The organism is Morganella sp. GD04133, from assembly GCF_029835375.1.
GTDB classification, from domain to species: domain Bacteria; phylum Pseudomonadota; class Gammaproteobacteria; order Enterobacterales; family Enterobacteriaceae; genus Morganella; species Morganella morganii_B.
Genome location: NZ_JAODZS010000009.1, coordinates 1 through 115,343 on the forward strand (window position 1 = coordinate 1; position 115,343 = coordinate 115,343).

General features: G+C 52.0%; 105 protein-coding genes and 6 tRNA genes. 42 read left to right on the forward strand and 69 right to left on the reverse strand.

Annotated features, from left to right (window positions below):
* Positions 1–2 precede the first annotated feature (2 nt).
* From N7387_RS05470 to N7387_RS05550, 17 genes are all read right to left on the reverse strand, one after another.
* A complete protein-coding gene (locus N7387_RS05470) occupies positions 3–356 on the reverse strand; it encodes a DUF6277 family protein (protein ID WP_025153574.1) in 354 nt (117 codons plus the stop codon).
* Positions 357–377: 21 nt separating this feature from the next.
* Entirely contained in the window at positions 378–3,851 is a 3,474-nt protein-coding gene (tssM, locus tag N7387_RS05475) for a type VI secretion system membrane subunit TssM (protein WP_279797518.1), read from the reverse strand.
* A 19-nt stretch (positions 3,852–3,870) separates the two neighbouring features.
* Positions 3,871–5,469: a type IVB secretion system protein IcmH/DotU gene (gene icmH, locus N7387_RS05480; protein ID WP_279797520.1), complete on the reverse strand. Its 1,599-nt coding sequence runs from the start codon at positions 5,467–5,469 to the stop codon at positions 3,871–3,873.
* Positions 5,466–6,821 carry a type VI secretion system baseplate subunit TssK gene (gene tssK, locus N7387_RS05485; RefSeq protein ID WP_279797521.1) on the reverse strand — a complete coding sequence of 452 codons (1,356 nt, stop codon included), beginning with the start codon at positions 6,819–6,821 and terminating at the stop codon, positions 5,466–5,468. The genes icmH and tssK overlap by 4 nt, the downstream gene beginning before the upstream one ends.
* A gap of 34 nt (positions 6,822–6,855) precedes the next feature.
* Positions 6,856–7,365, reverse strand: a complete 510-nt coding sequence (tssJ, locus tag N7387_RS05490; RefSeq protein ID WP_279797523.1) for a type VI secretion system lipoprotein TssJ — start codon at positions 7,363–7,365, stop codon at positions 6,856–6,858.
* Entirely contained in the window at positions 7,358–7,720 is a 363-nt protein-coding gene (locus N7387_RS05495; protein WP_262860003.1) for a DUF4150 domain-containing protein, read from the reverse strand. The genes tssJ and N7387_RS05495 overlap by 8 nt, the downstream gene beginning before the upstream one ends.
* Before the next feature lie 4 nt (positions 7,721–7,724).
* The gene (locus tag N7387_RS05500; protein ID WP_279797527.1) at positions 7,725–8,318 is read right to left on the reverse strand and encodes a DUF3540 domain-containing protein; all 594 of its coding nucleotides are present in this window, start codon (positions 8,316–8,318) and stop codon (positions 7,725–7,727) included.
* Complete coding sequence (locus N7387_RS05505) at positions 8,311–9,414, reverse strand: pentapeptide repeat-containing protein (protein ID WP_262860001.1); 1,104 nt, start codon at positions 9,412–9,414, stop codon at positions 8,311–8,313. The genes N7387_RS05500 and N7387_RS05505 overlap by 8 nt, the downstream gene beginning before the upstream one ends.
* A 12-nt stretch (positions 9,415–9,426) precedes the next feature.
* A complete protein-coding gene (locus tag N7387_RS05510; protein ID WP_279797530.1) occupies positions 9,427–11,631 on the reverse strand; it encodes a pentapeptide repeat-containing protein in 2,205 nt (734 codons plus the stop codon).
* 8 nt (positions 11,632–11,639) lie between these two features.
* Positions 11,640–13,985 carry a type VI secretion system tip protein VgrG gene (gene vgrG / locus N7387_RS05515; protein WP_279797533.1) on the reverse strand — a complete coding sequence of 782 codons (2,346 nt, stop codon included), beginning with the start codon at positions 13,983–13,985 and terminating at the stop codon, positions 11,640–11,642.
* 37 nt (positions 13,986–14,022) lie between these two features.
* Positions 14,023–14,997: a type VI secretion system baseplate subunit TssG gene (tssG, locus tag N7387_RS05520; RefSeq protein ID WP_279797535.1), complete on the reverse strand. Its 975-nt coding sequence runs from the start codon at positions 14,995–14,997 to the stop codon at positions 14,023–14,025.
* On the reverse strand, positions 14,987–16,834 hold the full coding sequence (tssF, locus tag N7387_RS05525; RefSeq protein ID WP_262859997.1) for a type VI secretion system baseplate subunit TssF: 1,848 nt from the start codon (positions 16,832–16,834) through the stop codon (positions 14,987–14,989). Before tssF ends, tssG begins: the two co-directional genes overlap by 11 nt.
* Positions 16,835–16,868: 34 nt before the next feature.
* Positions 16,869–17,312, reverse strand: a complete 444-nt coding sequence (locus N7387_RS05530; protein ID WP_279797538.1) for a GPW/gp25 family protein — start codon at positions 17,310–17,312, stop codon at positions 16,869–16,871.
* Between the two features lie 100 nt (positions 17,313–17,412).
* Positions 17,413–17,931, reverse strand: coding sequence for an Hcp family type VI secretion system effector (locus N7387_RS05535; RefSeq protein WP_279797540.1), 519 nt, complete (start codon positions 17,929–17,931; stop codon positions 17,413–17,415).
* A gap of 135 nt (positions 17,932–18,066) precedes the next feature.
* The gene (gene tssC, locus N7387_RS05540; protein WP_262859996.1) at positions 18,067–19,581 is read right to left on the reverse strand and encodes a type VI secretion system contractile sheath large subunit; all 1,515 of its coding nucleotides are present in this window, start codon (positions 19,579–19,581) and stop codon (positions 18,067–18,069) included.
* Positions 19,578–20,135: a type VI secretion system contractile sheath small subunit gene (gene tssB / locus N7387_RS05545; RefSeq protein ID WP_279797543.1), complete on the reverse strand. Its 558-nt coding sequence runs from the start codon at positions 20,133–20,135 to the stop codon at positions 19,578–19,580. Before tssB ends, tssC begins: the two co-directional genes overlap by 4 nt.
* A gap of 30 nt (positions 20,136–20,165) precedes the next feature.
* Positions 20,166–21,149: a type VI secretion system ImpA family N-terminal domain-containing protein gene (locus N7387_RS05550; RefSeq protein ID WP_279797545.1), complete on the reverse strand. Its 984-nt coding sequence runs from the start codon at positions 21,147–21,149 to the stop codon at positions 20,166–20,168.
* 443 nt (positions 21,150–21,592) lie between these two features.
* On the opposite strand from N7387_RS05550, the gene N7387_RS05555 reads away from it, so the two are divergent.
* Positions 21,593–22,303, forward strand: coding sequence for a DUF2285 domain-containing protein (locus N7387_RS05555; RefSeq protein ID WP_279797547.1), 711 nt, complete (start codon positions 21,593–21,595; stop codon positions 22,301–22,303).
* A gap of 311 nt (positions 22,304–22,614) precedes the next feature.
* On the opposite strand, the gene N7387_RS05560 is transcribed toward N7387_RS05555, so the two are convergent.
* From N7387_RS05560 to N7387_RS05580, 5 genes are all read right to left on the reverse strand, one after another.
* A complete protein-coding gene (locus tag N7387_RS05560) occupies positions 22,615–26,019 on the reverse strand; it encodes an autotransporter outer membrane beta-barrel domain-containing protein (protein ID WP_279797549.1) in 3,405 nt (1,134 codons plus the stop codon).
* Between the two features lie 449 nt (positions 26,020–26,468).
* Positions 26,469–26,810, reverse strand: a complete 342-nt coding sequence (locus N7387_RS05565) for a YfiM family lipoprotein (RefSeq protein ID WP_262882126.1) — start codon at positions 26,808–26,810, stop codon at positions 26,469–26,471.
* 55 nt (positions 26,811–26,865) lie between these two features.
* Complete coding sequence (gene pssA / locus N7387_RS05570) at positions 26,866–28,224, reverse strand: CDP-diacylglycerol--serine O-phosphatidyltransferase (RefSeq protein WP_262860015.1); 1,359 nt, start codon at positions 28,222–28,224, stop codon at positions 26,866–26,868.
* A gap of 184 nt (positions 28,225–28,408) precedes the next feature.
* Positions 28,409–31,066, reverse strand: a complete 2,658-nt coding sequence (locus N7387_RS05575) for a bifunctional acetate--CoA ligase family protein/GNAT family N-acetyltransferase (protein WP_279797552.1) — start codon at positions 31,064–31,066, stop codon at positions 28,409–28,411.
* A 37-nt stretch (positions 31,067–31,103) separates the two neighbouring features.
* Positions 31,104–31,808, reverse strand: coding sequence for a DTW domain-containing protein (locus N7387_RS05580; protein ID WP_279797554.1), 705 nt, complete (start codon positions 31,806–31,808; stop codon positions 31,104–31,106).
* Between the two features lie 180 nt (positions 31,809–31,988).
* Between N7387_RS05580 and N7387_RS05585 the strand changes: the two genes are divergently transcribed.
* Complete coding sequence (locus tag N7387_RS05585) at positions 31,989–33,068, forward strand: tRNA/rRNA methyltransferase (RefSeq protein ID WP_279797556.1); 1,080 nt, start codon at positions 31,989–31,991, stop codon at positions 33,066–33,068.
* 45 nt (positions 33,069–33,113) lie between these two features.
* Here the strand turns inward: N7387_RS05585 and N7387_RS05590 are convergent, their stop codons facing one another.
* The 12 genes from N7387_RS05590 to nrdH form a co-directional block, all read right to left on the reverse strand.
* On the reverse strand, positions 33,114–33,584 hold the full coding sequence (locus N7387_RS05590; protein WP_279797558.1) for a hypothetical protein: 471 nt from the start codon (positions 33,582–33,584) through the stop codon (positions 33,114–33,116).
* Between the two features lie 420 nt (positions 33,585–34,004).
* Positions 34,005–35,537, reverse strand: a complete 1,533-nt coding sequence (gene emrB, locus N7387_RS05595; RefSeq protein ID WP_279797559.1) for a multidrug efflux MFS transporter permease subunit EmrB — start codon at positions 35,535–35,537, stop codon at positions 34,005–34,007.
* 12 nt (positions 35,538–35,549) lie between these two features.
* Positions 35,550–36,728, reverse strand: a complete 1,179-nt coding sequence (emrA, locus tag N7387_RS05600; protein ID WP_279797561.1) for a multidrug efflux MFS transporter periplasmic adaptor subunit EmrA — start codon at positions 36,726–36,728, stop codon at positions 35,550–35,552.
* 259 nt (positions 36,729–36,987) lie between these two features.
* Positions 36,988–37,503, reverse strand: a complete 516-nt coding sequence (gene mprA / locus N7387_RS05605; protein WP_262859985.1) for a transcriptional repressor MprA — start codon at positions 37,501–37,503, stop codon at positions 36,988–36,990.
* 482 nt (positions 37,504–37,985) lie between these two features.
* A complete protein-coding gene (locus N7387_RS05610; RefSeq protein ID WP_279797563.1) occupies positions 37,986–39,212 on the reverse strand; it encodes an MFS transporter in 1,227 nt (408 codons plus the stop codon).
* Positions 39,213–39,380: 168 nt separating this feature from the next.
* On the reverse strand, positions 39,381–40,379 hold the full coding sequence (proX, locus tag N7387_RS05615; RefSeq protein WP_262859983.1) for a glycine betaine/L-proline ABC transporter substrate-binding protein ProX: 999 nt from the start codon (positions 40,377–40,379) through the stop codon (positions 39,381–39,383).
* Positions 40,380–40,461: 82 nt separating this feature from the next.
* The gene (gene proW / locus N7387_RS05620; protein WP_036407479.1) at positions 40,462–41,601 is read right to left on the reverse strand and encodes a glycine betaine/L-proline ABC transporter permease ProW; all 1,140 of its coding nucleotides are present in this window, start codon (positions 41,599–41,601) and stop codon (positions 40,462–40,464) included.
* Positions 41,588–42,793, reverse strand: a complete 1,206-nt coding sequence (gene proV / locus N7387_RS05625; RefSeq protein ID WP_024474192.1) for a glycine betaine/L-proline ABC transporter ATP-binding protein ProV — start codon at positions 42,791–42,793, stop codon at positions 41,588–41,590. Before proV ends, proW begins: the two co-directional genes overlap by 14 nt.
* A gap of 605 nt (positions 42,794–43,398) precedes the next feature.
* Complete coding sequence (gene nrdF / locus N7387_RS05630; RefSeq protein ID WP_279797569.1) at positions 43,399–44,361, reverse strand: class 1b ribonucleoside-diphosphate reductase subunit beta; 963 nt, start codon at positions 44,359–44,361, stop codon at positions 43,399–43,401.
* Positions 44,362–44,384: 23 nt separating this feature from the next.
* Entirely contained in the window at positions 44,385–46,505 is a 2,121-nt protein-coding gene (gene nrdE / locus N7387_RS05635) for a class 1b ribonucleoside-diphosphate reductase subunit alpha (protein ID WP_279797572.1), read from the reverse strand.
* A gap of 30 nt (positions 46,506–46,535) precedes the next feature.
* Positions 46,536–46,952 carry a class Ib ribonucleoside-diphosphate reductase assembly flavoprotein NrdI gene (nrdI, locus tag N7387_RS05640; RefSeq protein WP_279797574.1) on the reverse strand — a complete coding sequence of 139 codons (417 nt, stop codon included), beginning with the start codon at positions 46,950–46,952 and terminating at the stop codon, positions 46,536–46,538.
* A 21-nt stretch (positions 46,953–46,973) separates the two neighbouring features.
* The gene (nrdH, locus tag N7387_RS05645; protein ID WP_024474189.1) at positions 46,974–47,192 is read right to left on the reverse strand and encodes a glutaredoxin-like protein NrdH; all 219 of its coding nucleotides are present in this window, start codon (positions 47,190–47,192) and stop codon (positions 46,974–46,976) included.
* A 308-nt stretch (positions 47,193–47,500) separates the two neighbouring features.
* On the opposite strand from nrdH, the gene mnmH reads away from it, so the two are divergent.
* From mnmH to cspE, 3 genes are all read left to right on the forward strand, one after another.
* Positions 47,501–48,583, forward strand: coding sequence for a tRNA 2-selenouridine(34) synthase MnmH (gene mnmH / locus N7387_RS05650; RefSeq protein WP_262864459.1), 1,083 nt, complete (start codon positions 47,501–47,503; stop codon positions 48,581–48,583).
* Positions 48,584–48,764: 181 nt separating this feature from the next.
* Positions 48,765–49,232 carry a methylated-DNA--[protein]-cysteine S-methyltransferase gene (locus N7387_RS05655; RefSeq protein WP_262864460.1) on the forward strand — a complete coding sequence of 156 codons (468 nt, stop codon included), beginning with the start codon at positions 48,765–48,767 and terminating at the stop codon, positions 49,230–49,232.
* Between the two features lie 199 nt (positions 49,233–49,431).
* On the forward strand, positions 49,432–49,641 hold the full coding sequence (cspE, locus tag N7387_RS05660) for a transcription antiterminator/RNA stability regulator CspE (RefSeq protein ID WP_004235583.1): 210 nt from the start codon (positions 49,432–49,434) through the stop codon (positions 49,639–49,641).
* 90 nt (positions 49,642–49,731) lie between these two features.
* Here the strand turns inward: cspE and N7387_RS05665 are convergent, their stop codons facing one another.
* From N7387_RS05665 to rsfS, 10 genes are all read right to left on the reverse strand, one after another.
* A complete protein-coding gene (locus N7387_RS05665) occupies positions 49,732–50,580 on the reverse strand; it encodes an EamA family transporter (protein ID WP_279797593.1) in 849 nt (282 codons plus the stop codon).
* 297 nt (positions 50,581–50,877) lie between these two features.
* Positions 50,878–51,843, reverse strand: coding sequence for a lipoyl synthase (gene lipA, locus N7387_RS05670; RefSeq protein ID WP_004235585.1), 966 nt, complete (start codon positions 51,841–51,843; stop codon positions 50,878–50,880).
* Between the two features lie 131 nt (positions 51,844–51,974).
* On the reverse strand, positions 51,975–52,607 hold the full coding sequence (lipB, locus tag N7387_RS05675; protein ID WP_262882139.1) for a lipoyl(octanoyl) transferase LipB: 633 nt from the start codon (positions 52,605–52,607) through the stop codon (positions 51,975–51,977).
* Between the two features lie 152 nt (positions 52,608–52,759).
* Positions 52,760–53,023, reverse strand: coding sequence for a DUF493 family protein YbeD (gene ybeD, locus N7387_RS05680; protein ID WP_004235588.1), 264 nt, complete (start codon positions 53,021–53,023; stop codon positions 52,760–52,762).
* A 68-nt stretch (positions 53,024–53,091) separates the two neighbouring features.
* A complete protein-coding gene (gene dacA / locus N7387_RS05685) occupies positions 53,092–54,306 on the reverse strand; it encodes a D-alanyl-D-alanine carboxypeptidase DacA (RefSeq protein ID WP_262859975.1) in 1,215 nt (404 codons plus the stop codon).
* Between the two features lie 91 nt (positions 54,307–54,397).
* Positions 54,398–55,387, reverse strand: a complete 990-nt coding sequence (gene rlpA, locus N7387_RS05690; protein WP_279797598.1) for an endolytic peptidoglycan transglycosylase RlpA — start codon at positions 55,385–55,387, stop codon at positions 54,398–54,400.
* Positions 55,388–55,404: 17 nt separating this feature from the next.
* Positions 55,405–56,517 carry a peptidoglycan glycosyltransferase MrdB gene (mrdB, locus tag N7387_RS05695; RefSeq protein ID WP_025153534.1) on the reverse strand — a complete coding sequence of 371 codons (1,113 nt, stop codon included), beginning with the start codon at positions 56,515–56,517 and terminating at the stop codon, positions 55,405–55,407.
* 5 nt (positions 56,518–56,522) lie between these two features.
* Positions 56,523–58,403 (reverse strand): peptidoglycan DD-transpeptidase MrdA, encoded by a 1,881-nt coding sequence (gene mrdA / locus N7387_RS05700; protein ID WP_279797719.1) that lies wholly within the window; start codon positions 58,401–58,403, stop codon positions 56,523–56,525.
* A gap of 56 nt (positions 58,404–58,459) precedes the next feature.
* Complete coding sequence (rlmH, locus tag N7387_RS05705) at positions 58,460–58,930, reverse strand: 23S rRNA (pseudouridine(1915)-N(3))-methyltransferase RlmH (RefSeq protein ID WP_004235593.1); 471 nt, start codon at positions 58,928–58,930, stop codon at positions 58,460–58,462.
* Between the two features lie 3 nt (positions 58,931–58,933).
* On the reverse strand, positions 58,934–59,260 hold the full coding sequence (gene rsfS / locus N7387_RS05710; protein WP_080694358.1) for a ribosome silencing factor: 327 nt from the start codon (positions 59,258–59,260) through the stop codon (positions 58,934–58,936).
* Positions 59,261–59,550: 290 nt separating this feature from the next.
* Between rsfS and N7387_RS05715 the strand changes: the two genes are divergently transcribed.
* Positions 59,551–60,078, forward strand: coding sequence for a YbgA family protein (locus N7387_RS05715; protein WP_279797607.1), 528 nt, complete (start codon positions 59,551–59,553; stop codon positions 60,076–60,078).
* On the opposite strand, the gene N7387_RS05720 is transcribed toward N7387_RS05715, so the two are convergent.
* The gene (locus N7387_RS05720; protein WP_025153530.1) at positions 60,048–60,407 is read right to left on the reverse strand and encodes a helix-turn-helix domain-containing protein; all 360 of its coding nucleotides are present in this window, start codon (positions 60,405–60,407) and stop codon (positions 60,048–60,050) included. The two genes, N7387_RS05715 and N7387_RS05720, sit on opposite strands and share 31 nt — an antisense overlap.
* A gap of 103 nt (positions 60,408–60,510) precedes the next feature.
* Here N7387_RS05720 and N7387_RS05725 point away from each other — a divergent pair, with 103 nt between their 5' ends.
* Complete coding sequence (locus N7387_RS05725) at positions 60,511–61,230, forward strand: SDR family oxidoreductase (RefSeq protein WP_062772233.1); 720 nt, start codon at positions 60,511–60,513, stop codon at positions 61,228–61,230.
* A 1-nt stretch (position 61,231) separates the two neighbouring features.
* On the opposite strand, the gene nadD is transcribed toward N7387_RS05725, so the two are convergent.
* The 8 genes from nadD to N7387_RS05765 form a co-directional block, all read right to left on the reverse strand.
* On the reverse strand, positions 61,232–61,888 hold the full coding sequence (gene nadD / locus N7387_RS05730; protein ID WP_279797612.1) for a nicotinate-nucleotide adenylyltransferase: 657 nt from the start codon (positions 61,886–61,888) through the stop codon (positions 61,232–61,234).
* Complete coding sequence (holA, locus tag N7387_RS05735) at positions 61,869–62,912, reverse strand: DNA polymerase III subunit delta (RefSeq protein WP_274370919.1); 1,044 nt, start codon at positions 62,910–62,912, stop codon at positions 61,869–61,871. Before holA ends, nadD begins: the two co-directional genes overlap by 20 nt.
* Positions 62,909–63,463, reverse strand: coding sequence for an LPS assembly lipoprotein LptE (gene lptE, locus N7387_RS05740; RefSeq protein ID WP_262859969.1), 555 nt, complete (start codon positions 63,461–63,463; stop codon positions 62,909–62,911). The genes holA and lptE overlap by 4 nt, the downstream gene beginning before the upstream one ends.
* A gap of 13 nt (positions 63,464–63,476) precedes the next feature.
* Positions 63,477–66,059, reverse strand: a complete 2,583-nt coding sequence (gene leuS / locus N7387_RS05745; protein WP_279797616.1) for a leucine--tRNA ligase — start codon at positions 66,057–66,059, stop codon at positions 63,477–63,479.
* 216 nt (positions 66,060–66,275) lie between these two features.
* Complete coding sequence (locus N7387_RS05750; RefSeq protein ID WP_025153524.1) at positions 66,276–67,001, reverse strand: amino acid ABC transporter ATP-binding protein; 726 nt, start codon at positions 66,999–67,001, stop codon at positions 66,276–66,278.
* The gene (gene gltK / locus N7387_RS05755) at positions 66,998–67,675 is read right to left on the reverse strand and encodes a glutamate/aspartate ABC transporter permease GltK (RefSeq protein ID WP_004235602.1); all 678 of its coding nucleotides are present in this window, start codon (positions 67,673–67,675) and stop codon (positions 66,998–67,000) included. Before gltK ends, N7387_RS05750 begins: the two co-directional genes overlap by 4 nt.
* Positions 67,675–68,412 (reverse strand): amino acid ABC transporter permease, encoded by a 738-nt coding sequence (locus N7387_RS05760; protein WP_004235603.1) that lies wholly within the window; start codon positions 68,410–68,412, stop codon positions 67,675–67,677. The genes gltK and N7387_RS05760 overlap by 1 nt, the downstream gene beginning before the upstream one ends.
* A gap of 199 nt (positions 68,413–68,611) precedes the next feature.
* Positions 68,612–69,514: a glutamate/aspartate ABC transporter substrate-binding protein gene (locus N7387_RS05765; protein ID WP_279797620.1), complete on the reverse strand. Its 903-nt coding sequence runs from the start codon at positions 69,512–69,514 to the stop codon at positions 68,612–68,614.
* Between the two features lie 423 nt (positions 69,515–69,937).
* On the opposite strand from N7387_RS05765, the gene N7387_RS05770 reads away from it, so the two are divergent.
* From N7387_RS05770 to N7387_RS05785, 4 genes are read left to right on the forward strand one after another with little or no spacing between them, the layout of a single operon-like run.
* Positions 69,938–70,306, forward strand: a complete 369-nt coding sequence (locus tag N7387_RS05770; protein ID WP_262859965.1) for a copper-binding protein — start codon at positions 69,938–69,940, stop codon at positions 70,304–70,306.
* Between the two features lie 56 nt (positions 70,307–70,362).
* Complete coding sequence (locus N7387_RS05775; protein ID WP_279797623.1) at positions 70,363–72,399, forward strand: protein-disulfide reductase DsbD domain-containing protein; 2,037 nt, start codon at positions 70,363–70,365, stop codon at positions 72,397–72,399.
* Positions 72,396–73,124, forward strand: coding sequence for a DsbA family protein (locus tag N7387_RS05780; RefSeq protein ID WP_279797624.1), 729 nt, complete (start codon positions 72,396–72,398; stop codon positions 73,122–73,124). Before N7387_RS05775 ends, N7387_RS05780 begins: the two co-directional genes overlap by 4 nt.
* Complete coding sequence (locus N7387_RS05785) at positions 73,124–73,621, forward strand: protein disulfide oxidoreductase (RefSeq protein WP_262859962.1); 498 nt, start codon at positions 73,124–73,126, stop codon at positions 73,619–73,621. The genes N7387_RS05780 and N7387_RS05785 overlap by 1 nt, the downstream gene beginning before the upstream one ends.
* A 72-nt stretch (positions 73,622–73,693) precedes the next feature.
* Here the strand turns inward: N7387_RS05785 and lnt are convergent, their stop codons facing one another.
* The 5 genes from lnt to miaB form a co-directional block, all read right to left on the reverse strand.
* Positions 73,694–75,247 (reverse strand): apolipoprotein N-acyltransferase, encoded by a 1,554-nt coding sequence (gene lnt / locus N7387_RS05790; RefSeq protein WP_279797626.1) that lies wholly within the window; start codon positions 75,245–75,247, stop codon positions 73,694–73,696.
* Complete coding sequence (gene corC, locus N7387_RS05795; protein WP_004235612.1) at positions 75,244–76,134, reverse strand: CNNM family magnesium/cobalt transport protein CorC; 891 nt, start codon at positions 76,132–76,134, stop codon at positions 75,244–75,246. Before corC ends, lnt begins: the two co-directional genes overlap by 4 nt.
* 70 nt (positions 76,135–76,204) lie before the next feature.
* Positions 76,205–76,672, reverse strand: coding sequence for an rRNA maturation RNase YbeY (ybeY, locus tag N7387_RS05800; RefSeq protein ID WP_025153517.1), 468 nt, complete (start codon positions 76,670–76,672; stop codon positions 76,205–76,207).
* The gene (locus N7387_RS05805; RefSeq protein ID WP_279797630.1) at positions 76,665–77,747 is read right to left on the reverse strand and encodes a PhoH family protein; all 1,083 of its coding nucleotides are present in this window, start codon (positions 77,745–77,747) and stop codon (positions 76,665–76,667) included. Before N7387_RS05805 ends, ybeY begins: the two co-directional genes overlap by 8 nt.
* Before the next feature lie 52 nt (positions 77,748–77,799).
* Entirely contained in the window at positions 77,800–79,239 is a 1,440-nt protein-coding gene (gene miaB / locus N7387_RS05810; protein WP_279797632.1) for a tRNA (N6-isopentenyl adenosine(37)-C2)-methylthiotransferase MiaB, read from the reverse strand.
* A 203-nt stretch (positions 79,240–79,442) separates the two neighbouring features.
* Here miaB and ubiF point away from each other — a divergent pair, with 203 nt between their 5' ends.
* On the forward strand, positions 79,443–80,624 hold the full coding sequence (gene ubiF, locus N7387_RS05815; protein ID WP_262862699.1) for a 3-demethoxyubiquinol 3-hydroxylase: 1,182 nt from the start codon (positions 79,443–79,445) through the stop codon (positions 80,622–80,624).
* A gap of 232 nt (positions 80,625–80,856) precedes the next feature.
* Here the strand turns inward: ubiF and N7387_RS05820 are convergent.
* From N7387_RS05820 to nagB, 9 genes are all read right to left on the reverse strand, one after another.
* A tRNA-Gln gene (locus N7387_RS05820) sits at positions 80,857–80,931 on the reverse strand.
* Between the two features lie 21 nt (positions 80,932–80,952).
* A tRNA-Met gene (locus tag N7387_RS05825) sits at positions 80,953–81,029 on the reverse strand.
* A 37-nt stretch (positions 81,030–81,066) separates the two neighbouring features.
* Positions 81,067–81,141: transfer RNA gene (locus tag N7387_RS05830), tRNA-Gln, on the reverse strand.
* Positions 81,142–81,189: 48 nt separating this feature from the next.
* Positions 81,190–81,264: transfer RNA gene (locus tag N7387_RS05835), tRNA-Gln, on the reverse strand.
* A 39-nt stretch (positions 81,265–81,303) separates the two neighbouring features.
* Positions 81,304–81,388, reverse strand: a tRNA-Leu gene (locus N7387_RS05840).
* 8 nt (positions 81,389–81,396) lie between these two features.
* Positions 81,397–81,473 (reverse strand) — tRNA-Met (locus N7387_RS05845).
* 190 nt (positions 81,474–81,663) lie between these two features.
* A complete protein-coding gene (locus tag N7387_RS05850; protein ID WP_279797634.1) occupies positions 81,664–82,899 on the reverse strand; it encodes an ROK family protein in 1,236 nt (411 codons plus the stop codon).
* 13 nt (positions 82,900–82,912) lie between these two features.
* Entirely contained in the window at positions 82,913–84,076 is a 1,164-nt protein-coding gene (nagA, locus tag N7387_RS05855) for an N-acetylglucosamine-6-phosphate deacetylase (RefSeq protein WP_279797635.1), read from the reverse strand.
* Positions 84,077–84,159: 83 nt separating this feature from the next.
* Positions 84,160–84,969: a glucosamine-6-phosphate deaminase gene (gene nagB, locus N7387_RS05860; RefSeq protein WP_279797638.1), complete on the reverse strand. Its 810-nt coding sequence runs from the start codon at positions 84,967–84,969 to the stop codon at positions 84,160–84,162.
* Between the two features lie 427 nt (positions 84,970–85,396).
* Between nagB and nagE the strand changes: the two genes are divergently transcribed.
* The 4 genes from nagE (at position 85,397) to N7387_RS05880 (ending at position 92,871) form a co-directional block, all read left to right on the forward strand.
* Positions 85,397–87,430 (forward strand): N-acetylglucosamine-specific PTS transporter subunit IIBC, encoded by a 2,034-nt coding sequence (gene nagE / locus N7387_RS05865; protein ID WP_279797640.1) that lies wholly within the window; start codon positions 85,397–85,399, stop codon positions 87,428–87,430.
* A gap of 175 nt (positions 87,431–87,605) precedes the next feature.
* Positions 87,606–89,273: a glutamine--tRNA ligase gene (gene glnS, locus N7387_RS05870; protein WP_262860320.1), complete on the forward strand. Its 1,668-nt coding sequence runs from the start codon at positions 87,606–87,608 to the stop codon at positions 89,271–89,273.
* 307 nt (positions 89,274–89,580) lie between these two features.
* Complete coding sequence (locus N7387_RS05875) at positions 89,581–89,994, forward strand: type III secretion protein (RefSeq protein ID WP_279797643.1); 414 nt, start codon at positions 89,581–89,583, stop codon at positions 89,992–89,994.
* A gap of 117 nt (positions 89,995–90,111) precedes the next feature.
* Positions 90,112–92,871, forward strand: coding sequence for a putative adhesin (locus N7387_RS05880; protein WP_279797644.1), 2,760 nt, complete (start codon positions 90,112–90,114; stop codon positions 92,869–92,871).
* Between the two features lie 206 nt (positions 92,872–93,077).
* Here N7387_RS05880 and N7387_RS05885 read toward each other — a convergent pair whose 3' ends face one another.
* Positions 93,078–93,713 (reverse strand): two component system response regulator, encoded by a 636-nt coding sequence (locus N7387_RS05885; RefSeq protein ID WP_025153506.1) that lies wholly within the window; start codon positions 93,711–93,713, stop codon positions 93,078–93,080.
* A gap of 43 nt (positions 93,714–93,756) precedes the next feature.
* Positions 93,757–96,507 carry a two component system sensor kinase gene (locus tag N7387_RS05890; RefSeq protein ID WP_279797646.1) on the reverse strand — a complete coding sequence of 917 codons (2,751 nt, stop codon included), beginning with the start codon at positions 96,505–96,507 and terminating at the stop codon, positions 93,757–93,759.
* 260 nt (positions 96,508–96,767) lie between these two features.
* Here N7387_RS05890 and N7387_RS05895 point away from each other — a divergent pair, with 260 nt between their 5' ends.
* Genes N7387_RS05895 through N7387_RS06020 form a run of 26 tightly spaced genes read left to right on the forward strand, consistent with a single transcriptional unit; the run spans position 96,768 to position 115,297 of the window.
* On the forward strand, positions 96,768–97,142 hold the full coding sequence (locus N7387_RS05895) for a pathogenicity island protein (protein WP_279797649.1): 375 nt from the start codon (positions 96,768–96,770) through the stop codon (positions 97,140–97,142).
* 7 nt (positions 97,143–97,149) lie between these two features.
* Entirely contained in the window at positions 97,150–98,634 is a 1,485-nt protein-coding gene (locus tag N7387_RS05900; RefSeq protein WP_279797651.1) for an EscC/YscC/HrcC family type III secretion system outer membrane ring protein, read from the forward strand.
* On the forward strand, positions 98,627–99,817 hold the full coding sequence (sctD, locus tag N7387_RS05905; RefSeq protein ID WP_279797654.1) for a type III secretion system inner membrane ring subunit SctD: 1,191 nt from the start codon (positions 98,627–98,629) through the stop codon (positions 99,815–99,817). Before N7387_RS05900 ends, sctD begins: the two co-directional genes overlap by 8 nt.
* A gap of 12 nt (positions 99,818–99,829) precedes the next feature.
* Positions 99,830–100,078 (forward strand): EscE/YscE/SsaE family type III secretion system needle protein co-chaperone, encoded by a 249-nt coding sequence (locus tag N7387_RS05910; protein ID WP_279797656.1) that lies wholly within the window; start codon positions 99,830–99,832, stop codon positions 100,076–100,078.
* On the forward strand, positions 100,059–100,370 hold the full coding sequence (locus N7387_RS05915) for a hypothetical protein (protein ID WP_279797659.1): 312 nt from the start codon (positions 100,059–100,061) through the stop codon (positions 100,368–100,370). Before N7387_RS05910 ends, N7387_RS05915 begins: the two co-directional genes overlap by 20 nt.
* Entirely contained in the window at positions 100,367–100,966 is a 600-nt protein-coding gene (locus N7387_RS05920) for a secretion protein (protein ID WP_279797660.1), read from the forward strand. Before N7387_RS05915 ends, N7387_RS05920 begins: the two co-directional genes overlap by 4 nt.
* Complete coding sequence (gene sscA / locus N7387_RS05925) at positions 100,966–101,475, forward strand: CesD/SycD/LcrH family type III secretion system chaperone SscA (RefSeq protein WP_279797661.1); 510 nt, start codon at positions 100,966–100,968, stop codon at positions 101,473–101,475. The genes N7387_RS05920 and sscA overlap by 1 nt, the downstream gene beginning before the upstream one ends.
* A complete protein-coding gene (gene sctE / locus N7387_RS05930) occupies positions 101,456–102,931 on the forward strand; it encodes a type III secretion system translocon subunit SctE (RefSeq protein ID WP_279797663.1) in 1,476 nt (491 codons plus the stop codon). The genes sscA and sctE overlap by 20 nt, the downstream gene beginning before the upstream one ends.
* Positions 102,932–102,940: 9 nt before the next feature.
* Positions 102,941–103,594 carry a type III secretion system effector protein gene (locus tag N7387_RS05935; protein WP_279797664.1) on the forward strand — a complete coding sequence of 218 codons (654 nt, stop codon included), beginning with the start codon at positions 102,941–102,943 and terminating at the stop codon, positions 103,592–103,594.
* 17 nt (positions 103,595–103,611) lie between these two features.
* Entirely contained in the window at positions 103,612–104,043 is a 432-nt protein-coding gene (locus N7387_RS05940; protein WP_279797665.1) for a secreted effector protein, read from the forward strand.
* A gap of 16 nt (positions 104,044–104,059) precedes the next feature.
* Positions 104,060–104,494, forward strand: a complete 435-nt coding sequence (locus N7387_RS05945; RefSeq protein WP_279797666.1) for a SycD/LcrH family type III secretion system chaperone — start codon at positions 104,060–104,062, stop codon at positions 104,492–104,494.
* A 30-nt stretch (positions 104,495–104,524) separates the two neighbouring features.
* Positions 104,525–105,328 carry a hypothetical protein gene (locus tag N7387_RS05950; protein WP_279797667.1) on the forward strand — a complete coding sequence of 268 codons (804 nt, stop codon included), beginning with the start codon at positions 104,525–104,527 and terminating at the stop codon, positions 105,326–105,328.
* Positions 105,325–106,077: a pathogenicity island 2 effector protein SseG gene (locus N7387_RS05955; RefSeq protein ID WP_279797669.1), complete on the forward strand. Its 753-nt coding sequence runs from the start codon at positions 105,325–105,327 to the stop codon at positions 106,075–106,077. Before N7387_RS05950 ends, N7387_RS05955 begins: the two co-directional genes overlap by 4 nt.
* A 56-nt stretch (positions 106,078–106,133) precedes the next feature.
* Positions 106,134–106,349 (forward strand): type III secretion system needle filament subunit SctF, encoded by a 216-nt coding sequence (sctF, locus tag N7387_RS05960; protein ID WP_262860302.1) that lies wholly within the window; start codon positions 106,134–106,136, stop codon positions 106,347–106,349.
* A gap of 26 nt (positions 106,350–106,375) precedes the next feature.
* Positions 106,376–106,597 (forward strand): EscG/YscG/SsaH family type III secretion system needle protein co-chaperone, encoded by a 222-nt coding sequence (locus N7387_RS05965; protein WP_279797674.1) that lies wholly within the window; start codon positions 106,376–106,378, stop codon positions 106,595–106,597.
* 12 nt (positions 106,598–106,609) lie between these two features.
* Positions 106,610–106,885 (forward strand): type III secretion system inner rod subunit SctI, encoded by a 276-nt coding sequence (gene sctI, locus N7387_RS05970; RefSeq protein ID WP_262860300.1) that lies wholly within the window; start codon positions 106,610–106,612, stop codon positions 106,883–106,885.
* Entirely contained in the window at positions 106,882–107,601 is a 720-nt protein-coding gene (ssaJ, locus tag N7387_RS05975) for an EscJ/YscJ/HrcJ family type III secretion inner membrane ring protein SsaJ (RefSeq protein ID WP_262882167.1), read from the forward strand. The genes sctI and ssaJ overlap by 4 nt, the downstream gene beginning before the upstream one ends.
* Before the next feature lie 32 nt (positions 107,602–107,633).
* The gene (locus N7387_RS05980) at positions 107,634–108,188 is read left to right on the forward strand and encodes a type III secretion system domain-containing protein (protein ID WP_279797677.1); all 555 of its coding nucleotides are present in this window, start codon (positions 107,634–107,636) and stop codon (positions 108,186–108,188) included.
* Positions 108,170–108,844: a type III secretion system stator protein SctL gene (gene sctL, locus N7387_RS05985; protein ID WP_279797681.1), complete on the forward strand. Its 675-nt coding sequence runs from the start codon at positions 108,170–108,172 to the stop codon at positions 108,842–108,844. Before N7387_RS05980 ends, sctL begins: the two co-directional genes overlap by 19 nt.
* Positions 108,831–109,808, forward strand: a complete 978-nt coding sequence (locus tag N7387_RS05990; protein ID WP_279797683.1) for a TyeA family type III secretion system gatekeeper subunit — start codon at positions 108,831–108,833, stop codon at positions 109,806–109,808. The genes sctL and N7387_RS05990 overlap by 14 nt, the downstream gene beginning before the upstream one ends.
* A gap of 55 nt (positions 109,809–109,863) precedes the next feature.
* Positions 109,864–110,232, forward strand: coding sequence for a type III secretion system protein SsaM (locus tag N7387_RS05995; protein ID WP_262882171.1), 369 nt, complete (start codon positions 109,864–109,866; stop codon positions 110,230–110,232).
* A complete protein-coding gene (locus tag N7387_RS06000; RefSeq protein ID WP_279797721.1) occupies positions 110,232–112,277 on the forward strand; it encodes an EscV/YscV/HrcV family type III secretion system export apparatus protein in 2,046 nt (681 codons plus the stop codon). The genes N7387_RS05995 and N7387_RS06000 overlap by 1 nt, the downstream gene beginning before the upstream one ends.
* A gap of 7 nt (positions 112,278–112,284) precedes the next feature.
* Positions 112,285–113,586 carry an EscN/YscN/HrcN family type III secretion system ATPase gene (locus N7387_RS06005; protein WP_262860351.1) on the forward strand — a complete coding sequence of 434 codons (1,302 nt, stop codon included), beginning with the start codon at positions 112,285–112,287 and terminating at the stop codon, positions 113,584–113,586.
* Positions 113,587–113,642: 56 nt separating this feature from the next.
* Positions 113,643–113,957 carry a hypothetical protein gene (locus tag N7387_RS06010; RefSeq protein WP_279797685.1) on the forward strand — a complete coding sequence of 105 codons (315 nt, stop codon included), beginning with the start codon at positions 113,643–113,645 and terminating at the stop codon, positions 113,955–113,957.
* The gene (locus tag N7387_RS06015) at positions 113,947–114,312 is read left to right on the forward strand and encodes a Secretion system apparatus protein ssaP (RefSeq protein ID WP_279797687.1); all 366 of its coding nucleotides are present in this window, start codon (positions 113,947–113,949) and stop codon (positions 114,310–114,312) included. The genes N7387_RS06010 and N7387_RS06015 overlap by 11 nt, the downstream gene beginning before the upstream one ends.
* Positions 114,293–115,297, forward strand: coding sequence for a YscQ/HrcQ family type III secretion apparatus protein (locus N7387_RS06020; protein ID WP_274370881.1), 1,005 nt, complete (start codon positions 114,293–114,295; stop codon positions 115,295–115,297). The genes N7387_RS06015 and N7387_RS06020 overlap by 20 nt, the downstream gene beginning before the upstream one ends.
* Positions 115,298–115,343: the final 46 nt, after the last annotated feature.

The window sequence follows — 115,343 nt, forward strand, 5'->3', positions numbered from 1 at the left end:
TATTATATCTTCGGCATTTTATCAAACATACTTTTCATCTCTTCCGGGAAACCGGAGGAAAGCGTTGTCCGCAAATCTTTCATGGCGGTATCGAAATCTTTCGGACGCTCGGCCTGCTGCATTTTCTGATGAGCATCCAGATTATCCTGAAGACCATCGAACATTTTTCCCATTTCCTTCATCATCTGGTCACAGGATTGATTAACGTTCTTCAGTATTGAACGCGAGGCATCCGAACCGGACATACTCATATTTTCAACCCCTTCCATAAAGGGTTTCTGTAATTCTGAAGCCGAGTTGTTTCCTGATTCAGTACTGAATTTCAGTACTGACTGTACATTTTTCGGATCTAACATAATAACTGTCCTTTTCGTTTATCAGATATTACCCGGGCAGGAAAATTGTTTTAATGCCCGTGACCACAACGGATAATCCTTCATTGTTGAATTAAGCTCGACAATAAAGAACCCTTTCACCTGACCCATTGCCATAGTGAGCTGGCGGCTGTTGCTGCTCAGTTGTACCGGGTTACCGGCGTCATACATCCGGAAAAGTGCCCACGGCCCGTCAAAGCTGACCGTTTCCACCTGTCCGTCCTGTGTTTTGAATGTCAGACGTGTATAAATGCCGCCTTTGGGGCCCGGCCAGTTAATTTTGACCGGCTCCTGATAGCCGTGACTGTAGCGGATTATCTGACCGTCTATATCCAGTACGGCTTCCAGAACCGAAGGCGATAATGAGATCGGTCGGATAATCATCGACATCGACATTGTACCGGCCGGATCAAAGAAGGAGTCCCGGATGCGGGCCGCGTTTTCAAATGACGCCACCGTTTTGGCTGATACCACGCCACGGCTGCCGGGGTGGATCTGCCAGGGGGTTGCCCCGGTATTCACATAGGCAGCCAGATTTGAATCAAAGAAACTCTGGATTGCACCGCCGCGTGCGAACATGCGGGTGAAATCCCCGATACCGACTTCCTCTCTCGCGCCGCGGTTAAACGGGTAACGGCCGCTGATGGTTGTCCGGCAGGAATCAGAGGCAATGGATGAAGCACCACGGCTGAGATTCTCTTTACTTTTTTGCAGGCTCTGTTGTTCGCCCGTGGAAAGCAGATCTATCATGACACTGCGTACCGGCTCCGGCTGACGAAGCATATCATCACGTAACCGGTTGATTTCACTGTTTTGCGGCAGGATCTGACCGGCGCGCAGCGAGGCGGAGAGGGTGGCCAGTTTGTTGTAAACCTGGTCAAAAACCGTGAACAGCGGATCATTGGCTCCGGTCGTTTCGGCCTGCCGCAGGCGGTGCAGCGCCTCAAAACGAGCCTCCAGACTTTTCTCCGGCGTGCTGCCCGCAGACCGGTCATTGCTGACCCCGTCCAGCAGCGAGCGGCGGGTCTGAGTCAGCTTGTTTTCCTGACGGGCAAACCATCCGGTGGCATCCTGCTGGTTTTCGCGGCTCAGTGTGGTTTGATCAATGGCAAACTGTACCAGCGCAGTCAGCGGTGAAGACGGTTCGGTAAACTGTCGGGCGAGTTGCGCCGCATCATCAAGATCACTGATTGGCCGGACACGGATGTCTTTCAGGAAACTGTCCCACTGATTGGCATATTCAGACAGGTAGGCCTTCAGCGCTTCATTGGATAATGTCTGAATCGCCTCCTGTGTACCGATATCACCGCGTTTTTCGGTGTTGTCACTGAGTACCCAGTTTTCTTCGCTGATCATATCCGTGGCGGCATCCTGTAACTGCGGCAGGAACACATCCTTATAACCGGCTTTGGTGTAGAAACCGGAAACGGCGGTATCAGTCACCGTATTGGTGCTCTTGCGGCGCAGCATCAGCGATACACTGGGGCCTGCGGCATCTGCCAGTGAGATATTCTGAATACCTGCGGGCAGCGGTTTATCTTTGATACGGTTAACCACCCGCAGATGGATCGGGGTTTTCATGGCATTAACGCGGGCGATACGCACCAGTTCCGCATTCATTTTGGCCGCCGGGGCGGTGGATGAGGTGTCGCTGAACAATTCGTGCAGGTGATAGCGGAACAGGCGGCGGTCAGTTTCGGTATAGCCCTGTACCGCGTAGTTATCCCAGCGGATCATAAACCAGTTTTCCAGCGCCTCCGGCTCTCTGTATGACGGGTAAACCATCATCAGATAGACCTTAAGTGTGTCATATGCATCGGTATTGCCGTTGAGCGCACTCTGTTTCAGTTCATTGGCGATATAATTTTCCACGGCAGGCCAGAAGATCTTGTACAGATGGCGCCGGTAAGTCTGCTCCATCGCATTACTCAGCAGTTTATGCTCGAAATACGGTGTCAGCAGCGGCGGAGAGCTTTCCAGAAACTGCGTGTTGATATAGCCGAGCTGTTCATAAGCGGCAATCAGGTCATCATTAAACTGACTGGTGACCGGGATATCGCGGACAATCCGTTTGGTTTCCTCAAAGCGGGCGCTGGCATAAGAAATAAAATCCGACTCCCAGAAGTAGCGGGAGGAGAGCAGCATCACCGTTGCCAGCAGTCCTGCCGTTACTGCGGAATAACGGGCGGCGGACATCAGCTTGTTGCGCAGCGGGCGGTAGCGGGCACTGTGCAGCACACCGCGCTCGGTGATGGCCTGCATCAGCGCCGGGAAGTACATGCCGCCGGACTGACGCTCATCAAACAACCCGTCGCTGTCTGCGTTATACAGGCTCTCACGTGCGATCAGCGGGATAGTACTGCCCATCCACAACTGACGCAGACAGCCGGTATAGCCTGTCGCAGAAGCCGGAAAAATCTGTTCGAGGAAGGAAAACAACGGTTTTTGCAGCGCGCCGAGCGATTCAATAAACAACAGAAGCTGGTGGCGTAATCCGTCATCCGGCACATTGTGCAGGGTTTCCAGAATATAGTTGCTGACCCGGATCTGAAGCTGGTGATAGGTATTTTCATCATGAATAAAATTATTGCGGTGATCGTCTGTGCATTGCAGTTTGATCCCCAGACCGCCGGCGAGCAGATCGTCATCGGCGATATTCAGGAATGCCTCACCGCCGGGCAGGTGGTCAATATTATTCAGCAGCAGGTAAACCGGAATATCGGACTGAAAAAGTGCCGCCATTTCCAGAATACGGATACGTAATGTGTCAGCCAGCGATTTCCGCTCGGTCAGCGGGGCATACAGCAGTGTACCGATATCCGCACACAAAATAATCCCGTCGATACCGGGATAACGGCGGTGCTTGCGGATAAGAGCGTACAATTTCTGCCGTGCATTACCGGCATCGTCACTCTGTCCGTGCATCTGTACCCATTCTCCGGCGGTATCAATATACACGGCGCGCTCTGTCAGCCACCAGTTACAGTCAACCGTCGGGCCGATATCGGTTGTGCGGGATAACCCGTACTGCTCGGACAGCAGGAACTGCTCGCCGCTGTTATAAATAACGGAGGTTTTGCCGCATCCGGCGGGACCCATCACCACAAACCAGGGCTTGTTGTTGATGTATTCACGGCTGAGATGGATTTTCATCCGTTCGCTGCGGGTTTTTTTGCCCGCCAGCGCAATAAACTGCAGTGTCCGGATAGCATCGGTAAAACGGGCAGTGACCCGGTCAAGCTGGATAATCTTCTTTCTCGGCTTCGGCAGCGGTGTCCGCAGAAACCGGAACAGACGGCTGAACAGGAAAGCCACAAACGGCCACAATGCCCAGAAAAGAATAACAGCGATAATAATCTGGCGTACCAGCACGCGGGCCAGCGGGTAAAAGTTGCCGATGGCAACCATCGGCCCGACCCACCAGATGATGTAGCTGAGAACCAATGCAATGATAAGGATGATAAATCGTCTGATCATAATACGTCCTTGTATACCGTTACTTCATCCATGCCGGGAGCACAGGCGGTTCCGCTGAAGTGTTGTCATTATGATTACCCGCTGACGGTGCCGGGGTCCCGTTCAGTACCGCCGGAACATCGCCGTCCTGATAGCCCTGCATGGCCTGTTCCGCGTCGCGTTTACCGATTTTCCATAAGATATCGACACGGCGGTTACGTTTGCGGCCTTCATCGGTGGTGTTATCCGCGATCGGATCGCTTTCCCCCCGGCCTGTCGCGGTGATTTCGCGGTTGTGAGTCTGATTAATCATGGTATTGGTCCGCAGAATATCGGCGACCACCACCGCACGGGCCTCTGACAGCTTCAGGTTATTATTGGCGGAGGTTTTGCGGAACGGGGTGGCATCGGTATGGCCGATAACTTCCAGATCTCCCGGCCATGGCGCGAGGGCGGCCCCCAGACGCTCGATATTACGTTTGCTGAGGAAGTCTTCCGTCAGTTCGGATTTACCAGTCAGGAACGCACCGTCAGAGGTGAAGATCAGCAGCCAGCCGCGCGGATCTTTACGGACTTCCAGCCAGCCTTCGCTTAAGATTTGGGTCAGCGGGTTCGGCAGCGTTTCCATAATATTGATTTTGCGCGGCTCCGGCGGAACCCATGCCAGAATGTCATTGCGGATCTGGCGCGCCTGTTCATGGAGATACCAGGCGGAAATACCGTAGGCGATAACGGCCAGGATAAGCCCGGTAATGAGGATACGCAGTGCGGTGATAAACCGGCGTTTCGGTGGTTTGACGTTTTCCGCACGGACATCGGATAAGAACAGCGTGGTATTTTGTGCATAGAGCAGGCCGCTGAGGTGATTGCGCAGATCCATCAGCAATACGGCCCCGCGATCGAGCATCCGGTATTTACCTTCAAATCCCATGGACAGGATCAGATAATAGAACTCCAGCACATCATGGTTATCCTGCGGATTGCTGATGTATTCTTTCAGATGCTCAAAACAGTTTTCGCCGCCCCAGGCATCTTTATGGAATTCCACCAGCAGGCTCAGTCCCGTCATCTCCTCTTTTACCATGTCATTAAAAATACCGTCGGTATAGGTACAGATAAGATAAGAGAGGTGGTTGATCTCCTCCGGCGGGAATCCTTGTCTGCGCAGATCTTTGCGGAAAAATTCCAGTTTCCGGACGATCTGGAGGCGGGCGCAGACAAAATCGGTCTGCGGCTCATTACGGAACCACTCAATCTGCAACAGCAGCGGCATCCCGGCTGAAATATAGGGGTTATGCCAGAGACCGAACAGCGATGTGTTTTGTCCGGTGGTACGGACGCTCTGCTGACGTTCCCGGTGTTGTGCGGGGCGCATCGGCGGAAGCGGATTCTGTTTTCTCTGAGCCGGGTTCGCAGATGACTGCGGGGGATCTTCATTGGCCGCCGTGAATTCCGGCAGATCGTCATCCTGCGGTTGTGTGCTGCCCATCCCCCGCATACCGGCCGGAATGATACCGCCGATGGATGCGGCGGTGCTTTTGGCCTGCCATATCGGGTTGGTTAACGAGTGTTCGGCCTGTTTCATGCCTGTACGGGCCGCAGATATGGCACTCCTGATCTGGCGTTCAAACTCATTCATCCTACTCTCCCCTGACGTAAGCCCCACGCCTCAAAACGTAATCCGGGGAAATCACCGACAATACTCAGTGCTGCGGCACTGCCGGACAGCATATCTCTGTACATCGGGTCCGCATTATCCACCTCAAAATAAACACTGTTCGGGTAATACGGGATGTGACGCGGCGGTGATGACATCGGGGTGATACGCACACCCGGTAACTGCAGGTCGATAAGCTGGACAATTTTTTCCACCGGCGCCAGTTTGGTCTGGGCAGGGAAATAACTTCTCATGGTATCGCCCGGCAGCTCTGCACTGACGATAAAGACCAGTTTTTCCAGACGTAACTGCGGATCATTCTGGTACAGATAGATATTGTCGCCGCGCTCGATAAACGGCAGGGCGATAGCAGGTGCCTCAATGACCAGTGACAGGGCACGGCGCAGCGCGGCAAACAGGCTGAAATACGCATTCTGCGGCTCATTGTGTGAATAGTGGAAATCCTGGTGCAGCGAAGTATTTTCTTTACCCGGGATAATGCTCAGGCGTCCCAACAGGCCCAGCAAGGTAAAAAACAGCCGCTCCGGATGAACCTGAGGCTGTGCCAGCAGGTGAGCCAGGCGCAGATGGTACTCACTCAGTGTCTGTAACAGCAGGAGTTCCAGTAATTCAGTCAGTCCTCCGGTGGTCAGCGGCACATCAGGGCGGTAAACACTCTCCAGCCGCTGTACCATCAGACCGAGCAGTTCGGTGACGGCACTTTTCAGCCAGCCGCAGGCACGGAAATCGAGCATCGGCGGCAGGAATTTATCATCCAGTATCAGGCGGCCGTCACGGGTTCTTTCGGTGATCCGCGCCACGGGCAGCAGGGATTCCGCATCGCTGATCGCACTCCGGACATTCAGCCGTGTACAGAGATCCCCGAGCTGGAGTGTCGCCATCTGCGGCGTACCTTCGGAGGCCAGACCGGCGTTGCGGTCACGGATATCGGCATTAATCACACTGAAGCGGCTCTGTCTCTTGCTTTGTGACAGGTCGATAAAGGTATTCCCCGGCATATCCATCAGGACGGAGAGACAGATAATTTGTCCCTGGCAGTCCGGACCCGGATCAAACGGCGGCGGCAGCGGGTCGTCACCGCCGGGATCAAACGGGGTGCCGTCAGGAAAAACACCACAGGCACGGGTCAGGGCGATTTTTCCCTGATCGAGTAATCCGGTGTCGAGATGTATCTGACGAAAACCCCAGGCAAGAGCATCTGTGCTGCGGATACGCATATCCGTAAAATGTTCGAAATACCGCTCCTGCTGCTGAAAATGCTGAGGTTCCATCAGCATCCCTTCAACCCAGGCTACACGCTGTTTTAACAACATAATTATGTCCTCAGTTCCGTCCTCAGGCGTGGTGTCAGGGCTTATCTGAAACAGGTATCTTCATCTGTGTCAGACTGCGCTCCCGGACCACGACAACAACATTTGAATTTTTATTAACTTCCGTATTAATCAGTACAGTGTTTTTATTTTTTCCGGGGATCTGAAACTCCGCGGCCACCAGCAGCCAGCGTGCCGTTTCCTGCGGGATCTCAAACGAATACCGGCGGGATTCACCGGGGCTTAAAATATGCTGCATCTGACGGATCATGACCGGGTCCGGTGCCGTCTCATCGCAGGGGGCATTCCGGTAGAGCCCCGGCGGTATCCAGTCATCCCTGCTGATTTCAAATACACAGACCCGGATCGGTAATGAATTCCCTCTGCTGTCGGTATTCACCCCGGCGGCGGCGTCAATCCGCAGGCTGACGGTTCTGTCCGCCGGCAGCGGTTCCGGTGCGTCCGGCCAGATCAGGCTGCAACTGCTGAGAAGTACAATACCCGGCACCACCAGCAGGCTGCGTATCCATCTGCGGTAATCAGGCATTGATAAAATACTTCGTCTGGCTCGGGGCAATCTGGGTGCCGGGAGCGTTACAGTTATTCGTCATACTCATATCGCCCAGCCGGGTCGCGGGGCTGCCCTGAATAAAGTATTTGCCTGATCCCTGAACCGGCGTCATCTGTGCCGAGTGTGCTCCGGTGGCACCGAGAATAATGCCGGTGGAAATGGTTGATACCCGGATGCTCATCAGGTTCTGCTCGTTACCGCCGCAGCAGAAATAGTTGGCGACATTCGGTATCCCGGTGGTGTTCGGTGCGATATTGGGTCCCGGGATCGGGATCATCGGTTCGCACCCTGAAAAGCTGATACCGCCTGCCCGTGTGTTTGCTGCTGTCATGTGATCACCCCATATGTACCTGGCCGCCATCAATACGAAGGACGGCACGTGATGTGATAGCGCCGATTTCATTGTCCAGAACCATGCTTTTTTCAGCATGCTGGGCAATGTGACCGGCTTCGGTGGTATCAAGATTCTCAACCTTTTTGTGCGCATTCTCTGCACTGACAAACAGAGAGCCGACAATCTGGCGCAGTGTCTGTGCAACCCATTTTGAGGTGTGTGATACCAGGGAAAAACGGGCGGTTTTCATGGTGATACTCTCCGTTCCTTCCAGTGCCAGTGACGGCGCGCGGATATGCAGCGGGGTATCCTGAGTGCTGAGTGTCAGCGGGGCGGAGGCGGCGTGCCGTTCCAGAACCGACAGCACATAGGCGCTGTCACCCTGAACCATGGCACAGACCAGATCGCCTTTTTCCGGGACAATCAGGCACCCGGCCGCGACAGTCACGGCGGAATACGGATGTGACTGCAACAGCAGTCCGCCGTTATCGCCGGCAATAAGCCGTGTTGCGGCGATCACCGGGGTTTCCGGCGCGGAAAAAAGCGGTCTGCCGGATAAAACCGGTGTATCAGTATGATGTATTGTGTCAAACATAACGGCTGGCTCCTGGGGGTAAACGGGGGGACCCGGTGTCATCTTTCACGCCGGGCTGATGCCGGGCGTACCATAAATCAACGGATGCCAGCAGAGGCTCATCCGATTTCTGTCCGCGATCGGTCAGCCCGGTTTCCGCACCGTGCAGGCGGACTTTCTGTATCACCGCACTGTGCAGCGGCGTTTGTTTAAGCTGACAAAAACGCATATCGGTGCGGGTTAATGTGGTGTCATCCAGAATGCAGAGTGTGAGCACCGCGCGCACCAGAACGGCGGAAATCAGTTGTGCGCCGCTCAGGTCACACTCATACAGCTCAGTATCCGTAAACTGGGCGCAGGTCAGTTGCGTGCCGGTCAGTGTGCAGTCGTGCAGTGATCCCTCATTGAACTGGGCGTAATGCAGATTACTGTTGTCGAAACGGCACTGTTCCAGCCGGGATTTGGCAAACCCGGCGGAGGTGAGATTCAGTTTCCGCAGATCGGCACGTACCAGATGACAGTTCTGCCAGACCAGGATGTCGCATTCATTGCCGGTAAACTGACAATCGGTCAGTGTGCTGTTACCGGAAACCAACCGGGTAATCTGCGCACCGGTACAGCGGAATTGTGTCAGGGTGCAGCCGAACCAATTGCTGTCCTGTACGAGGCCGCCTTCGGTATGCCAGTGACTGATCTCACAGTCATTCGCCGACCAGTAGCTCAGACTGACCTCTTTCCAGGTACTCTCACTGAGCCTGCCGCCGGACATCATGCAGCGCTCCGACAGGCACTTGTCCGCACTCAGCGACTGTATGGTGGTCTGCTGAAAAGAGACACTGAGCAGACCGCATTCTGCCAGCGTGATGGTGTCTATCTCACACTCAATAAACGTGCAGGAATTTAACAGGCTTTTACTCAGTGAAACGGCGGCGAATTTACAGCGCAGAAAACAGAGCTGATGCGCCTGCACATTATCCGTGCTGAGATGCTCAAAGCGGCAGTCTGTAAAATGCAGATGTGACAGGGTGTCATCTTTCAGTTGTAACTGACTGAAATGCTTATCGCGGATCAGTTTTACCGGCTGCAAATCCATAATCTGTTTTGCGGTTTCGTTCATTCAGACCTCCTGTCAGACACTGAGCCGGAAGCGGCGCGGTAACAGATGGACGCCGTCCATCAGACATAAATCAAAGCGGGTGCCGGAATTGCCGTACATCATGGCCAGGTTTGCCCCGGCGAAATTGCACTGACGAAACGTACTGTCACGGAGATCGGCGTTATAGAGCATGGCCTGCTGGAGACTGCTTTTGATAAAAGAGGCGTGGATCATTACCGCATCTTTCAGGCGCATCCCGGCCATATCACAGTGACTGAACACGGCACCGGTCAGATTGCTGCCGTCGGCACAGGTTTCGATCAGTTCGCATCCGGTAAAGCGGCACTGGTTTAACCCGGCATTGCTGAAACCGGTTTTATTCAGGCGGCAGCCGGTAAAGCTGCTGCCGGAAAAATCGCTGTACTGACCGGATGTCACACTCTCCAGAACGGAGTCCGTAAATGAACACGCTGTCCAGTTGCCGCCAATCAGGGAGCTTTTTGTCAGACTGCACCCGGTGAAGCGCACACCGGCGGCCCCGGTCTTATCGGCTATCAGGGATGTCAGCGTGCATTGCCGGAAGTCTGAATGCGTCAGCCCGGCATGTGACAGCATTGCGCCGCTGATGTCACACGCCGTGAATTCGCAGCGGATTATCTGTGTGTCATTAATCAGGCATTTCGTCCAGGTGCTGCGGGTGAAGACTGTTTTTTCCAGCAGGCAGTCATCCAGCGTCAGATTTTCCCAGCCGGTGCCGGTAAATGTACTTCCGCTCAGATTACTGAGCTGAAAGCGGCCGCCGGTCAGCTGTGAACCGGTTATCACCGCCCCGGCAAACAGGCTGGATGTAAACCGGCAGTGTTCAAAGCTGCACTGTGTCAGTTGTGATTCACTGAAATCACACTGATTAAAATGGCAGTGTTTAAAGGTTTTTCCCTGCAATGTTGTGTTGGCAAATGAGAGCGAGATAAAGTCCCGGCTTTCGGTTACCGCATCGCAATCCGGCGCGGGCTGCACTGTTTTCCGGTGCAGCGTATCGCTGACCGGTACGGCGGTTTCCTGCTCCGGCGGCAGGGCGAAGTATTGCTTCTGGTTCTCTTCATGAAGCGCAATCGCGTTTTCCACATCCTGATAGAACGTATCGGTATCCTGTTTTGTCAGAGGACGGGCAGTGTAGCGCTGAGAATCCGGGTGCTCCGCCATATCGCGGATCACATTAAAATGACTGTTTTCCGGCATCAGTTCGCGGTCGCGGAGAAATTCAAAATTAGCGGTATCCGTCCGGCTGCGGCGCTGATACACATCCTGATAATGTGTCAGCGGTCGTTCCGTACCGTCATTATCCAGTGCGGCCAGCAGTGTGACCGCAGGGGCGGCAAACAGATGCGGCAACGGAATACTGCCGGTAAAGACCATCAGGCAAAGATCATCATCCGGCAGCAGCCACAGGGTCTTTTTCTCCAGCGTGATCTCTTCTGCGGTTGCCGCGTCTTTACCAAATACCAATGCTCTGGCACGCACTGCCGGGAAGGTACCGGAAATTACCGCGTCATCCGGCCGGAAGCCGTACAGTTCAAACGGCACGCTGCGCGGCCACTGAGCGGCGGAAAGCTGCTGCTGCGGCGGCGCCATCTGAAAATAACGGCGGTCAATGGCAGGCGGCAGACCGGGAAACCAGCTTTCCATATACTGTTTGTCTGTCATCACGTGAGCCACGGCATCAAGGTGTCTGCGGCGGACATAAAAATCCGGCGGCACCGGCGACGGTGCGGCCAGGTTAATATAAGGGTCTGCGGCTCCGTCGGCACGGGCTTCTCTCAGCACCGGGCGTGTACCGCGGCGGGCATTTTTACCCAGCGGTTTTTCTTTGCAGTCGCTGCCGCCCGGCGCTTCGGTGTGATCCATTGCAACGCGGGTAAACGGGTCTCCCTCAAGACGCCACGCCCGGCTGAGCGACCCGACCCGGACGGCAACATCCAGCGCCGTCAGTGTCTGCCCGGTGCCGGCATGACCGGCAAGGATATATTCGGCATGCGGTTTCGGCTCAGCAGTATCTAACATACGGAAGGAAAGGGGGGCAGACTTCCATGCCTGCCAAATCTGTGCTTCAGTGACAAAGTGATCAGGGGCGGATAAATAACTGCCCGCAATCACACTGATACCTGACCGGCACTCCCTGCCAATCTGGTAGCTGTTTCTGAGTACAGCAAGTTGCTGAGGACGAATAATACGCATCATACTTCCCTTTAATTTTTGCTCTGCATGCCGACCGTTTTCAGGTCAATGCCGGTATCGGAATAACTGGCGCCGGTATAACTGAAAGAGAATCCGGTGACGGAGATACCGGAGCCTTTCGCTGAAATATCACTGCCGGTCACACTGACAGAACTGCCGGTGGCTGATACATCGCTGCCTTTCACCCCGACGCTGCTTCCTGTCGCGGAAACGGAAGAGCCGACCGCAGAGACACTGTTTCCGGTGACACTGGTGCTGCTGCTGGTGGTGCTGACACTGACCCCGGTGACACTGGTACTGCTGCCGGTGGTACTGACACTGACACCGGTGCTGGAGGTGCTGCTGCCTGTGGTGCTGACACTGGTGCCGGTATGGGAAAGACTCGATCCGGTGGCACTGTAGCTTTGGCCGGTTTTGGAGGCGGAGCAGCCGGTCATACTGGTGCTGAAACCGGTGAGGCTGTGTGAACTGCCGGTCATGGAACTGCTGGTACCGGTCATACTGGTGCTGCACCCGGTCCGGGAGTTGCTGATGCCGGTTGAGGAATCACTGCTGCCGGTGAACGATATGGATTGCCCGGTAAAGGACGTGCTCACCCCGGTAAACGATGTGCTCACCCCGGTAAAGGAGGTGCTGACACCGGTAAGGCCGATACTGGCACCGGTCATACTGATGCTCAGGCCGGTCAGACCGACATTGATACCGGTGGCACTGAAATTAAAACCGGTGAATGAGAAATTGACCTCTTTATAAGAGACATGATTTTTAAACCAGTCTGTCGCGGTGCGCTTCACCACCTCATAGCGATCCTGGCCGGTGGTGGAGGAGGCGTTACGCTCAACGGTATACTGCATATCGCGTTCGGCGTGGATCATCACCCGCTCATTGTAGCGTTTATCATCAAAGGTGATCTGGCTGGCATGCTGCGGCATACCGTGACGCAGAGAACGGGAGACCAGACCGGAATAGTTGATATGCTCCGGTAACTGATACGGCGGCGGATTCTCGCCGTTATAGACAATACCGGTAACCATCGGTCTGTCCAGATCACCGTCAATATAGGTTACCAGCACTTCCTGGCCGACTCGGGGCATCGCCAGCACACCCCAGCCTTTACCGGCCCAGCCCTGTATCACCCGAATCCAGCAGGAACTGTCCTCTTCGGTGGTTTTGTAGCGATCCCAATGGAAATGCACACGGATACGGGCATATTTATCGGTATGAACCTCAGAATCCGGCGCACCGACCACGGTCGCGCTCTGAATTCCCGGGATCTGCGGACGCGGTGTCCGGCAGAGCGGACGGTAAACCTCATCATCATTCAGCGCGCGGAACCGGCAGGAGACTCTGCGTCCGGTACTGCTGCTGTCCGGCCCGTCCTGGATAAACGTATAATCACAGCCGAGCACTTTAAATCCCCGGTTACGGGTTGAATCCGGGTGCTGATTCAGCTCAAACGTGTGGCCCGGTTTCAGGCCGGTGGCATTACTCTCACCCTGTAAAATCTGGTTTTCACAGCGGAAAGCCTCCAGACGTTTGCGGGCGATTGCTTCCCCCTGCTGCACATCATCATAACCGGCGGCATAGTCATACCATTCCAGCGGAATACCCTGTAAATGCGGGCGTTTTTCTTCCGCCTGCGTCTGAAGGGAGTGACGTGGTTTGAGAAAATCGAAATCGCGCAATACCACTTCACTGGCGTGTATCCGGCGGTTACGCCGGATACGCTGGATACCTTCGCGGATAGCCCGGTGCTCTTCGCTGTCCGGCAGGAAACTCAGTGAGTCATAACCGTCACTCAGCGGTTTGAATTGCTGGTGGTCGGTGATCACCATGACATCCCGGTTGTCACTGTGGTCGATGTAATACCAGAGCCCGGCATCTTCCATCAGACGGCTGACAAAACTGAAATCGCTTTCGCCGAACTGGACGCAGTACTCTTTATCCGGATACGTGCCTTCTGTTTCAATGCGGTAATCCGCCACATTGTAACGGGTAAATATCTCTTCAATAATGGTGAGTACATTGCGGTGCTGGAAGATACGGCAGTTGCGGTTCTGCATCAGAAACCATAACCAACTGCGCAGTTCCAGATGATAAACATACTGATCCTGATGCTGCCCCTCATCACCCCCGGCCACCACCCGGGCAGTGAATGTGCGGCGGCTCTGATCCGGTTGTTCAACAGAAATAAGCGCCTTTTCACCGAGCAGTTCCCCGATATCCAGATCAGGATCCGGTACCTGAAATGTCAGGCGGTAAACCGGGTCCTGCGAAAGATGTTCCTGCGCGGTAAAGCTGAGCGGGAAGGCATCGATCCCGTTGAGCTTCTCATTATCAATTTCAATCAGGGGCATAACACTCATCCTTTCATTGCATATCGGGTTAATTGCATCAGGCTGCGGTGGTATACAGGGACTGAATCCGGATTGTCCCGTCCGGTTTCAGCCAGCCGCTGCGGCCCAGTTTTCCGCTGCCGGTGTGACCGGCCATATCAGGGGAAGTCCGGATAAGCAGCTTCACGTCCAGTACCCGGCGGTGTGAGACAAAATCGTTGCAGATAGCCACCAGAACGTTCAGACGTTCACTGCCGCGCTGGAACAGGTGATAGTGCTGACTGCCCACCGGGCCTATCTGCACATACAGGTTGTGTTCAACATCAAAAAACCGTTTTCCGGCGCGGGTTTTGCCGAGACGTCCCATTCTCTGGCTGGCGGTATTCTGCGGATCATCAATCCACATTCCCCGCCGCGCCTGAACGGTAACCGGCACGGCAAAATAGTGTGTCAGCAGTGACTGTAAGTTTTTCAGGATGCTCCGTCCGGGCAGGTAGCAGCCGGGAAATGCCTGCCGGAGCCGGTGAATGTGGTCACCGGCAGAGAGTTGCGGTGAAATCCCGGTGACCTGATTCATCCGTTGCTGAAAGGCATTTTTGTTGTTTTTGTCATGGCCGGCCGCGACATGCAGTTGTGTCTGCGCGCGGTAGGAAAACAGCGCCAGGCGATGGCTGATCAGCGCTGAGAAATCCTGGAAAGCATGACTGCGGCGCGTCAGCAATTCGGTACGGGCATGCTCGGTAATGTGAATCGGCAGCGGACCATACGGGGCGAACATCCCGAAATGGCGGCACCAGACGGTAATTTCAGCGGCGCTGGTGACCGGATCGGCGGACTGGCGGATATCCGCCACTTCGCGCGGGGCGAAGCCAGTATCTGCCGTCTGGATTATCCGCAGCCGGGCGGGGGTGCTTCCGCGTACCACGCCGTTTGCCGCGAGCGCCGGGCTGACCCGTTCAATGCGGCGCATGACTTCGGCGAAATCCTGTCTGGCGCTGAGACCGTTGATGCGGAGCGGTGTTTTATCTGCCATCAATCGGCTCCCATTGTGCAAGCGGTTCACCATCAACGTTAAGCTGCATACGCAGCGTCTGCCCCAGTTCGCAATACTCCGCGAGCGCATGGTGAAGGATACGGGCAAACAGCCACGCACCGCGGTCACTGTGATGATTACCGCGCAAATCGATGCTGATTTCAGCCCCGCGGCTCCAGGCGAGCGGTCCGGGCAGCGGGTTGCATTCAAAACGGTGTGAAATAACGGCGTGCCGCAGACTGTCTATCCTGCGCTGCTGACGGCTGTCATCCGGCGGACAGAACAGGGAAAGCCATTCTCTGAGTAGCTGGCTGTTATCCGGAAAATCCGGCAGGGCGTAGCGCAGCGGATTGACAGAGAGCAACTGGAGTACTTTCCACGCCTGTGTGCTGCACGGTACGCCCTGCGGACGGGACGGCGTGCGCAGGATTTCCACCGGGCCTACCGGCAGGGCGGTATCCGGCCGGAACACCGGCTGCTGCAGGCGGGCAGGATCCAGATGGCGATCACACACCAGTGCTTCAATGCTCAGGGAACGGACACTGTCCGGCGAAAAATTATCGGGACCGGCGGAGAGTGAGATAAACAGGCTGTCTTTCGGCATAGCCGGTGCGCTGTCATATTTGTCTTCTGTCACTCTGCGGACACGGCGCAGGCTGTAACCGGCGGAAACCGGCGGTTCGTCAAAGCGCGCATAGCCGTGTAGCGGGGAAAACGGCACATAGCCTTTATCTGCCAGCAGGCCGTCCACCTGTAACAGATGATGGATTTCATAAAGACCGGGGTTGAGTTTATCGACGATAACCGGATATTCGGTATGCTCGCCATTGACCAGCACCGGGCTGCACCGGCGGCGCGATAAATTAATCACCGGGGTGGAAAACAGACGGAAATCGTCCTTGCTGACATTACCGGTTAACTTGACCGGTGTTTTATCCAGCACAAAAATCATGTTGAATTCCGTGCACTTATCGCCCGCCTGTAAAAACGGCATCAGGCCGTGCAGTTCAATACTGAAAAAGCGGGACGGGGCGGCAAAATATTCCCGCAGCAGGCGGCTGCCGGGCAATTCCCCGCTGACAGCCGGTAATAATGCATCTTCTGCCTGTAATCCGGCCTGGCGGATCTGTCCCGGGTTCAGCAGATGCATGTGCGGCGTTTTATTATCCTCCCGGCACCACAGGATCACCCTCAGCGTATCACTCTGGATAGCGGTCAGCAGGTGGTTGGCGTGTACGACATCGCCCGCAAACGTCAGTGTCATCGGCGAGAAATTCAGTTCAGATAATGAAACAACGCCCTGTGTGTTCATCGTCAGCGAGATGTGCGCTCTGCCGTCCTGCATGCATTGCAGAACGGACTGCGGCAGTTGTGCTGACGGGGTGGTGGCGCATTCGGCATGCGCGATCACCAGCGGCTGGATATTCAGATCACGGCCGGTGGTAAAAGTGGCATTGCGGAATCCCGGCGAGGTATCGTGAAGTGTCAGTTTACTGCCGCGGGGCAGAGTGACATCCGAATGCCACTGCGGGGACGTCAGATCCGGTTCCACTGCGATGGTGGCGATGGAGGGCAGCGGGGTGAACCAGTAAGGTGCGAGGCGGTTTATCATCTGAATAGCCACTTCCGGCTGTTCATTATTGAGCCGCTCATGCACACGGGCGCTGAGAAATGCAGTGCCTTCCAGCAGGCGTTCGACAAAAGGATCAAGCACGCCGTCCGGCATCATGCCGAGATGCTGTGCCACCTGGGGATTGGCTTTGGCAAACAGCAGCCCCTCCTCCCGCAGGAAACGCAATTCCTCGTTGTATAATGTCAGAAAACGGTCACTCAGCATAAGGGTATCCTGTCGTTCAGATTAGTGTGCCGGATCAGATGACACGGACACTGCCGTATGAATAATCCAGGGCGATACGTAAATTCATGGACAGATCGTCATCCGGTAAATTGGTTTTGGCATAAATGTCGAAAAGCAGTGCCAGGGTCCAGGTTTCATTTTTATTCACAAACGGTGTGACCCGGATTGAGCGCGGATCCAGTCTCGGTTCAAATGTGGCAATGATTTGCTGTATTTTTTTTGCCAGCACTATCGGATCAGTATTGACAGGCACTTTCGCACTGAGTGTCGGCAGTCCGTAATTAATCACGGAATTCATACAGTAGGTTTTTTTATCTAATGCTAATGAGGCGCTGTGTGCAGCATCATTTAATAACAACTCAATATCGCGTAATAAAACATCACGCCATTGCGGTAAATGTATTCTTCGTCTGTTCAGACTTAATTTATCAAATAACATTGGCGCTGATGATTTCATATTTCAGTTTCCGTAAAGGGAAAACCATACCCCGATACATTATTTATCCGTCTTACAGACAAATAATAATCGTGACATAGTTTTCCTGTATTACAGCCGGTTAAATACGGGCGTTTGCCTTCAGGTCATAGCCTGCTTTAATAACGGCACCCATAGAACCATCATTTTTCTGTTCTTTATATTCCACTTCGATGCGGGCAAAGTTCAGACTGATAACATCGGTCGGCAGTACCGTATCCGCATCCACTTTAGTTTGCGGATCAAGCGGCATATTACCGACAGTTTTAAAGGTTGAGACCAGGCAGTTACTGAATGTGACGGTCATAAAATCCTGCTGACCTTTGCCGGATTTACGGCACACCAGTTTTGCCTGCGGAATATGTTCCCCGGTCGCACACATCAGAAACAGTTTTGGTGATGCTTTGTTACTGACCATGCGGAATTCAAAGTCTTTCATTTCCACTTTCCCGGAGCCGCCGCCACTGCCGAAACCCCAGCGTCCGGCGTTCTCTTCTGACCATTGCCAGGCCTGAAGCTGGATCCAGCCGCCATATTGCTGATCCGGAGATTCGCCTTCAACACCTTCAATTTTTAAAAAATAATCGACTAATGCTGTCATTTAATTCACTCCTGCATTGATATTACGACAATTAAATATATTTAGGATATAAAATATAAACATCATGTTCTCGTCCCTGAGAATGTATCTCCTGATGGAAAAACAGATACTCATTCGTGCTCAGCAATAAATCTTTTATTTATTATTTTCTTTACTTGAAGGTAATTTAGAGACCAGGCGTAATGACACCGTCATACCTTCCAATTGATAATGCGGGCGTAAATAAAAATGTGCTTTATAAAAACCCGGATCATCTTCGACATCTTCCACATGAACTTCAGCAGCGGCTAACGGCCGTTTTGCTTTTGTGGCTTCCGTGGAAATAGTCGGGTCACCGTCAACATATTTCATCAGCCAGTCATTCAGCCAGACCTGCATATCATCCCGTGAACGGAAAGAACCGATTTTGTCGCGCACAATACATTTGAGGTAATGCGCAAACCGGCAGGTGGCAAAAATATACGGCAGACGGGCGGATAATTTCGCATTCGCCGTGGCGTCCGGATCTTCATAAATGACCGGTTTGTGCAGTGTGCAGGAGCCGATAAAGGCCGCGAAGTCAGAATGTTTGCGGTAGACCAGGGGTAAAAATCCGGCATTGGATAATTCATTTTCACGGCGATCGGAAATCGCAATTTCAGTCGGACAGGTCAGCTCATAACCGCCTTCGTCTGACGGGAATGCATAAGCCGGTAATTCTTCCACCGACCCGCCGGATTCAATCCCGCGGATACGTGAGCACCAGCCATACTCCGCAAACGCCCGGTTGATATTCACACCCATTGCATAGGCCGCGTTTGTCCAGCTGAAGTCATTGACATCATACGGATTCACGACTTCTTCAAAGGCGAAATCCTCAATCGGGTTGGTTTTCTCGCCATACGGCAGACGGGAGAGAAAACGCGGCATGGTCATTACCAGATAGCGGGAGTCGTTGCTGTCACGCAGACGCCGCCATGTCGCATATTCCGGTGTGGTGAAAATCTTGCCGATATCACGCGGGTTCCCCAGTTCCTGCCAGTTATTCATCTGCATGATGGACGGTGCGGCGGAGGTAATAAACGGGCAATGTGCCGCTGCGGCAATTTTGGAAATTTCTGTCAGCAGGGAGACACTTTTATTACTGTGATCAAATTCAAAGTCACCTATCATGCAACCGAACGGCTCACCACCAAACTGGCCGTATTCCTGTTCATAGACCGCTTTGAAGATCGGGCTCTGATCCCAGGCGGATCCCCGGTAGCGGCGGAGTGTTTTGGACAGTTCATCTTTGCTGATATTTAATACACGGATTTTCAGGGTTTCACTGACATCCGTATTATCAACAAGGTAGCTGAGTCCCCGCCAGGAGGATTCCAGTTTCTGATACTCTTTGTTGTGCAGTATCCGGTTCATCTGGGCGGATAATTTATCGTCAATTTCCGCGACCATGGATTCAATGGTCAGCACCACATCCCGGCTGACTTTTACTTTGCCGAAATTGGCATATTCCGCCAGGGTATTGATGGCACTGCGGACGGCGACAGAGGCTTCCGTGGTGCTGGGTCTGAATGAACGCTGTAACAGAATATCTAACTCACTCTGTTCAGCGGGGGCGGTTAATACCGCCTTATCCGCAGCGTTCGTACTTTGGGTTAATTGTTCGCTCACTCGTCGTTCTCCCCGTTCGCGTCAGTCATATCCGATCCGGCAGCGGCAACAGTGGCTTTCGCATCATTCGCCAGGCGGACTAAGAAATCGGGCTGTTCCAGTAATTGCCGGATCACATCCTCTGCACTGGATTTTCCGTCCATATAGGTGATCAGATCCGTCAGATGCGCCCGTGCTTCCAGCAGTTTCTGCATCTGCGGGACCCGTGCGGCAATCGCGCCCGGCTCGAAGTCTTCCATCGACTCAAATTCCAGTTCAATATCCAGCAGCTCTTCCGGATTTTCACTGAGCATGTTTTCAACATAGAAGGCAAGACGGGGGCGGATTGCCCGCATCCGGGAATCAAAATTATCCTGATCAAAAGTGAGGAACTGACGCTCTTCCACTGATGGCAGATGAACGGCGCGATGTCCTGATAAATCGGTCATAACGCCGGTGACAAACGGAAGTTCAACTTTCTTTTGCGAGCCGTAAATCTCGACGTCATATTCAATCTGCACACGGGGTGCATTATTTCTGCCGATAAATTTCTGAGAGCTGATATCTTTGGCCATCTCACAATCCTCATTGCAATAAAGGAAATATTACTTTCCGGTAAATTGTTGTAATGTGCTGACTGACTCCGGAAGGAGTTTTTCAACGATTGAGGCGAAATCCATTCCAATCATTTGTTTGGATCGCTGGATAAATATCGGAACCGGGTGGCTGGGTTCATAACGCTGAAAATAATCAAGTATGCAGTCCAGCATAATTAAGACTTCCTGACGGGAGCGTAAGGTAATATCAGCCATTCTGACCGGTCCGCTTAATGATGCCGTTACCGGTGTTTCCGGATTACTGCCGTCAGAGAGTGATTCCTGTGGTTCTGAATGGGTATCAGTATCCGAAAATGAGGCCAGCTGATTAAGGGTGCTGATACAGCGTGTCAGAAATTGTTTTAACGCGCTGCAGTCGAGAATATAACCGTCAGTATAGTGGTTGGCATACTCTTCGATTTTATCAAGTGACTGTATAACCGATGAAAAATGTCCGGAAATATTACTGATATTGATATCATCACTGTTGGTGAGTGATGTTAATAGTGCACTCAGTGATGTGGCATAATTGTCCCGTATTTCGCCGCTGTCGATGGAGGCGATATCATTCAGGGTATAATGATGATCAGCGGTGATTTTGGTCAGCTTCAGTTCTGAAATGCATTGTGATGCGGATAACCATCCCAGTGCGGCAGCATGACCGCTGCGGATATCACCATCCTCTGATTTCGGATAGAGTAATTCACTGTTATTTTCAATCAGTTCATTCAGGGTTTTTATTCCGCTGAATAATGATGAAATTCCGTCAATATACAGATTTGCCCGTAATGACCACAGCAGGACACGCAGATCTTTATACTGATATAATAATTCACTGGTTTTTTCTGAGATGGTGATCCAGTTAATCTGCGGAAGTTCATCTTCTCCGGATAACGGATTGGCTGATTCTTCAGACTGAGTCAAAATAGCCTCAACCTCGCTGAAAATCGGGTCGAATTCCACACCGTAAATATCGTGATCACTTGTATTCATTATCACATCCCGCGCTATTAACGTCCTGTTTCGTTTTACTCTAATATCGGAGTCTGCTTTTAATAAAGGGACAAATTTAAAATAATGATTATCACCTTGTAGATTTTACGAGGACGAATCTTAATGTGATTTAATTTCACAGGGAATGTTAAATATAAGGATTTGTCTTAAGTTTATGTCGTGTAAGTATAAAAAAATCACCGTAATATTGTCGATAATTCATTTTTTTTCATGAGTTTATTAAGTGTTTTAATGTTGGTTGTCATTTTATGCTCTTGTATTGTGACATGCTGTCTACACGGAAATATCATATTGTCATTACGGGTTACCTGATGTAGTTATATATATTTACTCTGTTATAATCATGTTATACCTTACAATTTAGTTAAAAAAATATAATTATCTTTATATTCAAATAGTATCAGCTCAGCAGAGGTATTGTTATGGGTATCAAAGGGTGTATCGACATCGCATGGGAGTTTTTGCGCCGAATTCCCGAGTATGAGGAAGACTGGAAATTACACTGCAACACATCCGGGACAGATCACTGTCACAACCCGCAAAGACAAACGGCATCCGATATAAATGCGGAAAAAAAATGGGGGTTGTTAAGGTATGTCGATCCTGAGTGTACAGCAGATAATGTTTTCTGGGCGGAAGGGCTCAGCAAACGCTCATTCAGGGTATTGCTGAGTCACGAAGGAAATTTATCGATAGAGAATATCTTAAAGAAAGAGAACATTGATTACAGAACGATCATTTTAAAAAATGGAATATACTGTATTAAAGTATTTAATAATTATAGTTATTTTCAGTTTTTTGTTAATCCCGGAAGTGATACTGAAAATATTTTTAACAGATATATTTATATATCACTTGAGTTAAACGGAAAAAAGCAAAACACCGACATCATTAATGATGTTCTTAATAATAAATCGAAATGTTCATCACTGTCTGAGGATAGCCAATTCTTACTAAGAATTATGGATAGTCTGAATAAAGGCTACTCCCAGCGGGAGATTGCATCACATTTGTTCGGGCAGGAGATGGTTGATAATGAATGGACTCAGGATAGCTGGCTTCGTTCAAATATTCGCTATCGCATAAAAAAGGTGAATGACATTATTAGTCAGGGTTATCTCAATTATATCTGATTATATTCGTTCACATTATTTTTTGAATGATTGATATACCTGTGCTGAACGTCATGTAATTTCGTCTGTAATTTTTTTTGTATAATAAATATACACTGAACGCGGCAAAAAAAGCTGCCGTCAGGCAGCTTCAGGCCGTTGTCAAACCCGCAGGGGTTGGCGGCGACCGACAGAGGTTGTAAAAATAAACCAGGAAAATCAATTTATTGATTTTCGGCTGATAACACAAAGCAGGAAAAACCACGTTTTATCCTGCTTTGTCAGCAATCTCAAGCTGCCGTCAGGCAGCTTTTCCGGGAACGGATGAGGTATCAGAAGTTATAGCGGATACCAATCTGTCCGTTGATTGGTGAATAAACCGCATCACCGGCAATGTGCTGTAATTCCATGAACATATTCACGTTGTTATAGCGGGCATTGAAACCGGCACCGAATTTACCGGTACTGCCGGATAAATCCAGGTTAATCGTGTTATAACGGTTGAACTCAACTTCGTTACCGTCTTCGTACTGGTGATTCCATGCCGCTTTCACATACGGGGAGAACACCAGGCCATTATTAAAGCTGAAGTCTTTACCGGCATTGACACCCAGTTCGCTGGTGAATGAACGCTGATTTTTGATTTCAGCTTCCATTTCATTGCTCAGCGTGATGTTTTTGCTGCCCATCTGGTTATACGCTAACTGACCATACGGAGTGATAAAGATCTGATTACTGAAGGTAAAAGTATAACCGGTTTCCAGTGCCATCCCCCAGACGGAGGTGGAGTATTTGTCACTGCTGACATCATAGCCGTTGGTGGATGTTGTCTTCAGTTTATTATTAAAGTGGTTATATTTCAGTAATGCATCGGCATACCAGCCATTAGTGTTAAGATACGTGGCATAGGCACCGAAGGTATAGCTGTCGATATCACTGGTGCCGGACCAGCTGTTTTTGACGTCACCTTTATCAAATCCGGTGAATCCGCCCATAACCAGCTTGCTGTCACTGTTTAACGCTAACTGATAATCCGCCCCCAGTTCCAGACCGGCGTGCTTGAGTTTGTACTGGATCTGATCTTTATCCACTTTGGTATTGCTGCCGATGCCCTGCATCCAGAGGCCGTTCTCAATACTGTCACTGGTACGCAGCATATGCAGACGGGCACGCAGGTGATCCACTTCGTTGTTGTACATCAGCTGCGGCGCACTGGACAGTGCGAGTACCGCACGGGCACTTGGTGTCAGGCGATCGGTCGCGGTGAATGACCAGGTGGTGTCATTGCCGGCACCGGTACGGGTCTGAATATTATGGATGTAGGTACCGGCATCCATCAGATCGAGAATTTTGCCGTCCGCATCCTTCATACCAAATACCGCATTGCTGTCACCGTTCACGTTTTGCACATACGCAAAATCAGCAGACTGAGGGCGGTTCAGAACCGCTTCTTTACCGGTGTCCCGCTCAATGATGGTGACATAGTGCTGGCCATACGCATTTTCAGTGTTGATAAAGTCAGAATTACCATTGAGGATATTGCTGTTCATGGTGAAATCTAACGTGGTGTTATCATACTGAGCCGGATCATTGTTACCCAGGTTATTGATATTCATCTGAGTATGACCGGCCGGGTTGGTCCGGTGGTCAAAATTCACCGCTGCTTTGCCGTTTAAAGTACCGATAGTGACGGCATCGTGCTCCTGAGTACCTTCATAAACAGTGACCGTGCTTTTGCCTTTGGTCTGGCTAAGAGCAAGATCTTCCACATACGCACCATTGGTGGTGGCAGCATACAGATCCAGATGGTTTTTACCGTTAAAGGTGGTTTTGCCGGTCGCTTTACCATTAGCCTCAACGATCATATCGATATCGCCATTGAGGGTGTTATTTTTCGCTTCACCGCCATTTTCAACGGTTAAGTGAGAATTACCGGTCAGAGTGTTATCGGTGGCCAGACCGCCTTTTTTAATCACCTGGTTAACGTTGTTCAGCTCGTTGGTGGTTGCTGTGCCGCTGACAATCTGCACTCCCGGTTTTTTGGCATCGGTATTATTAATGGTGTTGTTAACAGCGGTACCGTCAACATACTGATCACCATCGGTGATGTCATTTTTAACCCCGGCCATGCCGTCTTTCTTAACAATCTGATTGGTATTAATCAGTGTGTTATTGTCGGCGGTGCCGCTGATAACCTGCTCACCACGTTTATCGGCACTATTGGTGATAGTATTGTTTTCGGCAAAACCATCCACATACTGACTGCCGTTGGTAATGTCGTTTTTAATACCGGCAGTGCCGTTTTTGCCGACAAACTGATCGGTTTCGGTCAGTTTGTTATTATTGGCGGTGCCGTTGATAACCTGCTTACCACGGTTAGCGGCTTTGTTAGTGATGGTATTATTTTCTGCATAACCATCAACATACTGGCTGCCGTCAGTAATATCGTTTTTAACGGAGGCGATACCCTCTTTTTCAACGTGCTGATCAGTGTTGCTCAGGGTGTTATCTTCCGCTTTACCGCGCACAACCTGGACACCGTGCTCAGCACCGGTATTATCGATAACGTTTTTAACGGCAACGCCGGTTTTTTCAATAACCTGATCGGCATTTTTCAGTGTGTTGTCAGTGGCTTCGCCGCTGATTAACTGAAGGCCATGTGTTCCGGTGGTGTTATCGATGCTGTTTGTGGTGGCTTTGCCGCTGATAACCTGATTACCGTTGGTGATGCTGGTATTAATCGCTTCACCTTTGACAAATTGATCGCTGTTACGGAGTGTATTATTTTTGGCAACACCGCCGGAAGAGATATCCTGATCCGCGTAATCAAAGGTGGAGTCGATTGCCAGGCCATTACTGCCGACAGTCTGACCGGTATGTTTTACACCGGCTGTGCCGGTAAAGGTTGCATCAAGGGATATGGCTTTTTGGCCGTCTTTACCTTTGAGGTGCTGCGAGCTCTGGCCGTTAAACGTTGCACCTTGTGACAGTGAGCGTTCACCGACATGCTGTTCGGCTTTACCGTTGAAGGTATCACCGGTGGCAACCAGATATTCACCATTATCGGCACCTAAACGGGGATCGTTAACAACAGTACCTTTAATGGTTAAGCTTGAACCATTGCTGTTATTAGTTTTTACATCACCAATATGCTGTCCGTCCAGATACTGTTTGGAATTATCATTATATGTACCGTTCCCGGTGCTGATAATAACCTCATCCTGGCGGTTGTTAGTGAAACCGTGACGGGCGGGTGTATATTGTGAGCTTGCATCAGATGGATTTTGATAATTGGCGCCCTGGTATTGGTCATAGGCATCATTGCCGGTGATAGTCACTACGGAATCACCATTAACGGTTAAATTATCTGCCTTACCATTGATGCGGACGCTGGAATCGGTAATAGTCAGCCCATCCACTTCAATCGGAGAATAATAATATTTGTAGTCATAGTTGGCTCTGGTACCGATAACATTACCGCTGCCATCTGTTACATTGGTGTAATATACGCTGCTTTCTGTTGCTGATTCCCGGCCAACAAATGTGGTTGTGTTCGGGCTGTTACTGACGGTACCCGTATATTTAATGGTATCGTTGGAATTGTTATGTCCGGTGATAACCGGACCGGGAGTGTTATTGTTGATATTAACAGTTTCATTAACAGTTGCAGAAATTGCGGCTGACGCGGAAAGCGCACTAACTACCAATACGGTAATTTGTGAAAGTTTAAATTTCATAATAATGGCCTGTATGCGGAATAAAGGTAAAAGGGATAAAATCCTAATATCTATTATTATCAGGCAATTATAGTGTATTTACTACGCCGGAAATAAGGGGATTCCTATTGCGGGTATCTAATGGCATGAATGTGTTATTTTTTTATTTTATGTGTGGGTATTTGCACTTAGACATATTATTTTCATTTTTACTTATCTTGATTCCTGGGTGTTTTTATTATCAAAGTGACAATGAAAATAATATTTTCATGACAATGTATTTTAAGTAATATTAATTTTAAGTTTTGTTATTTAAGAAAAGCATAAAGAGTAACGACGATATTTTAATCGAAAGGTTATTCATAGTTTAAATTTCCGGTAAAAATATTCTCGCCGGATAGTTAAATGTAACAAATTATTTTTGTATGTGATGTTGTTCACAAAATTAACACTGTCCGGTCACCGGATTTTTATTTCACCGATTGGTACAGACTGTAACCGGCAACGGCACCCGCGATATCCCAGACAAAATCTTTCACACTCCAGCCGGTACCGCCCGGGCGGCTGTCATAAAATTCCTTTGCCGCCCCCAGCGCAACAGAAAAACCGATACCGAATTGTACACTGTGCCGGTGCTGCCAGTTCTGGTGATCGCCGTAAGCATTAGCTGCAATCGCGGTTGCGGCTGAAAAGGCAAAATGCTGGGCTTTATCGCGTCCGGTCCAGCTGTCATTGGCAAGGTGCATCGAACAGCCTGAACTCAGCAGCAGGCAGAAAGAAACTGTCAGACGGGGACATAATGTAGCGGGCATAAAGGTTCTCCGGGAAACAGATAAAAAAATCCCGGCGGGTGCCGGGACGTTTATATCAGAGGATCCGGCTTATCAGGCGATCAAGACGGACACGGCGCAGACGGCGCAGCAGTTTTTTGATCTTGACCGGATAGTCGCGGATATTATCCAGTTCAGTGTAGCTGCGGATAATCGTGGTATTGGTGCGGATAGTTGCCAGCTCTTCCTGACGCTGTGCATGCAGCTCCTGTTTCGGGTCACGGATAAGGATCGCATTTTCCAGATCCAGCCCCCAGGCACGCGGATTCAGGTTATTACCGGTGATCAGCTGCCACTGATTATCCACCCACATTCCTTTCAGGTGATAGGTGTTGTCGTCATCCTTCCACAGACGGATGGTTAATTGCTCATTGTCAGAGAACCGCTGCAGACGCTGCATAAAGCGGCGCAGATTGATTTCATACAGATAAGGCAGTCCGCCGATGATTTTGAACGGCTCTTCCGGCGGAATATAGAAATCATTGGCGGTTTTATCACCGATAATAATTTCAACTTTTTTTCCGTCCCGCAGCAGGCGGCTGATAATACGTACCAGCGTTGACGGCAGATTGAAATACGGTGTGCAGATCACCACTTTTTCCTGTGCGGAACACATCAGGTGCTCAATGGTGTTATTGAGCATATTCTTTTTCCCGAGACCAATCAGCGGCGTAACAGCCAGCTGATCATCAGGCAGTGCCTGCGGGGTGAAGTGGTATGCGGCATGGCGCAGTTTCAGGCGGAAATCGCGGATCAGGTTTTTGATCTCCGGTGTTTTCACCCGGGTTTCGGTATCGAGTTTCTGTACCGCCGGTTCCGGCAGCAGCGTTTCATCAATAAACAGTTTCATTGCCGCCGCCAGTTCCGGATTGCGCAGGAAGTGGTAACGGTCATAGCGGTATTTATCATGCTGATACAGATAGACATTATTGATGCTGGCACCGCTGTAAATAACGGTATCGTCAATAATAAAACCTTTCAGATGCAGAACACCCAGCGCTTCGCGGGTATTTACCGGCACACCGGAGACAGGGATCAGCAGGTCAGGGTGAGATGCCGCGACGGAATGATACCAGTCGGCATTGGTGGCATTCGCTTCTGCACCGATACGCCCGCGCTGTGCGCGGTGCCAGTCAACAAAGACTTTGATATCCAGTTCCGGATTGGCTTTTTTGGCAGCATACAGCGCGTCAAGGAAATCCCGGCCTGCATCATCATGCTCAATATATAACGCAGAAATATAAATGGTTTTCTTTGCACCGGCGATTTCTGCCAGCAGACGACCTTTAAAGTCGCGGGTATGGAACAGCGTTTCAACATCATCCGCAGACTGGGCTAACTTCGGCAGTTGTGCAAGGTGCTGTTGGTGTTTCGCGGATTTGAATTTTGACAACATCACAGTGCGAATTATCTCTTTAGTTATAGGCGGCGGTGACGGAATAAACAGGTACCGGGCCGGTAATGAAAAGATGAACAGATCAACGGATTATATCACCAGTTTGTCTGATTGTGCGCAGCAATTCACTTTCTGCTTAAGTGACGGTTAAGTCTGTGCCATATATCACGTTGTCCGTTTTTGACTATTGCACTGCGGAAATTTCAGAATTCAGGTGAAGTGTCAGGTTGACGATACCGTCCTCAAACTGCGTTTCGACAGTAAACCCGAGCTTTTTCGCCAGTCGGATCATATTGCGGTTCTCCGGCATGGTGATGGCAGTCAGCAGGAGGATACCGCGTGATTTTGTGTAGGCGAGCAGTTTGCACATCAGCTGATAACCCAGGGTATTGCCTTTCATATCTGACCGCACCAGCACCGCAAATTCTGCTTCGCGGTTATCCGGATCCGACATCGCACGGGCAACCCCGATAATCTGACCGCCGCTGTCCACCGCCACAAAGGCCATTTCACGGTCATAATCAATCTGGGTCATTTTTGCCAGGTCGTCATGGGTAAATTCACTGATCTCACTGAAATAGCGGTAATAAAGATCTTCTTTGGTCACGCGGTCGATAAAGGCTTTCAGGAGGGGTTCGTCTTCCGGCAGGATAGGGCGGACATGCACAACCGCGCCGTCTTTTAACTGAAAATTCTCTTCCAGTTCAGCCGGATACGGGCGGATGGCCAGACGCTGACGACCGTCACCGGCTGCCGGTGCCAGCGTCATGGTGGCATCCAGAACCGTGAATTCCGTGCCGGAGGCGAGCAGCGGGTGCAAATCGAGAGTCACCACCTGCGGGCAGTCAATAATCAGGTTGGACACCTGTACCAGCACCCGGCTCAGACCCGCAATATCCAGCGGATTCAGGGCACTGCCGGCCGCCAGTTTGTTATTTTTAATGGCGTGAATGACCAGATAACGGGCAAGTGCCATATTGAGCGGCGGCAGGGCAACAGCGGCAGGGGATTCATCATCCCACGGACGGCTGGCATCCCCCAGCATAATCACCGGGCCGAAAACCGCATCCTGGGTCACGGCAATCCGCAGTTCCTGTGCCCCGGCGCGGTTCGCCATCGACTGGACAATCAGCCCGTCTATCTGTGCATCGGGGAAATTTTGTGTCACACGATCAATAATCGCCGCTGCCGACGTGGCAACTTCCTGTTTATCCCGCAGATAAAGCATCACGCCCTGCACATCCGATTTATGGGCGATATCCGGTGAGCGCAGTTTCAGTGCCACCGGGTAACCCAGTGTTTCGGCAATGGTGACGGCATCATCCGCAGAATGGGCAATCCAGGTCGGCAGAATATTCAGCCCGTAAGCCTCCAGCACCGGCTCGACTTCATAAGTATCCAGCACGGTATGCTGACGGCGCAGGGTGCTGTCGATGCAGTGATGTGCCTGCTGCCGGTTGGCGGTCAGTCCTTCGGACAGTGCGGGGGTTTCTGTCAGCTGTTTCTGGTTGCGGCGGAATTCCACCATATGCATAAAGGCGGTCACGGCACCTTCCGGTGTGCGGTAAGTGGGGATCCCCGCCTCGCCGAACAGGCGGCGGGCTTCCTGAGAAGAGTATTCGCCGCTCCAGTTGGTGAAAATCGTCAGCCAGCGGCTGCGCGGATGCTGCGCGATCGCGGCAATAATCCGGGCGGCAGTTTCTTTGCCCGGTGCAATGGCGCTCGGAGAGTGGAGGATCAGCAGGGCATCATGATCGTGGCTGTCGAGTAAAATATTCAGGGTGGCGATATAGCGGTCCACCGTGGCATCATCGCGCAGATCCAGCGGATTATTGATCACAAAATCATCCGGCAGTACCGCCGCGAGTGCGGCGCTGCTGTCGTCGCTGAGACCGGCAATTTTTCCCCGGCGGCGAAACAGTTCATCCAGTGCCATTGCCGCCGGTGCCGCGCCGTTGCTCATAATGGCGAGACGTTCACCGCGCAGCGGCTTCATAAAGGTCAGGGTTTCCACGGCGGAAAACATTTCGTGGGTATCCTGTACCCGCAGCAGACCGGCGCGCTGGATTGCCGCATCATAGGCGATATCCAGGCTCGGCGTTTCACCGACCAGCAATTGCGTACGCTGAGTGCGGCCGCTTTTGACCACCAGAATCGGTTTATTGCGTGAGGCACTGCGGGCGGCGGACATAAAACGCCGCGCATCATGAATATGTTCGAGGTAGAGCAGAATGGCACTGGTTTTGCTGTCGCGGGCCAGGAAATCCAGCATATCGTCGATATCAATATCTGCGCTGCTGCCGAGTGCGATAAAGTAGGAAAAACCGGTTTCCCGCTGTTGCGCCCAGTCCAGAATGGTGTTGGAAACGGCGGCGGACTGGGAAATAAACGCCAGTTTGCCTTTGAGCACCGGTACCGGGGAAAAGCTGGCATTCAGCCCCTGCCAGGGGGCAAGTAACCCCAGGCTGTTCGGGCCGAGCAGGCGGATATTATAGTGCTGACAGGTCTGTTTCAGCTCAGTCGTCTGTGATGCCGGGGCGGAGAGAATAATCACCGCGCGGCAGCCGAGTTCACCGAGTTCATTCAGCAGGGCAATATTGCGTTTGGGGTGGGTGCAGATAATGGCCAGATCCGGCACCAGGGGCAGATCGGCGACAGACGGATACGCCAGTACCCCCTGCACTGAGCGGCGTGACGGCGTGACCGGCAGAACCGGCCCGGCAAAACCGCTGCTGAGCAGATTGCTCATCATCCGGGAACCCGCACGGTTGGGCTTTTCGGATGCACCGATAACCGCAATGGATTGAGGCCGGAGTAATGCTTCAAGGCCGCGCTGACTCATGGTGTTCTCCTCAGACCGGATTCCCGTGTGCTTTAATTTAGCCTAAAAGCAGCTCCTCTGCTCTGATTTGTGCCACCGGAAGATGTGACTTACCCTTCAAATACTGACGGCGGAAGCAGGTGAAGTGATCCAGAAGCTGTTTTCCGGCAGCGGTATCACCCGCCATCATCAGTGCCGCAGCGGCCACTTCGGCGGTACAGTGCTGATCTTCCCGTGCCGCAACCCGCAGCAGATAATCTTTCTGCGCCAGATCGTTGATGGAGAGCAGCGGGATATTATCGAGATACGGGCTTTTACGGAACATTTTGCGCGCTTCCGGCCAGGTGCCGTCGAGCAGAATAAACAGCGGCGGCTTTGTATTTTCCGGCACATCACTGAACACCTGACGCGGTGGTGTGGCATACGCCTGCGGAAAAATCAGGTACGGCTGGCGGGAGTCATCTTTCAGGAGCGTGAGCAGGGCTTCGTCCGGTTCGGTGCGCGACCACAGAAAGGCCTGAGTATCCGGCAGGATATCGGCGATAAGCTTTCCGGTATTGCTGGGTTTGAGCGGTTCGGTATCATACATCAGCAGGCAGAACTGACTGCGCGCATCCCGGGTCTGTATGGTGTCACACAAACAGTTTTTTTCGGGCAATAAGCAGTAATGACAACGGACTACACGGCATCCCCGGGCACGGAAAACGCGGGTGGATTGTGCCAGACGCCGCTGGCGTAACTGGTAAACAGAATTGGTCTTCATTTTTATCGGCTGGTTTCACAAAAAACAGTATGCATTGTACTGTTAACGCTGCACAATAGCATGATTTTTCGCGGGGCGCCTGAGTTCAGTGCCTCCGGCGGGGGCGGCCGGTGATCATAACCGGCAGGTCCGGACGATATCGGGTAATCTTCGCCCCCGGAAATGGCGTGGGAGAAACACATGAACGACTCTTTAAATGGTAAAAACGGCAAAGTGAAAGTCATGTATGTCCGCAGTGAGGACAAACAGGACGATCAGAAAAAATCAGACAGACGCGGCGGCCGGGGAGCAGATCGCAACAGCCGCGGCCCGCGCGGGGATCGCAATGAGCGCAGCAATCGCGGAGAACGCAGTGACCGCAGTGATCGCGGTGAACGCAGAGGTCAGGGGAGCTATTCCGGTGACGATCGTTCACCGTGGAAAACGGTGTCCCGCCAGCCGTCAGAAGACGGAGAAGGGCTGATCCCGGATCACGGCGGTATCAGCGGTAAAAGCCAGATCGACCCGGCGCAGCTGCGCCGTCAGCGTCAGGAAGAAACCCGTATTTACGGGGAAAATGCCTGTCAGGCTATGTTCCGCAGCCGTCCGGAGCGTATTGTGCGCGCCTGGTTTGTCCAGTCAGTGACACCGCGTTTCCGTGATGCCCTGAAATGGCTGGCGGCAAACCGCAAAGCTTATCATGTGGTGGATGAGGAAGAGCTGGCGAAAGCATCCGGTACCGAACACCACGGCGGTGTCTGTTTTCTGATTAAAAAACGCGGCGGTGTGAGTGCGGAAACCTATCTGGAAACCGCCGGTGAGCAGGATTGCGTGCTGGCGCTGGAAAACGTCGGTAATCCGCATAATCTCGGCGGTATTATGCGCAGCTGCGCTCACTTCGGTGTCAACGGTGTGATCCTTCAGGATGCCTCTGTGCTGGAATCGGGTGCGGCTGTCCGCACAGCGGAAGGCGGTGCTGAGCATCTGGTCGGGATTGATGCCGATGGCCTGACGGATACGCTGGATTTATTCCGCAAAAAAGGGTACGCCATCGTTACCACCTCCAGCCATAAAGGCAGCACCGATCTGGCGAAAGCCACGCTGCCGGCAAAAATGGTACTGGTTCTGGGTGAAGAGAGTGACGGTCTGAGTGACGCGGTCTGGGAAGGCGGGGATATGCGTCTGTCGGTCGGCGGTACCGGTAATGTCGAAAGCCTGAACGTGTCCGTCGCAACCGGGATTATCCTGGCACGCTGGTGGCAGCAGAATAAAGTCAGCTGATATCCATTGATTATCGTTGATAAAACCCGGCTTTTGCCGGGTTTTTTAATTGATGAGGTGGAGTGTCAGCAGGTTTTTGATAGCGTCTGAGTCCAGAGCCCGCTGATATCTGCCGGGATCGCCGGTAAAGCTGTCAAAAGGCCGCCAGCATGTAATCCGTCCGTCATCCACGGACAGTTTTCCGGCCATCAGTACATCACCTTTATTATTAATGATGTTCATGAATGTTTTTTCTGAAATATGATGCTGAAGATTACTTGTCGGTGATAAGGGTAATACACAGTTCACCTGATCGAGATATTCAGCCAGAATATAGAAATAGACATCACCACGCAGGCATAAATAAATATCTCTGGTTATATTATGACGAAAATAATAATGCTCAGAAATTTTTGTCAGATGATAATCCGTCAGAATCGTATCATGCTGTTTATTCTGATTACCCGGGAGATAGTTGTGAATATCCCACTTGGGAATATTACAGAGATTTATGAATTTATCTAACAATGCGCTCATGGATATCCTGCAGTTTGTTCACCTGTCTGTCAGCGTGCCAATCATAACGGCTGTGCGGGGATGGCTGCTATTAATATCAGATAGTAATATTATAAAAAAAACCATGCCGGAGCATGGTGCAAAAATGTGCATTAAAAATAAAAATTATGGCAAACCGTATTAATGATGCTAAATCATGGTCACACTCCTTTGTGAATATTATATTAATAATCATCCGTGATATTAATGCCACAACCGGAAAGTGTATTTTCCTGCGGTGAAATAAGAATAGCAATTTAATGATTTTAATAGCAAGTGATTATTCTGTTAATAAAGTTATGTTTTATTATTGTTTAATTAATTTTCTTATGAATGTATTTTGTTTTTTATATTAATTATACCAATAAAAATAAAGGCACCGCAGTGCCTTTATGCTTTAACTTAATGTGCTCCACCGCCGCCGCCACCGGCAGTAAACGGGGGTTTGGCAAACCAGACCAGCAACATCAGTACCAGGAAGACACCGGCAGAGAGCCAGAAAATCTCGTTCGCAGAGATAATCAGTCCCTGGTCGGTGATCACTTTGGCGATATAGGCCGATGATTGCTGCTGTGACATCCCCATTTCACCCAGCGTATGGTACATCTGCTGTGTATCCGGGCTGAACGGGTTGATATGTTCAGCAAAATTGGCGTGATGCATGGACTCCCGCTGTGTCCACAGCGTGGTGGTGATCGATGTTCCGATAGCCCCGGCCAGTGTCCGCGTAAAGTTTGACAGGCTGGATGCCGATGCCATTTTCTCCGGCGGCAGTCCGGAAAGCGTAATGGTGGTCAGCGGCATAAAGAAGCAGGCGATCGCCAGCCCCTGCACAAACTGCGGCCAGGCCGCAGCGGCAAAGTCCATGCCCGGTTCAAACGTATAGGCCCGCCAGTAGAAACAGACGGTATACATAATAAAGCTGAATGTCACAATGAGCCGGTAATCCACCTTATGGGCATATTTACCGATAAGCGGGGTGATCAGCAGCGGCAGAATACCGACCGGTGCGGAAGCCAGTCCCGCCCAGGTGGCGGTGTAGCCGAATACCCCTTGTAACAGCTGCGGCAGCAGAACAATGGTGCCGAAATAGAGCATATAGGCCAGACTGAGACTGAGACAGCCTATCGTAAAGTTGCGGCTTTTAAACAGAGATAAGTCCACCACGGGGTGGTCGTCCGTCAGCTCCCAGACGATCAGGAAAGCGAGAGCAATCACCGCAACCACCGTCAGAACAATAATCTCCGTCGAGTTAAACCAGTCCAGCTCCTTGCCCTGATCGAGCATGATCTGTAAACAGCCGACCCCCACTACCAGCAGGATCAGCCCGACAGTATCAATCGGACGGATTTCCGTTTTGGTTTCCCGGCCTTCGAGGGTTTTTGCGGTCAGCATCATGATCACAATCCCGAACGGCACGTTGATGAAGAAAATCCAGCCCCAGTGATAGTTGTCACTGATATAACCGCCGAGGATCGGCCCGCAGATCGGGGCGATAACAATGGTGACTGACCAGAGTGCCAGTGCCATGGTACGTTTCGCCGGCGGATAGTTATTGAGCAGCAGACTCTGTGATAGCGGGATCAGCGGTCCGGCCACCAGACCCTGGATCACGCGGAAGAAAATCAGCATGCCGAGGCTGTTGGAAATACCGCATAACCAGGAGGAGATAGCAAACAGCGCTGTTGACCACATAAACAGACGGACTTCGCCGATCCGTTTGGCCAGCCAGCCGGTGATCGGGATGGAGATGGCATTCGCCACCCCGAATGAGGTAATCACCCAGGTTCCCTGAGAGTTAGAGGAACCCAGGTTACCGGCGATTGTCGGGATCGCCACGTTGGCGATAGTGGAGTCAAGCACCTGCATGAAAGTCGCCAGTGACAGGGCGATCGTCATCCAGGCCAGTCTTGCTCCGGTCAGTGGCGCCTGCATAACTCTGACCCCTTACTGACCGGCATTGCGGCTGATAATCTCAGCGATCATCTGATCCGCCGGTTGCATATCAATGCTCAGGGCACTGGTATGATAGGCCGGATCGGTGCGTACGCTTTTCGACAGCACCGGGCCGTCAGTATTCTGCGTGTCCACCGTGACATCACCGGAAAGGCCGATACGCAGCGGGTATTGTTCCAGTTGTGCCGGATCCAGTGCGATACGCACCGGCAGGCGCTGTACGACCTTAATCCAGTTACCGCTGGCATTCTGCGCAGGCAGCAGGGAGAAGGCGCTGCCGGTGCCCATATCCAGCCCGGTAACGGTACCGGTGAAGACCACGTTGTCGCCGTAGAAATCAGTGATCACTTTGGCTGGCTGTCCGATACGCATGGCGCTGAGCTGAGTTTCTTTAAAGTTGGCGTCAATCCACATGCCGGTGGCGGGAACCACGGCCATCAGCGGCGTGGCAGGGGTAATTTGCGCACCGACCTGTACACTGCGCCGGGAGACATAACCGTCCACCGGGCTGCGGATATCGGTCCGCGCCAGGGCCAGCCAGGCGTTGCGCACTTCGGTGGCGGCCTGTTTCACTGCCGGCTGTTCGCTCAGCGGGGTATCCAGGATCACGGCTTTATTGGCATTAAACTGCTCGGTGGCGACATCCAGCTGCGCTTTGGCGCTCACCACGGCTTCGCGGGCGTGCTGAAGTTCTTCTTTACCGATCACATTCTGTGCGCCCAGCACTTCGCGGCGGCGCAGGTCATTCTGCAGGCGGGTCAGTTCTGAACGGCGGACGTCGATACCGGCCAGCAACTGACGGCTGTTGATCATCTGCTGATGTGTCTGACGGACACTGTTTGCCAGCGCGACCTGTGCTTTTTCCAGCGCCAGACCGGCATCCCGTTTATCCAGCTGAACCAGCAGCGTTCCGGCGGTCACATAATCAGTATTATCCACACTGACTGTCGTTACACTGCCGGATACCTGTGACATCACAATCACCTGGTTACCGGTGACATAGGCATTATCGGTTGATTCATGGTGGCGGAGTACCATAAACCAGTAGACGGTGTAAGCCGCACCCAGTAATACAAACAGTAACGTCAGTAACATCAGCGCATTACGGCGTTGTCGTTTTTTGTTACGGACAGGGGGCCGGGCAGCCCGGGTTTCCTCACTGACACTCATCAGTTATCTCCGGATATTATTCTTTTTTTAAATTGTTCTTTTTTTAAGGTGTTGCATGACATAACCGCAACAAAGACAGGCTTGCTATTGTCGTTGCTGTGATAAACGACAACCGCAAGCCGGGATGGTCAGCGCATCAATTGATGGCAGAAATGTCAGCCTGTGAAGGATAAAGGATCCGGGCCAACAGAAAAGGTTTTTTTACACCTGCTTATTGAGAAAAGCTCTTATTCATTAACCTTAAACAATAAAAGGTTATTTAGTTGTCGCCCTTATCGAGCTGAATAAGCAGTTTACGCATCAGTTTCTCCAGATTTTTCTGTTCATCATTGTCCAGTGCTGACCAGATATGACGCAATGAATCATGCTGAGGCGGCAGAAGGTCATGCAGAAAATCAGCGCCTTTTTCTGTCAGGTGCAGATGCAGACAGCGGCGGTCATTGTGGCTCTCTTTGCGCTCAATCCAGCCGTTTTTCTCGAGTTCATCCGCAATACGGGTAGCATTGGTGCGGGAAGAGCCGAGCGCGGCACTGAGTTCCGAAGGCTGAATGCTGTGCGATTCTTTAGTATCCAGAATCATCAGTGCCATGAACAATGTTTCGTTGATGCCCTGAGATTTCAGCATATTGTTACGTTTTTCTAATAATTTACTCTGAACGTGCATTGAAAGCCGGGTCAGCAAAATTTCCTGATACGGCAGATCCGCACCCAGACTCTTTTGTTGTGAGATCCGGCTGTTAAGCAACTCTTCTGTCGGTGTAAATGAACTTTCCATTATTGAGATACCTTATTAGTTTCTGTTGGTATGTTAACCCGGCTATGACCCGCGAAATGGCCGGTCAAAAGATTAATTTAACAATTATAGCAGGTTAATATCACTACATTTCTTTTGATAATGCTAACTGATTCATAAATTTTATGAATGTTAGTCACAAATATCACTTATTATTTAGCAAATGACTTACATTTTCATTACCGGGTGGCTGACTCTGATTATGCGTAATTTTCGCTTCATAAATTACGTCAATTTTTATTAGTGAACCATGATAATGAAGAATATCAAATGATCGGCATTGCCGTTATGGCAGTGATTATCGCTGTGGTATCTATTTTACGTGGTCAAAAATTATTTTCTTTGATTAACAGTGTTATTTGTAACTTTTTATGAAGGGATAATCTACAAGTGGTAGATTATTATGCGATATTTGTTCGATTTTTGAGTGGAAAAAACACCTCGGGGTGCTTTTTCCGGAGGAATCAGGTGTGTGATATCTGCTGACGGGCTGATGCGTCATCAGACAGCGGTACATCATACTTCTTCCCGGCAAGCCAGATCACCAGCCCGAGGGCACTGACCGCTGCGCCGCTGCAGCAGACGCCATCCCAGCCGTAGTGACTGTAGGCATAACCGGACAGCAGTGAGCCGAATGCGCCGCCGCAGAAATAGCAGGTCATATAACCGGCTGTCAGGCGGCTGCGTGCCTCCGGCATCATCCGGTAGAGGGTACTTTGATTGGTGACATGCACTGCCTGCACCGCCAGATCCAGAACCACCACTCCGGCGATAAAGGCGGCGACAGAATAGCCGCTCAGTGCCAGAGGGATCCATGAGAGCAGCAGGAGCAGCAGACCGGCGCTGGTGGTCAGGCGGCCTTTGCCTTTATCAGCAAAACGCCCGGCAGGACCCGCCATCAGCGCACCGGCAGCACCGGCGAGGCCGAACAGCCCGATAGTGCTCTCAGAGTAATTAAACGGAGCCGATGCCAGCAAAAAGGCCATTGAGGTCCAGAGCAGGCCGAACGCGGCAAACACAATGGCACCGAGTGCGGCGCGGACACGCAGAACCGGGGTGCGGACAAACAGTGTCACAATAGAGGCCAGCAACTGGCCGTATTTCAGTTCAGACACCTGCTTATATTGCGGCAGGCGCAGATACAGGATCAGTGCCAGCAGAACCAGCAGTCCGGAAGCTGCCCAGTAGACCGTCCGCCAGCCGCCGAATTCTGCCAGCACCCCGGCGACGGTCCGTGCCAGCAGAATGCCGAGCAGCAGGCCGCTCATAATGATCCCGACGGCCTTGCCGCGATGCTGCGGTTTGGCGATAGTCGCCGCCAGCGGGATAAGAATCTGCGCCACCACGGAAAACATGCCGGCCAGTGCGGTACCCAGCAGTAACTGCCAGAGCGTCTGTGACAGGGCGGAGATGACCAGCCCGATAGCGGACAGCAGTGTCATGGTGACAATCAGGTTGCGGCGCTCGAATTTATCCCCGAGCGGCACCAGAAACATCAGACCGGCAGCATAACTGAGCTGTGCGGTGGTGACGATAAATCCGGCCATACCGGCGGTGACGCCGAATTGCACGGCAATCGTCTCGAGTAAAGGCTGTGCATAATAGTTACTGGCGACTAACAACCCGGTTGCTATTGCCATCAGGCAGATAAGCTGAGGTGTCAGAACCGCATCAATGGTCTTCTTTTTCATGATTATTATAAGATTGATTGAGTATGAAATGATTACGGGTACTACGGAGCGTTACTATATAGAAAGCAGACCGGAAAGGTTATCGATTTTGTGAGGTTTGTCACGTTTCGTTGAGGGGGAAAAAGCGGCCATATTGCTATGGCCGCCGGGAGGATTTTTCAGATCGGGTTATTTATCAGCGGCTTTGCGCGCCTGTTCAATCCAGCCGTCAAATTTCGCCTGATTAGCTTTAATCCAGGCATTGGCGTGGCGCTCAATATCTGCCTGTGAGTTTTCGCCGTTATGCATGCGCAGGTTCTGGGCGTTGATAGCCGAGACCGGCAGTTTCATGACAGCAAACAGCTCAGCGGCAGCCGGGTTTTGTTCAGCCCAGGCTTTGTTGGCGGCGATATGCATGGTGCTCGGCGGGAAGCCGTAGTTTTTGCCGTTCGGCAGTTTGGTGTCAATTTTCTCGCCGTCCGGCATGGAGGAGAACGGTACTTCCAGCCAGACCACATCACGTCCCGGTTTCAGCACATCACTGATCCAGTACGGTGTCCAGGTATAGTAAAGCACCGGTTTGCCTTCTTTGTAACGGGTGATGGTGTCTGCCATCATTGCGGCATAGTTCCCCTGGTTGTGCTCAACCGTGTCTGTCAGCTTATAGGCGTTCAGATGGTTGTTGATCGCGGCCTCACAGCCCCAGCCCGGGTTACAGCCGGTCAGATCCGCTTTACCGTTGCCGTTGCTGTCAAACAGTTTGGCGATTTTCGGGTCTTTCAGCTGTTCAATATTGGTGATGTGGTATTTCTCAGCGGTTTTCTTATCAATCAGATACCCCTGAGCGGCGTTCACGACATAATCCCCTTTGCGGTAGAATTTGTCGTCACCTCCGGCAGCCTTGTACTGGGCGTTGTGCAGCGGCACCCAGCTTACTGCCATAAAGGTGGCATCACCGTTGGCGATTGATGCATAGGCCACGTTGTAATCCACTTCCTGAATCGGCTGCACGTCATAGCCGAGTTCTTCCAGTGCTTTGTTGACGATAAGGGTCTGAAAGGTTTCTTCAGTAATGGTGCTTTGTACAGGCAGCACTTTGACCCCTTTGCCCGGCTGTGCGGTGTCCGCGAAAGCCTGAGTACCAATGAGTGCCGATAAGGCGATTGCTGCGATTGCTGTCTTACGCATCGTTTTCCCTCTTGTTGTGCCTGCCGCCGCGATAACAGCGGCAGGGTGATAATGAGCGGGAGCGGAGGCTCCCTGCCGTGTGTTACGGCGCGCGGCGGAACGGACGGGTGATAAGCCCGGCAGGGCCGGTGTGATACCAGCGGCGGCCGGCTTTGCTGCGGGAATCTTTCCCGAGTGATTGTGTCAGGCGGTCAAGAATAATGGCGAGAATGACAATCCCCGCACCGCCGACAGACGCCAGCCCCATATCCAGACGACCGATACCGCGCAGTACCATCTGTCCCAGGCCGCCGACGGCGATCATGGAAGCGATCACTACCATGGACAGTGCCAGCATCAGCGTCTGGTTGATCCCGGCCATGATGGTCGGCATTGCCAGCGGCAGCTGTACTTTAAACAGCATCTGACGCGGATTGGCACCAAAGGATTCTGCGGCTTCGACCAGGTCGGCGGGCACCTGACGGATCCCGAGGATTGTCAGGCGGATCACCGGCGGCAGGGCGAAGATAATGGTCACCACCACGCCCGGCACGTTACCGATACCGAACAGCATGACAATCGGCACCAGATAGACGAAGGCCGGTGTTGTCTGCATGGCATCAAGCAGCGGACGGATAAATTTCGCGGCGCGTTCATGCCGTGCCAGGGCAATACCGGTCGGTAACCCGATGATAATACAGAACATCAGGGCGGTCAGAACCAGTGACAGAGTCACCATTGCTTCATTCCATGCCCCGATGGCACCGATAAAGGTCAGTGATACCACAGTGGCAAGCCCCAGTCCTTTGCCGCTCATCTGCCAGGCGAGCAGGGCAAAGATAAGAATGGCGATCGGCGCCGGAATGGCGGTCAGTCCCTGTTCAAAGGTCGTGAGCACAAAATCAATCGGCACACGGATGCCCTGAAAGACCGGACGGAAGTGCAGCACAATCCAGTTGATGGCATCGGTCACCCAGCTGTCAAACGGGATCAGCGAGTGGTCAAACGGGTTTGCCCAGTCAAAAGCAGGGCCGGTATCTGCCGGTGCGGCATCCAGCCAGTCACTGCCGCTGTCCGCAGCACCACCCCACGGGTCGGCATCCGCACCGCCGGTATCTGCGGTACTTCCCCACGGATCACTGCTGTCTGCGGCGTCCGGGGCTGTTTGTGCTGATGAAGGATCCGGCTCTGATGTCGCCGCCCACGGATCCAGTTCTGTATCCTGTTGATTATTCCGGCTCATTCGGCGTCTCCTTATCTAAAGCCTGCAGCAGCATCCCTTTTGAGATAACCCCGGCATAGCGGTTGTTGTTGCCGACCACCGGAACAGCACACGGTGACTGTGCGACAACGGTCAGCAGCTCATTGAGCGGCGTATCGGCGCTGACCGCCTGCGGCTCGCTCAGAATGGCGTCTGTGATAGGTTTTTTCGCTTTCAGTGCCGCCTCCAGTGAGGCAACAGAAACAATACCGGCAAATTTTTGTCCGCGTTCAATCAGGTAACCGTATTCACGGTCATCATCATTGAGAACTTTCAGCGCCGAACGCGGGCCGAAGCCCGGTGCCACGTGCAGCAGCGCATCCGCCCTGCGGCGGGCAATATCTTTGGCGCTGAACACATGACTGATATCCACACCACGGAAGAAGGTACGGACATAATCATTAGCCGGATTATTGAGGATCTCATCCGGGGTACCGACCTGTACCACCACGCCGCCCTGCATAATGGCGATACGGTCGCCGATACGCATAGCCTCGTCGAGGTCATGGGAAATAAAGACGATGGTGCGCTGTTTATCACCCTGGAGACTCAGCAGCTCATCCTGCATCTCGGTGCGGATCAGCGGGTCAAGGGCGGAGAACGCCTCATCCATCAGCAGGATATCCGGGTCATTCGCCAGCGCGCGGGCAAGCCCGATCCGCTGACGCATCCCGCCGGACAGCTCATCCGGATAGGAATTTGCCCACTGCTCCAGGTTGACCTGTTTCAGCGCATCCAGTGCGCGTTCATGACGTTCCGCTTTGCTCATCCCGGCCAGTTCCAGGCCGAATGCGGTATTGTCGATCACCGACATATGCGGCATCAGCGCAAAGGACTGAAACACCATGCTGATTTTTTTGCGCCGTACCTCGCGCAGTGCCTGATCGGAAATCACAGCGATATCTTCGCCGTCGATCAGTACCTGGCCGCGGGTCGGTTCTATCAGGCGATTGAGAAGACGAACTAAGGTGGATTTCCCTGAACCGCTCAGTCCCATGATGACGAATATTTCGCCTTCTTCAATGGCCAGATTGGCGTCCTGTACGCCGACGGTAGCACCGGTCTTTTCAAAGATATGTTCTTTGTCCAGGCCCTGTTCTAATAATTCAAATGCCTGTTTCGGGTGCTCACCGAATATTTTATAGAGATTTTTAACTTCGAGTTTTATTGCCATGCAGTATATCCATTCAGAATAACGTGGATGTGAAATAGGTAAATGTGGATCCTCTCCCTGAAAAAAAGCGTTATTTACCCTAGCATACGAGATAATGCTGACAACCCCTTGTTTATGAGAATTAATCAAAAATAGCGGATATATTTTTGGTGTAAAATCACCGGCATCCGGTAAATACCCCATTTCATTAATATATAAATAATTTGCGGAAAATAAGAAAGAGAGATCACCGGAAAGTTAACCAGGCGCTTGTTTTAACCGCTTTTTATCCGGAATGACTGAAAAGAGAATATGATGATATTTCGCCGGATAATCCCGGCGTCAGTAAGTTGTGAGATTCATCGCGAAAACAGGGAAAAAAAATCATGCCATATTAGATATATTTATTAATAATGATATGTAATCAATGGTGTAATAACGAATATTTAGGTTAAGTTTGAAAACAACTCGATAAAAACATCCTGATATCCGGAAAATACCCCCGAAAAAATAGATGATTCAGGTTGTTTTATGAGCGAAAAATGCACTGATACAAATATACTGCAATATCAGTGCATTAATAAAACCGGTATTTATAGTATGATACTTAAACGGAAATGATTGATTTAAAAATCCCAGTCTTCATCTTCTGTGTTCACCGTTTTACCTATCACATAAGAAGAACCTGAACCGGAAAAGAAATCGTGATTCTCGTTGGCATCCGGTGACAGCGCCGATAATATTGCCGGGCTGACATCCGTCACACTCTCCGGAAACAGCGCTTCATAGCCTAAGTTCATCAGTGCCTTATTGGCATTGTAATGCAGGAATTTAATCACATCTTCAGACCATCCGGCACCGTCATATAATTTCCGTGTATAACTGACTTCATTTTCGTATAAATCAAATAACAGACTGAACGTAAATTCCTTTATTTCCTTGCGGGTTTGTTCGTCATAATTTTGTAATGAACGCTGGAATTTATAACCGATATAATAGCCGTGTACTGCTTCATCCCGGATAATCAGCCGGATCAGGTCGGCAGTATTTGTCAGTTTGGCGCGGCTTGACCAGTACATCGGTAAATAAAATCCGGAATAGAATAGGAAGGATTCCAGAAACACACTGGCGACTTTCTTTTTCAGCGGGTGCGGGTCGCGGTAATAGCCGAGGATAATCGCCGCTTTATTTTGCAGCGTCGGTTCCTCTTCACTCCAGCGGTAGGCGTCATCAATTTCCTGTGTGGAGCAGAGTGTGGAGAAAACCGAGCTGTAAGAGCGGGCATGTACCGCCTCCATAAAGCTGATATTGGAGAGCACCGCTTCTTCATGCGGCGTCAGGGCATCCGGGATAAGCGCTGGTGCGCCGACGGTGTTCTGAATAGTATCCAGCAGAGTCAGCCCGGTGAACACGCGGATAGTCAGCTGTTTCTCTGCCGGGGTCAGCGTCTGCCATGACGGAATATCATTGGAGAGCGGCACTTTTTCCGGCAGCCAAAAATTGCTGGTCAGGCGGTTCCAGACCTCAAGGTCTTTGTCATCCTCAATCCGGTTCCAGTTAATCGCGGAAATGCGGCTTAATGTGGTCATGATAATATCCTGAAATAAACGGTTTATACGGCGCAGGAAACACAGCCCGCCACTTCGGTGCCTTCCAGCGCGGACTGGCGCAGACGCACGTAATAGAGAGTTTTTATCCCTTTGCGCCAGGCATAAATCTGTGCGCGGTTGATATCGCGGGTGGATGCCTCATCACTGAAAAAGAGGGTGAGGGATAAGCCCTGATCAACATGCTGCGTGGCGGCGGCGTAAGTATCGATAATCTTTTCCGGTCCGATTTCATAGGCATCCCGGTAATACTCAAGATTATCGTTGGTCATAAAGGCGGCCGGGTAATAGACACGGCCGAGCTTGCCTTCTTTGCGGATCTCAATGCGGGCCACAATCGGGTGAATGGAGGAGGTCGCGTGATTGATATAGGAAATCGATCCGGTCGGCGCGACTGCCTGTAAGTTCTGGTTGTACAGCCCGTGCGCCATCACACTCTCTTTCAGCTGCTGCCAGTCCGCCTGTGACGGCACAGCAATGCCGGCATCAGCAAACAGGGCGCGGACTTTCTCTGTCGCCGGTTCCCATTTCTGTGTGATGTATTTACTGAAATATTCCCCGCTGGCATAGGCAGACTGCTCAAAATTGCGGAATGTCTGCTGCCGCTCAATCGCCAGCTGGTTGGAGGCTTTCAGGGCATAATAGGCGATGGTTAAGAAATAGATATTGGTGAAATCAATACCTTCTTCCGAACCATAATGGATATGCTCCCGTGCCAGATAGCCGTGCAGGTTCATCTGCCCGAGCCCGATAGCATGAGAGCCGCGGTTGCCGTGATCAATGGACGGCACACTGCGTATTTCACTCATATCCGATACCGCCGTCAGTCCGCGCACGGCGATGTCAACAGAGCGGGCGAAATCCGGGGAGTCCATCATTTTCGCGATATTCAGCGAGCCGAGGTTACAGCTGATATCACGGCCGGTGTGGCGGTAGCTCAGGTCGTCGTTGTATTCGCTGGCACTGTTAACCTGGAGGATCTCCGAGCAGAGGTTGCTCATATTAATGTAGCCGGCGACCGGGTTTGCCCGGTTCACATTGTCCTCAAACATAATGTAGGGATAACCGGATTCAAACTGGATCTCCGCCAGGATACGGAAAAACTCACGGGCATTGATTTTGCGTTTACGGATCGCTTTGTTATTCACCATGTCCGCATAGTGTTCTGAGATGCTCAGTTCTGACATCGGTTTGCCGTAAATCCGCGCCACATCGTACGGGGAGAAGAGGTACATCGGCTCGTTATTTTTGGCCAGTTCAAAGGTGATATCCGGGATCACCACGCCAAGAGACAAGGTTTTGATACGGATTTTTTCATCTGCGTTTTCCCGCTTGGTATCGAGAAACGTGAGGATATCCGGATGGTGCGCATGCAGATATACCGCCCCTGCGCCCTGGCGTGCCCCCAGCTGATTGGCGTAAGAAAAGGCATCTTCCAGCATCTTCATCACCGGCACCACGCCGCTGGACTGGTTTTCAATCAGTTTGATCGGCGCCCCGGACTCACGCAGGTTGGTCAGCAGGAATGCCACACCGCCACCGCGTTTGGAGAGTTGCAGCGCTGAGTTCACACTGCGCCCGATGGATTCCATATTGTCCTCAATACGCAGCAGGAAGCAGGAGACAAACTCACCGCGCTGTTTTTTGCCGCAGTTGAGGAAGGTCGGGGTGGCGGGCTGGAAACGTCCGCTGATGATTTCTTCCAGCAGATGCTCTGCCAGTGTGGTATCTCCCCGTGCCAGTGTCAGTGCCACCATACAGACACGGTCTTCAAACCGCTCCAGATAGCGCTGGCCGTCAAAGGTTTTCAGGGTATAACCGGTGTAATATTTCAGGGCACCGAGGAAGGTCGCAAAGCGGAATTTTTTGCTGTACGCCTGCCGGAACAGATTTTTAATAAATTCAAAATCATATTGTGCGATAACGTCAGCTTCGTAATAGTTTTCATTAATCAGAAAATCGAGCTTTTCCCGCAGATTGTGGAAAAACACGGTGTTCTGATTTACATGCTGGCGGAAGTAGTGGTGTGCCGCCGTCACATCTTTATCAAACTGGATCCGGCCCTCTGCATCATACAGGTTGAGCATGGCATTCAGGGCGTGGTAATCCGTGTATTCAGTGGTCATCGTGTTATTCCGGAATCAGGTTAACAGCACTCAGCAGGCGGTCTCAGCGGCCTGCTGTTGCCAGAATTGGTGTAAGCCGCGGCGGACGTTATCGACATCCGCCTGTGTGCCGAGCAGTTCAAAACGGTATAAAAACGGCACCTGACATTTGGCGGCAATAATGTCACCGGCAATGGCATAAGCGCGGCCAAAGTTGGTATTTCCGGCGGCGATCACACCGCGCAGCAGAGCCCGGTTCTCAGGCCGGTTAAGAAAGCGGATCACCGGACGCGGCACCGCGCCGCTGTGGTGGCCGCCGCCGTAGGTCGGCACCAGCAGCACAAAGGGTTGTGTGGCGGTAAGGTCACCATCTTCCGGCAGGCGGGTGGCCGGGACCCCCAGTTTTTCCGTGAAACGGTGACAGGTTTCTGAACGGGTGGAGAAATAAATCAGTGCCTGTGTGGTCATGGTGCCTCCGGTGTGTGCGGTTCAGAGGGCGGCAAGTTTGTCGGGACGGAACCCGGCCCAGTGATCCTGACCGGCGATCACCACCGGCACCTGCTGATATCCCAGTGTGCGGACATGCTGATACGCCTGCTCATCCTGAGTGATATCAATGACACTGAACGGAATGTTTTTCCGTGTCAGCATCTGGTAAGTGGCATTGCACTGCACGCAATCGGGTTTGCTGTAGATAGTCACTGTCATGGCGGTTTCCCGTGGTTATCACTGCCCGTTATGAGCAGATATCGTGGGTTAACTGTGTTTTGAATGCTATATGTAGATATTAAATATATCAACCACACTATATATGGTGTTTTTGTGTTTTGAATGATTATCACTATTATTAATCGGAATGTGCGTAAACACACGATGAACTGTCTGTACGGTGAATATGAGGAGGGGGAAAATCCGCAGCGACAAATGTTCCCGTCAGGCGTACAATAAAAAAATCTGAACTGTCTTTTGCAGACAGCTGAATTTATTGGCATCTGAACTGAAATCACACATTTATTATGGAATTAACCCCGTCTTCCCGAACTATCCGCACACTCCTTGCTTCTGATACCCCGCTGATTGATGTCCGCGCGCCGGTTGAATTCAGCCAGGGAGCCATGCCGGTCTCACACAATCTGCCGCTGATGAATGATGAGGAGCGGGCCGCTGTCGGCACCTGTTATAAGCAGCAGGGCCCGGAAAAGGCGATTGCGCTGGGGCATCAGCTGGTCAGCGGTGAACGCCGTGAGCAGCGGATGACGGCCTGGCTGGCGGCCTGCGCGGATTATCCGCAGGGTTATCTCTGTTGTGCCCGGGGTGGTCAGCGTTCGCATATCGTGCAGCAGTGGCTGCGGGATGCGGGAACGGAATACCCGCTGATCACCGGTGGTTACAAAGCACTGCGTCAGGCGGTGATTCAGGTGACTGAAGAGCTGGTGGCACGTCCGGTGATCCTGATCGGCGGCTGCACCGGCAGCGGTAAAACCACGCTGGTGGGCGAACAGGCGGACGGTATCGATTTGGAAGGACTGGCGCATCACCGCGGATCGTCTTTCGGGCGCACGCTGGAGGCGCAGTTTGCCCAGGCGACATTTGAAAACCATCTCGCTGCCGCCATGATAAAAAAAGAAGATGCCGGGGCCCGCTGGGTGCTGGAGGATGAAGGCCGTGCTATCGGTGCCAACGGCCTGCCGGAGCCACTGCGGGCACAAATGGCACAGGCGTCGCTGGTGGTGGTGGAAGATCCGTTTGAGCGCCGTCTGGAACGCCTGAAAGAAGAGTATTTTGACCGCATGACTCATGATTTCACCGCCGCATACGGCGAAGAAAAGGGGCGTGAGGCATACAGTGAGTATCTGCATCACGGGTTGTCCGCTATCCGGCGGCGGCTCGGCACGCAGCGGGCAGCAGAGCTGACCGCGCTGCTCGACAGCGCACTCACGGAGCAGTGGCGCAGCGGCAATACCGAAGCCCACTTCTCGTGGCTGTGTCCGTTGCTGGAAGAATATTACGACCCGATGTACCGCTATCAGCTGAGTAAAAAAGCCGATCGCATCCTCTTTCGCGGCACTTATGAGGCTGTCGCCGACTGGCTGAAATAATCACCTGTCTAATTATTCGTCAAAAATCAGTCCGCCGGGGTATCATTTTCCGGTGAACTGACTTGCATGAATTTATTTGCCTCGTTATTTTCTCTGTTGTGAGATGAATGACGTAAATGATGTTTGTCTCTTTATCATAATTAGGTTTTGCTATAGCAAAACCAGCACAAAGGGCAAACGTATGGCGACGACTTATATAAAGGCTCCAACCGGATTTCCCCGCCGTTTTATCATTATCAGCGCGGATGAGCAGGGGATCACTGAACTGGGATTTGATGATACTGCACCGGAACACACGGACAGTGATAACCCGCATATCAGACAGTGCATTCATGAGCTGGATGAATATTTCGCCGGGAAACGGCAGGATTTCAGTGTAAAACTTAATCCGCACGGTACGGAATTCCAGACCAGGGTGTGGGCGCAGTTATCAACCATTCCGTTTGCGATCACCTGGTCGTATAAAGATCTGGCACTGAAGCTGGGTTCTGCCAATTACTGCCGCGCGGTCGGTATGGCAAACGGGCGTAACCCGATTTGTCTGATTATTCCATGTCACCGCGTGATTGCACATGACGGCTCAATGGGCGGCTACAGCAGCGGGTTGGATATCAAGCAGTGGCTGTTGCGCCATGAGGGGATTATCTGAATAAAAAGGTGGCAAATCTTGCTGACCGTTGAAATAACCAGGACAAATCCTCTGGTATATCAGCGGAATATCTCTCACAATGTCATTATCCGGCGGGTAGTTTAGTCTCAAACCAGATTGCCCGGTAGGATCAATACAGTCTGAGAACGACTGGCCGGGTACTGATGAAGTACTATCACTTGTAAAAAGGTTTTTTTGAATGTCAAAGCGCAAAGGTAACGTGAAGTGGTTTAACGAAGCAAAAGGTTTCGGTTTTATCACTCCGGAAGACGGCAGCAAAGATGTGTTTGTTCACTTCTCTGCAATTCTGAATGACGGTTTCAAAACACTGGCAGAAGGCCAGAAAGTAGAATTTGAAATCGTTGATGGTGCGAAAGGCCCGTCTGCCGCAAACGTTGTCTCGATTTAAGTTGTAACACGCTATACCGTAGCCGTTATTTTAATTCGACATTACCGTGACGAAAACCCGTTACTCACCATGGTAACGGGTTTTTTTATATCAGCGCCGGTTAGCAACCTGGCTGAGCCAGACACTGCCGATCACCACGATAACCCCTGCACACTGTAACAGGCTCAGTTGCTGATCCAGCACAAACCAGCCCAGCAGTACCGCCGTCAGCGGGCTGAGAAAACCGAGTGATGCCACGGAATTCGGCCCGAGGATCGCCAGTCCGCGAAACCAGAACAGATAGGTCAGGGCTGCGCCAATCAGTCCCAGATAGAGCAGTCCGCTGATATTGAGCAGCGTCAGCGGCGGCAGTGCCGGTTCAAGCAGCAGAGAGACCGGCAGCAGCAGTAATCCGCCTGCGGTAAGCTGCCAGGTGGTAAAGGTCAGCGGTGAGACATCCGGTTGCCAGCGGCGGCTCAGTACCGTACCGGCAGCCATGGAGAATGCTCCGGCTAATCCGGCAATAATACCGATAGTGTCAAGTTTTGCCTGCGGTGTCAGTAACAGCAGCGCCACCCCGCCTATCCCGCACAGTGCGCCGAGCACAGCCAGCGGTTTCAGCACATTGCCCAGCACCATGCGGGAGAGCAGCAGCACAATCAGCGGCTGAATAGCCCCGACCGTCGCGGCGACACCGCCCGGCAGGCGATAGGCCGAGACAAACAGCAGCCACCAGAACACCGCGAAGTTCAGCGCCCCGAGCACGAAAATCCGCCCCCACCAGACCCCTTTCGGCAACTGGCGGATAAACAGCATCAGCAGCAGACCGGCAGGTAAGGCGCGCAGCATGGCGACAGTCATCGGGTAGCCTGCAGGCAGCATCTCAGTGGTCACCAGATAGGTACTGCCCCAGACGGCGGGAGCCAGTGCGGTCAGACATAAAACGCCACTACGTTTCATAATTTACTCATTAATAATGTGATATGGAACGCATCATAATCCGCATCCGTTGCGGGGGGAATAGCGGCAGAGAGGCAAAGCACAAAAGAAATAAACACATATATTCTCAGCAACTGAGAATTGACGAATAGCAGGAAAAATGAAAAGACGCTGTAAATATGTCCCTATACGCTCGGCTGCGCCATCCATGGCGCAGACGCTTTTCATTTCTTTGCCTGCTATTCGTCCCTGTACCCCGGCATAAAAAAACCGCCGTTTTTCAGCGGCGGTTTACGGTATTCACAGAATGACGGGAAATTACTTCACTTCTTCGCCTTTGGCCTGCAAATCAGCATGGTAAGAAGAGCGGACAAACGGGCCGCAGGCGGCGTGGGTGAAGCCCATTGCCATTGCTTCGGCTTTCATTTCCTCAAACTCTTCCGGGCTGACATAACGCTGAACCGGCAGATGGTGACGGCTCGGCTGGAGATACTGCCCCAGGGTCAGCATGGTCACGCCGTGACGGCGCAGGTCGCGCATCACATCGAGGATCTCTTCATTGGTCTCGCCTAAGCCGACCATCAGACCGGATTTGGTCGGGATTTCCGGATGGGCTTCTTTAAAGCGTTCCAGCAGTTTCAGCGACCACTCATAGTTCGCGCCCGGGCGCACCTGACGGTAAATACGCGGTACGTTTTCCAGGTTGTGGTTGAAAACATCCGGCGGGGTGGCGGTCAGGATTTCCAGCGCCTTATCCATACGGCCGCGGAAGTCCGGCACCAGGGTCTCAATTTTAATCGCCGGGCTGTGGTCGCGGATAGCGGTGATACAGTCAGCAAAGTGCTGTGCGCCGCCGTCACGCAGATCATCACGGTCAACAGAGGTGATGACCACATAGCGCAGTCCCATATCTTTGATGGTCTGACCGAGTTTCTGCGGTTCGTTGGCATCCGGTGCATTCGGACGGCCGTGGGCAACGTCACAGAACGGGCAGCGGCGGGTACAGATAGCCCCGAGGATCATAAACGTGGCGGTACCGTGGTTAAAGCATTCGCTCAGGTTCGGGCAGGAGGCTTCCTCACAGACAGAATGCAGGCCGTTACGGCGCATTGCATCTTTGATCCCTTTGATTTTATGGGAATCAGCCGGAAGCTTGATTTTCATCCAGCTTGGTTTGCGTAATCGTTCGGTCGTCTCTGATACCAGGTTTTTGACCGGGATAAGCGCCATTTTATCGGCATCACGGTATTTGATACCGCGTTCCATCTGAATTGGTTTACTCATGTTGATGTCATTTCCGGTTAGATTCATCGGATAGTGATTGATGAGCGCCGTGGTGACGGCCTGCCTGCTGAATGTAACAAAGTCATCAATCTTTTAAAAATCTTTTTAAAAATGTTAAAAAAATTATAACACTATTCTGCGGTAAGTTGGAATCCTAATTGCCTGCAGAATTGTGCGGTCAGCACGGGCTGAACATCCGCAAGGGTAATACCGGGAACAAAATCAGCCATTTGTGTCATGGCGAGACCGGCATAGCCACACGGATTAATGCGGTGAAAAGGCTCGAGATCCATATTGATATTGAGTGCCAGGCCGTGGAAAGAGCGACCATTGCGTATCCGCAGACCGAGTGAACAGATTTTGTTACCCGCCACATAAACACCGGGGGCATCCGGGCGCGGGTAAGCCTCAATATTCCACTGTTTCAGCGTCTCAACCACGGCGTTCTCCAGGGCGGATACCAGTTCGCGCACACCGATTTTGTCGCGTTTAAGATCAATCAGCACATACATGACCTGCTGCCCCGGGCCGTGGTAGGTCACCTGACCGCCGCGATCGGACTGGATCACCGGGATATCGCCGGGGGCGAGGACATGCTCGGCTTTACCGGCCTGACCCTGGGTAAAAACGCGTTCATGCTCAACCAGCCAGATCTCATTACCGGTGTCCGCCGTACGCTGTTCAGTAAATTGGTGCATGGCTTCGGAGACAGGATGATAAGGCCGCAGGCCCAGCTGACGTAAAACGATGGTGTTATTTTGCAAAATGGTATCTTCAGTTCGGTATGCCGGGCCAGCAGTATAACGCGCACGGCAAATGCGTACCAGTGATGCGCATAAAATGTTCAGCAGGATAAAAAAAAGGCCGCCCGGAAAGGGGCGGCCTGAAATGATGAAGAGATGAAGAAATAACGGTGTTACAACACCATTCTCACGCGCTCTAACGCGCCTAATTCTTCGTACAGATTCTCGATCTGCTCAATGTGTGTCGCGTCAATGGTGACAGAAACGGAATGATAGGTCCCTTTGCTGCTTGGTTTGATTGACGGACTGTAGTCACCCGGCGCGTGGCGCTGGATCACTTCTAGAACATCATTCACTAATTCCGGTTCAGCGGCACCCATCACTTTGTAGGTAAATGAGCAGGGGAACTCTAACAGTTCATTGAGTTTGGTTTTCATGGGTGCTCCTTAATAAAGCAAAACGTCAGATGAACTAAATATGGGGATAGTTCATCTGATTTCAAGTCTCAGCCGAACCAGCGGTGAAACAGCAGACGGATATAGTCGATCAGACGGCTGAAGAAGTTCCCTTCCGGGACGGCTTCCGTCACGACCAGCGGCCGGGTTTCAATGATCTGGTTGTCGAGCTGGAAATTAATGGTGCCGACCACCTGGTTTTTCGCCAGCGGCGCATGCAGCTCCGGATCGGTCAGGACAAAACCGGCTTTCAGATCTTTCAGGCGGCCGCGCGGAATGGTGAGATAAACATCATTTTCCACTCCCAGCTGTACTTTGTCTTTGTCCCCGAACCAGACGATTTCAGACACCAGCGGGTTGTCTTTCTGCATCGGTTTGACCGTTTCAAAGAAACGGAAGCCCCAGGTGAGCAGTTTCTTGCTTTCCGCATTACGGGCTTTGGCCGATTTGGTGCCCATCACCACGGAGATCAGACGCATATCTCCTTCGGTGGCAGAGGCCACCAGGTTATACCCCGCGCCGTTGGTGTGACCGGTTTTAATCCCGTCCGCATTCAGGCTTTTATCACCCAGCAGGTCGTTACGGTTTTGCTGGGTAATATTATTATAGGTGAATGAGCGCTCTTTATAGATGGCGTATTCATTCGGCACGTCACGGATCATTGCCTGACCAATGAGCGCCATATCCCGCGCACTGCTGTACTGACCGTCGGCATCCAGGCCGTGAACGGTTTTAAAGTGGGTATTTTTCAGACCAAGCTGTGCCACATACTGGTTCATCTGACCGACAAACGTGTCCTGATCACCGGCGACAAATTCCGCCATCGCCACACAGGCATCATTACCGGATTGCAGGTTGATGCCGCGTGTGAGATCCGCCACGCTGACGCGCTCGCCCGGTTTGAGGAACATCAGCGAGGAGCCGCGGAATACCGGGTTACCGGTCGCCCAGGCGTTTTCCCCGATGGTGACCATGGTGTCCGGGGTGAATTTACCGGTGTTCATTGCCTGACCGATGACATAGCTGGTCATCATTTTGGTCAGACTGGCAGGGTCACGGCGGACATCGGCATTTTTTTCCGCCAGTATTTTGCCGGAATGGTAATCCATCAGAATATAGGATTCCGCTTCAATATCCGGAACAGGCGGGATGGTGGTATTCAGATTCGGAACATCAGCGGCAGAAGCTGCGGCGCTCAGTGCCAGGGTCAGACCGAAAGCGGCCAGACGCCCGGCGCGGTGTTGATAAGTCGTTGCGTATTTCATGAGTGTTAAAACAACGTTGATGATGCCGGTGAAAAAGAAACGCTATCATAGCAAAGTGCCATGACAGCGCGTAGTGTTATCACTGCCTGTTTTACGGTGCCAGGATAAATGAATTCATATTCAGCTGCTGCTGAAGGCGTCCCTGAACCTCTGCGGCCTGTTCACGGCTGGCAAACGGCCCCAGCTGAACACGGTAAATATCACCTGCGGTTTCTGTCATACCGGGCACACCCAGTTTGTCGCTGAGTTCTTTCTGCCACTGTGATGCGCGCTCCTCACTGGCTATGGCACCCACCTGGACACGGTAACCGTTGACAGCGGCCTGTTGCGGCGCAGGCGCGGCGGTGTTCTCAGTCAGGGTTTCTGCCGGCTCTGCGGGCTGTTTCACGGTCGGGATCAGGGCAGATTCCGGCTGCGGCTGTGCCATAACAGGACGGCTGCTGATCGGCACCACCGGGGTGGTGTTGGTTACCGGTGTCCCCAGCGCACTGGTTTTTCCCAGTTCCGGGCGGCCCGGCAGGGCATAGCTCTGTTTGGCGACCACGGTACCGACAGTCCCGGTCCCGCTCAGGGAGCCGTCTTCCGCCACCACAATCGGGTCAATTTTAATTTTGGTGTTTGGCAGCAGGTTCAGGCGATCGGCCACAGCGCGGGAAAGCCCGATCTGTTTGCCCGGCATATACGGGCCGCGATCGTTAATCCGTACCACCATCATGCGGTTATTCGCCATATTGGTGATCCGCGCATAGCCGGGGATCGGCAGCGTCGGGTGGGAGGCGGTCAGTTCGGCGCTGTTGATGATCTCACCGGTGGCTGTCCGGTTGCCGTTCTGAGCCTGACCGTAAATCCAGGCATAGCCCTGCTGACTGAAGTTTTCCGGATCACGGACAATCTGATACTGCTGACCATTACGGACATAATCATTATTTACGCCCGGATGCAGCGGCTCATAAGCCGGTACGGCACCGAGGATCTCTTTTGCCGGGCCCGGCGGCGGTGTCTGTTTGACCGGCGGCGGCACTGACGGGCAGCCTGCCAGCAGGGCGGCCATCACTGTGACCGCAATCCATTGTAAACGCATGAAAACCTCGTAATGTATTATAAGCTTTTTGACAGCATCTTACGGTGTGTATGAATTGACATGACAATACCAAACCCTGCCATTAATACAATAAGGGCGGAGCCGCCGTAACTCATCATCGGCAGTGGTACACCGACCACCGGCAGGATCCCGCTGACCATACCGATATTGACAAACACATAGACAAAAAAGATGAGCATCAGACCGCCCACCATTACCCGTCCGAAGGTATTCTGAGCGCGGGCGGCAATCATCAGACCGCGAATAATGATCAGCAGATAGAGTACCAGCAGGAAGATCACCCCCACCAGCCCGAGTTCTTCCGCGAGGACAGCAAAGATAAAGTCAGTATGACGTTCCGGCAGAAATTCCAGCTGGGACTGGGTGCCCAGCATCCAGCCTTTGCCGGCCAGCCCGCCGGAACCAATGGCAATTTTTGACTGAATAATATGATAACCGGCACCGAGCGGGTCGGTTTCCGGATCGAGCAGCATCATCACACGACCGCGCTGGTAATCGTGCATCAGGAAAAACCAGAGCAGCGGAATAAAGGCGGCAAGCAGCAACACGGCGATCCCGATAAGACGCCAGCTCATCCCGGCCAGGAACAGCACAAAAATACCGGAGGCAGCAACCAGGATGGATGTCCCGAGATCCGGCTGTGCGGCAACCAGCAGAGTCGGTACCACCACCAGCAGCAGGGCAATGGCGGTATTTTTCAGGGTCGGCGGACACTGGTCGCGGTTCATAAAGCGCGCCACCATCAGCGGAACCGCAATTTTGGCAATCTCGGACGGCTGGAAACGGACTATCCCCAGATCCAGCCAGCGCTGCGCACCTTTGCTGATCTGCCCGAAGACATCCACAAAGACCAGCAGGAGTACACAGACAATATAGAGATGCGGTGCCCAGGTTTCATACACGCGGGGCGGAATTTGCGCCAGGATCAGCATAATAATGATGCCGGAGAAAATCTGCCCGAGACGGCGCTCCATCATCTCCGGATCCAGCCCGCTGGCACTCCACAGCACAAATGCGCTGTAAACCAGCAGGATCAGCAGCAGCACCAGCAACGGGAAGTCGATGTGCATACGGGTCATCAGGGATACTTTGCGCGGATTATCAGTCATGGGCATTACTCTGTTTCACTGCCGGGTGGCGACGGCGGCGCATCCGGCAGTACCGTGTTGTTATCACCCAGCAGGACGTGATCAAGGATCTGGCGGACCAGGGTACCGACGGCCGGGCCTGCACCGCCGTTTTCCAGAATAATGGTCACCGCCACTTTCGGGTTATCATACGGTGCGTAGGCAATCATTAATTTATGGTCGCGCAGACGTTCCGCCAGTTTGCTGGCGTTATAGGTTTCATAACTGAACACCTGTGCCGTACCGGATTTGGCTGCGGCTTTGTACGGTGTACCGGCAAAGAATTTGCGGCCGGTGCCGTTCGGGGCATTGGCAACGCCGAACATCCCGGATTTGGCCAGTTCCCAGTAGCCGGAATGAATATCACCGATAGCAATATGCTCTTTCTGCTCATACGGCAGCATGCCGTTGCCTTCTTTGGTACCGAGCAGCAGGTGCGGCGTTTTCACCACACCATCATTGATCAGGGTATTAAGGGCTTTTGCCATCTGAATAGGCGTTGATGTCCAGTATCCCTGACCGATCCCGACCGGGATGGTATCGCCCTGATACCACTGTTTTTTATAGCGCCGCTGTTTCCATTCACGGGTCGGCATCACGCCGTTATACTCTTCGATCAGGTCGATACCGGAATATTCGCCGTAACCGAAGCGGGTCATCCAGGCGGACAGGCGGTCGATCCCCATGTCATACGCCACCTGATAGAAGAAGGTATCTGCCGATTCAATAATCGATTTCACCACGTTCAGGTTACCGTGACCATAGCGCTTCCAGTCGCGGTAACGTTTTTCCGATCCCGGCAGTTGCCACCAGCCGGGGTCAAAAATCGTGGTGTTACGGGTGATCACGTTTTCGCTGAGCGCCGCCACTGAAATAAACGGTTTGACGGTGGATGCCGGCGGATAGAGCCCCTGGGTGGTACGGTTGATCAGCGGGCGATCCGGGTTATTAAGCAGACCCCGGTAATCCGGACCGGAAATGCCGTTCACAAACAGGTTCGGGTCATAACTCGGGTTGGACACCAGTGCGAGAATTTCGCCGTTGCGCGGATCACTCACCACGACAGCCGCACGGCTGGTGGTCAGCAGTTTTTCGATATACATCTGCAACTCGAGATCAATCGTCAGATAGATATCTTTCCCGGCTTGCGGTGCCTGCTCGTGTAACTGGCGGATCACACGACCGCGGCTGTTGACTTCCACTTCCTCATAGCCGGTTTTGCCGTGCAGGACGGATTCATAATAGCGTTCAATGCCCAGCTTGCCGATATCATGGGTGGCGGCATAGTTCGGTAAAAGACCGTCTTTATCCAGGCGCTCAACATCTTTGTCGTTAATTTTTGCCACATAACCAATCACATGGGTCAGGGCGGAGCCGTAAGGGTAGAAACGGCGCTGATAGCCTTTGATTTCCAGTCCCGGGAACCGGTACTGATTTACCGAAAACCGCGCCACCTGAATCTGGTTGAGCGGGGTTTTCAGCGGAATAGAGGTAAAACGGCGCGAACGGCGGCGCTCTTTTTCATAATTCGCGATATCTTCGTCGGTCAGATCGACAATCTCGCGCAGCTCATTCAGTACGTCCGGCAGGCCGCTGACTTTCTCCGGCACGATTTCGAGCTGATAAATGGTTCTGTTTTCCGCCAGCAGGGTGCCTTTGCGGTCATAAATCAGACCACGGCTCGGCGGAATCGGAACCAGTTTGATCCGGTTATCATTGGAGCGGGTCTGATAATCTTCATGGCGGTTAATCTGGAGATGATAGAGATTCACCACCAGTACGGCAGACAGAATAACAATACCGATAAATGCAACCACCGCTCGGCGGATAAACAGGGCGGATTCCGCGCTGTAATCGCGGAAGTCCATCCGTTGCTTGTGTTTTTTCTTATCGCCGTCAGGCGCGTTCAGACCGGGCACTGCGGTTATTCCCTGTGATACGGATGATTGGCAGTAATACTCCAGGCGCGGTACAGACTCTCTGCCACCAGCACACGCACCAGCGGGTGCGGCAGGGTCAGCGGGGAGAGCGACCAGCTCTGCTCTGCGGCGGCTTTACAGGCAGGCGAAAGGCCTTCAGGGCCGCCGATAAGCAGGCTGATATTGCGTCCGTCCTGTTTCCAGCGTTCCAGTTGCCCGGCCAGCTGCGGGGTATCCCAGCGTGCGCCGGGAATATCCAGTGTGACAATCCGGTTGCCTTTGCCCGCCGCCGCCAGCATTAACTCACCTTCTTTTTCCAGGATCCGTTTGATGTCCGCGTTTTTTCCCCGCTTTCCGGCCGGGATTTCGGTCAGTTCAAACGGCATATCTTTCGGAAAACGATGGAGATAATCCTGAAATCCGGTTTCGACCCAGTCAGGCATTTTGGTGCCGACGGCAATGAGCTGTAACTTCAACACTCAGCTCCAGAGTTTCTCTAATTCATACATACGGCGGCTTTCATCCTGCATCACATGCACGATAGCTTCACCGAGATCGACAACAATCCAGTCGGAAATGCCCTGACCTTCCACGCCGAGCGGCATCATACCGGCCTGACGGCAGTCGGTGATGAGGTTATCGGCGACAGATGCCAGATGGCGGCTGGATGTGCCGGTGCAGATAATCATGTGGTCGGTAATGCTGGATTTACCGCGTACATCAATAGTAATAATGTCCTGTGCTTTGGAGTCTTCGAGTTTATCAATAATAAACTCAAGTAATTCTGTGCCTTGCAAAAGGTTCACCTTATATTCCGGATAAATAGATAACAGAACACATCCCCGTCAGTCGTACCGCCGTGGCAGTTCCGGCGCGGGGTTGCTGTGTGCCGGGGGATAATCGCTATTTTACGTTACAGGGGATAATTTTGCGAGGCTCACCCTGCGTTGCCGCCGGCACCGCAAGAATAACAGCGAACAGGGGGAATACAAAGCAGTAAAGATTAAAGAAATATCAGGAAATGTACGGACAGGGAAAACAGAAACAGTGCATTTTGTACTATAGTCACTCCGTAACAGATAAAAAGGCGGAAAATATGACATATCAGCGACAGACGGAAAATGATGATGAGGACATGTTGTGGCGGCAGCAGGCACAGCAGGAACTGACTCAGGCACTGAATCCGCCGCTCAGTGCGGGCGGGCTGATCCGTCTGCACAGCCGTTACAAATACGCGCTGATGGCTTATTCACCGCAGATATATAAAAGCAGCGGGCGACTGTTATCACAGGCGGGAACACGCTCCCCGGCTGAACTGGCGGAAACGGCGGCAGTCTGGCAGCAGATGTTACTCACTGCATTTTCGCAACCCGCGACCCGCGCCAATATGACCAACGCACTGATGCATATGCAGGGGTATTTCAAACGCCTGCTGAGCCCGGCAGAAAAGCAGCAGATGAGTGCAGCGATTGAGGCTTACCGCACCGGAACCGGCTCTGCGGCGGCGGTAAAGCATCTGTTACTCAGCACTGCCCGTCACTATCAGACAGATTATCTGTGTGAGCAGGCTGTCCTGCAACCGGTAAAACCGGCTCAGTCACACTCCGGGCGCAGCAGTGTGTAGCGGTCGCCCATATTTTCATAGCCCCAGTCACACATCAGCAGCAGAATCGGGATCAGCGAACGGCCTTTTTCTGTAATGGTGTATTCCACGCGGGGCGGCACTTCGGCAAAGACCGTCCGGGTCAGCAGGCCGTCCGCTTCCATCTCGCGTAATTGATTGGTTAATGTTTTTTGTGAAATGTTGACAATATAAGCCCGTATTTCACCAAAACGCTGAACGGTTTTTTCAGATAATAAATTTAATATTAACGGCTTATATTTTCCGCCGATAACTGACAGCGTCACTTCTATTTCACTGACCACTACAATTTTCTTTATTTTATCGTCCATTAGTTACCTTCAGGTTACTTTGTGAAATAAATCTGCCTTCTTGATATATGTAAAGCAAGGCATAAAATCATGCAACTTTATTGATATTCTCAGGATAAACGCAATGAAAAAATTAGTGGTTATTACCGGCGCCAGTTCCGGTATCGGTGAATCTGTGGCAAAACGGATGAGTCAGGCCGGACATCCGGTCTTATTACTGGCACGCCGCAGCCAGATTACCGAAGGATTTCATCTGCCGGACAGCCTGTGCCGCAGCGTGGATGTGACTGATCTTGCGGCAATGAAAGCCGCCATCGCGGAAGCGGAAAGTCTGTACGGCAAAACGGATTTATTAATTAACTGTGCGGGCGTTATGTTGCTGGATAATCCGTATGATCAGGATTATGCCGAATGGCAGCAAATGGTGGATGTGAATATTAACGGTGTACTGACCGGGATTAATATTGTATTGCACGATATGGTTGCGCGTCAGGAAGGCACCATTATTAATATCAGTTCAATTGCCGGACGAAAAACATTCCCGAGCCATTCAGTCTATTGCGGAACTAAATTTGCCGTTCATGCGATAACGGAAAATATCCGTGAAGAAGTGGCTCCGTCAAATGTCCGTTTAATTACCATAGCCCCGGGCGTGGTGGAAACACCGTTATTGAGTCATACCACTAATGAGGAAATTAAGCAGAATTACCAGACCTGGAAAAAAGAGATTCAGTCAGGCCTGGATCCGGAAAAAATCGCGGATTGCATTCAGTTTGCTTATCAGCAACCGCAGGATGTGTGCATCCGTGAGATTGTGATTGCCAAAACCCGGCAGGCGGGGTGAGTCAGCGGTACAGTCCCTGTGCCAGAATGTAGTCCTGAACGGCGGGGGCCAGCTGATCGCAGCAGTCCTCACCGTTTTTCAGCCGTTCGCGGATATTGGTGGCAGAAATCGGAAACAGGGGGGTATCAGCCAGGAAAATATAGCCGCACGGTCGCTTGTGCAGGTTTTCCGGTGTGGTGACCAGATGCTGCACAAACCAGTCAGCCAGCTGTTCGGACGGAAAATCGAGTGAATACCCCGGCCGTTTGCAGACCAGGATATGGCACAGGGTCAGGATCTTATCCCATTCATGCCAGGTATCAATCGTGAGCAGGGAATCCTGGCCGATGATAAAGGCCAGCGGCCGCCGTGAACCAATTTCAGCCCGGTACTGACGCAGTGTTTCCACCGTATAGGAGAGGGCATCGCGGCGCAGTTCGCGGTCATCCACCAGGAACAGCGGATCACCGTTAACAGCCAGTTGTGCCATCATCAGCCGCTGTTGTGCATCCGCTTTCGGCTGCGGACGGTGCGGCGGGACATTGTTCGGCAGTAAAATCACCTGTTCCAGACCGGCTTCCGCCGCCATGGCTTTCACGGTATTGATGTGCGCCTGGTGGATCGGGTCAAATGTGCCGCCGTACAGCGCCAGAATCCGGTTATCCGCGTTGTTCGTCATAGAGGATCTGTCCTGTCTGTGCTTTACCGCTCAGGAGCAGTGTCAGTGTCAGTAAGTCATCACTTACGGATTGTCCGTAATCCTGCTTGAGGCGGATTTCAATACGGGTGATCAGGGATATCGCCACCTGCAGGGTATGCGCATCAAGGCGATCCAGTGCATCTGTTATCATACCGCGGCGGTTCTGCCAGATGCGGTGCTTGTCAAACAGGGTGCGCAGCGGCTGGTTTCGGCTTTCGCGCTGTAATGTCAGTAACTGCATCACTTCCCGCTGGACGGTGCGCAGCAGGATCACCGGCTCGTTATCTTCCGCCAGCAGCTGAGTCAGGATATGACAGGCGCGTTTGCTTTTGCCGGCCAGCAGGGCATCCACCCAGTGATATGGGGTAAAGTGTGCCGCATCATTCACCGCTGCTTCCACACGGGGCAGAGTGAGTTTGCCGTCAGGGTAGATCAGCGCCAGCCGGGAGAGTGCCTGTGACAGCGCCAGCAGATTGCCTTCGTAGCAATAGCAGAGCAGACGGACAGCCTGTTCATCCGGCTGCAGCTGTAACAATGCTGCCCGCGCGGTAACCCATTGCGGCAGCCGGTTCAGATCCGGCGTCATACAGGCGATATAGACGCCATCCTGTGCCAGCGCTTTAAACCAGGCACTGTTTTCCTGGGCTTTGGTCAGTTTATGACCGCGCAGTATCAGCAGCAGATCCGGATGCAACTGCCCGGCCAGCCGGAGAAGCTGTTCGCCCATCGCGGCATTGGGGCCGTTTTCCGGCAGATACAGAGTGAGTGTCTGCCGTCCGGCAAACAGACTGAGTGACCGGCAGACAGAAAAAATCGCATCCCAGTCAGTATGCTGTTCAAGTGAAAAAGTGAAGTGCTCGTCAAATCCCTGTTCCTGCGCCGCATGGCGGATAGCATCCCGGGATTCCTGGAGCAGTAACGGTTCGTTCCCCCAGAGGAGGTAACGTTCACGCAGCCCCGAACGGAGCTGCGTGATGAGTTGCTCTGGTGAAACTTTTATCATGCCTTCGGTGCGACAATCTCAGCCGCTACAGCATTTTCAGCCTGTTTCTGTTGTTCGGACGGCTGGATAATCAGCAGTTTACGAACCAGACGGGCGGCAGCCTGCTCACGCATTTCCTGGCGGATCATATCTTTTTCCGCATCTTTTGCGAGTGCTTCCAGCGGGTTATCGAAGAATGAACGGTCAACGCGGACGTTGATCGGATAGACCGACCCGTTCGGCATAATGACCTGGGCATTCAGGTAATAAACCAGTTCTTTTTCAGCGGCTTTACCGTCCTGGAAAATAGATACTGTCTCTTCTGAGTCTTCGGAAGAGCTGGTGATCTTCAGAACCGGGAGGGTTGCATCACCGCTTTCAATAATCTGAACGTTATTCAGCAGCAGTTGCTGGCGGATAGCACGGGTCTGTTCGCCATACGGATCACCGGTGCTGATTTGCAGTTTCTGCAGTTCAGGCGGGATTTGCGTGGTGCCGCGCAGATGGAAGCCGCAGCCTGCGGTGACCAGCACCGCAAGCCCGAGCAACAGCGTAATAATGCGATGTCGCACGATATCTCCTTAATTAACCCACGACCAGGTTCAGTAATTTACCCGGCACATAAATGACTTTGCGAATACTCACGCCTTCGAGGTATTTCGCCACATTCGCTTCCTGCGAGGCCAGTGCCATAACAGCATCCTGCTCCGCATCGGCGGCAACCGTGATACGACCGCGGACTTTACCGTTGATCTGGATAACAATCAGTTTGGTATCGTCAATCATTGCTTCTTCGCTGGCGACCGGCCACTGTGCATCATCCACATCCGTTTCGTGACCCAGCGCTTTCCACAGGGTGAAACCGGCGTGCGGGATAATCGGAGAGAGCATACGGATAACCGCATCCAGCGCTTCCTGCATCAGCGCGCGATCCTGCTCTGTTTCCTGAGGTGCGCGCTGCAGTTCATTGAGCAGTTCCATAATCGCCGCGATGGCGGTGTTGAACTGCTTACGGCGGCCGGCGTCATCGCTGACTTTGGCAATGGTTTTGTGCAGAGAGCGTCGCAGATCTTTCTGTTCCGGTGTCAGGTTGCTGATATCCAGCGGCGCGGTTTTGCCTTTCTGAACATGCTCATACACCAGACGCCATACACGACGGATAAAGCGGTTCGCGCCTTCCACGCCGGATTCCTGCCACTCGAGGGTCAGTTCCGGTGGTGCCGCAAACATCATAAACAGACGAACGGTATCCGCGCCGTATTTTTCCACCATAATCTGCGGATCAACACCGTTGTTCTTCGATTTTGACATCTTGCTCATGCCGGTGTGAACCAGCTCGCGGCCTTCTTTATCTGTTGCCTTGATGATACGGTTTTTATCATCACGCTCAAGAATAGCTTCTTCCGGAGACACCCACACGCGGTGGCCGTCAGTGTCGGTGTAATAGAAGGAATCAGCCAGTACCATGCCCTGGCACAGCAGGTTTTTCGCCGGTTCATTTGAGTTCACCAGACCGGCATCACGCATCAGTTTGTGGAAGAAGCGGAAATACATCAGATGCATAATGGCGTGTTCGATACCGCCGATATACTGATCGACCGGCAACCAGTAGTTGGCCGCCGCCGGGTCCAGCATGCCTTTGTCGTAGTCCGGGCAGCAGTAACGGGCATAATACCAGGAGGATTCCATAAAGGTATCGAAGGTATCGGTTTCACGCAGGGCTGGCTGACCGTTGATGGTGGTTTTTGCCCACTCCGGATCGGCTTTAATCGGGCTGGTGATGCCGTCCATGACCACGTCTTCCGGCAGGATAACCGGTAACTGATCTTCCGGAACCGGCACCACGGTGCCGTCTTCCAGGGTTGCCATCGGGATTGGTGCGCCCCAGTAACGCTGACGGGAAACCCCCCAGTCGCGCAGGCGGTAGTTTACTTTGCGCTCACCCACGCCGAGTGCCACCAGTTTGTCCGCAATCGCGTTAAAACCGGCGGTGTAATCCAGACCATCAAATTCACCGGAATTAAACAGGGTGTTTTTGCCGGTCATTGCCGCTTCACTGATATCCGGCGCGTTGCCGTCTTCACCCAGAATAACCGGTTTGATTGCTAAACCGTATTTGGTGGCAAATTCCCAGTCGCGCTGATCGTGCGCCGGAACCGCCATCACGGCACCGGTACCGTATTCCATGAGAACAAAGTTAGCGACCCAGACCGGAACTTTTTCGCCGGTCAGCGGGTGAATGGCAAACATACCGGTTGCCACGCCTTTTTTCTCCATCGTGGCCATTTCAGCTTCAGCCACTTTGGTATTACGGCACTCGTCGATAAAGGTTTTCAGTTCCGGATTGTTCTGTGCAGCCTGCTGTGCCAGCGGATGACCCGCCGCCACCGCCAGATAAGTGACACCCATAAAGGTATCCGGGCGGGTGGTGTAGACACTCAGTTTTTCGGTGCTGTCCGCGACATCAAAGGTGATTTCCACACCCTCGGAACGGCCGATCCAGTTGCGCTGCATGGTTTTGACCTGCTCCGGCCAGTCTTCCAGCGTATCCAGATCATTGAGGAGTTCTTCGGCGTAAGCGGTGATTTTGATAAACCACTGCGGGATCTCTTTGCGCTCAACCGGGGTATCACAACGCCAGCAGCAGCCGTCGATAACCTGCTCGTTGGCAAGAACCGTCAGGTCATGCGGACACCAGTTCACGGCGGAGGTCTTCTTATACGCCAGACCTTTTTCATACAGTTTGGTAAAGAACCACTGTTCCCAGCGGTAATATTCCGGCGTACAGGTGGTAACTTCGCGATCCCAGTCGTAGGCGAAACCCAGCTTTTTCAGCTGTTGTTTCATGTATTCGATATTGGCGTAGGTCCACGGTGCCGGCGCGGTGTTATTTTTTACCGCAGCGCCTTCCGCAGGCAGACCGAACGCATCCCAGCCAATCGGCTGTAAGACGTTTTTACCCAGCATGCGCTGGTAACGTGACATCACATCACCCAGGGTGTAGTTACGCACGTGGCCCATGTGTAGTCGTCCTGAAGGGTATGGCAGCATAGACAGGCAGTAGTATTTCTCTTTACTGTTATCTTCAGTCACTTTAAATGTTTGTTTTTCCTGCCAGTGACTCTGGACTTGTTGCTCTATGTCTTCGGGACGATATTGTTCTTGCATGGCACCGGTATTCCTGTGGTGATGAACTGCCGGACACGGACTGACAACCAGACCGGGCGGACAGCATGAAAATATTGGGTTTCGTTAATTTCTGACCCGTTAGCATAGCCGATATGCCCCTGAGGGAACAACAGTTAAGGGCGTAAAGGGATGAAAAAAGCAGGGGAATGACAAAGAGAAGAAGAAAGGCCGGTCTGTGACCGGCCGGTCAGAACATCAGTGCAGAATTTTAGCCAGAAAATCTTTGGCGCGATCGGATTTCGGGTTGGCAAAGAAATCCTCTTTTTTACTGTCTTCGACGATTTTGCCTTCATCCATGAAAATCACGCGGTCCGCCACTTTACGGGCAAAGCCCATTTCATGGGTGACCACCATCATTGTCATGCCTTCGTGTGCCAGTTCCACCATCACGTCCAGCACTTCGTTGATCATTTCCGGGTCGAGGGCGGATGTCGGCTCATCAAACAGCATGGCGACAGGATCCATACACAGGGCGCGGGCGATAGCCACACGCTGCTGCTGTCCGCCGGACAGCTGGGACGGGAATTTATCCGCATGGACAGACAGCCCGACACGCTCCAGCAGTTTCAGCCCTTTTTCTTTTGCTGCCGCTTTATCGCGCCCCAGCACTTTTACCTGTGCCAGGGTCAGATTTTCCACAATGGAGAGGTGCGGGAACAGCTCAAAGTGCTGGAATACCATGCCGACTTTGGAACGCAGTTTCGCCAGGTTGGTGCGTTTGTCATTCACCTGAATATCATTGACGAAAATTTCGCCCTGCTGCACCGGCTCAAGGCCGTTGACGGTTTTTATCAGCGTGGATTTACCGGAGCCGGACGGGCCGCACACCACAACCACTTCCCCTTTTTTGACGTCGGTCGAGCAGTCGGTTAAGACACGGAACTGACCGTACCATTTGGAGATATTTTTCAGGGAGATCATGACACAGTCCTTCTCTTGAGATAATTAACCAGCATTGACGCACCAAAGCTGATAACAAAATAAACCGCCCCCGCAAACAGCACCATCTCGATTTGTGTTCCGTCACGCTCGCCGATATTGCTGGCGGTACGGAAGAAATCGGTCAGGCTGAGCACATACACCAGTGACGTATCCTGGAACAGGACAATTCCCTGGGTCAGCAGCAGCGGGATCATCGCACGGAATGCCTGCGGCAGCACCACCAGACGCATGGTCTGCATTTTGGTCATACCGAGGGCGAGTGAGGCGGATGTTTGTCCCCGTGACACACTCTGAATCCCGGCGCGGATAATTTCAGCATAATACGCAGCTTCAAACAGGGAAAACGCTACCATAGCTGAGATCAGACGGATATCTGTTTTTGGTGATATGCCAAGAACATTTTGGACTAAGTTAGGCACAATCAGATAGAACCATAACAGCACCATCACCAGCGGAACGGAGCGGAAGGCATTCACATAGAGGGCAGCCAGCCAGCTCACAATCTTTATGGATGACAGGCGCATCATAGCCAGTATCGTGCCCCACAGGATGCCGATAACAATCGCGGTAACCGTGATTTTCGCCGTAATAACCAGCCCCTGTAACAGGAACGGCATACCCGGCATCACCGAACTCCAGTCAAATTCGTACATCAGTGGCCTCCTGTCCCGGGCAGACGCACCCGTTTTTCCAGTAAATGCATGGCCAGCATAATAATAACGTTGATGCCGACATAGGCGAGGGTGATCGCGGTAAAGGACTCATAAGCTCTGGCAGAGTAATCCAGCAACTTCCCGGCCTGCGCAGCCATATCGACCAGCCCGATAGTGGAGGCAATGGCAGAGTTTTTCACCAGGTTAAGCATTTCCGATGTCATCGGCGGAATAATCACGCGGTAGGCATTCGGCAGCAGCACATAGCGATAAGTCTGCGGCAGTGTCAGCCCCATTGCCAATCCGGCGGCTTTCTGACCGCGCGGCAGTGACTGAATGGCGGCACGTACCTGTTCGGTCATACGGGCGGCGGTAAACAGCCCCAGACAGAGGGTGGAGGAAATAAAGAACTGGATATTCGGGTCGAGATCCATTTTAAACCAGTCGCGCAGGGACGACGGCAGGAACTCCGGGATCACCAGATACCAGGTGAAGAACTGGACGATCAGCGGCACATTACGGAAAATTTCCACGTAAATGGTGCCGAGTGAGGAGAGAAACTTATTCGGCACCGTACGGAGAATACCGAACAGGGATCCCACCAGAAAGGCGATAATCCAGGCACAGATTGACAGCAGCACCGTGACCTTCAGGCCGGACAGGATCCAGCCGAGGTAAGTGGTGTTGCCGAAGGGGGCGGGCTGAAAAAAGATGCCCCAGTCCCAGTTTGCTGACATAGCGCGGCTCCCGGTATAAAGAACGAACTCCCTGTATAAGACGGATAACCAGTGGTTACCGGACAGACAGTGTGTTTGCATGCTGCGGACTGTGGTTTATCGTCCGCGCCCGCGTCAGTGGTGAACGCGGGCGCGGCGGTCTTAGTTATATCCTCAGTCCGGACGGCGCAGCTGGTCAGGCTGTCAGCCGCCGTGGTGATTATTCAAAGGCCTTGTCATTCGGCGCTTTGAACAGCCCTTTCATTTCATCGGATAATTCAAAGTTCAGGTTGAGGTTTTTAGGCGGAATCGGCTGTTTGAACCAGCGGGTATAGGATTTCTCAGCCTCACCGGAGGTTTGCGCATCAGAAACGGTTTTATCGATCAGCGCTTTAAACTGCGGATCATCTTTGCGCAGCATACAGCCGTAGGCTTCTTCGGACTGCGGTGTGCCGACAATCACCCAGTTATCCGGTTTTTTCGCTTTGGCGCGCTCACCGGCCAGCAGGGCATCATCCATCATAAAGGCGACCGCACGACCGGATTCCAGCGTGCGGAAGGCATCCCCGTGATCTTTGGCGCTGATAATGCGCATCTTCATCTGCTTCTCATCATTGAGTTTGTTGAGCAGCATTTCGGATGTAGTACCGGATGTCACCACGACGTTTTTCCCGGCGAGATCGGCAAAATCTTTGATACCGGAATCTTTACCGGTCAGCAGACGCGTACCGACCACAAAAATAGTATTGGAGAACGCGGCCTGCTGCTGGCGCGCCAGGTTGTTGGTGGTGGAGCCGCACTCAAAATCGAATGTGCCGTTTTGTAACAGCGGGATACGGTTCTGAGAGGTCACCGGGATCAGTTTGACCTGTAAATCCGGCTTATTCAGGGTCTTTTTCACTGCATCAACAATATGGTTGGAATAATCCTGGGAATAGCCGACCACGTTTTGCTGGTTATCATAATAAGAGAAAGGGACAGAGGACTCGCGGTGACCGACGATAATCACACCGTTATCATTGATTTTTTTCAGTGTACCGGTCAGCTCTTCAGCAGAAACTGCCGCACTGGCAAGCGCGGCTCCGGTGACCAGTACAGACAAAACTAACTTGCGCATAAACAACTCCTTTTCGGGAACAGTATAAGGACGTGTGTTGCTATTGTGTTTGTATTGTTAAAAATAGAACACTATTGTTAATAAATGGAAGTTAATTTGTTTTAAATCGGGAGATCCCTCTCACTCTGTCCGATAAAGATGTGCAAGTTACACACAGAACGTACACTCATATTAAATTATGATATTTTTAGTTGACTTGGTTTTATATGCTGCAATTGGCGTAATTATTAACCTTTTAATGGTTGTTTTTACTGCCGGGCGGGATGCTGTTATGGCCGGGAAGTGCTATTGTGCCATAATCGGCTGTTGTCACAATCCGGCTGTACGGTGAAAACATCATATTGCGGTTAAATGTGTAAAGTTATGGTTATCCGGTTGTCTGAAATCGCTGGCTGTGTAAGATAAGCGGTAACTATCGGGGAGCGGGCTATGCTGAAGCAACGCAGGCAGGGTTATTTGCTGCTGTTTTTCACATTATTCTTTATCCTGTTGTGTCTGACACAACGGGTGTCTGGTGCGCCTCGCATCAGCCTGAGCCCGTCTGCGGATTTTACCACGCCGGTGCAGCTCAGTGATGCGGAAACCGGCAGCACCAATCCCGGCGGCACCTGTGATATCAGTGCCAAGTCGCTGAGTACGGTGCCGCAGTTCCCGGCAGAACCTCTCTTTTTTGCCCTTCTTTTCTTCGTCATGACGGCGGTGATTGTCCCTGTCCGTTACCGTTCGCGCTCGTGGCGTCAGCATATCCCGCCGATGCGGCTGCGCAGGCATCTCCATTTTTGTGTCATGAGGGATTAGCAACCGGCTCGCTTTATATTGTCGGGTTTTTTGCTTAATTCGGAGATGAAAAAATTATGCGTTTTGTATTAACAGCGTTTGTGCTGTTTTTGTCCGCGCTGACTTCTGTGCATGCAGCTGATACCGGCTGGACTGAAATGCCGCACAATGATCACGCCCGTGTCAGAGTCACATCAGATCAGTGGAAAGACGGAAAACTGCGTCTGCTGCTGGCTGTTGAATTACAACCGGGCTGGAAAACCTACTGGCAGTCACCGGGCGAGGGGGGCGTTGCCCCTGAACTGACATGGCAGGAGACCTCCGCTGATACACAGTGGTTCTGGCCCGCACCGCAGCGTTTTGACGTCGCAGGGCTTTCCACTCAGGGCTACGGCGGCAGTGTGGTGTTCCCGCTGGAAGTCACGGCGGCTCAGGCGCTGCCGGCGCTCAGCGGAACACTGACCTTATCCACATGCAGTAATGTCTGTATCCTGACCGATTATCCGGTCTCACTGGATACGTCTGAACCCGCGCCGGACGATTTTGACCGCCAGTATGTGATGGCGATGCAGCAGGTGCCGCAGACCGGCGGTGATATCACCATCGGCGGCAGCCGGGTAAACGGTGGTACGCTGACGATGGCACTGCACCGCCCGGGCGGCTGGCAGGATCCGCAGCTGTTTTTTAATGCGGATAAAGAAACTATTTTTGCCGCGCCGTCATTTACTCTTTCCGGGGATAATCTCACCGTCACCGTTAAAGTGACGGATGACTGGGGTGAAGTACCGTCAGATCTGAACGGAAAACCGTTGTCGGTCGTTGTGACAGACGGTCCGGCAGCGCAGGCGCTCACCACGGTGATCGGCAGCGGGCCGGATATTACGGCTGCATCCGGCAGTGATACCTCCTTTATCATGCTGTTACTGTTTGCATTGCTGGGCGGGCTGATCCTCAACGTTATGCCGTGTGTTCTGCCGGTGCTGGCGATGAAACTCGGCGCTGTGCTGTATGTGGAAAACCGCGAACGGCGGATGATCCGCACCCAGTTCCTGGTCTCCTCCTCCGGTATTATGGTCTCCTTCTGGATCCTCGCGGCACTGGTGTCGGTATTACGTCTGACACAAAGTGCGGTCGGCTGGGGAATTCAGTTCCAGAACCCGTGGTTCCTCGGCTTTATGGTGGTGGTAACCTTACTGTTCAGTGCCAATCTGTTCGGTGTTTTTTCTATCCGTCTGAGCAGTAATGCAACCACAAAACTGGCGACAGCGGGCGGCAAAGGGATGCGCGGCCACTTTATGGAAGGTATGTTTGCCACGCTGCTGGCGACCCCCTGTACCGCGCCGTTCCTCGGTACTGCCGTTGCGTTTGCGCTGGTGGCCCCGTATTCACAGCTGTGGATGATCTTTACCGCGCTGGGACTAGGGATGAGTCTGCCGTGGCTGCTGATCGCCGCATTTCCTGGAATTGCCAGAGCTCTGCCGAAACCGGGCCGCTGGATGAACGGTCTGCGTCTGGTGCTGGGTGCCATGATGTTTATTACAGCACTGTGGCTGATCAGTCTGCTGATCCCGCACACCGGGCCGGAAACCGCTGCCGTGATGGTGGGGGTTGTGCTGCTGGTACTTGCGCTGCTGGCGTTCCGCCGTACCGGTATTAAGCGCGGAACGGCGGCGCTGGCGGCACTGCTGGTGGCCGGTGGTATCTGGGCCGGTATCAATATGACGGATGACCGGCAGCAGAGCCTGGTCCGTGATCAGGTGGATTGGCAGCCGCTGACGGAAGAGGCGGTGACCACCGCGCTTTCTCAGGGGAAACGGGTTTTTGTGGATGTGACCGCCGAATGGTGCGTAACCTGCAAAGCAAACAAATACAATGTATTATTACGCGATGATGTTCAGGACGCACTCCGTGAACCGGATGTTGTCGCACTGCGCGGGGACTGGACCAAACCGTCACCGGATATTACTGCATTTTTACAAAAGCGCGGGCATCTGGCAGTACCGTTTAATCAGATTTACGGCCCTGCTTTACCTGATGGTGAAATCTTGTCACCATTGCTGGATAAAGAAACACTCTTACATCTGTTAAATCAGTCACAAGGAATTGAACCATGAAAAAAACACTCGCGGCTTTAATGATTGCTCCGCTTATCTTTACAGCCACAGCTCACGCGGCTGCTTTTACCGCTGACCAGGAAGCGCAGGTGCGTGAATTGGTTCGTGACACACTGGTCAAAAACCCGGAAATTCTGGAAGAAGCGATCGCGGCACTTCAGCAGAAACAGACCGAAAAACAGACTGCGCAGATGAAAGATGCCGTTAAAGCGAATGCTGACGCGCTGTTTAATGATAAGTACACGCCGCGCATCGGTTCAAAATCACCGAAGCTGACCATTGTCTCTTTCACCGATTATAACTGCCCGTACTGCAAACGTTTTGATCCGCAGCTGGAAGCGATGGTGAAAAAATACCCTGACGTGGCGGTAGTCTTCAAACTGCTGCCGTTCAAAGGGGAAAGTTCCCTGAATGCCAGTCGTGCCTCACTTTCTGTCTGGGAAAGCAAGCCGGAAGCATTCGCACCGCTGCATAACCGCCTGATGCAGAAAAAAACCGCACTGACCCAGGATGATATCAACAGCGCACTGAAAACCGCCAAAGCGGGTGATGTAAAAGTCACTGAGAACAGTATGAATACCATGCGTATGAACATGATGCTGGCAGAGCAGTTAGGTGTTCAGGGAACGCCTGCAACGCTGATCGGTGACGTGATGCTGCCGGGGGCCGTGGATGACGCACAGCTGGAATCTGTCATTAAGGAACAGCTGGCTAAGGTTAAATAATGCGGTTACTGCGCAGATGGGGAAAGGAATTTCTCCTGCTGCTGGTGATTTTATTTATTGCGTCACAGGCGATGGACTACTGGCGCAAACCGCAGGCACCGGATTTAAACACGGTGCCTTCACTGACACTGACAGACGGCACACCGGTGTCCATTGCGCAGATGAGTGCGGAAAAACCGTTACTGGTCTACTTTTGGGCATCCTGGTGCGGGATCTGTAAACTGACGTCGCCGTCAGTCAGCGAGCTGTCTGAGTTTGGCTACAATGTGGTGACGGTTGCTATCCGCTCCGGTGACGATGACCGGCTGGCGAAAGGGATGGCAGCGAAAGGTTACTATTTTCCGGTGATTAATGATCCGGATGGCCGTATCTCTCAGCTCTGGGGCGTGAATGTCACGCCGACCTTTGTGATTTATCACAAAGGGGAGATAGTCAGTTATACCAGCGGCTGGACCAGCCAGTTGGGTATGATGGCCCGGCTGTGGCTGGCGAAATAATCAGTCTGAAAATAAAAATCCCGCCGGTGAGCAATCACGGCGGGATTTTTTATCTGCGGAATTTTTTCTTAATCAGCGAAAATGCAGGCCGCGCTCGGTGCTCTTTCTGCGTTTTACCAGCGCCAGACCGAGGAAGATAACGGTAGCGCCCCAGACCGGCCAGGTGCCCATACGGTAATACGGCGTGAAACCGGATGCAGAGGTCACCGTGGCACTCAGGGTGGCCTGTGTGAACTGCGGCAACTGCGCGGTGACAGAGCCGTCCGGTGCAACAATGGCGGTAATACCGTTATTGGTGGCTCGCAGCAGCGGACGCCCCAGCTCCAGTGCTCGCATCCGCGCCATCTGGAAATGCTGCCACGGGCCGATGGAGCGGCCGAACCAGGCATCATTGGAGGCAGTCAGTAGTACACCGGTTTTGTCGGTCATATTGTGGCGCACCTGCTCCCCGAGGATCACTTCATAGCAAATCTCGGCGGTCAGTGTCATTTTTCCGGCGGTCAGCGGCGGCTGAATGTAACCCCCGCGGCTGAAAGCAGACATCGGCAGGTTAAAGAACGGCGCCAGCGGACGCAGTAAATCTTCCAGCGGCACAAATTCCCCGAACGGCACTAAGTGATGTTTGTAATAGCGGTTTGTATCCCGGCTGTCGTATTCACTCTTATTGCCCAACACAATCAGGGTGTTGTAAACATCATACTCTTTGCCGTCCGCTTTCGGGACCGCATCCACCACACCGGTGATAAGCTGCGCACCGCTGAGTGTCAGCAGGCCGTTAAGCTGATCCAGGAACGCAGACTGACTGGCGGCAAAATCCGGAATAGCGGATTCCGGCCAGATAATCAGGGTGTCAGGGCGGAAGTACGGGCGGCTCTCTTTGAGGTAAATGCCCAGCGTTTTATCCAGCATGCCCTGTTCCCATTTCAGGGACTGGGCGATATTTCCCTGTACCAGCGCGACCTGAGTCGGGTCGTTATTCATCTGATACCACTGGTAGTTGCGGGCAAGCCACGGCGCAAACAGCAGCACCAGTGCCGGGATCAGCGGGCGGATACGGCGCTGTGAGAGTGAAAGGGCAATCAGCCCGCTTATCACCATCAGCAGGAAGGTGATGGCATTGACACCCAGGATTGGCGCCAGTGCGCGCATCGGGCCGTCAATCTGGGTATAGCCGAATTCCAGCCACGGGAAGCCGGTCAGCACCCAGCCGCGTAAAAATTCAGTGAGCTGCCAGAGTGCCGGGGCAGCAATCACCAGACGCCAGACAGTGGCGTGCGGGAAGCATTTCGCCAGCAGACCGGCAAACAGCATCGGATAGAGCGCCAGATAGGCAGCCAGCAGGACAACAAGGAACAGGTTGGCGATTTCCGGCATACCGCCGAAATCCGCGATACTGACATACACCCAGTTTACGCCGCTGCCGAATAAGCCCAACCCCCAGGCGAAACCGATAGCACAAGCCTGTTTGCCTGTCCGGTTGAGGGTCAGCAGCAGCAGGGCGGTCAGTGCAGGCAGTGAGAAAAACCAGAGATCAAAAGGCGAAAAGGCCAGCGTTCCGCCGGCCCCGAAAATCAGTGCCAGCAGCAGACGCGGCCACTGGCGTAAACCATGAGGTGATTTTATCATGTCAGATTATCTTCATCTAAAGACGGGATTGGAGCATCGTCCGGAATCTTAACATGTAACTGGATAATTTTACGACTGTCCGCCATCGCAACTTTGAACTGGTAGTTGTCAATCTCAATGGTTTCACCCCGGGTCGGCAGATGGCCGAAGGCCTGCATCACCAGCCCGCCGACGGTATCCACTTCTTCATCGCTGAAGCGGGTGCCGAATGCGTCGTTAAAATCTTCTATCTGGGTGAGGGCGCGGACAGAATAGGAGTGCAGGCTGAGCTGACGGATATCCACGTCATCCTCATCATCGTATTCATCCTCAATTTCGCCGACGATTAACTCCAGAATGTCTTCGATAGTGACAAGTCCGGAGACGCCGCCGAATTCATCGATCACAATCGCCATATGATAGCGCTGGGAGCGGAACTCCTTAAGCAGACGGTCAACACGCTTACTTTCCGGCACAACAACCGCCTGGCGCAGGACTTTATCGATACTGAACTCTTCGGAATCACTGCGCATAAACGGCAGCAAATCTTTTGCCATCAGCAGGCCTTCAATGTGATCTTTGTCTTCGCTGATCACCGGAAAGCGGGAGTGGGCAGAATCAATAATGACATCCAGGCACTCGTCGAGTGTCTGATTACGCTTGAGAGTCACAATTTGTGAACGCGGGATCATGATATCGCGGACACGCTGATCAGAAATATCCATCACCCCTTCGAGCATATCGCGGGTGTCAGGATCGATCAGTGCATTTTGTTCGGAATCACGGATGACCTCAACGAGGTCTTCACGGCTTTTTGGCTCGCCGTGGAACAGTTGCTGGCGCAGCAGAGAAAAGAAACCCTTTTTCTGGTTCGGTGTATCACTACCCGATGGATGGTCGTCGCTCATGGCGGTTTTTTTATATTCCCCGATTTAATGAAAGATGCCGTATTATGTAGCATAAAAACGGCATCGCTGACTACGCTTTTTCTGTGATATACGGATCAGAATAGCCTAATTTTTTTAAGATTTCCGTTTCCAGGCCTTCCATCTCCTCTGCTTCATCGTCTTCGATGTGGTCATAACCCAGCAGATGCAGGCAGCCGTGAACGACCATATGTGCCCAGTGTTCTTCTTCGGTTTTTTCCTGTTCAGCGGCTTCGCGTTCCACCACCTGGCGGCAGATAATCAGATCGCCCAGCAGCGGGAGTTCAATTTCCGGCGGCGCTTCAAACGGGAAGGAGAGTACGTTGGTTGGTTTGTCCATGCCGCGGTAAGTCAGGTTCAGCTCATGGCTTTCTGCTTCATCCACCAGGCGGATGGTCACTTCACTTTCTTCCTGAAACATCGGCAGCACACCGTCAATCCAGCGCTGAAACTGTGCCTCAGAAGGCAGATTGTCTGTATTTTCACAGACGATTTGTAAATCAAGAACCGGATTACTCATGGGATTGTTCCTGCTGCGCCTGCGCACGTTCGGCATCGCGCTGCTGTTTCAGCATCTGTTTGCGTTTCTGTTCTGCGGCTTCCCACGCTTCATAGGCAATAACCACTTTTGCCACGATAGGATGACGCACCACGTCTTCACTGTGGAAGAAGTTAAAGCTCAGTTCCGGCACATCTGCCAGCACTTCAATGGCGTGGCGCAGACCGGACTTATTGCCGTTCGGCAGGTCAATCTGGGTGATATCCCCAGTGATAACCGCTTTGGAGTTAAAGCCGATACGGGTCAGAAACATTTTCATCTGTTCGATGGTGGTGTTCTGGCTTTCATCGAGAATAATAAAGGCGTCGTTCAGCGTCCGTCCGCGCATATAGGCCAGCGGTGCGACTTCAATCACGTTGCGTTCAATCAGCTTTTCCACTTTCTCAAAGCCGAGCATTTCAAACAGCGCGTCGTACAGCGGGCGCAGATACGGATCGACTTTCTGACTGAGATCGCCGGGCAGGAAGCCGAGTTTCTCACCGGCCTCAACGGCAGGGCGGGTCAGCAGGATGCGGCGGATTTCCTGACGCTCCAGGGCATCCACGGCGGCAGCGACTGCCAGATAGGTTTTCCCGGTCCCGGCAGGGCCGATACCGAAGGTGATATCGTGGTCGAGAATGTGGGCGATATACTGTGCCTGGTTTGGCGTGCGCGGTTTAACCATACCGCGTTTGGTTTTGATATTGACGGATTTTCCGTAGTCCGGCACATGCTCGTCACTCTGTTCCAGTACACGGCTTTCGGCTACAGCGAGGTGAACCTGCTCGGGGTCAATATCGCGGATAACGCCGCGCACCGGGGCGGTTTCCACATAGAGCTGACGCAGGATAGCCGCAGCGGCTTTGACACAGTGCGGTTTGCCGGTCAGCCGGAAGCGGTTGTCGCGGCGGCTGATTTCGGTGCCGAGGCGGCGCTCAAGCAGTTTGATGTTATCATCGAAGGGACCGCAGAGGCTTTGCAGGCGCTGATTTTCGGCGGGTTCGAGGAAAATTTCCTGTGTTGCTACCTGTGAAGGTGATGTATAGGTCTCTGTCACTGAATCTCTCTGTGTATTCTCACGCGCAGGTTATTCTGCGCGTGATCGTTAGTTAGTGTACGGTTGGCTGGTAGATGCCGACACCCAGTTCGTCTTCTTTACGGGTGCGGGCAATCACGGATTCCGGGGTTTCGTGAACACGCAGGTTCATCTGATCTTCTGTCCGGATCACGCGACCGCGCAGTGAGTTGGTGTAGACATCGGTAATTTCGACATCCACAAATTTGCCGATCATGTCCGGGGTGCCCTCAAAGTTCACCACGCGGTTATTTTCGGTGCGTCCGGATAACTCCATAACATCTTTGCGGGACGGGCCCTCTACCAGGATGCGCTGAGTGGTGCCGAGCATCTGACGGCTGTAGCTCATTGCCTGCTGGTTAATCCGCTGCTGTAACAGGTACAGACGCTGTTTTTTCTCGTCTTCGGTCACGTCATCCGGCAGGTCAGCCGCCGGCGTTCCCGGACGCGGGGAGTAGATAAAGCTGAAGCTCATATCGAAATTCACGTCGGCAATCAGCTGCATGGTTTTTTCGAAGTCGTCATTGGTTTCTCCCGGGAAGCCGACGATAAAGTCAGAGCTTATCAGAATATCCGGACGTGCTTTGCGCAGTTTGCGAATGATGGATTTGTATTCCAGCGCGGTATGGGCGCGTTTCATCTGGGTCAGAATACGGTCCGAGCCGCTCTGTACCGGCAGGTGCAGGAAGCTGACCAGTTCCGGGGTATCTTCATAAACAGCGATAATATCATCGGTGAATTCAATCGGATGGCTGGTGGTAAAGCGGATGCGGTCGATACCGTCAATCGCGGCTACCAGACGGATCAGTTCGGCAAAACTGCAGATGCTGCCGTCAAACGCCGGGCCGCGGTAAGCATTCACGTTCTGACCCAGCAGGTTTACCTCACGCACGCCCTGAGCGGCTAACTGTGCGATTTCAAACAGCACATCATCACACGGACGGCTGACTTCCTCACCACGGGTGTAAGGCACCACGCAGAAGGTGCAGTATTTATTACAGCCTTCCATGATAGAAACAAACGCGGACGGGCCTTCGGCGCGGGGTTCCGGCAGGCGGTCAAATTTCTCGATTTCCGGGAAGCTGATGTCCACAATCGGGCTGCGGTCGCCTCTGAGTTTGTTGATCATCTCCGGCAGGCGGTGCAGTGTCTGCGGGCCGAAGACAATGTCCACGGCCGGGGCGCGGCGGCGGATAAAATCCCCTTCCTGGGAGGCCACACAGCCCCCGACACCGATAATAATGTCCGGATTCACATCCTTGAGGTTTTTCCAGCGGCCAAGTTGATGGAACACTTTTTCCTGCGCTTTTTCACGGATAGAACAGGTATTAAGCAGGAGAATATCGGCTTCATCGGCATTGTCTGTTAAAGTGTAGCCGTGGGTGCTTTCCAGCAGGTCAGCCATTTTGGATGAATCGTACTCATTCATCTGACAGCCCCAGGTTTTTATGTACAGTTTTTTACTCGTCGACATTTTCTCAATCCGCTGTTTTCAGTGAAACAATACCCGCAACACTGAAAAGCATTGTGTGTATTCAATCAGGTTTGATGTAATCAATGGTCGATATTGTAGTCATTTGACACTCCGGTGACCAGACCCGGCAGCACGGATCTTCACCTTCCCCGGTGAATTTACGGTAATTGAACAAAAAATCAACGTATTAGAATAGGTATGTCATGGATAACCCGTTAGCACATTCTGAAGTCACCGTTATCGGCGGGGGAATGATTGGTGCCGCCACAGCACTGGGATTGGCTCAGGCCGGTTTTCGCGTCACGGTGGCTGAATTACAGGCACCGGCAGCGTTCGATGCGCAGAGCCGCCCTGACGTGCGGATTTCTGCCATCAGCCGCGCGTCTGCTGAGTTACTGGAGAGTCTCGGCGTATGGGAGCGTGTGCGTGCCATGCGTTGTGTGCCGTACCGCACCCTGGAAACCTATGAGGAACCGGGGTCGGAAGTGACCTTTACCGCAGAGAGCCTCGGGTTACCTGAGCTGGGGTATATGGTGGAAAACCCGGTCCTGCAACGGGCATTGTGGGAGATGATCACCACTCATGAGCTGATCACCTGTCTGTGCCCGGCGCGGTTACAGGGTATGACAAAGCAGTCCGGTGAATGGTTACTGACGTTTGATAACGGTGACATCATTACCACCCGGCTGGTGATCGGGGCGGACGGCGCGAAATCACAGGTCAGAACGCTGGCCGGTATCGGCAGTCGCGGCTGGCAGTATCGTCAGTCCTGCATGCTGATCAGCGTGGATACCGGACGTGAGCAGCAGGATATCACCTGGCAGCAGTTTTTCCCGTCCGGCCCGCGTGCGTTTCTGCCGTTGTTTGATTCGTATGCTTCGCTGGTCTGGTATGACTCACCGGCGCGGATACGCCAGCTCAGTAAACTGCCGCTGCCGCAACTGCAGGCAGAAATCCGCGCATCATTCCCTGAACGCCTCGGGGACGTGACTCCGCTGGCCTGCGGCTCTTTCCCGCTGGTGCGTCACCATGCCGCCCATTATGTGCAGGACGGGCTGGCGCTGATCGGTGATGCGGCACATACCATTAATCCGCTGGCCGGGCAGGGAGTAAATCTCGGTTACCGTGATGCGGATACCCTGCTGAATACCCTGATTGCGGCGCGGGAGTGCTGTGAGGACTGGGGCAGTGAATCTGTTCTCAGACGTTATGAGCGCCGCCGCCGCCCGGATAACCTGCTGATGCAGGCCGGGATGGATGCGTTTTATCTCACTTTCAGTAATACCCTGCCGGGGTTACAGCCGTTGCGTAATCTGGCACTGACGGTGGCACAACGTGCAACACCGCTGAAAAAACTGGCGCTGAAATATGCACTGGGGGTCTGATTACTGATTCAGGCAGGGCGGGAGATTCTCTTCTGCTTCCGGGGATGGCGGACAGCAGGCAAAAACGAAAAGCCGCTGTAAACACATCCGTGTGCGCTCAGGCGCGTCATCCCTGACGCGCATGCTTTTCGTTTATTTTGCCTGCTGTCGCGCGTTGTACATTGAGTGCAAATGAAATATTTATCCGGATGCAGAAAAGCAAAAAGCCCGTCAGAGACAGGCTTTCAGAATTTGGCTGGGGTACCAGGATTCGAACCTGGGAATGCTGGAATCAGAATCCAGTGCCTTACCGCTTGGCGATACCCCAAAAGATAGTGGCTGCAAAAGATGGTGGCTACGACGGGATTCGAACCTGTGACCCCAACATTATGAGTGTTGTGCTCTAACCAACTGAGCTACGTAGCCATCTTTTACTGCTTTAACAAAGCCGTTTTTCAGAATATGGCTGGGGTACCTGGATTCGAACCAGGGCATGCCAGGATCAAAACCTGGTGCCTTACCGCTTGGCGATACCCCACCTGAAAAACGACGCCTATCATACTTCATTTTTCCACTGAGTGGAAGATGGCTGGGGTACCAGGATTCGAACCTGGGAATGCCAGGATCAAAACCTGGTGCCTTACCGCTTGGCGATACCCCATCCGGAAATACAATAAGCAACAACGAATGTCACGAGAAATGGTGCGGGAGGCGAGACTTGAACTCGCACACCTTGCGGCGCCAGAACCTAAATCTGGTGCGTCTACCAATTTCGCCACTCCCGCAAAAAAGATGGTGGCTACGACGGGATTCGAACCTGTGACCCCAACATTATGAGTGTTGTGCTCTAACCAACTGAGCTACGTAGCCATCTTTTTTTTGCGTGACCTTCATCGGCGTTGCGGGGCGCATTATGCGGATTACAGCCAAAAGCGTCAACTGCTTTTTGCAGATATTTTGATGAAATCCGTTTGTTTGCCTGCATAATAATCACTTTGAAGATAAACAGAACAAAAAACAGGATAAAATCACAGAGTTGATACATTTATCCGGCAGCAGATTATGCTTGCGGAACCGGTCTGTTTTCCAGAACATGCAGCAGCAGTTCACCGTACAGCATGGCCCGTTTTATCAGGGCAAATGCCCCGATAGCGGAGTTTGGCGGCAGCTGAGAAATCACCACCGGCAGATCCTCACGGAAATTTTTCAGTGACTGCGTATTGATGCAGCTTTGCAGTGCGGGCAGAAGGATGTTTTCAGCCGCGGTTATCTCACCGGCAATCACCACTTTTTGCGGGTTAAACAGGTTTATCGTGATAGCAATGGCTTTTCCGAGGGAATTACCGACCTGTTTTATCACTTCTGCCGCGAGGGCATCCCCCCGGTTAGCGGCACGGCAGATGGCGCGGACAGCGCAGTTATCCGGCGTCAGTTCACTCTTAAACCCCTGAGCCAGCTGATATTTTACCCGGGTTTCAATGGCGGCATCCGATGCGACCGTTTCCAGACAGCCGAAGTTTCCGCAGTGGCAGCGTTCACCGAGCGGGTCGATCTGAATATGACCGATTTCGCCGAGATTACCACGCCGGTTCAGCAGAATCTGGCTGTTGATAATAATCCCCGCCCCGGCCCCCCGGTGAATGCGCACCAGCAGTGAATCCGCGCAATCACGGGTGGCACCGAAATAGTGTTCAGCCAGCGCGAGACTGCGGATATCATGTCCGGCATAGCAGGGCAGTTTAAAATGCTGATGGAGGTTTTCGGTCAGCGGCCAGTCATTGACCGTAATATGCGGCATATAGCGCACAATACCACGATCCGGATCGACCAGGCCGGGCAGAATCACCGCAATGGCGATAAGCTCACGGATACGGCGCTGGTGTGTCTGTCTGAAGTTGTCGATCAGCGCAATGAGTTTGGCTTCCGCATCGGCCTGAGAGGTGGCTTCCAGGGAACAGGTCTCTTCTTCGAGAGCCCGTCCGCTGAGATCAAACAGTGCGATAGTGGCATCATGGCGGCCGAGACGCACGCCGATAGTCTGAAAGGCACGGTGTTCGGAAATAATGGAGATAGCGCGGCGTCCGCCGGTGGATGCCTGCTGATCCACCTCTTTTATCAGGCCGCGCTCAAGAAGCTGACGGGTAATTTTGGTCACGCTGGCAGGTGCCAGCTGACTTTGTTCCGCAATCTGAATGCGTGAAATCGGGCCGGAACGGTCTATCAGGCGGTAAACCACCGCCCCGTTCAGCTGTTTGACTAAATCAATATTACCTATCTGCGGAATTCCGTTACCCATCGGTGTCTTTTACTCATGATGTATGGACCACATTCCCGTTAACGATTGTCATACAGACAGAAAAATCAGCGGTGAAGGCGGTCAGGTTGGCAATGCTGCCGGATTTAATACTTCCCAGTCTGTCCTGAACACCAATTGCCCGTGCCGGATAGAGTGTGGCCATGCGCAGGGTTTCATCCAGCGGGATACCGACATGCTGAACACAGTTTGCCACTGCGCGGATCATGGTGAGTGAGGAGCCACTCAGTGTGCCGTTTTCGTCCACACATAAACCATCACGATAATATATCGTTTTGCCGGCAAAGATAAAATGATCCAGCCCGCTGGTTTTCGGATCAAGCCCTGCCGGTGCAGTGGCATCGGTGACCAGGATCAGCTTGTCGCGCTTGAGGGCTTTACTGTTGCGGATGTTCGGCCAGGAGACATGCAGGCCGTCAGCAATAATTCCGGCATAGATTTCAGCGGTATCATAAATCGCGCCAATCAGTCCCGGCTGGCGGCCGGAAATGTACGGCATGGCATTAAACAGGTGTGTGGAGAGGGTGATACCGTTTTCAAACCCGGCACGGGACTCTTCATAACTTGCGTTGGAGTGCCCGGAGGAGACCACAATTCCGGCATCCGTCAGTTTGCGGATAACGGAAGTCTCCACCATTTCCGGTGCCAGGGTGAGTTTGGTTATCACATCTGCGTTGTCACACAGAAAATCAATCATGGCGGCATCCGGCTTGCGGATATAGTCCGGATTGTGCGTGCCTTTTTTCACCGGGTTGATATAAGGCCCTTCCAGATGCAGCCCCAGCGCCTGATTTTTATGGTTTTTCAGATAATCACGCATAGTGCTGACACTCAGTTTCATCAGCGAATCGGGGCTGGTGATCAGTGTCGGCAGGAAGCTGGTGCAGCCGGTGCGCTCATTGGCTTTCTGCATAATGTCCAGGGTGCGGACAGTGATATCGTCTTCATTGTCATTAAACTGTACGCCGCCGCAGCCGTTGACCTGCAAATCAATAAATCCCGGGGAGAGGATAGCACCGCCCAGAGCACGGGTATCAATTCCGTCCGGTAACTCACTGACCGGGCACACACTGTGGATTAATTCACCGTCAATAATGACCGCGTGGTTTTCCAGACGATCGTGACCGGTATAAATAATGGCATTGGTTAATGCGTACATAACGCCTCCTGGGGGAGAGAATACTGATTTAAAGATAAGACAACACAACAAAAACCGCCCGGATAAAGGGCGGTCAGCGTCGGTTATTCAGCAGCAAATTGTTCGATAATGTCAGATTCAAGGTGACAGAAATACTTCAGGGTTTTCACTTTCAGCTCAAGTGTGGCCGGTTCATCACATACCACAATGGCTTTCGGGTGGATCTGCACACAGGTAATCGTCCACATATGATTCACCGAGCCTTCAACCGCCTGCTGTACCGCCATTGCCTTGTTATGACCGGTGGCGAGGATAAGCAGCTCTTTGGCATCCATCAGTGTGCCGACACCCACGGTGAGTGCATACTTCGGTACTTTATTGATGTCATTGTCAAAGAAACGGGAGTTGGCGATACGGGTTTCCGGTGTCAGGGTTTTGACACGGGTGCGTGAGGTCAGTGATGAGCCCGGTTCGTTAAAGGCAATGTGACCGTCATTACCGACACCGCCCATAAACAGCTGCACACCGCCGTAAGCTTTCATCTTCGCTTCGTAGCGTTCACATTCCGCATCGCTATCCGGGGCATTACCATTGAGCAGGTTGATGTTTTCCGCCGGGATATCAATGTGATTAAAGAAATTCTCATGCATAAATGAGTGATAGCTCTGAGGATGGGACATCGGCAGGCCGATATACTCATCCATATTAAACGTCACCACATGACGGAAACTGACTTTTCCGGCCTGATGCAGGGCGATCAGCGCCTTGTAGGTCGCCAGCGGGGTGCCGCCGGTCGGCAGTCCCAGAACAAACGGGCGCTCTGCCGACGGGCGGAACGCATTGATTTTGTCAGCGATGTACTGTGCGGACCACTGACCGACATCCTGCGCTTTCGCAAGAGGGATTAAACGCATATCGATTCTACCTCATTAAGTTATACCGGGTTATCCGCCCGGTATCTGCTGTGCTGTCTCAGGAAGATCCTTCCTGTCTCATCTATAGCATGAATACCCGGGATTTATTAGTCACGGGTGAGAATACAGCCGCCGGAAAAGATATTTTTTATCTTAAAATAAGTTTTGTGTGACTGCCAGCATTTTAACCATCCGGTGATGAATATTGGTGATAATAATCACAAATCACAGCTATTTAATTTGCGAAGCGAAATAAACTTTTTAGACTGTTACGTATCGCCAGAGTAAAATACATGTTACGCAATCCGGTGAATACTCAGGCCGGTTGTTACACATTCAGATGTACACAAAAAGGCAGCCGCTCATGGCTGTGATAATAATGCAGTAAAACAAAAAGGCCGTTCGTCAGGGCGGCAAGGGGGAGTGAGTGGGTATACTGAACTATCTGCAGCGGATTGGCCGGGCACTGATGGTGCCTGTCGCCACATTGCCGGCTGCGGCAATTCTGATGGGGGTCGGCTACTGGATCGACCCGACGGGCTGGGGTGCGGACAACGTGGTTGCCGCGTTCCTGATTAAATCCGGTGCGGCTATCATTGATAACATGTCAATGCTGTTTGCTATCGGTATTGCGTACGGGATGTCAAAAGACAAAGACGGTGCGGCAGCACTGACCGGTTTTGTCAGCTTTATGGTGGTGACCACCCTGTGTTCCACCGCGACAGTCGGTATGATTCAGGGTATTCCGCCTGAATCCGTTCCGGCAGCGTTCAGTAAGATCAACAACCAGTTTATCGGTATCCTGGTCGGTGTTATTTCCGCCGAACTGTATAACCGTTACAGCAGTGTTGAGCTGCCGCTGGCACTGTCATTCTTCAGCGGCCGTCGTCTGGTGCCGATCCTGGCATCTTTCGTGATGATCCTGGTGGCTGCGGTGCTGATGTATGTCTGGCCGGTGATTTATGATGCACTGGTTTCCTTCGGTAAGAGCATTAAAGACCTGGGCGCGTGGGGCGCGGGGATTTACGGCTTCTTTAACCGTCTGTTAATTCCTGTCGGTCTGCACCACGCACTGAACTCCGTGTTCTGGTTCAACGTGGCGGATATCAACGATATTCCTAACTTCCTGGCCGGTCAGCAATCCATTGATGCCGGTACCGCAATTCCGGGGATCACAGGCCGTTATCAGGCCGGTTTCTTCCCGATCATGATGTTTGGTATCCCGGGGGCCGCGCTGGCGATTTATCACTGCGCCAAACCGGAAAACAAAGCAAAAGTGGCCGGTATTATGATCGCCGGTGCCTTTGCCGCGTTCTTCACCGGTATCACCGAGCCGATTGAATTCTCCTTTATGTTCGTGGCACCGGTACTGTATGTTATCCACGCCTTCCTGACCGGTATCTCCCTGTTTATCGCTGCAACCATGCAGTGGATTTCCGGCTTCGGTTTCAGTGCGGGGCTGGTGGATATGGCGTTGTCCTCACGCAACCCGCTGGCAACCAACTGGTATATGCTGATCCTGCAGGGCCTGGTTTTCTTCGCGCTGTACTATGTGGTGTTCCGTTTTGTTATCACCAAATTCAACCTGTTAACCCCGGGCCGTGAAGCGGCGATGGCAACCAACGACACCGTTGATGGTTACAGTGAGAATGTCAGCACTGATAATAAAAAAGAGGAGAAAAAATCCATCAGCAGCGAAGCGCGTCAGTATATCGCGGCTATCGGCGGTTCAGATAACCTGACCGGTATTGATGCCTGTATCACCCGTTTGCGTCTGACCGTGAAGGACTCGGCGCAGGTCAATGATGCTTATGCGAAACAAATCGGTGCTTCCGGCGTCATCCGTCTGAATAAAGAGAGTGTGCAGGTGATTGTCGGCACCCGTGCCGAACTGATTGCCAATGCCATGCGTGATGTACTGAAAGAAGGTCCGGTTGCAGCCGCTCAGGCAACCGCGGCAGCTCCAGAAGCTGTGAAAACCAAAGCGCAGGGTGACGGTAACGTGGTATTGACGCTGGTGGCACCATTCGATGGTGAAGTGGTTGATTTATCTGCTGTACCGGATGAAGCCTTTGCAAGTCGTGTTGTCGGTGACGGTATTGCCATCAAACCGGAAAGTGACACCGTATATGCCCCGGCGGCAGGTACTGTGGTGAAAATTTTTGATACCAATCATGCATTCTGTCTGGAAACCGATAATGGTGCGGAAATTATTGTTCACATGGGTATTGATACCGTGAATCTGAACGGCAACGGCTTTACCCGCCTGATCGAGGAAGGCGCACAGGTCGCGGCCGGTGATGCGGTGCTGAAACTGGATCTGGCCTATCTGAACGAACATGCCAAATCAATGATAAGTCCGGTCATCATCAGTAATATCGACGATTATGATCGTGTGGAGATTGTTGCCAAAGGTCTGGTGAAGGCAAACGACTCTGAGCTGTATCACGTCATTAAATAAGTGATTGCGGTTGTGATAATAACGGGAGGCATCTGCTTCCCGTTTTTTTTATCTGTTTTTTGCGCGAAGGTCTCTGTCAGGCTGATATTTCTGTGATCAGGTGGTTGTATATGAGCGCATCATATCGGATGATAGGGGGTTATTAACGCGCATATTGCATTGAGGAATTATGACAATGAACGAGGCTGATGCCCGCCCGACAAACTTTATTCGTCAGATCATTGACGAAGACCTGGCTTCCGGAAAACATACCACGGTTCACACCCGCTTCCCGCCTGAACCGAACGGATACCTGCATATTGGTCATGCAAAATCAATCTGCCTGAATTTCGGCATAGCACAAGACTATCAGGGACAATGCAATCTGCGTTTTGATGACACCAACCCGGTGAAAGAAGATGTGGAATACGTTAATTCCATTGAAAACGACGTCAAATGGCTCGGTTTTCAGTGGAGCGGCAAAGTGTGCTATTCCTCGGACTATTTCGACACGCTGTACAACTACGCCGTTGAGCTGATCAACAAAGGTCTGGCGTATGTCTGCGAATTAAGTCCGGAAGAAATCCGTGAATACCGCGGCACGTTAAAAGAGCCGGGCCGGAACAGCCCGTACCGCGACCGCACCCCGGAAGAGAACCTCGCGCTGTTTGAAAAAATGCGTGACGGCGGTTTTGAGGAAGGTAAGGCGTGTCTGCGTGCCAAAATCGATATGGCATCTTCCTTTATGGTGATGCGTGATCCGGTCATTTACCGTATTAAGTTTGCGACTCACCATCAGTCCGGCGACAAATGGTGCATCTACCCGATGTACGATTTCACTCACTGTATTTCTGATGCGCTGGAAGGGATCACCCATTCACTCTGTACCCTGGAATTCCAGGACAACCGCCGTCTGTATGACTGGGTGCTGGATAACATCACCATTGACTGCCACCCGCGTCAGTATGAGTTCTCCCGCCTGAATCTTGAATACACCGTGATGTCCAAGCGAAAGCTGAATCAGCTGGTGACCGAGAAATTTGTTGAAGGCTGGGATGACCCGCGCATGCTGACTATTTCCGGTCTGCGCCGCCGTGGTTATACCGCTGCCTCTATCCGCGAGTTCTGCCGTCGTATCGGGGTCACCAAACAGGATAACAACGTCGAAATGGCGGCACTGGAATCCTGTATCCGTGATGACCTGAACGAAAGCGCACCACGCGCTATGGCGGTTATCGATCCGGTGAAAGTCGTGATTGAAAACATGCCGGAAGGTGATGTGATGGTCACCATGCCGAATCATCCGAACAAACCGGAGATGGGCAGCCGTGAAGTGCCGTTCAGCCGTGAAATCTGGATTGATCGCGCGGACTTCCGTGAAGAAGCGAACAAACAGTACAAGCGTCTGGTGCTGAATAAAGAAGTGCGCCTGCGTAATGCGTTTGTGATTAAAGCTGAACGTGCGGAAAAAGACAGCGAAGGCAATATCACCACTATTTACTGCACCTATGATCCGGAAACCCTGAATAAAGATCCGGCTGACGGCCGTAAAGTGAAGGGTGTTATTCACTGGGTCAGCGTGAAACACGCGGTACCGGCGGAAATCCGTCTGTATGATCGTCTGTTCAGTGTACCGAACCCGGGCGCGGAAGATGACTTCCTGGCAACGCTTAACCCGGATTCTCTGGTGATCCGTCAGGGCTTTGTGGAGCCGTCACTGGTCGCGGCAGACAGCAGCAAACCGTATCAGTTTGAGCGCGAAGGGTATTTCTGTGCTGATGCCAAATTATCCTCAGCGGATAAATTAGTCTTTAACCGGACTGTCGGCCTGCGTGATACCTGGGCAAAAATGGAAAGTAAATAACAGATAACAGGCTGTCACTGTGACAGCCTTATATATAAGTTAACCGTTTTCTGCCTGTAAAACGCCTGATGAATATCATCAGGCGTTTTTTTTCAGAGCCTGAAACGTTACGAAAACTGAATAAAGGTCAGTCTTTTGCCTTATGTGTATTTGTATATTCGCACGTTAGAATAGGTTTTCTTTTATCCCGGGATGAAATATATAAAACGAAAAATACAGATATTGAATTATCTTAATATATTATTTCCGGTTTACCTTTCTGTGTGGTTCTATCCTGAACGACGCTTAATAACGATTAAGGTATTATATGTCTATGAATTTAGCGGGTTTAATTAGCTCAGCCATTCGTTATATTGGCCGGGGAGATACTTTACCTGTAAACACACAACTTGATAATCATTCAGCAATTACGCTCTACCTGGGAAATGCGAAATGTATTCATGTAATGACAATTGATGACACACCTGTGATATGGAGTGTTATTTGTGAATATAAGAGAGTCGATACCCGGAGCATAAGTGAATCGTTGTTATCTGTAATGAACAATTACTCGCCATTTTTTCATTTCGGTCAGCCGGCGTTAGTGAATATTGATGATAATATTGAATTACGGGCAACATTCTCATTGCTGGCTTTAAAAAATGAGGAGACAATGGCAGCAGCAATAAATGATTATACGTTGGTTATGGAAAACATCTTTAAAATATATAATATCAATTAACCCTCTTATAAAATAACTTTTCAACACGTTCGTCCGGTACTGTTAATGATAATATTTGCAGTAACTCGTCATTTCTGAAGGTTATTCTTCTGCCCCCTGTTAATGAAAGATTAAATAATGAAATTATTGACAAATAGTAAAAATACACCCACTGCAGCACAAAATCACCGAATAGCTATGGGGAATCGAGCTAACTATATTTCTGATAAATACATCAAAGAAATTGGTGGTAATAATAAATTAGCCGGGATTGGCCCCCGGTTAGGTAAGACTCCGGGGCTGAATTCAGATAATATAAATCAGCAACAAACAGTATATGCAATGCTAATGCTGGTTAATATGTCATCGTTAGCTAATACATCAGTCACCCCTTCAGCTGGCACAATATCTGAAAGTAACAAAACGACGTTTGGTGATAGTTATACTATGCCTGGATCAAATGTTACCACTAATAATAGCAAGTATGACTCATCCATGCTAAATACGTTATATAAAGTAGAACAGGATGCGAAAAATAATATTAATGTATATCACCACAGGTCTAAACGTTATTTATTCAATCATGATAAAAAAACTGTGAAATTGAGAAAACATAATTATGACGATATTGTGACTTTTTTCAATAAAAAGGATACTAATCAATCAAATTTATCAGAAACTGAAAAGCATAAAAGAGCCTGTTCTGATTTCATTACATCTTCCAATCAAAATGATAAAAATAATAAGGATTATTTATTTTGCAGATTGAAACTTTTTATAAAAAATCATAAAAAATTCAAACAACTGGATGACTATGACTTAGCGGTCTGTTTTTTGTCGAAAAATAAATTTGAACATTTAAATATGTTTGAATATTTAAAAACAGAAGAATCAGAAAAGTACCCAAGACTTGATAAGTTCTCATTGAAAAAAATAACAGTACTTACCAATAAGAACATTACAAGCGATATTAATCTGAAAGTTTATAATCTGGTTACCGGAAAAAGAAATTTAGCTGAATTTATTCCTTTTATTGAACAAAGAGGAAATACACCGGATGAAATGAAATTTTATGATACGTATCATCTTTATAAAAATGCAATTTCCGGGTATTCTGCCGGCATGAAGAAAGATAAAGTTATGCTTGTATCTCATATTCGTGTGGTTTCTGATGAACTTTATGCAACAGATAAATCAAACACCAAGCGCATAGAATATCTTAAGGTCGAGTTGTATCATTTAACAAAACTACTCCATAACAGAATTGATATTGAATTCAGACCATTGCTTGTAACGTCTGTTTTAAAAAATGGATATTATTATCCGCCTTTTGAAGAAATATCTGCCGGGATAATACTTGAAAAGGTAGTTCGTGATATACAATCTATTCCGGATAGCTATAAAGTTATTTATGGTCCTGCATACCAGGCAAGAAAATCGCTCTTAGCTTACGCGCTATATATTTGCGGGATAAGTTCAAAGGCATCTTTTGATAATTCAATATTTAATGAAAGAGATAGTAATGGAAATCGGGTAATGAGTGATCAGGATACGTATGAATATCTGATTAATAAAATGACTGGTTTCGTATCAATCCCCGGAAGTAATATACTGCAGGAAGTTGCACAACATTACTTCTATTCTGTTAGTGTGACGCTGGGATATTTACCTAATCCGGATATATTCCTGAATGTACGTGATGGTGAGGAAAAAAAACTGAAAGATTTCACTCTGAGGGATAAGGCTGACTCTCTGAGATATTATTTAAGTCAGGATATAGACATTGCAAAAATAAGAGTGCGTCAGCAACTGGATTATTTTTTATCTATTGCATCTCTTATTACTATGTTTTCAAATATAATAAATGATGTGGAGTCAATGTATACCAGCCGAAGAAACCTGATTCTATCCGGTATGGATTCAAATAACGATAAAGGTAATAATCGAATTGAGAGGCCAAATAAGGCTGATTATAACCCGCAGTATCAATCTGATGTGAGTAGTGAATACGCCAGCCGTAAAAATAAAGCCATAGGAAAAATAATCGCCTTAGACAAATTAAAAAAAATAGATGTGATTGAGGAATCGTGTGGTCCATTAAAAGTATGGACTCAAGAAAATAAAAGGGCTGACACACTGGTATTGAGTGGACATGGATGGTATCTGACACACGATAATAACCTTAATTTTGGTTTAATACCTAAAGATAAAGACATTATTTTTCTCGGTCCGAATAAGGACAAACTACTTGAAGCGGAAGAACAATTTGGCCGCTCCGCCACCGAATCATTATTTGCATCGGGTCAATACCCGGAAATACATACCCGCATAACATCAGAGGGTATACAGGTATTGAAAAAAACAATGGGAGAGGCTTCGTTAGATGAAGTGAAAAACTATAGAATTAAATATTACGAAAAAACACCGGATGAGGAATATATTGCTGCAGTAAAAGATAACAGAATTAATTTTAAAGATAATTTAATGGTGGATTTTTCATCAGTGAGTGAATTTGAAGAAGAAAAAAAATTAAGCGATATAGTGAAATTAATGAAACCGGGTAAATCTATAGCGCATTACAAAAGTATTGTTTTTTACGCATGTCGTGAATATAAGGGCTCGGGAACGCTGAGATCAGCAGCATCAACATCAGGACTGGGTGGTGGCTATAAGATAAAATTTACAGAAACACCTTTATCTATGCAGGGAAAACCGGAAAGAAAAGAAAGAGATACCTTAGAAAACGTGGTATCATCTGATGATTTGAGTTTTGACGGTCTGGTGATTATTGATAAATATACGGTAACTATCGGGGAATGGACTAACGATGAGGAACCTGTGCTTAATTATACCGCAGATATAGCAAGAGTCGCACCTTACAAAAACAGAACGCGGTAAATAAAGGCCTGCAGGCGCGTCAGGAAGTTTGTGTCATTCCGGTATTATTGGCGGGTTCTGATACAGGCGGACACTTTTCAGCCTTAAAACGCCCGATGAATCTCATCGGGCGTTTTTATATTTTAACAAAACAGCGGAAAGCGATCAGTCATCCGCCGTTATATCCGGGCGGTCTGAGAGTGCTGTAATACCCGAAATATAGTCCGTTATTCAATCAAACCCAGTCGTCGTGCGCAGATAAGTAACTCGGTGATTTTATGAACGTCGAGTTTTCGCATAATATTTAACCGATGCGTTTCCACTGTTTTAACGCTGATGCACAGCCGCTCAGCGATAAGCCGGTTGGTAAAACTATCGGCAATGAGTTTGAGAATTTGCCGTTCGCGCGGCGTGAGTATTTCCGTGCAATCATTTTTGGTGCGAAGCGCGGTCTCAATGGCTTCCCGGTTCAGCGCGGGGTCGATATAGTATTTTTTTACGGCAACGCTTTGTAATGCTGCTAACAGCACCTGGCGGCTGCTGTTTTTCATCACATAACCCATCGCACCCGCACTTAGCGTGCGTATTGCCATCGTTTCTTCCATATGGGCGGTATAGGCCAGAATTGCCGTGTGGGGTAACCGGCGAAGCAGCTGCGGGATAAGATCCAGCCCGTTAATGCCGGGCAAGCCCAAATCAAGTACCACAATATCCGGTTCATGGATACGGCAGGCATTGTAAGCCTCCAGACCATCATCAATGTGGGCGACCACCTGAAAGCGGGGATAGGGGGAGAGCAGATTAATGATCCCATTCACAATCAGTTCATGGTCGTCGATAAGCAGGATTTTATGATCGTGCATGTGTATTACCTCTTGATAGACGGCCTTATTGGCCGGCACTGATTTATGCATCCAGTGCTGAATTCAGAATGTGGCGAAATTCGGTAATTTCCTCCTTAGCTAAAGTCAGGCCATGCTGTACGCGATTTTCCATATCAATGATGCTGCAAACCAGAGGCGTTAATCCCGCCTGACCGAGGCAACCTTTCAGGGTATGCAGCAACGTGCTTGTTTTGGGCAGGGAGCCCAGGTTGTGCTCCAGTTCACAAAGTAATAAATGCAGTGAGTGGCGTATTTTGCGGCGCATAGCGTCATCGTCCATGGGAAGCAGTGCATGCCCTGAGCTGTAATCCTGCTCCTGAAGAGTGATATCGCGCTCAAGCTGGTATTCCGCCGCAATGGAAATCGCATTGGCCAGTTGGTTGATATATACGGGTTTGGTCAGATAATGCTGCATTCCGGCTTCTTTGCTGCGGCTTATTTCCTCCGGCGTGGTATTCGCCGAGAGTGCAATAATCATGCAGTGAGGATCGTGATTCAGAGCGTCCTGACGCCAGCGCTGGGTGCATTCCATTCCGTCCGTCTCCGGCATACGAATGTCCATTAACACCAGGTCAAATCGCTGCTGCCGGCCTAATGCCAGTGCTTCTTCGCCGCTCTCTGCCAGGGTAAATTGCTGACCGAGTGAAGCCAGCATCATACCAAAAATATCCCGGTTGATAGCGGCGTCATCAACCAGCAAAATATGTAATCTCCAGGGCTGTACCGGAAGCGGAGCGGTATCCTCACTCACCACACCGGAAAGTGCGCGGACAACGGTTTCACGCAGCTTCCCGGGAAGGAAACAAAGATCATCGGCACTAAATACATTTTCTTGTCTGGCTATTTCACACGTCAGCCCCCAGGCGCAGAGCTGGCGATGCAGAACCAGCGGTGCGGCAATGTTACCCGCCAGGGGTTCGGGAGGCTGATATTTGCCGAGCGGAAGCAGCAGGGATATGCAGGTACCAAATTTCGGTGTACTGCGTATCTCAAGCCATCCTCCCATCATTTTTGCGAGGGTGGATGAAATTGTCAGGCCAAGCCCCGTCCCCTGACTGTGCCCCTTACCCTTACTCTGGAAAAAAGGCTCGAATACCGCTTTTTGATCGGCAGGTGTTATACCTTGTCCGCTGTCGCTCACGGCGAAAATCAGAAAATCACCGATGCGTTTAACGCTGAGGTAAATGGCACCTTTATCGGTAAATTTGAGGGCGTTTCCCAGCAGATTAACCAGAATCTGTCGCAGGCGGATCTTGTCCGCCCCGAATACCAGCGGCACCCGGTGACCGACAAATGTTTTCAGTGTTAATCCTTTGCTTTGCCCCGGTCCCTGGATGGTATGCATCGCCTGATCCAGCAGCGGGAGTATCGGGGTGTCTTCGATATGCAGTGATAGCTGTCCCGATTCAATGCGTGTGAAGTCGAGCAGATTGTTGATGATGCTGAGTAACGAAAGCGTACATTGGCTCGCCGTCGTGGATAGCTGTGACTGCTTTTCACTCATCGGGGTTAGCTGCAGAAGTTCGAGAGCGCCCAGAATCCCGCTCAGCGGTGTTCTCAGCTCATGGCTTATCGTCGTCAGATGGCTGCTTTTGCGCTTATTGGCCTGTTCGGCCAGCTGTTTGGCTATCGTCAGTTCACGGGTGCGTTCGGCAACCGTATTTTCCAGGCTGTCGTATTGTTTGTGCAGGGCATCAAGCAGCAGGTTATAGGTGCGGGCAATGCTTCCCAGCTCGTCATGACGGTTTTCCGGCAGCCGGGCGGAAAGTTTGCCGGGCCCGGTTTTCTCAATGATGCTGACGAAGTCCCGCAACGGGCGGGCCAGATAGCGGTGAAGCAGCCAGAACAGCATCATCGCCAGCAGCAGCAGAGTCGTCAGGGCAAAAGGCAACTGCTCCGCCACGATGTTAAGCGTGTGTTTTAGCATCCCGCTTGTCGGGTACAGGATAAGCTGTTGCCAGCCGGGACCTTTTAGTTCGCTGCGAAGCACCAGATAGCCCGGGATCTGCTGCCATCCGTCGTGGAGAGAGACATTCAGCAACTGTTTTTGCAGAATTTCGCTGTTGTTTTCCGCAAGAGCAGAGAAGGGCAGAATCTGATTGTGTTTATCAAGCCAGAGATTGATGCTCCCGCCGGAAACGTTATGGTCATAGGAGGGCAGATCATCAAGTTTAACCGCTAAACCCACCAGAATGTCATGAGAGCCTGCCGCCGCGACAGAGACGCTCCAGCCGGCGCCGGGGATATATTCCGGTTTACCCCAGAACAGATTATGATGCGTTGCGCGGCGCGGAAATTGCCACAGCTCATTTTGTCTGTGAATAAGATAATCGGGCGAATGATGGAGCGGAGGCAGAAGATAAATACCATAGCCCCGGTCAAGAATAAAGCTATCAAGATAGTATGTCTGGCCTGCAGTACCATAAATCTGAATGAAACTCATATCCTTAGCCTGCTTATCCTGCGGCGTACCGGTACCGGTATTGAAAGGGAAATAACGACACTCGCTTTTTGCGGTAAGAGGTGTATCTGCCGGTACATAGTGACGGTAGAGCTGGGCGAGCGCCAGCGCATCTCTTTCCGCACCCTGAAATCGATAGTTGCTTAACGCCATTCGCAGGCGCGATATATGGGATAAATTTTCAATAACCCGCTGTCTGTCGTTATTTAGTGAAATATAGGTAGTGATGGATATAGTAATCAACCAAATGATTAGCAAACCAATAGATATCAGTAATGTTAATCTTCCCACCAGGGAATGCTGATTTTTCATTGATTGTTATCCTTGTGCTATTTCACAATACAAAATGTCATCAGATCTGTGATGTCAAAATATAAATGTATCAGCCTTATTCCCGATTCAGGTAAAAAAATCTAATTAATATAGAGCGTAATAAATATCGGGTAAAAATATTGTGTGAATTTGTAAGTGAATATGATGGCAAGATGCAGAGGAAAAAATATCAGGTTTTTTGCTGATGTGCGCTCAGGTGGTTCTGAACGACTATAAACACAGTTCAGGAGGCTTGATCTATGTTTGATAAATTAAAAAAAATCCCTGTAGTCGAGCAGTTACGCATTGCACCTGATAGCGCAATTATATTGATGATATTAGAGGGCAGAATGGCGCGCGGATATTTGTGTTCGCGGTCTTTGGTTTTGTCAGTTTTTATTGACAATACTGATAACCTTCTTCCTGAAACCGTGAAGTATATCACTCTGTTACTTGCGGCCTGCCCGGAAACTCATGATTATGCATTGCAGTTAATACCCGATGGCGGGTGGCTGAGCTGTTATTATGACAAAAATATATCAGCTGAAAAAATGGCCACCGACATTGAAAAGCATCTGGCGCTGACACGATATTTGGCAAACGTAATCGTCAGTCAGAAAAATAGTAAGATGTGAGGCCGGTATGAAAATAAAAAGAAGGGTGGTATTTCCGGCGCTGTTTTTTTGTTTATGTACTCACGCGCAAACCTTCTCCCGTAAGGGCGATAATTTTTCGCTGCGTACCCGGGAAATGTCACTGGTATCGCTGTTGCAAAATTTAGCGGAAAACGCCGGTACACCCGTGGTCATCGACCCGGCAATTACAGAAACATTCAGTGGCACGATCCCGCCTGCTTCTCCTGATAAAATTCTGAACAAATTAGCCATACAATATAGCTTAGTAACCTGGTTTGATGGTTATACGCTGTTTGTTTACCCCTCATCACGTGTGGCGCATAGTGTCATTCCCCTCCGGACACTGCCGGCCGGTAACTTTATCCGTTATCTGCGTAAACGGGACGTGCCGGAAAAAAGCAGCTGTGAAGCGCGCACCATCCCCGGTGTTAATGCTGTTGATATCAGCGGGGTTCCCGCCTGCACCGCGCGTATTACTCAGCTGGCGTCAATGCTGGATGGAGAGATGACCCGCCGCCGGGATGATACCGTCAGTCTTGTGGTGTTCCCGCTCAAATATGCCACGGCGGTGGATGATCAGTACCAGTACCGCGATCAAAATGTCGTCGTCCCCGGGATAGTCAGTGTACTGCGTGATATGAGTCGTGGCAGTGCGCCGGCCGCCGCCGGCAGTTCAGCCGCAACACAGGGATTACCGATGTTTTCTGCCGATCCGCGGCAAAACGCCGTCATTGTGCGGGATCGTGCGGTCAATATGGCGGGTTACCGCAAACTCATCAGTGAGCTGGATAAACGACCACAGATGATAGAAATCTCGGTCACGATTATTGATGTTGATGCCGGCGATATCAGTCAGCTCGGTATTGACTGGAGTGCGGCGCTTTCTCTCGGCGGCGGCTCTGTCACCGTTAACGGCCCTGACAGTAACACCGGCGGGGGATTTTCCACTGTCATCAGCAACACGCCGGGCTTTATGGTGCGGCTATCGGCACTCGAGAAAAATTCCCATGCCTATATTTTGTCGCAGCCGTCCGTGGTGACGCTTAATAACATCCAGGCGGTACTGGATAAAAACATCACCTTTTATACCAAATTGCAGGGTGACAAAGTCGCAAAACTCGAATCTATCACGACAGGATCGCTCCTCAGGGTAACCCCGCGGCTGGTGGAAGAACAAGGCAGGCAGAATATTATGCTGAGCCTTAATATCCAGGATGGTCAGCAAAACCCGCCCCTGAGTCAGGATGAACCGTTACCGGAAGTACAAAACTCTGAGATAGCCTCTCAGGCCACACTCCGTCCGGGGCAGAGTCTGCTGCTTGGGGGATTTAAACAGGATAAACAGACGCAGACGCAGAATAAAATCCCGTTACTTGGCGATATACCGATTATCGGGCATTTGTTCAGCAGCGAACATAATGAGACCCACAGTGTTATCCGTCTGTTTCTTATCAAAGCCACGGTAGCCAATAGTGATAACAGCCATGGATAACGAGTGGAAAATCCGTTTACTCGGCGGCGTGCTGCACGGACGTGAAGTCTGTCTGGCCGGCGGGTCTCTTTCGGTCGGCGAGCGCGGTTGTGATCTCTGTATTCCGTTGCACGGCGGTGACAGGCTGGAATTCACCGCAACACCGGCAGGACTGATGATCAATACAGAGGGCGCGCCGGTGCGGATTAATGGCCGCCGGCATCAGGCCGGTAAGCCATTACCCGGGGAGGGCGTGGTACAGGCTTTGGGGCTGACGATGGCGTTTGGTCAGCATCATGCTGATTTAGCCCGCTACCCGCTTCGTCGCACACGATCAGCCCTGTTATGCGGGATGGTGCTCGCGTGTCTGATATTGACGGGGACTTCCGCGTTGATCCTGATGAATAACGGGAATCTGCCGCCACCGCAGCCGGTGACTTCCCGGGTGACAGAACTGTTGCGGCAAACCGGATTGACACAGATCACGGTAACCCGGGAAAAGAACGGCACACTCCGGCTCTCCGGCTACTGTGAGAAGAGCGAGCGCCTGCAAAGCGTGCGTCTGACGCTGGGCGAATGGGGGGTGATGTACCGGGATCATGTGGTGTGCACCGATCAGCTTATCAGACAGGTCCGGGATGTCCTGACCCGGGCAGGGTATGACGAGGCAGAAATCACCAGCAGCGCACCGGGAGAGATCAGCATTAACGCCGGTATCATGATGGGAAAGCGCTGGGCGGGTATTCAGCAGCAGCTGATGGCGATCCCCGGTCTGAAACATCTGCATATCGAAAACCGTCATGAAACTCAAATCAACGCGTTGATTGACAGCCTGTTACAGCAGGGGCTGGCAGAAAAAGTCAGCGTAACCTCAGTGGATCAGGCTTTCGTCATCAGCGGCATACTGAATAGGGATGAGCGGCAATCGTTGAACGCTATTCTGGTGCAATTGCGTCAGCAGTTCCCCGGGATCGCGCTGAGTTACCAGAATGTGGCATCGTCCGGCGAGGGCAGCCAGCGTCTCCCTTCGCCGGTCGTCGCTGTTATCCGTGGTCAGCAGGGGCTCTACCTGCTGCTGAAAGATGGTGAGCGCCTGAGGACGGGAAGCCGGCTGCCACAGGGCGGGGAAGTCGCCGCTCTGACAGACGAGGCAGTAACGCTCAGATTTCCTGACGGACTGATTAACTATTCTTTTGGTTTTTGAGCCTGTAACACTATGTCAACGCTGACTTATTTAGAAGATAGTGTGCGCGATTCTGTCAGCCTGGCGCAGGACAGATTAAACATATTGCAGGCAGCAAAAATACGGCTGCAGCAGTCGATGAATGAACCGGTTACCCGGGAGCAACATCAGCAGTTCACCTTATTGCTGGAGGCAGTCATTCAGGCTGAAGATATCATCAGGGTGATCGTATATCGCTATCACAATCAACCGGTAAAACCAGATGATGAAAACCAATATTGATGCTGAACTAAAAAGAATGGAGCGGGAATATTCCCGGCTGTGCCGGTTCTATTCAGACTTCAGGAGGCTGAAGCTGGCAGCAGCTGAACTCAGGGACCGGGCTGCAACTGACCCTGCTGCCGCGAAAAAGCGTAACGACCTGCAGGCTCTGATACCTCTGGGGGCTGAAGAGGTGGGACGCCGGGCTGAGCGGGATATTCAGGTGTTGAACGCAGCCCTGAAGCAACTGCAATCGCGACTTAAACATATTGTTAGCAACCAAACCAATAATACTGCTGAGGTGAAAATATGAGCGGAAACCTGTCAGTAAATCATCGTATTAATTTTAATACCCCGGGCTTCACAACGCCGGATATTACATTGGGTACAGGCGATAATAATACCGTTGCGGATAACCCGGATAGTAATAATCCTTTCGCCTACGCCTTATCGGTCCTCGATAATTTGCAATCGGTTTTACAAAAAATAGCTAATGCACTTTTTGCCAGGATAAATACCAGCGCCGATCGTGCGCGCAATACTCAGGATATGGCTAACCGAATGGATGAAGTTATTGCCGACGCTGCAAAAGGTGATGATAAAACCCGTAAACCGGTACCTGATGACGTCATCAGGTATATGCACGATAACGGCATTCTCGTCGATGGTATGACGATTGATGACTACATCAGTAAGCATCGGGATACAGATGGCCTCGATAAGGGATCGCTGCAGGCGATCAAAGCGGCTCTCGATAACAGCGCGAATCGCGATACCGACCTGATGACGCGTGAACAACTCAAAATTCAGAAAATATCTCAGGAGATCAATGCCGTTATCACTCAGACAGCCGGAGCAAACAATAAACTGGGTGACTTACTCAGCATGATTGCGCAGAAGATGTACTGATGATGAAAACGGATGCCTGTGAGTCAGACATCGTGCTGCGGTTTTTTCAGCAGGGCGGCGCGTTGCGGATGCTTTTTGCTGCGGATATCAGTGCTGATTTGGATGTTTTGCAGCGTTATGCACGGCAATTGGCAAATGCAGGGGAGTACGGTGCAGCGGCCCGGATCTTTAAGATACTGACCATCTGTGATGCGTGGTCTTTTGAATATTGGTTTGAACTGGGAGGCTGTTGCCGGGCGGGGGCTGCCTGGAGTGATGCCATTTATGCTTACGGGCGTGCCGCAAAAATAAGAGTATCGGAGGCGCAGGTGCCCTGCGCCGCAGGGGAGTGTTATCTCGCCTGCGGTAATCTGCCGATGGCGGCCAAAGCCTTTCGTGCCGCGCTGCTGGTATGTGGTGCGGAGCATCAGGGAGATAACCATGAAAACAGGGAAGTGGCGGATATACGCCGGCGCGCGCGTGCCGGCCTGAGCAAAACAGGAGAAGATAATGAACCGGATGCAAATTAACGGTACCCCGTTCGCCGGTGATGTGTTTTTCCGCCGGCCTCTCACCGCCCGGGTTCAGCCTGCCCGGATAGCCTGCGGGGCATTAGGTGAGCATTTTTGTGCACCGGCGCAATTTGCTGACGAAGATGAGGGCGTAAAACACCGGGGATATGTCAGTCAGCAGGAGGCAGATAAGGCATTACGCAAGCTTATGGGCATTCAGTCTGAAGGTGACGGTACACGATGTGCTACGGTGCGCGATGTGCTGGAAATGGATCCCATAATGTTATCCATAATGATGACACAGTTAGTGCTGAAAGCTTGCGGGGATAACGCCGATGCCTTATGCAGGCAGCTCGAACATGTGACTGAGGTTCAGGCTGTACTGCGTGATAAACAGGTTGCGGAATACCAGGAGCAAATCAATAAAGCGGTTGAACAGGCCGAGCAGGTGCGTAAAGCCGGGATCGTCAACGCGGTTTTTGACTGGATAATCGGCGGCGCTGAGGCCGTGATCGGTGTACTGAAGATGGTTGAAGGTATTTTAACGGCTGATCCGCTGGCGATTACCGATGGTGCAGCGTATTTCTCGGCCGGGATGGCCGGCATGGTTAAAGCGGGCGCAGAGACCGCGGAGGCGCTCGGGGCTGATAAGTCGGTTTGCGATGACATCATCAATGCAGCAGGGACAGGGCAAATGGTCTGTGAAGGAGTAGCGCTGACGCTGGATCTTTTTCAGATCGGTCGCGGTATCAGCGCCGTCCGCGCTATCACCAAAGCCACTGAAGAGGTTCTGGATACGGGCGCAGGTAAAGCGCTCACCGATGCCATTGTCAAAGGTACAGAGAGTGAGCTGAAGACACTGGCAGAGAAAGCCGGGCAGGAAGTCAGCCGGATGGTAAGTAAAGACGCCGGCATGGCGCTTGAGTGCGGGATGGCTGAGGTGGGTGAGATAGCGGCAGAAACTGCCGCTCATGAGCTGGAGGCTGAATCGGACATGGTACGCAGCATCAGTAAAAGTTTTACCCGCAAAGGTGTCGGGACGCTGGTGGAAACCGCTATCGAAGGTGCCGGTAAGGATCTGCTGAAAAAAAGTGAAGAGGTGGTGGCGAAAAAACTTCGCACTGCCATTTTAAAAAATCTGCGCTGGAGCATAGTGAAAACGGTTGTTATTGATTGCACGCGTAATCCTATGTTTTTAATTAGAAGTATTACTAATATTACCAGTGGTGCGAATAAAATTTCGGCATCTGCTATGGCCCTCGCCAGTGCAAAACTGCAAAGAGATATTGATCACCTGATGGTACAGCAGGGCTATATCGATTTTATGCAGAACTGGACAGAAGACCGAAAGAATACGCAGCAAAAGCGGCTCAATGAAACGTATCAGAATGGCGTAAACACGCTGAGAATTGGCTCAGAAATTATTGATAACAATGGCACAGTGCTGGCAAATATTGCCGGACAACGGGCCTGAGGAGGAGGTATGTGCAGAGTGGTTTTTTCTGAAAATTACGTTGTATCTCATGATGTTAATTTAGATATTGAGAAGGTCGGGAGCCCCGTAAACCAGCCGTTATCTGTTAATGGCAGCGCTGACGTTCAGGGCAGCAGCAAAGGAATGCCGGATGTGAATGATTTTCTTGCTATGTTTGATGAGATTTTTAGCAGGCTGCTGCTGCTTATGAAGCAACTGCGCGACACACTGCAGCTCTATAACCAAAAGAAACAGGAGCTGAGCTGGGGACTTGAAGTCAACACCCTGAAGCAAAGTGTTAAAGCCATTAACGATAGCTTTGATGCCACTGCGTGGAGCGCGGCTGGCGGCATTCTTTCCGGGGGGCTGATGTGCGCCGGAGCAGGTGTGGCGGCCTTTCGCGGCGAGGCCTGGATGATGGTAGGTAATGCTGCGGGGCAAATAGTCAACGGTATTGGTACCTGCTTTTCCGGAGCAAAAAACCGCAGCGCGGAGCAGGAGAAAGCCATTGCCGAGCTGCAGAACAAAGGGGCGCAGTCATATGCCAAAACGCTGGACGACACGTTGATGAAGGGCCGTGAATTCTGGCAGCAAGCGATGGATAGGTTCAGCAACTACATCGAGGCAAGTAACCAGATGCTGCGCGCGCTTTTTCGCTATTAAATGCCGGAGGATATCGTATGGATGAAATAGCGCGATTGCTGTGTAAAGAGGGACTGATTCCGTGCGCTGCCGGTCTGCCCGGCTGCGGATTGCTGCTCGGGGAGCAGGTGGAGTGGTATCCCTACCGTCTCGTTTATCGCGCCGATAAAGATACGTTGATCCTGTGCAGTCTTCATCGCGTGCCGGACAGCCAGCCGTTGCCTTCATCGCTGATGGCGCTCCGGAGGATCCTCCGGAGCCTGTTTCAGCAGGTCCCGTGGCTGCGTGCCGTCAGAATGCTGGTGATAACCGCGGTATGGGATCGCCGGCTGGCGATACAGCGCCATAAACTGGTGCGGTTGTTGTACAGGCTGGGAGCGGTCAGGGTATTTCACAACGGCGAGAGCTGGCTGGAAATAACCGCCGGTACACTGCGTAACCATGGAAAGCAACGTTCATCCCGCTATTGAAGAGCTGGAGAAGAATATGGAACCGACATCTTTTGAGCAGACGCTGTGGGACGATCCGGTTATCAAAAAAGCGCTGGCGCTTTCTCCGGATGACGTTTATGCCGACGGTTATGCCGCCTGGCAGCAGCAGGATTATGACTGTGCGCTGGTGAATTTTTCTTGGCTGGTGATGATTCAGCCCTGGAGCTGGCGGGCGCATATTGCGCTTGCCGGCGTGCTGATGATGCAAAAGGAATATGTGCAGGCGATGAACTACTACGGCTGCGCACTGATGCTGGACGCCTGCCATCCCGAGCCGGTGTATCAGATAGCCGTATGTCTGAAAGCGATGGGTGAATTGTCTGAAGCCAGAGTCGCGCTGCAGACAGCGCTGACGATGAGCTACGAAGATCCTTCTTACAGTACCGTGCGCGCCAGTGCAGAACAGATGCTGAGTCAGCTTCTAGCATAGCGTGACCGGATGAACCGATGGAGAATAGCCATGTCAAGAGTAACCAATTATTCCCGTCTGCCTTCACTGACAAAGGCTTACAGTAAGGATCACGGGGGCAGAGATGCTGAAATTACCCCTCCGGTATTGCTTCCGCCCGGTGCGGTGCTGCCGGTTCCCGCTATGTCGCTGAGTAAGGAAAACCTGCTGAAGCGACAGGCTTATAACGGGTATCTTAATCAGCATCTGGTGCGTTTTGCCGCGTCCGGTTCCGCTTTCCTGGTATCGTTAGTCGCTTCGGCAATCTCCGGCGGCGCCGGGATCCCTCTTGCCGTTGTGACCGGTACCGCCATGATTATTGCGGCAGGGGATGCCTGTTGTGCGCTGTATAACCTGATTCAGGTGAGAAATGATCGCGAACCGCTGAAAACAGGAAATGATTCTATTGTGCTGGCGACAAAGAAACTGATGACGTCCTTCGGTATGAGCGACTCACATGCGGAAGTCACAGGTGATATCGCTTCTTTCACACTTCGCGTTGGCATCTCAGCCTCCCTTCTCTTTTTACCCTTTGCGCATCTGCCGGAAAGCGCCGACTTTGCGCTCTCCTGTACTTCGTCGGCTATCTCGGTGTGGCTCATCATTCTGGGTGGCGGGATTAACACATACACCGCACGGATTGAGCGGATGTTGGGTAATCTTGTGGTATCAGCCACTCCGGTGCCCGCCACCGGAGATGATGATGAGATCGACAGACTCAGTCAGGAAAAAATCCAGAGGATGGTTAAGCAGCTGGTCGCCGCCTATGAATATTCCCGGGCAGAGCTGAACGCCCCCGCAGGCAGTCCGGCATGATAGATGCAGATATCACGCGCACCGGCCATGAAGTGGTGGTCAGTGCAGAGATGCAACAAATAATAAAGGAGATGGTTGCAGGGCTGTCGGTTCCGGTTTTGCCCGCCCCCCTGCATGATGCAGGTCATAAGGAGGCGAAAGATACCTGCAGGCAGGGGCAGAAGAGGATGCTCGCCAGACTGACTGAACGGGCGGCAGGCATAATTCCCGCGGAGCTTTTTAGCTGGCAGAGTGTTGTGCTGGGAGGACAGCTTTTTTGCTGTGGTGCGGCGATAGCGCTGGCGGTAGCCGGCGGTGGCGCGGTATCACTGCTGCTGTTCGCCGGGATTGGCCTGTCCATCGCCATTGCTGATATCGCCTGTCTGATTTATCAGCGCAAACATACCTTGCCGATGGGGCACGACAGTATCGCTAACGCGGTGTATTTCATTGCTCACCGTTTTTATGATGTGAATAAGAGCAAAAATATCGGCGAAAGCGTGTCGTTTGGGGCACGTGCGCTGCTCACGGCGGCGGTCATGGGGCAGCCGTTTATGATGACTTCTGTCGGCCTGAGCTACCCGTACTTTCGTCTGATGGACAATGCCACCCGGGGCGCACTGGTATTTTTGCGCTACGGGGCTGCAGGCTGTCCCGTAACAGGGCAGCGGGCGAGCGTCCCTTTTTTTCGCTTACTGAATCGTCTGTTTCCGCCAGCGGACAATCCTGCAGAATCTGTTGTTACTTTCAGGTCATCACCTGATAGGTAACCGCGCCGCAGCGGTCATAATTAACTGTGTAACAACTCATATAACCGGAGGCAGCAATGAATGTTGAGCAACTTGTTGACAACTTATCGCGCCTGGCACATCAGGCCGGACAGGCGATTGAGGACAAAATGAACGCACAGGACATCTCTAATCCGGAAGCCATGCTCAAAGCCCAGTTTGCCGTACAGCAGTACTCCACTTTTATTAACTATGAGAGTGCGATGCTCAAAACCATCAAAGATATGCTCAGTGGCATTATCGCCAAAATATGATGCTGACAGAGAAGGAGAGGCAACTGGTGGTAGAAGCGGCCTTTGCCGGGATAAACCATGGTCTGCAACGACAAGTCCGGGGCATTCTGCCGGTGCTGCCGTTGCTGGTTGAGGATACGAGCCTGCAGGCGCTGTGCCGCGCAGTGCTGCTGGCCGGTCTGAATGAATCCGTTCAGGCGCACCGGGCGCTTGCAGACGTTGCCCCTCCGGAGGCTGAAGCTGTAAAAACCTGGCTTAAAAAAGCTTAACAGGAGTAACTGATGAGTGTGATTAACAGTGTAACCGCGGTAAACGCCGCCACGATGAGCGCTGCGCCACCGGCAACTGCCGTGTCTGCGCCGGATAACGGGCAGATTGCCGCTTTCAATAATTTACTGTTTGCCGGTACGCCGCAGGGGAATGCGGGCAGTCTGACCCCCTCTCAGATGCTTGTGCAACAGGCCACAATACTCGGGACGACCGTGAGCGTGGACCTGGGCGCTAAGGTGGCGGGTGCGGTTTCCCAGTCGGTTAATAAACTGGCCAATATGACATGAAGTATTCGCGTCTGGCTGTGGTCATCGGATTGGTGTTGCTGTTGGCGGGTTGCCGCGTGGAGCTCTACAGCGAACTGCACGAGGAGGATGCGAATCAGATGCTGGCGATCCTCATGCAGCACCATATCGATGCCGATAAGCAGCCCGGAACCGGGGGCGTTACGCTGCGGGTGGAACAATCGCAGTTTATCAATGCCGTTGAACTGCTGCGCCTGAATGGTTTCCCCCGGCGCAGCTACGTTTCCGCTGAAACCATGTTTCCCCCGAATCAGCTGGTGGTATCACCCGCTGAGGAGCAGCAAAAAATTGTTTTCCTCAACGAGCAGAGAATTGAGCGGATGCTGAGTCAGATGGACGGCGTCATCCACGCCGGTGTGACCATTGCCTATGACAGTGCAAACGATGACAGGTCCGCCGGATCGGCTTCTGTGGCGGTATTTATCAAGTATTCACCCCAGATTAACCTTGAAATGTTCCGGGTGCAGATAAGCAACCTGGTTGAAAAATCGATCCCCGGTGTGCAGAAAGAAAATATCAGCATTCTGATGCAGCCGGCCGAATTTCGTATGCAAAGTGCGGATAACGCACCGGCAGAAACTCAGTGGAGGACAATCGCATGGATAAACCGGCACCGATGGATCCTGGTACCTTCGTTTCTGGTGGCAGTGCTGCTGTTGATTTCCCTGATGCTGATAGTCTGGCGCAAAAAAATATAGTCTGCCGCAGACCTGATGAAGCCCTGCTGCGGATGCACCGTTATCTCCGGACACCCGCGCGTTATGCTCATCCCCGCTGGCTGACACTGCTTGGTTTTATGTCTGAAGCGACATGGTGCTACGGGGCTAACCCTCCGCTCGACCGTTGTCTGAACAGAGCATTGCGGGCACGAAGAGGGACACCGCCTCTGCCCGTCATGCTCAGCCCCCGGCAGCAGCGGATGGTTCAGCTTGCACCCCGCCTTCAGGCCTTTGCACTGGCTGCGGGGTTGCTGGTGCTGGACTGCAACGACTATTTTCTGCTGCCGGACTACCGGCGGAAGTTATTGCATTTGCTTGATGACGGGCTTATCCGGCAACTGTTCGGACTTTGCCGGGGCCGCAACCGTGCTCTGCTTTCACCGGCACAATTGGCGGAAGTTGCATTGCAGCTGGGGACTGCCGTACTCAGCCGCGCCGGGCGGGGCGATCCCGTACTGCATGCGCTGCTGATTACGCTTGCACCCTGCGAACGTGCGTTATGGATGCCGGTACCGGCACCGGCGATGAATTTTCTGGAGCGAACGTTATGTACCGGGTTCCGCTGATTGAACTGACCGTACCACTGCCGGCAGGACGGATTATCCCGGCAGGAGAGCTGACGGAGTTACTGCAACAGGCCGCTGGTGTGCGCCATGCGGATCTTGAGGCAAAAGGGATTATCAATGCGGCCCGGCGTAAAGCAGAGAGGATCCTGCAGGAAGCGAAGAAAAACTGCCGCGAAACGGAAGCCTCCCGGCGTCGTGAGTTCCGCGCATGGCAACGCGATACGCTCAGGCGTCTGGAAGCCCGCTGGCTGCGAAAGCACGTCATCCGCCTGGTGCGTGATGAAGCCCTGGAACAGGCATTGGTCAGCGCGGTATCGGACAGGATCCATCACTGTATTGAACAGGTATTGAGCGCATGGTTCGGGCAGCAGCCTCCGGATAAAACGCTGTGCGCCCGGCTCGCTTTACAGGCAGAACAGATGGCGGGTGAAGGGGTTTTAACCCTGCAGTGCCATCCTGATCTTCAGCAGAGTATAAAGGAGGCGTTCGGCTCACGCTTTGTGCTGCTCGCGGCACCTGAGCTTCCCCCGGATAGCGTGGTTTTGGCATCGTCACAGCTGTCGGTGACATTTTCGCCCGAAGGCCATTTTCAGCAATTGCTGCAGTGGCTGCGTCCGTCTGGTGCTGATACAGGGGATGAAAATGAAAGCCTCTGAGATAGCTGCGCTGCAGAACCATGACGCCGGTCCCCGGGAACCGGGGGGAGTGAAAGACGCGCCATCGCCGATGGCGCAGGCGCTCATTGAGCTTGAAGAAACGTTAGGATGTGCGCTGACAGAAACGCTCGAGGATATGGGCATGTCGCTGAGCGGACAGCTCAAAGATTTTCAGCGGGCAGAATGCAGGGACAGGCAGAAACAACGACTGGACGCTTTGTTACGGATGGTACAGCGGATGCAGGAGCAGGCAGGCGGTATACCTGCTCAGCTGACACAATATTCGGATTCGCTCCCCGGTCAGCAGCTGTTAGGTATTGCGGCGTTACTGCTCGCTGAAAAAGCAGACAGAAAAAAACGTAAAGCACTCAGCGACAAACTTGCTGAACTGATGAGTCAGCAGGGCTGGGAGATATCACTGTTTGGCATGCTGGAACTGGGGCAGGTGAGTAAAGGCACGCTGGCGCAAATCAATCGTTTATTCCAGCAGGCAATGGATGAAGAGGTTGCCTCACTGGCTGCATGGTTTCAGCGCATTATGGACTGGCCGGATCGCCGGCGGCGGGTGAAAGTGTTGCTGCGCATGATGGTGTTTGAGCTTTCTGCCTGCGTTGCCGGCTCTCAGCAGCAACGGCTGGCGGCGGTACTGGTACGCTTACGCCGCGTATTGTTGTTTTTAGGGCTTGAACAGGAGTGTCTGCGAATCGAATCCGTGTGCGGGATGACTCAGGGAACGCTGCTTCCGTTGCTTGTTGAGATGACGAATGAAAGCTGGTTATTTGATGAATGGCTCGCGCCGCGTCTGGCGCAGTGTACTGCATCTGTGCGTTTATACAACCGGCTTTTGCAACATCTGGATGGGTTGTTCTCGCTGATGCCCGAACCCTGTTTTAACGATGAGGATCAGCGTGAACAAATTCTCGGCGTACTGCGCAGTATGAAGGGAGATGGGGTTATCACCTGATTACCTGTGTGTGTCTTATCTGGAACTCTGTAGCTCTACGCAAGCGGGAGGTTGTATGGAGTTAGACAGGGTGACAGAGCTTAATATTTTGCTGTTTATACAGTTAGCCGGACTTCCGGTGCGGCAGGCCACCGCCGGCATGTACTGGCAGGGTGAGAAATTTCAAACCTGGATTAGCTGGCAAAATGACCGGATCCACATCAGCCAGTGTATGCCGCTGGCCCCCTTTGATGACAACCTGCTGCCGCTGGCTCTCCGGCGCTGGCAGCCTGCTGATTTTGCCGGTATTCCGCAGCGTATTTTTCAGCTGCGCGGCGGGCTGGCGATGAGTTGTTGTCCTGCAGCCGATAGCACGGCGGAACTGTGGCTGCGGGTACATCGCTGCCAGCAGGCTTTTCTGGAGTCGCTATGCAAATCTCAATGATAAAAAGCAGGGGTATACAGGGCCTGCAAAAAGTGCTTGCTGTTTGCGCCGGGCGTCAGGACATCATTCTGGCAGTGGTGATGCTGATTGCTATCGTCATGATGATCCTGCCGTTGCCGGTATTCATGGTGGATATACTGATCGCCGTTAATATCGCTTTTTCGATTATTTTGCTGCTGATTGCCATCTATATTAATGATCCGCTGGATCTGTCGGTTTTCCCTTCTTTGCTGCTGATTACCACGTTGTACCGTCTGTCATTGACCATCAGCACCTCACGGCTGGTTTTGCTGCAGCATGATGCAGGCAATATTGTGGACGCGTTCGGTCACTTTGTGGTGGGGGGGAACCTGACAGTAGGGCTGGTTATTTTTACGATAATCACCATTATTCAGTTTATCGTTATTACTAAAGGAACCGAGCGCGTGGCTGAAGTCAGTGCCCGCTTCTCGCTTGACGGGATGCCCGGAAAGCAGATGAGTATTGACGGCGATATGCGGGCCGGGGTGATTGATGCTGTTCAGGCACAGCAGTTACGTCAGCAGGTTCAGCAGGAGAGCCGCTTTCTTGGCGCTATGGATGGTGCCATGAAGTTTGTTAAAGGCGATGCAATCGCCGGCATCATTGTGATTCTGGTCAATATTATCGGCGGCATCATTATCGCGGTAGTACAGTACGGTATGCCGCTGAGTGATGCCATACAAACATACAGCGTGTTGTCTGTTGGTGACGGGCTGTGCGGACAGATCCCTTCGCTGCTTATCTCGCTGAGCGCCGGTATCATTGTTACCCGTGTTCCCGGGGAGAAGAAACAGAACCTTGCCAGTGAATTAACCACTCAGCTTGGCCGGCAGCCGCAGGCACTGATGCTTACGGCGGCTATCCTGACTTTATTCGCTCTGATTCCCGGTTTTCCCTTTCTGGACTTTTTTATCCCGGCGATGTTCACCGCACTGCCGTTCTTTTTATTCCGGCGTCGTGCCGGGCATTCACAACACGATGTATCGCCGGGAGGGGAGATGAGCGAAGACCGGATGCAGCCGGGAGCCAGGCCGTTAACGCTGTGCGTGATGCCATCGCTTATCAGCGATACGCTGGCCCGGGATATTGATGCCTTACGCCGGATGCTTTTCGAAGAGTACGGTGTGCCGCTGCCGGAAATCACGATCATGGCGGATCACGGGGACGGCGTGCAGGGGATGTCGGTACTGCTTTACCAGGAGCCGGTTTTTTCATTATCCATTCCCGGGAACGCGTGTCTGCTGCCGGAGCCGGGTAACTATCCGGGCTGCGAAGTACAGCAATTGCCTGACGGAATGGGAAGCATCGGCTGGCTGGATCCGGCGGCTGAGAAAAAAGCGCAGGCCATGGGGCTCACGGTTGCCGGGGGAAATCAACGTATCACAGCATTACTGCGTCAGGTATTGCTGCGTCACATGGCCGAGTTTATCGGGGTGCAGGAGGCGCGTTATCTGATGGATGCTATGGAGAAACGCTATTCGGAGCTGGTTAAAGAGCTTCAGCGGCAACTGCCGATAAGCAAGATTACGGAAACACTCCAAAGGTTAGTGGCGGAAGGTATCTCGATCCGCGATTTACGTGCAGTTTTTGGCGCCCTGATTGAATGGGCGCCGCGTGAAAAAGATGTACTGATGCTGACCGAATATGTGCGCATGGCGCTGCGCCGGCATATTTTGCACAGACTGCAACCGGATGGCGGGGCACTGCGCGTACTGCGGGTGGGAGAGGGGATCGAAAACCTGATACGTGAGTCTGTCCGTCAGACCTCGGTGGGGACCTATGCGGCGCTGAGCCCCGGACAGAGTGCGCGTATTCTGAGTTTAATTCAGGAGGCACTGGATGAGCACGGTGATCTGAACATTGTCATCTCCGTTGATGCGCGCCGCTTTCTGCGCAAAATAACGGAAACGAGACTATTTCATGTTCCCGTGCTCTCCTGGCAGGAGTTGGGGGAAAACTGTACGGTGCAGGTTGTGCATAGTATCGACTTTATGCAACAGGAGTTTGCCGATGACGAAGATTAACGCAGAAATGCTGACCGCCCTCGAAAAATCACTGACACCGCTGCGGGATGTACCACAAGGTTATCTCAGGACCGGCCGGTTACTGCACGTTGGTGCAACGCTGATCAAAGCTTACCTGCCGGGGGTTTTTATGGGGGAGGTGTGTTGTCTGCTGCCGGAAGGCGGGCTGGCGGAAGTCGTGGGTATCGACGGTTCAACAGTGCAGCTTTCACCCTTTGCCAGTACGGCTGGTCTGCATTACGGGCAGCAGGTGCGTTCCCTGGGACGGCGGCATCGTGTTCCGGTCGGGGAGGATCTCTTAGGGCGGGTACTGGACGGTATGGGATTGCCTCTTGATGACGGCCCTGCTCCGCAGGGTCCCTGGCGGGATTACGATGCGCCGCCGCCGTCGGCGCTGCTGCGCCGGATGATTGATAAACCGATGTTTACCGGGATCCGTGCCATTGACGGTCTTCTGACGTGTGGTGAAGGACAGCGTGTGGGGATTTTTGCCGCAGCGGGAGTAGGGAAAAGTACGCTGATGTCGATGCTGTGCCGCAGCCCTGACAGCGACATTAACGTATTGGTGCTCATCGGTGAACGTGGCCGGGAAGTCCGTGAGTTCATTGAGAAAACGCTGGAGGAAGAGACCCGGCGGCGCTGCGTGATAGTGGTTTCAACATCTGACCGGCCCGCGCTTGAGCGTATGAGGGCGTTGTCGGTGGCGACCACGATCGCCGAAGCGTTTCGCGATCGCGGTAAGAGAGTCATGTTGTTTGCCGATTCGTTAACCCGCTTTGCCCGCGCCGCCCGTGAAATAGCGCTCGCCGGTGGTGAGGTTGCGGTTTCCGGCAGTTATCCGCCGGGCGTTTTTGCGGCATTACCGAGGCTGCTCGAACGGGCGGGCAGAAGCACTCTTGGCAGTATCACTGCATTTTACACCGTACTGGTGGAAAGCGACGATATGAACGAACCGCTGGCAGATGAAGTGAGGTCGTTACTCGATGGCCATATCGTTCTTTCCCGCCGCCTGGCGGAAGCGGCTCACTTTCCTGCTATTGACATCTTAGCCAGCATAAGCCGGCTGATGACGATGGTGGCCGGCGGTGAACATCAGATGCTGGCGAACGCAATCCGGACGTTGTTATCGACGTATCGTGATGTGGAGCTTCTGGTGCGGGTCGGTGAGTTTGTACGGGGAGAAGACGACCTGGCCGACCTTGCGGTAGACCGTTATGCCGCTATCTGTCACTTCCTTCAACAACAGAGTAATGAACCATGCGATCGCGACGAACTGCTGGCACAAATGCGTTATCTGACAGACACCTGATGCTGAATTGTTTACTCAGGATAAAAGATCGCCGCGAGGAGCGGCTGCGGCGGCAAATGAAGGAACTGGATCAGCAGCGACAGCAAACGGAGCTGCTGGATTTTCAGTATCAGAGCGGTCGTCACGATCTGATGCAAAAGCTCAATCAACTGCTTCTCTGGTCCGGTACATTGTCTGCGGGCGAACTGATGGAACAGAAACAGATTATGCATGATTTATTTCATGAGGAATACGATCTGGCGCAGCAGCAGCAGCAGCTTGCGGACGAGCAAGAACGGTTGCGGGAGAAAATCAGCGGGTTGCAGCAGATGCTGGTGAGCGTGATGAAAAAAAAAGAAAAACTGAGGAGTCTGCTGAGCAATGAACGTTAACCGGACAGAAGGTTGTCTCTGGCATAACCTGTTGCCTGAACAGGAGAAACGACAATCAACGAAAACCACCGGATTTATTCAGCTGATGGCTCAGGTGGCGGAAATGCCTGAGGGCAGCGCGGGAAAAGCGGTGCTAAGGCAAAAAAAACAACGCTACCGGCTGGAGGGAGGCTCTGCGGCGGGACTTATTTGCGAAATTGAAATGCGGGAAGGTATCACCCTGCTGAAAGTTCTGGTGCCCCGGCGTGACTTATACTGCAGGCTGAAGGACTTTTTCACCTGGCTGAATGCCGGGCTGCTGGAGATCGGGCACAACGTTACGCTGGAGGTAGAGTATGATGCAGATCTCTGCTGAAGAAAGCAGCCTTGCCGGGATAGTACAAACAGAAGGGATGGCGTTTGGCGCACTGCATGTTGCGGCTCAGTGCTGGACCGGCAGCCCGGCGGGGCGATTGTTTTCAGTCACAGCAGAAGATACCCCGTGCGGCATCTGGTTAGCTGAAAGTGACTGGCAGCAGTGGTGTGAAGGAACTCTCGGTACCGCGTCAGATCAGGAGGCCGACCCCTGTCTGCTGGCGGGTATTGCGGAATGGGGGTTGTCGCCGCTGTTGCAGGCAAGCGGTGCGACATTACACAACCTGCCGGGAACGCCCGGACATTGCAGCATGCTCAGTCAGTATATTGCGGTCGTGTTTGCCTGGCAGGTTGACGGCTATACGTTCCGCTGTGTGCTGTTTGGCTGGCCCGCCACCTGGTTCCGGACCCTTGCTGAGCAGATAAGCCCCTGTATCCGGCCGGTACGTTTATTACCACCGGTGGCGTCCGCCTGTTATGCCGGGTGGTGTCAGGTATCGGTACATGAGATGAAGAGTATCGGTCCCGGGACCGGGTTGCGGATGAATCCTTTTGGCCATCTGCGGGAGGGGGAGTTGGTTGTACTGCCGGTAACGGGAAGTGCGGTACGTATCCGGATAGAGGAGGGAGGAGAAGTGAAAACTGAAGCGCTGATCAATGATATGGAAAGCCTGTTAGCGGAGGACTGCGATCGCGCAGGTACGGCCCCGCCTTTATCGTATCATCTTGATGCCCTGCCACAAAAGCTGCTGGTAGAGGCTGGACAAATTGATATCGATCTTGGCCGGTTGCGGACGCTGCGTGAAGGTGATCTTATTGCGACCGGTGCCAGGCTCTCACCCGACGTGACGTTAAGGCTGAATGGCTGCGTGATAGGTCAGGGAGAACTGATAGCCTGCGGGGACAGTTTTCTGGTGCGAATCACCCAATGGTTTGTGCATCCGTCTGATGATGTGAATACGAATGAGGATACGGTTAACACCTGATGGAGGGTGGGTCATGGTACGGCTATAACTATTTTATAGCCGAATA

Coding starts and splice junctions, on each gene's coding strand:
- lipA (WP_004235585.1), bottom strand. CDS start 51,843: ATGAGTAAACCAATTCAGATGGAACGCGGTATCAAATACCGTGATGCC.
- nrdF (WP_279797569.1), bottom strand. CDS start 44,361: ATGACCACATTAAGCCGCATTTCCGCGATTAACTGGAACCGGATTGAG.
- N7387_RS05715 (WP_279797607.1), top strand. CDS start 59,551: ATGACATATCAGCGACAGACGGAAAATGATGATGAGGACATGTTGTGG.
- proX (WP_262859983.1), bottom strand. CDS start 40,379: ATGCGTAAGACAGCAATCGCAGCAATCGCCTTATCGGCACTCATTGGT.
- N7387_RS05780 (WP_279797624.1), top strand. CDS start 72,396: ATGAAAAAAACACTCGCGGCTTTAATGATTGCTCCGCTTATCTTTACA.
- N7387_RS06010 (WP_279797685.1), top strand. CDS start 113,643: ATGAAGGAACTGGATCAGCAGCGACAGCAAACGGAGCTGCTGGATTTT.
- mprA (WP_262859985.1), bottom strand. CDS start 37,503: ATGGAAAGTTCATTTACACCGACAGAAGAGTTGCTTAACAGCCGGATC.
- N7387_RS05890 (WP_279797646.1), bottom strand. CDS start 96,507: ATGAAAAATCAGCATTCCCTGGTGGGAAGATTAACATTACTGATATCT.
- N7387_RS05915 (WP_279797659.1), top strand. CDS start 100,059: ATGATGAAAACCAATATTGATGCTGAACTAAAAAGAATGGAGCGGGAA.
- N7387_RS05555 (WP_279797547.1), top strand. CDS start 21,593: ATGGGTATCAAAGGGTGTATCGACATCGCATGGGAGTTTTTGCGCCGA.
- icmH (WP_279797520.1), bottom strand. CDS start 5,469: ATGAATGAGTTTGAACGCCAGATCAGGAGTGCCATATCTGCGGCCCGT.
- N7387_RS05945 (WP_279797666.1), top strand. CDS start 104,060: ATGGAACCGACATCTTTTGAGCAGACGCTGTGGGACGATCCGGTTATC.
- N7387_RS05665 (WP_279797593.1), bottom strand. CDS start 50,580: ATGAAACGTAGTGGCGTTTTATGTCTGACCGCACTGGCTCCCGCCGTC.
- N7387_RS05880 (WP_279797644.1), top strand. CDS start 90,112: ATGAAATTATTGACAAATAGTAAAAATACACCCACTGCAGCACAAAAT.
- N7387_RS05585 (WP_279797556.1), top strand. CDS start 31,989: ATGAACGACTCTTTAAATGGTAAAAACGGCAAAGTGAAAGTCATGTAT.
- lnt (WP_279797626.1), bottom strand. CDS start 75,247: ATGATAAAATCACCTCATGGTTTACGCCAGTGGCCGCGTCTGCTGCTG.
- nagB (WP_279797638.1), bottom strand. CDS start 84,969: ATGCGTTTAATCCCTCTTGCGAAAGCGCAGGATGTCGGTCAGTGGTCC.
- N7387_RS05980 (WP_279797677.1), top strand. CDS start 107,634: ATGCACCGTTATCTCCGGACACCCGCGCGTTATGCTCATCCCCGCTGG.
- N7387_RS05575 (WP_279797552.1), bottom strand. CDS start 31,066: ATGAGTCAGCGCGGCCTTGAAGCATTACTCCGGCCTCAATCCATTGCG.
- N7387_RS05900 (WP_279797651.1), top strand. CDS start 97,150: ATGAAAATAAAAAGAAGGGTGGTATTTCCGGCGCTGTTTTTTTGTTTA.
- N7387_RS05565 (WP_262882126.1), bottom strand. CDS start 26,810: ATGCCCGCTACATTATGTCCCCGTCTGACAGTTTCTTTCTGCCTGCTG.
- N7387_RS05895 (WP_279797649.1), top strand. CDS start 96,768: ATGTTTGATAAATTAAAAAAAATCCCTGTAGTCGAGCAGTTACGCATT.
- tssB (WP_279797543.1), bottom strand. CDS start 20,135: ATGGCCAAAGATATCAGCTCTCAGAAATTTATCGGCAGAAATAATGCA.
- N7387_RS05750 (WP_025153524.1), bottom strand. CDS start 67,001: ATGATCTCCCTGAAAAATATCTCCAAATGGTACGGTCAGTTCCGTGTC.
- N7387_RS05550 (WP_279797545.1), bottom strand. CDS start 21,149: ATGAATACAAGTGATCACGATATTTACGGTGTGGAATTCGACCCGATT.
- N7387_RS05510 (WP_279797530.1), bottom strand. CDS start 11,631: ATGATGCGTATTATTCGTCCTCAGCAACTTGCTGTACTCAGAAACAGC.
- N7387_RS05920 (WP_279797660.1), top strand. CDS start 100,367: ATGAGCGGAAACCTGTCAGTAAATCATCGTATTAATTTTAATACCCCG.
- mnmH (WP_262864459.1), top strand. CDS start 47,501: ATGGAATTAACCCCGTCTTCCCGAACTATCCGCACACTCCTTGCTTCT.
- sctL (WP_279797681.1), top strand. CDS start 108,170: ATGTACCGGGTTCCGCTGATTGAACTGACCGTACCACTGCCGGCAGGA.
- holA (WP_274370919.1), bottom strand. CDS start 62,912: ATGATAAAAGTTTCACCAGAGCAACTCATCACGCAGCTCCGTTCGGGG.
- ybeD (WP_004235588.1), bottom strand. CDS start 53,023: ATGAAAACCAAACTCAATGAACTGTTAGAGTTCCCCTGCTCATTTACC.
- vgrG (WP_279797533.1), bottom strand. CDS start 13,985: ATGCCCCTGATTGAAATTGATAATGAGAAGCTCAACGGGATCGATGCC.
- nrdE (WP_279797572.1), bottom strand. CDS start 46,505: ATGACCACTGAATACACGGATTACCACGCCCTGAATGCCATGCTCAAC.
- N7387_RS05580 (WP_279797554.1), bottom strand. CDS start 31,808: ATGAAGACCAATTCTGTTTACCAGTTACGCCAGCGGCGTCTGGCACAA.
- sctI (WP_262860300.1), top strand. CDS start 106,610: ATGAGTGTGATTAACAGTGTAACCGCGGTAAACGCCGCCACGATGAGC.
- N7387_RS05770 (WP_262859965.1), top strand. CDS start 69,938: ATGCTGAAGCAACGCAGGCAGGGTTATTTGCTGCTGTTTTTCACATTA.
- sctF (WP_262860302.1), top strand. CDS start 106,134: ATGAATGTTGAGCAACTTGTTGACAACTTATCGCGCCTGGCACATCAG.
- N7387_RS05655 (WP_262864460.1), top strand. CDS start 48,765: ATGGCGACGACTTATATAAAGGCTCCAACCGGATTTCCCCGCCGTTTT.
- mrdB (WP_025153534.1), bottom strand. CDS start 56,517: ATGACTGATAATCCGCGCAAAGTATCCCTGATGACCCGTATGCACATC.
- N7387_RS05990 (WP_279797683.1), top strand. CDS start 108,831: ATGAAAGCCTCTGAGATAGCTGCGCTGCAGAACCATGACGCCGGTCCC.
- N7387_RS05470 (WP_025153574.1), bottom strand. CDS start 356: ATGTTAGATCCGAAAAATGTACAGTCAGTACTGAAATTCAGTACTGAA.
- pssA (WP_262860015.1), bottom strand. CDS start 28,224: ATGTTGTCAAAATTCAAATCCGCGAAACACCAACAGCACCTTGCACAA.
- N7387_RS06020 (WP_274370881.1), top strand. CDS start 114,293: ATGATGCAGATCTCTGCTGAAGAAAGCAGCCTTGCCGGGATAGTACAA.
- dacA (WP_262859975.1), bottom strand. CDS start 54,306: ATGAAATACGCAACGACTTATCAACACCGCGCCGGGCGTCTGGCCGCT.
- N7387_RS05935 (WP_279797664.1), top strand. CDS start 102,941: ATGTGCAGAGTGGTTTTTTCTGAAAATTACGTTGTATCTCATGATGTT.
- N7387_RS05910 (WP_279797656.1), top strand. CDS start 99,830: ATGTCAACGCTGACTTATTTAGAAGATAGTGTGCGCGATTCTGTCAGC.
- proV (WP_024474192.1), bottom strand. CDS start 42,793: ATGGCAATAAAACTCGAAGTTAAAAATCTCTATAAAATATTCGGTGAG.
- tssG (WP_279797535.1), bottom strand. CDS start 14,997: ATGGCAGATAAAACACCGCTCCGCATCAACGGTCTCAGCGCCAGACAG.
- N7387_RS05610 (WP_279797563.1), bottom strand. CDS start 39,212: ATGAAAAAGAAGACCATTGATGCGGTTCTGACACCTCAGCTTATCTGC.
- N7387_RS05505 (WP_262860001.1), bottom strand. CDS start 9,414: ATGAACGAAACCGCAAAACAGATTATGGATTTGCAGCCGGTAAAACTG.
- emrA (WP_279797561.1), bottom strand. CDS start 36,728: ATGAGTGTCAGTGAGGAAACCCGGGCTGCCCGGCCCCCTGTCCGTAAC.
- tssJ (WP_279797523.1), bottom strand. CDS start 7,365: ATGCCTGATTACCGCAGATGGATACGCAGCCTGCTGGTGGTGCCGGGT.
- sctE (WP_279797663.1), top strand. CDS start 101,456: ATGAACCGGATGCAAATTAACGGTACCCCGTTCGCCGGTGATGTGTTT.
- nagA (WP_279797635.1), bottom strand. CDS start 84,076: ATGTACGCATTAACCAATGCCATTATTTATACCGGTCACGATCGTCTG.
- N7387_RS05535 (WP_279797540.1), bottom strand. CDS start 17,931: ATGACAGCATTAGTCGATTATTTTTTAAAAATTGAAGGTGTTGAAGGC.
- ssaJ (WP_262882167.1), top strand. CDS start 106,882: ATGAAGTATTCGCGTCTGGCTGTGGTCATCGGATTGGTGTTGCTGTTG.
- N7387_RS05560 (WP_279797549.1), bottom strand. CDS start 26,019: ATGAAATTTAAACTTTCACAAATTACCGTATTGGTAGTTAGTGCGCTT.
- ubiF (WP_262862699.1), top strand. CDS start 79,443: ATGGATAACCCGTTAGCACATTCTGAAGTCACCGTTATCGGCGGGGGA.
- N7387_RS05775 (WP_279797623.1), top strand. CDS start 70,363: ATGCGTTTTGTATTAACAGCGTTTGTGCTGTTTTTGTCCGCGCTGACT.
- ybeY (WP_025153517.1), bottom strand. CDS start 76,672: ATGAGTAATCCGGTTCTTGATTTACAAATCGTCTGTGAAAATACAGAC.
- N7387_RS05850 (WP_279797634.1), bottom strand. CDS start 82,899: ATGGGTAACGGAATTCCGCAGATAGGTAATATTGATTTAGTCAAACAG.
- nrdH (WP_024474189.1), bottom strand. CDS start 47,192: ATGACAGTGACTATCTACAGCAAACCCGATTGCGTGCAGTGCAATGCC.
- N7387_RS06015 (WP_279797687.1), top strand. CDS start 113,947: ATGAACGTTAACCGGACAGAAGGTTGTCTCTGGCATAACCTGTTGCCT.
- N7387_RS05720 (WP_025153530.1), bottom strand. CDS start 60,407: ATGGACGATAAAATAAAGAAAATTGTAGTGGTCAGTGAAATAGAAGTG.
- glnS (WP_262860320.1), top strand. CDS start 87,606: ATGAACGAGGCTGATGCCCGCCCGACAAACTTTATTCGTCAGATCATT.
- N7387_RS05785 (WP_262859962.1), top strand. CDS start 73,124: ATGCGGTTACTGCGCAGATGGGGAAAGGAATTTCTCCTGCTGCTGGTG.
- emrB (WP_279797559.1), bottom strand. CDS start 35,537: ATGCAGGCGCCACTGACCGGAGCAAGACTGGCCTGGATGACGATCGCC.
- N7387_RS05760 (WP_004235603.1), bottom strand. CDS start 68,412: ATGTCAGCAAACTGGGACTGGGGCATCTTTTTTCAGCCCGCCCCCTTC.
- N7387_RS05955 (WP_279797669.1), top strand. CDS start 105,325: ATGATAGATGCAGATATCACGCGCACCGGCCATGAAGTGGTGGTCAGT.
- proW (WP_036407479.1), bottom strand. CDS start 41,601: ATGAGCCGGAATAATCAACAGGATACAGAACTGGATCCGTGGGCGGCG.
- N7387_RS05995 (WP_262882171.1), top strand. CDS start 109,864: ATGGAGTTAGACAGGGTGACAGAGCTTAATATTTTGCTGTTTATACAG.
- nrdI (WP_279797574.1), bottom strand. CDS start 46,952: ATGACCACACAGGCACTGATTTATTTCTCCACCCGTTCAGAAACCTGT.
- leuS (WP_279797616.1), bottom strand. CDS start 66,059: ATGCAAGAACAATATCGTCCCGAAGACATAGAGCAACAAGTCCAGAGT.
- N7387_RS05885 (WP_025153506.1), bottom strand. CDS start 93,713: ATGCACGATCATAAAATCCTGCTTATCGACGACCATGAACTGATTGTG.
- mrdA (WP_279797719.1), bottom strand. CDS start 58,403: ATGGACTTCCGCGATTACAGCGCGGAATCCGCCCTGTTTATCCGCCGA.
- nadD (WP_279797612.1), bottom strand. CDS start 61,888: ATGACGAACAACGCGGATAACCGGATTCTGGCGCTGTACGGCGGCACA.
- cspE (WP_004235583.1), top strand. CDS start 49,432: ATGTCAAAGCGCAAAGGTAACGTGAAGTGGTTTAACGAAGCAAAAGGT.
- N7387_RS06005 (WP_262860351.1), top strand. CDS start 112,285: ATGCTGACCGCCCTCGAAAAATCACTGACACCGCTGCGGGATGTACCA.
- N7387_RS05950 (WP_279797667.1), top strand. CDS start 104,525: ATGTCAAGAGTAACCAATTATTCCCGTCTGCCTTCACTGACAAAGGCT.
- miaB (WP_279797632.1), bottom strand. CDS start 79,239: ATGTCGACGAGTAAAAAACTGTACATAAAAACCTGGGGCTGTCAGATG.
- rlpA (WP_279797598.1), bottom strand. CDS start 55,387: ATGCGTTTACAATGGATTGCGGTCACAGTGATGGCCGCCCTGCTGGCA.
- N7387_RS05940 (WP_279797665.1), top strand. CDS start 103,612: ATGGATGAAATAGCGCGATTGCTGTGTAAAGAGGGACTGATTCCGTGC.
- N7387_RS05495 (WP_262860003.1), bottom strand. CDS start 7,720: ATGACAGCAGCAAACACACGGGCAGGCGGTATCAGCTTTTCAGGGTGC.
- gltK (WP_004235602.1), bottom strand. CDS start 67,675: ATGTACGAATTTGACTGGAGTTCGGTGATGCCGGGTATGCCGTTCCTG.
- tssK (WP_279797521.1), bottom strand. CDS start 6,821: ATGTTGTTAAAACAGCGTGTAGCCTGGGTTGAAGGGATGCTGATGGAA.
- N7387_RS05590 (WP_279797558.1), bottom strand. CDS start 33,584: ATGAGCGCATTGTTAGATAAATTCATAAATCTCTGTAATATTCCCAAG.
- N7387_RS05500 (WP_279797527.1), bottom strand. CDS start 8,318: ATGTTTGACACAATACATCATACTGATACACCGGTTTTATCCGGCAGA.
- N7387_RS05875 (WP_279797643.1), top strand. CDS start 89,581: ATGTCTATGAATTTAGCGGGTTTAATTAGCTCAGCCATTCGTTATATT.
- sctD (WP_279797654.1), top strand. CDS start 98,627: ATGGATAACGAGTGGAAAATCCGTTTACTCGGCGGCGTGCTGCACGGA.
- corC (WP_004235612.1), bottom strand. CDS start 76,134: ATGAGCGACGACCATCCATCGGGTAGTGATACACCGAACCAGAAAAAG.
- sscA (WP_279797661.1), top strand. CDS start 100,966: ATGATGAAAACGGATGCCTGTGAGTCAGACATCGTGCTGCGGTTTTTT.
- N7387_RS05725 (WP_062772233.1), top strand. CDS start 60,511: ATGAAAAAATTAGTGGTTATTACCGGCGCCAGTTCCGGTATCGGTGAA.
- tssM (WP_279797518.1), bottom strand. CDS start 3,851: ATGATCAGACGATTTATCATCCTTATCATTGCATTGGTTCTCAGCTAC.
- tssF (WP_262859997.1), bottom strand. CDS start 16,834: ATGCTGAGTGACCGTTTTCTGACATTATACAACGAGGAATTGCGTTTC.
- N7387_RS05530 (WP_279797538.1), bottom strand. CDS start 17,312: ATGAAATCATCAGCGCCAATGTTATTTGATAAATTAAGTCTGAACAGA.